Consider the following 115343-nt stretch of genomic DNA (forward strand, 5'->3'; position numbering starts at 1 on the left):
AAACTGGTCGCTTCTACTATTGTAAGCAGGTGGGAATCTCAAGATGCTACCATTGAAAACTGTTTGAACTGGTTAAATCAATACCAAAGGCAGATCGAAAGAAATTTGGTTACAGGCTATGGATAATGTGACAAAGTAGGGTTATTCACTTAATTTGAAAGATATAGAAAGCGCAGAGTGTATTTTACTTGGTTGTTACTAACAACCTTTACAACAAAAGTCTTTAATCATATAAAATGCGAATAACCTTCCTTCTGATTTTATTGTTTATTCAGCTCAACCTTAGTTTAGCACAGGTGTCAGTTGAACAATTGGAATTAATTCACGGAAGTCATAATGTGGGATTTATTCATTATAAAACTTTTGACAGTTCCAGAACATACAACCGAATATACGACTGGACAAACGTGAATATACCAAGACCAATTCCGGTTAGCATTTGGTATCCCTCAGATGAAAATATTTCGAGCATTGAATCACTAGTTGTATTGGATTATATGAATATTCTAAAGGAAGAAGAGGAATGGGAACATCTTCCGGACGAACAAATTTTGAACTGGTTTTATTATCCCAATACACCATCCAATCAAAATCACCTTAAGGAGCCTACTTCAGCGTATCCCGAAATTATTCCAGCGAAAGAGAAATTTCCTGCTATAGTTTACGCACCTGGTTATCAGGCATCCTCCATTGAAAATTTTGCTCTTTGTGAATTTTTAGCCAGTTATGGATATGTAGTAATTTCCAGTCCAAGTCGTGGAACTGAAAACCGTTTTTTTGAAGGTGGAACAGAAAAAGACATGGAAACTCAAGCGCAGGATATTGAATTTCTAATAAAGGAAATCAAGCAATATCCTTATGCTGATCAGAATAAAATAGCTACCATAGGATTTAGTTACGGAGGTTTATCCAATGTATTGGCTAAAATGAGGGACGATAATATTAGAGCCATTGTGAGCCTTGACGGAAGTATCAAATATCAATACAAAACATTAAAAAAATCACCATTTCACAACATTGAAAAAGTAAATGTCCCTTTTATTCATTTTTCTCAAAAAGAAATTCCACACGAAGTTCTAATTGAAGATAAAATAGATTCTGCACTTAATACAGAATTTGAATTCTATGACAATCTAAAATATAGTGAGGCATACCATTTCCAATTTCACAATTTGACTCATTCATATTTCAGCACGCTGGGTGTTTTATTTCAAACCAGAGACAAACGACAGGACAAGAGTGATGTTGAGATTATGGAATCGTATAGATGGATGTCCATTTACACACTTAATTTTCTAAATGCTTACCTAAAAAATGACTCACATGGATTAGAATTTCTAAGACGAGAGCCAGATAAAAATACCAATCAAACCAGATTAATTTCTAAAACAACAAAACCAGCTGCCAATCGAAAATTCAGCTTCCGGGATTTTAATGATACAGCTTCCAGGAAGAATTACAAGAATCTTGAGAAGTTGTATGATTCGTTAATTAATGTTTATCCAACATTAGAATTACCAGAAGGAAATCTTAATAACCTTGGACTACAACTCATTTTTAATCCACAAAAATCAGAATTTGGTATAAGCATTTTTCTATTAGCCACAATCATTTATCCTGAATCAGCAAACCTATGGGATAGTCTTGCTGAGGGATACTTATTTATTGGTGAAAGTAAGAAGGCTATACAGAGTTTTGAGAAATCACTGGAATTGTATCCTCAAAATCAAAATGCAATAAATAGATTAAATGAGCTAAGAAAAGCCGTTAACAAATGATATGCGTATTCCTCATACCTGTCAGTTTGAAACTGGCATGTAAATCCGCTAATTAGAAGAAATTAAATAAGTCCAAGAGTGGGTACTGTATCTGGACGTTAAAGTAATTTTCATGCTTTTGTTTGAAATATAAAATATAGAATCCGATTCTAATAATTTGCTAATTTGCATTAAAAACTAAAAATCAATGGGTAAACCATTAAAAACTAAACAGAGATGTACGTAAAAAGGAACTATGGATTTTGGATGACATTTAATTGGTCAAAGTGGCCATTTATAGTGGGTACGGCTTATGGCTTTGTCATTTGTTTGCTCTCATTTTTTTCAAAGGTTGATTTTTCTATTCCCTGGAGTCCTATAAGCATCATGGGTATAGCCGTTGCGTTCTACCTTGGATTTAAGAACAACAGTAGTTACGACCGAACCTGGGAAGCTCGAAAAATATGGGGGAGCATTGTGAACAATAGCCGCACATTTGGTGCTGCCGTTGTGTCATTTGTCCAAATTGAAGACAGTATCGCCATTCAAAAGGAATTGATATACAGACACATCGCATGGCTCACTGTACTTAGGCATCAGTTACGGTTGAGTAAGCCTTGGGAACATATTGAAAGCCGGGCTCAAGTTTATGCTCCTAATATAACTGAGGACTACAATTCAAAATTGGATCAGGAACTAAGCTTGTACATTTCGCAAGAGGAAATTCAATCGCTTGAAAACAAGGCCAATAAGGCTACCCAGTTGCTGAAAATTCAATCACAAAGGTTTCAGGAATTGAAAGACAAAAGTGCTTATGAAGATTTCCGGCACATGGAATTTCACAAACTCGTCACTACATTTTATGAAGATCAGGGTAAATCCGAACGAATCAAAAATTTTCCTTTCCCTCGCCAATACGCCTCAACAGCACTTTGGATGACCATCGTTTTTTCCTTTTTTGTGCCATTCGGTTTGTTAAATGGCTTTAAGGACATGAACGGTTTGGCATATTGGCTCTCTCCATTTCTTTCCGGTTTGATTATCTGGATTTTCTTCTTAATGGAAAAAATTGGTGATTATTCTGAAAATCCATTTGAAGGCTCTTATAACGATGTACCTATTACCTCTATAGCAAAAGCCATAGAGATAGATTTGCGGGAGATGATCAACGATGAAAATATTCCCAAGCCAGAGGAAGAGGAAAATGGTTTTTTGATGTAGTGGAATACACTTGAAGGCCTTAAGATCTGTAAAGACTGCAAAGTAAGGAAATGGGTTAGTTTAAAAAGTAATCTGAGGCAAGAAAACAGGGTAAGAAAAAAAGAAAAATAATCTTTAAGATGGTACTTTCGCAAATTTTTCTTTCACTTTGATGAAGTGGACAGAAAAAAAGCGGAAAGTGGTATGAGCCATTTTCCGCTTTTCATTAATCTATGCCTCCTTTAATTTACAAATACCCTCTTACACCTATAGTAGGTCTCAGGCTAGTGTTGGAGTGTCTCGATGAAGCTATCCTAAAAAAAGCATTATTTACCTGACTAAATACTACCACCAGACTAAACTCATAATTTCCTTCAGCAAGCCTCGTCTGCACTTCTTCGGTAATATCCACAGAGATTAGTTTGTGCAATGTATTTGCATCTGTATCTACGCCGAAATTTTGAGAAGGAGTGGCTCCAGCAAACACCCAGGTGTTTACTGCCGGTTGAGTGTTCCAGGTAGTGGAGTAATCTACTACCTGATCTACAATATAAACGTTAATTGCATTCAAATCTTCTTTATGAGAAAACACAACTGGTAAATTGACAGATACTAAATCATCCACTGATATATTATCTTTTACACTAGTGAAATCTACTACCATGTATGTTCGACGGGTATTTAAATCTGTGGTAGTTTTTACTTCCAAAACTTCTGATGCCAGGTTGTCATCACCATTAGCGGTTTTCACAAAAAAGTCCACAGAAGTGTCAAAAGTAAATCGATCAGCCTTAGCCAGTATTTGAATTGGTTGACTTGGGGCTGTAAAGAAAGTATCAATTGCTCCGAGTTCTGGCACGAAAGCCGTTCTGTACGTAACTGGCTGACTAAAATCAACATTATTAAGGGAATACTGAAAAGTATCCGTCTCATAAGTAAACAATTTTGAAACCACATTTTGATTCACGTCAGTATAACTTAACTCAAGCGCAACTTCCTGATCTGAAGTTAAGGCAGACCAGCTTAGGTCTACAGTATTGCTTTCTGATTGGGTTGCCCCAACCAACCGTCTATTACTTAAAGTAGTTTGATAGGCACTTCCATATACGTTTCCTACTTTTTCATACAAGATGGATCTGGCGTTTTTATCACTATTGGTTACTAGCTCGAAGGTTACAGCTCCTTCCGGTAACTTCAACTGGTCGTTACCAATGATCACGCTAATGGCTTCATCCACTTGACGATCAGGAATGTCAATGTCAATAGAATCCTGTCTTTGCGACCAATATACTTTAAGACTTGTGGCTCTTAAGTCAGAGGCCCAATACCAAAGTTGAATACGCTCTTTTCCACCAAAAACTACGGCACTATCAACTGCCCCGATAAAGTTTTGTTCACCCTCAGTCATATACATTTCATGAATATCGTTGATATCACCACAACCATAGATAAGAGTAAGGCAGGTGATCGTTATTGCCAATATTATATTATTTTTCATATTAAATACTTTACACGTGTAACTACTTTACTCTTTAATCTCACCCCAAATATCCAACTCTTCAACATTGAGCTTGTTAGATTTGGACCATGTTTCCAAACAGCGATAGCGTAAATATCTCACTGAAGGGACCCCGTCTACTGGAAATTCAAATTCTTCACCTTCATGAGCTGCTTGTACATCTTGTTCGGTAACAGAGCCATAATCAAGACCTGAAGGTTTAACAGATTCTCCATTCATCAATAATGTCCATCCATCAAAACTACATGGATCGCCAACAGCAACGTCTGCATCATTGGTACCCCAAACTTCGAAAAAACGTGCGTGATGTAAGTCATAAGGAAACCTTGGCCTGGCCCAATACTTAAAACGACTCAATTGAACTTCTACGCCTAAATCGAAAGTAAATGAGATAGGTTCATCCGTTCCATTTCTTTCCAAATAGTAAATTAAATCATCTGTTTTTTTCCCATCTAGTACCGTAGACCATCCTTTATTATATTGAGAATATCGGAAATCGGAACAAAGTGTCATTTCCTTCCAAATACTTGCATCCAGAAAGTCCTCACGCAAGGGAGTTGTTGTGTAAAACAAAGTATCGCTCTGGTTTTCGTAAATATCCTCTACAAAAATGGCGAATTCTGTTTCTACTCCTTTCTGTCCACGAACGGCAGTATTCACCTTCGCATCATTTCCAAAAAAAGCATCAGCAGTCGGTAGGAATTTACCGTCTTCACTTTTAGCTAATGTCCTGACTGCAATTTGTTCTTGCAAGGGGTTTTCCCAAGCTATTTTGAATCCGCCAAAAGAAGTTTCCAGCTGAATAGATTCTTTTATCTCAAAAATTGGAGAATCTTCTGGGCTGATATCTACTGTCACCGATTCTGACCTGTTTTTGCTTTTGTCTACCGAGGTGAGCTTAACCTGAGCTTGGGTAGCTTTGGCAAAACCACGTAGCTCCATATTGTTGACAAAACTGGATACTTTTTTAAGTCTTCTTTTTCCATTATTTACTTCATATTCAGCCTCTATATACAACAAATCCAAATCAGTTGGCACTTTATAAGTTAATATAGTGCCACCTTTGATGTTTTTCACTTCTACATTACTAACCACCTGAGGTGCTATACCATCTACAGGAAATTGTCCTCTAATTGTTTCTTCCTCACAAGAGAATGCACTAAAGGCAAGAAGAAACATTAATATATATTTTATCTTTTTCATATTAATGATTTTTTTGTAAAACAAATTACCAACCTGGGTTTTGCACCAAATTAGTGTTGGTACGCAAATCGGTCAGTGCTATAGGAAACAAATACTCTTTGGTGGTAAACTGAGGCACGAATAGTGTTTTTACTTGCGTAAAATCTTCCGCAGTTTCTCCGTTGGCATTAAGTCCTCTTATTGGTTGGTTTAGCCATTTTGAAGCAGTTTTCCAGCGACGGATATCCCAGTAGCGCTTACCTTCAAAGGCCAATTCTATTGTTCTTTCCTTTCTTATTATTTCACGCATACCTTCTTTGGTTGTAGGTTTTCCCGGTATATTTGAATGATTCGTCCAGCTTTCCACCACACCTTTCAGGCCAGCACGCTTTCTTACCAAATCAATGTACTCATATACATCAGTGTTAGGCACATCCAAAGATTCATTGAGTGCCTCAGCATATAACAAGTATAAATCCGAGAGTCTCATGAGGGGAAACGTGGAAGGTTCTATTAGGCTTGTAGATTCAGAAACGACGCTTTTATAATGACTAGCCTTTCTAGTCCAATACCCCGTAACCGCATGTCTAAGACCACTTCTCTTGCCACTTGGCTCTGTTCTTTTCATCCCGATAACATAAGCCTGCTCACTTGGAGAAGAATTAGGATCGCCTATTTCTCTCAATCTACCATTGCCAAACCATATAGCTCCATCGAAAACCACATTAGCATAAAAGCGAGGCTCCCTATTCAAATTTGCTTTAGCCGTTTGATAATTGGCAGATACATAGTGTGTGTGATCAGCCGGGGCTGAGGTGATGGTATATCTGTCGATATAATCAAAAGAGGGGTCTTCGTCTATTGGTACACCATTACTGCTATAGTAAGCATCCACCATTCTCAACGAAGCTGAGATATAGGGATCTGTTTTGTTATAACCAGCCTGAGCTGCATTAAGCGGTGGGATACTACGATTATAAAATTCGTTTGTACTCATTTTATTGGCTGACCAAATGATCTCTTTATTCCACCTTTCTGTGGCAGCCTGTCTGAGAGACATCAATCTCTGCGTGGTATCCGACAAATAATTCAACTCTTTGAAGTCGAAAAACTCATGACCAGCTAATAGACAAGTGTCTATCGCCGATTTGCAAGCTTGAGCGGCTCTTACCCATTTCTTGTTGTCATGCTGATCATTGAACAATGATATGCCTCTATTATCTACCAATCCTGCAAAATCTAAATTACCATTGAACAAAGGACTAGCTGAAGTTGTAAGTATCAAAGCTTTTAGAGTAAGTGCCATGGGAATGGTAACACGTCCTAATTCTGTAGTTACATTCACGATTTGCAAAGGCAAATTAGGTACAGCCTCGTCGATAAGGCTTACTATATAATCAATGCCTTCGTCAAAAGGCTCTCTGAACACCCTTACGTCATCGGTATCTGCTGCAATAGGGAAGTTTTCTCGAATGATAGGTATTGCACCGTACATTCTCATCAACTGAAAGTGGTAAAATGCTTTAAGCACCTTAGTCTCTGCTGCCCACAAATCAGCCTCTTCCTCACTAAGGTCTCCACCCACATTGTGTACATTTTCTAAGAAAACGTTGCAGTCTCTAATAGCATTATAGAAAGGCCTACCTCCATTTCTTCCACTCCAATAATCAAAGGAAGGAGATCCAGCGTTTTGTATTCCTCTCATCAAATTATGGCTTCTGAAATTTGAAGTGGCACCATTATAATATGGGTCTTCCAAAGTCCAGTATTCATCACTACCCAGTAAGGTAAAATCAGTGGAAGGATGACCGTATGTTGGCATATACGAATAACATGTAGCCAGGTATTTCTCGGTGCTGGATCTATCTGAAAACGCTATATCAATTGTGGGTAAATTGTCTGGAACGACATCTAAATAATCACTGCATGAAAAACTTATGCAAGTAATGAAAAGTACAAGTATATATTTCTTTAAATTCATAATTGAAAATTAAAATGAAGCTTTGATACCTAAGTTGAATACTTTCTGGATAGGGTAACCCAGACCATTTTCTGCTTGCTCTGGATCCCACAATTTGAATTTACTGAAGGTAAGCAAATTGGTTCCTGAAGCATATAGCCTAAAACTACTCATACTGAGTTTTTCAGCCATTCGCAGAGGTAAGTTATAACCCAATTCAACTGATTTAAGACGTATAAAGGAACCATCTCTCATCCACCAGGTACTCGTACTATTGTTATTTGTCACCAATTTATCTGACAATCTTGGCCAAAGCGCATATATATCCTTATTTTCTTCATCCCAATGGTTGTCAGCATAGACCTGCAACAAGGCATTTTTCGATATTACGCTTGCATCATCATCTACATCTATGAAAGGAGCTGTGGCTTGAGGATCAATAAAAAATGCTTCTCTGGAAAGTCCTTGAAAGAAGAAAGAAAAGTCCCATGATTTGTAACCGGCGGACAATCCCATACCATAAACAATCTGAGGACTCGTTGGAAATCCTATTGGCACTCTGTCTAAGGAATTAATAATATCGTCACCGTTGATGTCTTTATATTTGATATCTCCCCCTCCATAATCTACACCGGGGTTACCAAATTGAGTAGGCGAATTTTGAGCTTCAATATCATCAACAAACAATCTTTCAGCTATATAGCCATAGGTTTGACCTATTGGTTGGCCTATTCTGGATAACCAAGGAGTTTCAGAATTATCTACTTCTTCGTACTTCGAATATTCTGACTTGGCATAAGTTATATTAGCTCTTCCAGTAACCCACAATTCACTAGAAAAAGCATGGTTGTAGTCTATTGATAAATCAAATCCTCTGCCTTTACCTACACCAAGGTTTGACTGTGGTGTAGCTTGCAAGCCCATAGTAGTAGGGATGTCGGCACGAGTCTGTAATACATTGGAACGGCGTTCGGTATATATATCTGCTCTAAATTCAACTTTATCCCATAATCCTAATTCTACACCTATATTAAGCTTCTGAGCGATTTCCCATGTAATCTGGTTATTGGCATATCGTGATGTACTGACTCCAGGCACGTAGTAGCCCGCATTTTCTCCGTAACTGTAACCATACCCTGTATCATTCAGATTCACACTGGATAAGTAAAAGAAACGATCAACTTTGTTTCCAATAGCATCGTTACCCACAAGTCCGTAGGTTGCTTTCAATTTTAATTTTGATATTGTAGAAGATAGATTACCGCCCCAAAAGGGTTCGTTGGATACATACCATGCTAAACCTACAGAAGGAAAGAATCCAAATCTTTCATTTTTAGCAAACCTTTCCGAACCATTATAACCAAAATTGAATTCAGTAAAATACCTGCTATCGAAAGAGTAAGTAAATCGACCTGAAACACCAAGGTTTCTTTCTGGCAAAGATTCCTGTAATGAACCAGCATTGGGTGTGAGTTTACTACGACGAATACCAACCAACAAACCGCTTATGGAGTGCTTATTAAATTCTCTGTCGTAATTCAGTGTGAATTGAGAGTAATTGGTTGCGGCTATCTCCTTTTTACCATCACTGTCGTTATAAGACAAAAACTGCTGCCCCTGACCAGGGTTAAGTTGGGTTAAAGAATATGAATCGCTTTGTCTGTCATAATCAGCTACATTGTACCAAAATGGTACTGTAGATCTCTGCAAGTCAAAAAAGGTAGTTCTGGTGAGATTAAATAATGCATGAAGTTTTAAGCCTTTTGCGATAAAACTCAAATTTTGTTTTAGCTCCAACTGAGCCAATACTACAGACCTTGAATAGTCTTTGTAACCTTTTACCAGATCAGCGTAGGGATTGATGTATTGTCCTTGTTCAGAATTCCCATACAATATGTGATCCACATATTGATAAGTTTCGTCAGCTTCGTAGTAGGCTGGAAATAATACGGGATCGGCTCTCAATATTTTTTGATAAGTATCCTTACCACCATCAAGAGGTCCCCTGTAGTCGTCGAAAGTGCCATGCAACCTGACAATGGCTTCTGTGCTGGGTGTGAGATTAATATTGATATTAGATCTTAATAGATATTTTTTTAAATCAATATTATTGTTGAAGTTGTTCTTTTTATCAACTTTCAAAGTGCCATTATCCTGACTGAAGGAGGATGCGATATAGTACCTTGCTACTTTACCCCCACCGCTTACGTTGAAATTTCCACGATAGTTCATCGTGTTGTTTTTGAGAAGCAGATCTTGCCAGTCATTAGCAGGATAAACATAATTATTCAAGCCAAGTTGGGTGTTTTCAATCTTTTGCTGAGAATAAGGCACATCACTTAGCTTATTTCTTGTTCTGACTGCTTCGTTGTTTAACCTCATATAAGTGATGGGATCGGCGATTTTCAATTCTCTCGTGGGCATGGATACCGAAGATTCTATACGTACCGATACTGTGGTTTTACCTTCTTTTCCTTCTTTGGTTTGCACCAACACGACACCATTAGCTCCACGAGCTCCATACAATGCAGTAGCAGCAGCGTCTTTCATGATAGAGAAACTCTCAATGTCATCAGTTTGAAGTCGTGACAAGTCAGTGGAAGTCATTTCTACACCATCAATCAATATCAATGGAGAAGCCACGTTGCTAAAGGTTGTTACCCCTCTTATAAAAAAATTGGCATCATCCTGTCCCGGTTCGCCACTACGCTGGTAAGCTATTAAGCCGGACACTCGACCTGCAAGAGCGGTGGTAAGGTTACTGGAAGGAACTCTCAATTCAGATGGACGAACAGTTTCAATAGAAGAAATAACACTTTCCTTCTTTTGTACACCAAAAGCAACTACCACCACTTCTTCCAGTACTTCTGAATCTGCCTTAAACTGTATATCTACTACACTCCTACCAGCTACTGCTACCTCCTGAGCTTGATAGCCTACAAACGAAACCACTAAGATGGCTTCTTCTGGTATATTGAGTTTGTAACTCCCGTCTAAAGCTGCGGTAGTGCCTATTGTAGTACCTTTTAGGACGATAGTTGCTCCAGGCAATCCCTCTCCAGTTTCATCGGTCACTTTTCCTGATATGGTAACATCTGCTCCTATCTGTAGTTCTTCTACTAGGGGTGTGCCAGAGTGTTTTACTACAAAAATCTGATTGCCTACACGCCTAAAACTCAGCCCGTTTTTTTTTGATATGCCCAACAATATCTTTTTCAATGACGTATTGTTTGCCTCTAGGCTTATCTTTTTGTTTATGGCTAACCTTCCTTCTTCATAAGCAAACTTAAAATCTGTTAGCTGAGTTATCTGCTCAAAAACATGCTTTAATGTTTTGTTTTTTAGTTCAAGAGACAGAAAAACATCTTCCATTCCTTTGTTGGTCTGGGCATTTCCGTCGGATGCCATCAACATGCCGGCCAAAGTGACCTGCAGTATCAATGCACATATTGTATATCTCGACATAATATAAATTTTCTGTAATAATTTATATTTCATAATTTTACAATTATTATAAGGTATAACATATCTTTATTTTATTAGTGAAGCTCTCATTTTCTTAGTATCGAGCTGGGAATCGGGAGCTTCATTTTTTGTTATTTCTGTTGTCTTAGCTAGTGTTTATGTTTTTCATTTTTTCTTTTATTAGTGAATAGTTTTACTTTTTTTCCTCTGATCTTATAGTCGAAATTCAGGGTGTGTTGCATCCCTTTTAGGATGTCTTCCAGTGCCATGTTTTCAAACTCTCCTGTAAAGTCTTTTGCAGCCATGGATTCGTCATAACTGATGTCTACATTATACCATTTTTCCAGTACGTTGACTATTTCGGTGAAATTGGCTCTTTTAAATCTGATGATGTCTTCCTTCCAGGCCAGTGTTAATCTTGGATCAAACTGAGAGACGGTGATTTCATTGCTAAACCTATCGTAAACAGCTTCCATGTTTGGAGTAAGTGAGGCTTCCACTACACCATCTCGGCTAACCTCTACTTTTCCGGTAGCCAAAGACACTTTCAGTTTGTTTTCATCGGGGTAAGATCTAATGTTAAACGAAGTACCCAATACCTTTAATGAGAGGTCGCCCAAGTGGACTATAAATGGCCTTTCTTCGTCTTTGGTTACTTCAAAAAATGCTTCTCCGGTTACATGTACCTCCCTTAGGTTTTTCTTAAAGTTTTTGGGATAGCTCAAAAAACTCTGAGCATTGAGCTTAATTTTAGTTCCATCCCTCAACACAAGGTTAGACCTTTGCCCTCTTTCGGTGCTGCGTTCTACAATAGACACTACCTCAGTTTTCTGGCTTGGCTGGGTGAGTTGATGAGAGAAAATCCATACAAGTGAAATAAGTAAAATAGCACTAACAGAGGCTGCAATAGCATAATAGCTGAATGATCGTTTTTTTTCAGGTTGAATGAAAGTGGTTTTGTCTGCTTCCACAATTGAGATGAATTTCTCCAATTCCTGTTTGAATTCCTCGGGCGGAAGGAATTCATAGATTTGATTTAATACTTTTTTAGATTCGATGATTAAACTTTCTTTTTTAGGGTTTTGTATTAAATACTCTTCCCAAAATGCTTTGTCAACATCGGATCCATCCCTGATATACCTCTGAAAGGACTCGTCTAACACTAAATCTTGCAGAGTATATTCTTGTATCTTTTTCATAACCTGGCTTTTTCTATATACATGATACCAATCGTGTCATTTGGTACTCAGTTTTTTTGTTTTTTTTAGGGAAATTGTCAGAAGTGGGGTACAACGGGAAATTAATATGGCACATGACAGTTCATCTAAGAGCCTGTCTAAAACCATTGGTATGAATCAATACTCAATAGAAGGGGAAATACATTATGGCTGTAATACCTATAATAGTTGATCTTAATTTCTGGATGGCTCTATGAACAATATTTTTGGCAGACTGTGAGTTTATGGATTTTCTTAATGCTATTTCCTTGTAGGACAATCCTTCATAAAACATCATATAGATCACTTCTTTCTGGTTTTTATTCAAAGTGCTCAAGGACTTTTCAACCTTTAGATTACGTATTTTTTCCTCTTCCTCGTCGATCAATGTCTGTTCGAATGAAAATACAGCATCAAATTGAAACTCTTTATAATTAAACTCATCTTTTCTGTGAGCAATCTTTTTCTTTTCTTTGATAAGGGCATTCCATAGAGACTGCAAAAGATATGACCTCACTTTCTTAACCTTGTTGAGGTTATTGCGTGAAGCCCATATTTTGGCAAATAGTTCCTGAATGCAGTCTTTTGTCTGTTCACTATCTGCACAAGTCTTCATTCCATAAGAGTACAGAATATGATAGTGCCTTTTGTATAATTTGACTAAGCTTTCTGAACTACCCTCCCTTATTGAGGTCCATAGATCAATATCAGAATGGGTATCTGACAAGCTACTCTTTAGCTTATCAAAATCTACAGCACTTTTTACTGAAATAAGGTTATTCAAATCCATAGAGACAAACTCCGCAAAAGTAATAGTGGGGATAATTCACAAATATAAGGTTTTCTCATAAAAGGGATTGTTCACCCAATTTGTACTAAGGTAAACTGATGCTTGAAGGGTTATTGAGATCGTACTTGTATGCCTATTTCCACCGACATTTGTTGGTAGTAGTTTAGCCAAAAAAAATTGCACAATACTAAATTAACAATATCACTAATAAGACTATTTTCATTTAGCTCAATTAAGTTCTCCCTTTGATTAAGTATCATGCAACAAATTCGTTTGAAAAAAATAAATTCTTTCACACTTGAGGCAGAATATGGTTGAAGGGCACAAGACCTGCAAAGGCTACAAATTTTTACAATGAAAAAGGCAATAAACATTGCGCCTTGACAATCAACGTATGTATAAAAAGTAATGGAGTAAAGAAGAAATTCCATACCTTATAAAAAAAAAGGAATCCCGTCCTTACGGTTAGTAAGCTGGTCTTCTTAAATTCGCTTTTAGAAAAATTCCAGATGGCCGCAAAAGAGATAAAGGAAACCCCATTGATGAAGCAATACAATGCCATAAAGGCGAAGCATCCCGGTGCTTTGTTGCTTTTTAGGGTAGGGGATTTTTACGAAACTTTTGGGGAGGATGCCATCAGAGCCAGCAAGATTCTGGACATAGTACTGACAAAAAGGGCCAATGGATCGGCTTCTCATATTGAGTTGGCAGGATTTCCACACCATTCTTTGGATACCTATTTACCCAAACTGGTACGTGCCGGCAATCGTGTGGCGATTTGCGACCAACTGGAAGATCCGAAATCAGTAAAAGGCATAGTAAAAAGGGGAGTGACTGAGCTGGTTACGCCGGGTTTGTCGATGAACGACAATGTGCTTGACCAAAGGAGCAACAACTATCTTGCAGCCCTTTCTTTCGGTAAAGAAAAAATTGGAATCTCTTTGTTGGATTTGAGTACCGGGGAATTTATGGTGTCTCAGGGCAGTGAAAATTACATCGACAAGTTGCTGCAAAGTTTCAATCCTTCTGAAGTCATTTATTGTAAAAAATTCAAAGAAAGATTCGAATCCAGACTGCAAGACAAGTACAACACTTACTGTTTGGAAGAATGGATTTTTGGGCTTGACTATGGCTATGAAAAACTGACGTCTCATTTCAAAACGGCCAACCTGAAAGGGTTTGGTATAGAAGAAATGACGGATGCAATTTGTGCTGCAGGAGCTGTCCTTTTTTACCTGGAAGAAACAGAACACAAAGAAGTCAATCATATTTCGTCCATTTCCAGAATTGAGGCCGATAAATATGTGTGGCTTGATAAATTCACTATCCGGAATTTAGAATTGCTCTTTACGCAACAGTCGGATGGAACACCACTCATTGATATTCTGGATAAGACATTGACCCCAATGGGTGCCAGAATGCTTAAAAAGTGGCTGGTTCTTCCATTGAAGGACAAGGCAGTAATAGAAGAACGATTGTCTGTTGTAGAGGCATTTGTAGAGCGACCTGCACTACAGGAAAGCCTATTAGAATTGCTTAAGCAAATAGGAGATTTGGAGAGGTTGATCTCCAAAGTGTCTGTGTTACGGATCAACCCACGGGAGCTTGTGCAACTTAAAAGGGCATTGACCAATATTGAGCCTATTATTTTGGCACTGAAAACTTCGGAAAATAAAACACTTGAAAAATATTCAGATTTACTCAATCCATGCCGTCACTTACTGGAGAAAATCGAGCTGGAGCTAAAAGAAGATGCTCCTATCCTTAGCAATCTTGGAAATGTGATCAAAGATGGAGTGCACGAAGAGCTGGATGAATTGAGGAAAATTGCTTATTCCGGAAAGGATTATCTGCTTCAACTTCAAAAAAGAGAAGTTGAACGTACAGGGATATCTTCTTTGAAAATCGCTTATAATAAAGTGTTTGGGTATTACCTGGAAGTAAGTAATGCCCACAAAGACAAGGTGCCGGAAGAATGGATCAGGAAACAAACACTGGTAAATGCTGAGCGCTACATCACCGAAGAACTAAAGACCTACGAGGATAAAATCCTGAATGCTGAGGATAAAATTCATGTGATAGAACAATCTCTGTTCAGGGATTTGGTTTTATTTTCTACTGACTATGTGTCTGAAATTCAGCAAAATGCCAAGACAATAGGTATGATCGACTGCCTGTCGTCTTTTGCGGAAATTGCGGTTAAAAACAACTATTGCAGACCGGGTATCACGGAGGAAAACCTGATCGACATCAAAGAAGGCAGGCATCCTGTGATAGAACAGCAGTTGCCTGTTGGGGAGCAGTACATTCCCAACAATGTATTTTTGGATGACATATCTCAGCAGATAATGGTGATTACAGGGCCAAACATGGCGGGTAAGTCTGCCCTGTTGAGACAAACTGCATTGATAGTGCTGATGGCTCAGATGGGATCGTTTGTTCCGGCAACTTACGCCAAAATAGGCATTGTAGATAAAGTCTTTACAAGAGTAGGTGCTTCAGACAATTTGTCGAAAGGGGAGTCCACTTTTATGGTCGAAATGACTGAGACAGCAAGCATTCTCAACAACCTGAGTGAGAAAAGTCTAATCCTGATGGATGAAATTGGAAGAGGAACCAGTACTTACGACGGAGTGTCCATTGCCTGGTCGATTGTGGAGCATTTGCACAACCATCCAAAATACAAGGCAAAAACAATGTTTGCCACACACTACCATGAGTTGAACCAGATTACAGAAGATTTTCCAAGGGTGAAAAACTTCAATGTGTCTGTAAAGGAACTGGACAATCGTGTCATTTTTATGCGTAAGCTGAAAGAAGGTGGGAGTGAGCACAGCTTTGGTATTCATGTGGCTCAAATGGCAGGTATGCCCAACGAAGTGGTGATCAGGGCTAATGAAATCCTTCATCATTTGGAAAAGGACAAGATCAAAGAACAGCACGATCAAAAGATACAAAGTCTTCCTAAAAACAATTTTCAGTTGAGCATGTTCGAATCTGATCCTCACTATGAAGAAGTATTGAGTTTATTGAACAAGCTGGATATCAATACCATCTCTCCTGTTGAGGCACTTTTGAAACTTAATGAGATTAAAAGTATCTTGAAAGGAAAATAGTGATTTCTCTGAATAAATTCAGTATTTACTTTCCTATGATTTTATCATATTCCTTCCCCCGGCTTGGGTCAACTTCCTGAAGTATGGCATAAGCTTCTCTTCGTTCACTTAGGTTTCCGTCGGAAAAGATGTTGGCGATCTCTTTGGATTTGGCATCCATAAATGAGATGGTCAGGATAGAACGTGGTTTTATTTTATTTACTTTTTGAATTTCCTTCAGGGTGTTTAACATCGTCTTTCTGGCATCATCAGGGTTGTCTATCATTACATCCATCCCCTGACGGTGATATTCGTAAATAGATTCTCTCAATGGCTTTAATTGTGCATTGATGATGTTTTCGGCAAGCCAATACCTGTTTCTAATACTATTGAACTGATCCCATCCGGTGTATCCGGATTGTTGGGCACTGTTGACTACCTGCCATGCTTTATTGAAGTATGTATCGCCTCCCATTTTTTCGAAGGAATCATAGTCAAAGCCAATGATCAAATAGGCATAGTATGCTAACAAAGAAGTGATATTGGAGATAAATGTATTGTCATTGTACTGTAAAGGTTGAGACTGGGTGTATTCGAAAGCCCAATCCCTGTCAGCAAAGTTTAAAAGAACGGATTCATAAGCAGACCCATAGATGGGTCGTGCAGACAATACCTGAACCGTCGCTGTGAAATTTCCAATGGAAGGTTGAGACTCCAGGGTTAAAATAATATTGCAGTTGATACGCTCTTCCAATTCAAATTCATCATCAGTCCACTTTCTGTTATTCATAAACTGACTAAAAGCCGTTTCCATCTCTTCAAATATCTTTCTTTCTGTGGATTGAATCTGACGAGCATTTACGCTTACCCTACAGTTTAATTCTTGTGCATACCCCGGTAGGCAAAATAATATAAGGAAACAGATGGGAATTATAATTTTATGCATTAAGATGCTCATTTATGTTATCAACAATATCTTCAGCTACTTGCTTTTTCGTTTTCAATGAAAAATGTCTTGGTTCATTTTTAACGCTGAAAATACTTATTTTATTGGTATCAAGTGAAAATCCTGCCCCATTGTCGTTGAGAGAATTTAATACAATCATATCAAAATTCTTCTTCTTCAATTTTTCCATTGCATTCATCTCTTCGTTTTCTGTCTCCAGAGCAAAACCAACCGTAAACTGACCCTTTTTTTTCAGTTTTCCCATCTCAGCCGCAATATCTTTGTTCTTAATCAGCTCAATATTCATGGTGCTATCCGATTTCTTGATTTTCTGTAGAGCAACAGTTGAAGGTTTGTAATCGGCAACAGCAGCGGCAAACACTGCAATATCCACTTTGTCAAAAAGACCATTGACACATTCGTACATGTCGTCAGCTGATTTTACCTTGTGTGATGAGATGTGTTCGTGAGAGATGTCCTTAACACCGGGACCGGATATCAGATGAACCGTTGCTCCCTGATTTGCCAGTACTTCTGCGATGGCAACTCCCATTTTTCCTGATGAATTGTTGCCAATAAACCTAACTGGGTCTATTTGTTCGTGCGTAGGCCCGGCAGTAACCAGAGCGGTTTTACCAACCAGTTTTTGTTTGTTTTGAAAGAAGGTTTTGATGTGTTCCAAAATATTCTCCGGCTCAGCCATACGCCCCTGACCAACCAGTCCACTGGCCAGTTCGCCATGTTCAGCATCCAGTATTTGATTGCCGTATTTTTGCAGTTTGCTGAGGTTTTCAACCGTGGATAAATGCTGATACATATCCAAATCCATCGCAGGAGCCAGCATTACAGGGCATCTTGCCGACAGGTACACAGCACATAGAAGATTGTCACAAATTCCGTTGGCCAGTTTGGCAATGGTGTTGGCACTGGCTGGAGCTATTAGTATGAGATCAGCCCATAGTCCAAGTTCTACATGATTCTCCCATTCACCTTCTTTGTTTTTGACAAAATCTAAAGAAACGGGTGTTTTAGAAAGCGTGGCTAGTGTGAGAGGTGTGATAAAATCAGTGGCTGAAGTGGTCATTATTACTTTCACTTCAGCACCCAGGCCAACAAGAAGTCTTACTAAAAATGCGGATTTGTATGCGGCTATACTGCCGCATACTCCCAGTAAAATCTTTTTTCCCTCTATCATGAGGGTAAAATTATTTAATTATAATCTAATTCCGCCTTCTTCCTTCTCAGGATCTCTGAATAATATCTTGTCTTCAAGAAATTCTTCAACAGCTATTGCTGTAGGTTTTGGCATTCTTTCATAGAATTTAGAAATCTCGATTTGCTCTCTGTTTTCGAAGATTTCTTCAAGGTTGTCAACCGTAGAAGCAAATTCAGCCAATTTACCGCTCAATTCTTCTTTGACATTACTTGAAATTTGTCTTGCTCTTTTTGATACTATAGCAAGAGATTTGTAAACATTACCAGTTGATTTTGAAAATGACTCGATATCTCTGGTTACAATTGATGGATTAGCCATATTAGTATTATTTTTTTGCAGTTAATTTTCTTATTTCATTCAGTGAATCAGAATACATGCTTTCTGCACGTTTTAAAAACTCACTATTAGGGTATTTGTCTATTAGTTCTTCGTAGATTTCTACGGCTTTTGAATATCTCTCTTTTTGTTTGAAGTCAATACTTGCTTTAGCATAACTGTATTGTGTATCGACAGATAAAAACAACGCTTCTTCCTTTAATTTAGAATCAGGAAATTCTTTAGCGAAATTCTTAAACGCAATCAATGCGGCTTCATACCTTCTTAACTTGTGGTATTGTTTAGCATTATCAAACGCCTTTATCTCCAGTTTTTGCTGCATTTCATCCATAATGTCATTTACCTTGTCGGTGTATTCGCCATGAGGATGATTGTTGATGAAGTTTTGAAATTCGGTAATTGCATCGTAAGTGCTAGTCTGATCCAGATTGGAGTCTGGTGATTGAAGATACAACGAATAGGCGTTCATATAGGCAGCCTCTTCAGCAAACTCACTTCGAGAATAAACTACCGAGAAATTCTTAAAATAGTTGGCACTTAACAAATATTGCTTTTGATAATAGTAGGTATATGCGTGTAGAAAGTTTGCTTTTTCGGCTTCTTTGGTTCCACGAATTATTGGCAATATCTCTTCCAGCAATACTCCGGCACGGTAGTAATCCTCATCTTCGTAATACACCAAAGCAGCATCATACTTCTCTTTCCAGTCAGCACTTTTTTGAATTTTCCTGAATTTACTACAGGAAGTCATCAAAATCATGACCAAAAGAGCCAGATAAACGCTAAATAACCTCATTTTTCGCATAGGGCTGCAAATATAAGGGGCTTTATTATAAATACCTATTGGGAAAGATTGTTCTTCTGGCATGTTTTGTTTAAAAAATGTTACTTATGGCTGAACTGTAACTTGGTAATGAAGTTGTAAAAAGAAAAGTTGCTTGTCACTCTCAAAATTCTGTATTCTTCAATCTCGGTATATTTCTGTTTTTGAATTTTTCTTTGTCAGGCATTTTTATTTCAGCCGGAATCACTTTTTCATCTACCTTATACTGTTTTTGAACTTCTTTTATTTTCTCCATAACGTCTTTTTCCACATATCCTTCTTTTCTATAATAGGAAACTACATCTTCCAATGTAGGCTTTTCAGCTTTTCGCCAGACAAACCCTTCCAGATTCATTTTGTCCTTGCTAAGTTCATGTGGAGGAATCAACTCAGCTTCTGGTTGGTTGTAGAAGGAAATAGTCAGAGGGTCTCCATTCTTAAATATGATTCGCATATCACCACATAATATTTTATTCATACCGAGCATAATGGAGTCACCTTCCAGTAAATAATACAAGCTTTCACCATTTCCATTGATGTCCATGGCACTAATAGCTCCCTGATCAAAATAGGCTGTCATATTTCGCCCCTTTACCTGATTGAACTGCCCAAGAGTATCTTCAGATGCTAAAAATGAACTCTTCCTCATCTTCATTTTGTCAATAATATCATTTACTAAATAGAGATCGATGGAATCAGCCTCTATCTGACTCTTATGATTCCAAAGTATAGGATCGTCATACATTACAATCATAGAATCTGACATGAAATAGGACATTGAATCACATTTGCCCTGTAAGTTGCTTTTGAACAATTTCACATCGTAGTATGCCAGGATTCTTTTGTCGGCTTCTATCTCACTTTCGATTGCCACCAAAGTATCGGCAGCTAAAAAGAAGGTATCTAACTCCATCAGTTTTTTCATTACGGGATTACCAAAAATCTTACTTCTTCCGGCTGACTGGTCGTAGATTCCCTTTTTTCCGATAATGACCACATCTTCATTTTTTGATGTCAATTTTACATTACCAATGGCAGTATAAAATTTGGTGGCATCATCTAAAAAGAGCTCATCCCCTTCTAAAATATATTCTTTTGTTTCTATGACTCCTTCATCAAAAATGGTGACATCCACTGCGGTTTTAAACTCACCTCCAAGGGCATGAACGGTAGTATTGTCATCCGTAATAATTTTAGTAGGACCTTTCGTAATGGCTATTTTGGTAGTGGTGGAGTATTCGAGTGTATCTGCTTCCAAATCATAAGTTGGAGACACAAGTTTCACTTCTTTATAAAATACTGCGTAGTTTATTTGAGAGAAAAACCTTCCATTGTCACTGGTAAGCGTGTTTTCTGCATCTATTAGTTTTCCGTGATCTCGGAAATCGGCAATTTTTTCAATCAGATCATAGTCAAGTATATCCGTGTAGAGGGTTCTTCCTCCGTTTTTATATACCACATTTTCCCTGAGTTTTGCCTGTCTTGTTGCTCCTTCATAGACTAGTTTTTTAGATGTAATGGTGACAGAGTCTCCGTCTTTGATATGAACATGACCAAAAGCTTCTAACCTGTTGTCTTTGGTGTATTGATAGGAACTGTCGCAATGAATTACGGTTGATTCATGCGTAAAGACAACATTTCCTATAAGCTTTCTGAATTTAACTTTTCCTCTGCCGTGATACTCCACGACATCTGCCTTGTATCTGGGTCTTTTTTGGCCATAGGCTTCCCATTGAAGGGCAAAAACGATAAGAAGTAATGGGAGAAATTTTAAAAACCTCATCTAACAAGTTATATCTGTGCAAAACTATATCGGATCAATAACGAAAAAAACCTAAGTTTGATTTATAATTCTGAATCAATACCTGAATGCTTTATAAATTTCAAAATTTCTGTACTCAAAACAATCTCTTTTCTAAAGCCAATAAAATACTGTTGGCTGTGAGTGGAGGAGTGGATTCGATGGTGTTGATGCATTTGATGGCAAATTCGGATTTAAAGTTTGGTGTAGCTCATTGTAACTTTCAGTTAAGGGGTACAGCGTCTGATGGTGATGAAGAGTTAGTGGTTCGAACTGCTAATGCTCTGAAACTGCAATGTCATATTGAACGGTTTGATACTTATCAATACATTAAGGATGAAAAAACATCTCTTCAACAAGCTGCGCGGGATTTAAGGTATAATTGGTTTGATAGTATTTGCGATAAATATGGATATGACAAGATCGCAACTGCCCACCATGCTTCCGATCAAACAGAAACAATTCTATATAACATCACTAAAGGCTGTGGTATTTCGGGATTGAGAGGAATTCCAATGATAAATGGAAAGATAACCCGGCCATTACTTTTTGCAACCAGGCAAGAAATAGTGGCTTATGCCAAGGAGAATAATATAGGTTGGAGGGAGGATTCCTCCAATAGTGATGAAAAGTACAATCGCAACTTGATTCGTCATTCGGTAGTTCCTCGTCTTAAACAAATTAATCCTGGCATTGATAAAACCATGTTGAGAAATACCACCAGATACCGGGCAATGGAAGAATTGATTGGTTCTGAAATAGAAAAGATCAAAATGCGGTACTTGTCATCGATATCGGGAGGTCATATTTTATTGACAGACTGGATGGTGGATCAAAAAGGGAGTATAGTTATTTTAGAAGGTATATTAAAGGAGTTTGGGTTCAACTACGATCAGGTTTCTTCTATTTATCATTCATTGACTGGACTTTCAGGAAAAGTGTTCTATTCTGATGGGTTTAAGTTAAATGTTGACAGAAGCAATATTTATGTTTATCCTATTTCAGAAAATGAAGATATTCTAATCGAAATTGAGGAACAGGATTGTACTTTTGAAGTGGCTGCATCAGTTTATAAAATGACGAGAATGCCAGTTGAGAAATTCAATATGATCAAAAACCCGAAATTTGCCTGTCTTGATTTTGACAAACTCGTTTTCCCTCTGAAAATAAGAAACTGGCAACAAGGAGACTGGTTTATGCCGCTGGGAATGAATTCAAAAAAAAAGCTGAGTGATTTTATGATTGACGAAAAAATTCCCGTAAACTTGAAAAACAGAGTGGTTTTGCTGGAGAGTCAGGGAGACATAGTATGGATAGCAGGTTATAGAATTGACAATCGATACAAAATCACACCCCAAACCAAGCTGGTGCTTATTATAGAAAAATCAGATGTTCAATCCATTTAAGAAAAGATACAGTACCGAGGAAATGAGCCTGTTCAGGTTCATGTCTCAGATCAGGCAATTCGAAAACCTTAACTATGACGAACTGTCTCAAATCGCACCGTGTATGTACCTGCGTACTTTCAATCATGATGAAGTGGTATTTTTCAGAGGAGATCCCAGCTACGCATTATATATTGTAAAAAACGGAAAAGTATCACTTCGTGTGGATGTTAATGACAAATTTGAGGAGTTAACTAATGTGAGACCGGGAGAAGCTTTTGGAGACAATTCCTTGTTGAATAATACCAAAAGGATCTATACTTCGGTAGTAGTTTCTGAAAAAGCAGATTTGTATGTGATCCCTCAAGCCAATCTATTGGACATACTCGATGACCATCCGCAAATTAGGGCTAAGATCATGACTTCTTTTTCAGAGTTGTACAATGAATACACCTCCACTTTATTTAAAAAATACAGATCTGCTTTCGGATTTTTTGATTTAGGTATGGTTTATGACAAGAGTCATTGAAAATCTGACTCCAAAAAATCGCTTCTAGTTCATCATTGAACAATATTTTCATACTTTTGCTATCCTAATTCGTAGGATTCTATTCACATTAAAATTTTAATATAAAATGAAAGTAACAATAGTAGGAGCTGGTAATGTAGGTGCCAGTGTAGCCGAATATGTCGCCATGAAAGAATTGGCTGACGAAGTAGTATTACTTGATATCCGAGAAGGTTTTGCCGAAGGTAAGGCCATGGATCTCAACCAATGTGCTACATTGAATGGCTTTAACAGCAAGGTAATTGGTACCACCGGAGATTACAGCAAAACGGCAGGTTCGACTGTAGTAGTGATCACTTCTGGAATTCCAAGAAAGCCGGGGATGACCAGAGAAGAACTGATCGGTACTAATGCCGGTATTGTGAAATCAGTAACGGAAAATTTGGTAAAACATTCTCCTGATGCGGTTTTGGTAGTAATTTCCAACCCAATGGATACCATGACTTACTTGTCTGCTAAAACAAGTGGTTTGCCAAAAAACAAGATAATTGGAATGGGAGGTACTTTAGACAGTTCAAGGTTCCGTTACAGATTGTCTGAAGCACTGGACTGCAACCCTAACGACGTACAAGGAGTAGTAATCGGAGGCCATGGTGATACTACTATGATACCATTGACGAGATTGGCTACTTACAATTCTACGCCTGTATCTAACTACCTGTCTGCTGAAAAGCTGGAAGAAGTTGCTGCTGCTACTATGGTAGGTGGTGCTACATTGACAGGCCTTTTGGGAACATCTGCATGGTATGCTCCGGGTGCAGCAGGTGCAGCGGTAGTTGAGGCTATTGTTAGAGATCAAAAGAAGTTGATGAGTGCTTCTGTGTATCTTGAAGGCGAATATGGACAAAAAGATATTTGTGTTGGTGTGCCTGTAATTATCGGTAAAGACGGATGGGAAGAAGTAGTTGACTTTAAGTTGACTGATGACGAAAAAGCCAAATTCGAAGCAAGTGCCGCAGCAGTCAGGAAAATGAATGACGCATTAGAATTGTAATTCATTTCTGTTTTCAGAATAAAATATTGGAGCTGGTCATTTATGGCTGGCTCTTTTTTTGTGCTATGAAACGAAATAAATGAAAAGTTTTATTACAAAAAAACCACCGATTGTTAGTTCAATCGGTGGTTTTTTAAAATATGATTAAGATTACTTCTATTCTGCTTTTTCAGGCTTAGGAAGTAATACTTTTCTTGACAATCTGAATTTACCTGTTTTAGGGTCAATTTCAGTCAGTTTAACTTTTACTTCTTCACCTACTTCCATTATTCCATCCATCTTTTCTACTCTTTCCCATTTGATCTCAGAAATGTGAAGTAGCCCGTCTTTACCCGGCATAAACTCAATGAATGCACCAAACGGCATGATGGATTTTACTTTACCAGTATAGGTTTCTCCAACTTCAGGTTGAGCCACTATATTTTTGATTCTTCGGATAGCATCAGCCATAGAGTCACCATCGACAGCAAATACACTGATTATGCCTTTACCGTCAACTTCTTCAATTACTACAGTAGCACCGGATTCATTCTGGATTTCCTGAATGATTTTACCACCTGGCCCTATCACCGCACCAATTAGTTCTTTCTCTATTTTCATAGTGAATGAGCGTGGAGCGTGAGGTTTCAAGTCTTCTCTGGATTCAGAAAGGGTTTTTCTTATTTCATTTAAAATATGCTCTCTTCCTTCTTTAGCCTGCATTAATGCTTCCGTCAATACTTCATAAGAAAGCCCATCTACTTTGATGTCCATTTGGCAGGCAGTGATTCCTTTGTCTGTACCAGTTACTTTAAAGTCCATATCTCCTAGGTGATCTTCATCTCCCAGAATGTCAGACAAAATAGCATATTTTCCAGTTTCAGGATCAGAAATCATACCCATCGCTATACCGGAAACTGGTGATTTCAATTTAATACCAGCATCCATTAGCGCAAGAGAACCAGCACATACAGTAGCCATTGATGAAGAACCATTAGATTCCAGTATATCAGATACTACACGAATTGTATATGGGTTTTCATCTCCCTGAGGGATCATTCTTTTCAAAGCCCTCAATGCAAGATTACCATGTCCTATTTCTCTTCTGCCAGGTCCTCTGTTTGGCCTGGCCTCACCTGTAGAAAATGCAGGGAAATTATAATGCAACATAAACTTGTTGTATCCGGAATTCATAGCACTGTCGATCATTTGCTGATCCATCTTGGTACCAAGAGTTACGGTAGTCAATGATTGTGTTTCACCTCTGGTGAATACCGCAGAACCGTGAGCACCTGGCAGGTAGTCAACTTCAGACCAGATATGTCTTACTTCATTGAGTTTACGGCCATCTAATCTTATCCTGTTGTCTAATACAGAATTTCTAATTGCTTCTTTTTCAACATCATGAAAATATTTGTCAATTAGAAATTCACTGGGAGTTTCTTCTCCTTCAGCAACTTCAGGAAGAGAATCTATGTATTCTTGCTTGATTGCACCGAACTTTTCTTTCCTTAGTGCTTTATCAGCAATACCTTCAGAAGCTACAGCATATACCTTATCGTAAGTTTTTGCTTTGACGTCAGCTTTAAGGCCTTCATCATGAGTTTCGTGCGAATACTCTCTTTTTACCGTCTTTCCTACTGCTTCTGTTAATTCTAATTGCACTTTACAGTGATCTTTAATTGCTTCGTGCCCGGCTTTGATTGCCCCGATCATTACTTCCTCAGACACTTCATTTAATTCACCTTCAACCATCAATATGTTATCAATGGTTCCGGCAATGATCATTTCAAGATCAGCTTCTTCTATTTGAGTTGGTGTAGGGTTGATCAAATACTCTCCTGCTTTGAATATTACCCTTACTTCCGATATTGGTCCACCGAATGGAATATCAGAAACGGATAATGCGGCTGATGCAGCAAGTGCAGCAAGTGCATCCGGCAGCACGTTTTTGTCCGCAGAAATCAATGAAATCATGATTTGTGTTTCAGCATGATAATCATCCGGGAATAATGGCCTTAGTGCTCTGTCAACCAGGCGTGAAATCAGGATTTCCATATCAGAAAGCCTGGCTTCTCTTTTTAAGAAACCGCCGGGAATCTTACCTGCAGAAGCAAATTTTTCCTGATAATCAACGGACATAGGAAGGAAATCAACTCCTTCTCTGGCTTCTTTGTTGGAAACAACTGTTGCTAAAAGCATGGCGTTTCCCATTCTAACTACAACTGATCCATCAGCCTGTTTGGCCAATTTACCGGTCTCAATCGTAATTTCTCTTCCATCAGCTAGTGCGATGGATTTGGTTACTACATTTAATGACATAATAATTTTTTAAATTTTGACAAAAATTGAGAATTGAGTGTGAGTGGATGTCAAAATCTGTTAAATATTCGAGTGAGAAGTACAAAAAAGGGAATTCAAATTAACGAATTCCCCTTTGCGCATATTTTTTATTTTCTTAAATTCAATTCAGCTATAATAGCTCTGTACCGATTAATGTCTCTTTTGTAGAGATAGTCAAGAAGGCTCCTTCTTTTTCCTACCAATTTCAAAAGGCCTAATCTCGTAGAATGATCTTTTTTGTGCGTTTTCAAATGCTCTGTTAAATAATTGATTCGGTAAGTGAAAAGAGCAATTTGAGATTCCGAAGAACCTGTATCTGTTTTCGACTTTAACCGACCATGATTTTCAAAGACTTCTTGTTTTTTCTCTGTTGATAAATACATGCTTAGTAAAAAGTTTAAATGTTATTTGTTTCAAGCGTGCAAAATTAGATATATAGATGTTTAAAAGCAAACAACATTTTTAATTGTTAGCTGGCTGTAGTTTGAAACCCTTCCTTTTATCCCACCATTCTTTAAGTTTTTGAAACCATACTTCGTAAAAGTCAGCATCAAACAATTTGGCATCTCTACGGGCCTGATATAAAAACAGAATGCCAAATGGCAGTAAAACTACATCTGCTACCCAGGCAGCATAAGCCCCTTCCATGACGCTGGCTTTAGCCCACTTGTCCGCTATAACAGTCATCACATAAAAGATGATGAAGAAGAACACTGAGACAACTACAGGCATTCCCAGCCCACCTTTTTTTATAATTGCCCCTAATGGTGCTCCAATTAGAAACATGATAAAGCAAGCCACTGCCTGAGAAAACTTCTTGTACTTTTCAAGCTTGTGCTGGTTTGTGTCTCTTTTTAGGTCAGCAAGTCGCAAGCTTTTACTACTAATCCCGGACTTGACTGATCTCGCAGAACCTACTGCCTTACTGAATATGTTTTTCTTTTTTAAAGGGAGATTACTTAAACTGTCCATTTTGAAACGAACGACAGCCAACAGGGAATCGTTTTCAATATAACTGGAATCCGTTACATTTCTATATTTTCTAATACCTGTATTGAGAGGTTTTTTCTTCACTTTAGCTACTTCTTCTGTTTTTGCGGGTTTTGGTTTTGCAGCAGGTGGAGGAGTTTTGGTTGATACGATACTATCTGTTGTTCCTTTTGCAATTATTTTATTTTTCAATGTTTTATTCGTGAAAATCTTATCAGGCTTAAGGGTTTTAATATCTTTCAACTTGTTTTTAGTAGAATCTGCTATAGGCTTCAATACACCTGTATAAACAGGATATGTTTTTTCTAAACCCGGTTTTTCTTCATGTTCATCTTCGAGGCTGTTTGCACTGTCTGTTACTTCCGGTTCTGCTGGTTCTGAATCTTCTGTATTTTTTTCTTCTTGCTTTTCTTTATGGTATTCTGCACTGTCAATTTTATGTTCGATCATTTCTTCGGCCATCCTGAGGCTGTCTTTTAGGTTTTGCTTGTTTCTGAATTGTTCAAATGCTATTTCCAATGGTTCCGGTATGGTCAATTTGGAATTGAAATGATATCTGAATGCTGCATCTGCTCCTTTGAAAATCTGATATTTGGTAGTTGATATTGTATTGCTCATGGAATCAATGTCCTTGGTAAGCCTTTCGATATTTTTCATCAGTTTATTTCCTGCAAACAAGTCCATGTTAGTGCGATCCAGATCGAATGAAGCAAGGCTAAAAACCATTTTCATGACAGAAAATTCCGTTCTTGCGAAGGTCTCTATTTTAGACTTAGACCTGTTTTTTTTGTTTTCCCCCTCTATATAATGATTGCCATTGAATAGCTCCATCATCAGGTAACGGTCGTTTACTATGGTGTACATTCGGCAGGAGTCAGCTATAATCACTTTTTTATTACCTCCCATAGAAGAGCCTTTGTGATCGTAAATGATAATGTCTCTCATAGAAACTCCGTCTGAGTATTTCTTTCTGACTTTTATACTATAATTGGGAATCCCCTCATAAAACTGTCCTTCTTTCAGGTCTAACGAGGGCTTTTTGTGTTTGATGTCATAGAGCAGGCTATAGGCACGAAGGTTGGCGTTAGGTACTATATAGTTGTTGGAAAAGTAAGCACCTATTGATATAAATACAACCAGAATGCCAGTGGGTAGTAGTGTTCGTGTCAAAGAAATACCGGAACCCTTGATGGCTGTAAGCTCAAAATGCTCACCCAGATTTCCATAGGTCATGATCGACGCTATCAATATGGCAAGAGGCAGGGCAATAGGTGTCATATTGATGCTGAAATAGACCAATAGTTCTCCAAAAACACTGTATCCAAGGTCTTTTCCTACCAGGTCATCAAAGTACTTCAACATATATTGGATCAGCAATATGAACACCGACACACAAAATGTTAAGATAAGAGGCCCGATAAAAGACTTGAGTATCAGCTTATCGAGTTTTTTCATAATTTATTCATTGGAGAAATAGAGATGCTGCTCAAAACCTGTATTCATTATATTAAACTTCAAAAGTATAATTGAAATTGCAGATTATGTTTTTTTACGGATAAAAACTATTAACGTTTGTTCTAACGTTCTACGTTTGTCTGAAATCCCAGTCGGTGAATTTTTTCTTTTTCGCCTGAGTCTGAAAAGGCAGAAATTGCCTGATCGATCTGTTCAAAACAATGGTCTTCACCTATAGCATCGGCAAAACCTTCTTTCACGAAAATATCTCTGACTGGGCCTATAATGCTGACAAAGATTAATTCTATATTTTTTGCACGACAAAAATCAAGTAATTCATGGAGTACCAACATACCGCTGGAATCTATACTCGAAATGCTTTGAGCATCAATAATCAATACTTTTAAGTCACTGCCTCTGAGCAACACCAGCTCTTCTGTCTTTTCTTTAAAATAATTGACATTGGCGAAGTAAATTCTGGAATCGAATCGTATAATTAGAAATCCTTTTATTTCCATTGCCTCTTTGAATCGTTTGATGTTTTTAAAGAAGTGGGTGTTAGGAATCTGACCCAGCACAGCCATGTGTGGTTGTGTAGTCTTGTAGATCATCATGACCAGTGAAAGCCCTACGCCGATCATTATTCCTTCTTTAATCCCTATGATGAGTGTACCTGTAAAAGTACTCAGCATCATGTAAAAGTCTGCTCTGTCTGTTTTCCAAAGGTATTTACATTGTTTCAAATCAATCAAACCTAAAACGGCTACCAGTATAATGGCTGCAAGTATGGCATTTGGTAAATAATAAAACAGTGGCGTGAAAAACAGAGCAGTAATTAATACCAGCCCTGCACTTACATATGAGGCGATGGCTGTTTTAGCACCATTGGCTTCACTCACCGCAGACCTGCTAAAGCCACCTGATGCAGGAAAACTGCTGAAAAATGAACCAAACATGTTTCCTGCACCCAGTGCTATCAGTTCTTTGTTGGCATCAATACGGTATTCGTTTTTGTGTGCAGGTTCTAATGCCTTGGAGATGGAAAATGCTTCCATAAAACCAATTAGTGCTAAAGTGGCAGCTACAGGTAGTAAGTTTATAATATTTGAGTAGCTAATATCAGGTATAGCGAAACCCGGCAGACCTGTTGGTATTTCTCCGATGATTTTTAGTCCAGTATTTTCCAGATGTAAATAACGAACTCCAATTATAGATAAGATTACGACAATGAGTGCTCCCGGAATCAGTTTGTTTATTTTTTTTGTGACCAGTAAAAAAATAATGCCAATCAAACCAACGGTAACGGAGACCCAGTTTATTTCTTCCATTTTCGAAATGAATTCTAAAAGAATATTATGAACGTATTTGTTTTGCGAAATCTTTACTCCGGTAAAGTGTGACAATTGATTGATACTGATAACCAATGCAGCAGCATAGGTAAATCCATTGATCACTGGTTTGGAAAGGAAATTTACGATAAATCCCAACCTCAAAATGCCCATTGAAAACTGAATAACACCTATCATAAAGGCCAGCAGTATTGCCAGTAATATATATCGTTCGCTATTGGCGACTGCCAGGGTAGAAACCCCGGTAGCGACGATTATTGAATCCATCGCTACCGGACCGACAGCCAGTTGGCGTGAAGTTCCCAGCAAAGCATAAATGAGCTGAGGAAAAATGGCTGCATAAAGTCCGTATATCGGAGGCAATCCTGCAATCATGGCATAAGCCATACCCTGTGGGATGAGCATTACGCCAACAGTGATCCCGGCAGAAAAATCCATACGGAACTTTCCGGAATTGTAGGTTTTTAAATCTTCGGTCAGGGGAAAAAGCTTTTTCAAGTAGGATATGCCATTTTATAAATGTTGTAAAATTAGAAAGTTATGCCCTTCCAAAGTGTAACAATGGTTACAAATCATCACTTTATAAATCTTGTTTTCATTCACAAAATCTCAATTTTATTCCTATGCAGTACTATTTTGTCTTCATTTTCCAGTTTTTTCAATAGACGTGAAACTACAACCCTTGAAGTGTTCATTTCTGTAGCAATTTCCTGATGGGTTTTTGAAATGGTAAAACTGCCGGTGTTTTGCTTTATGTCAAGCAGGTAATTCATAAGCCTTTCATCCATTCTCAAAAAAGCCACTGAATCCAATGCATTAATCAGTTCCTCGAATCTTAAATTGTATGAATTGAAAATGAACTGTCTCCAGGTTGAGTATTTCATCCAAAGATCCATATACTGAAGTGGTATCATCCAAACTTCAGTATCAGTTTCTGCTATGGCTTTTATCTCACTTTTTTTATGTTGGGTACAACAAGTCAATGACATGGCACAAGTATCACGTTCTCCCAGATAATATAAGAATAATTCATTTCCTTTGTCGTCTTCCCTGATAATTCTGACAGAACCACTCAATACCATGGGTATTTCCTTGATGTATTTGCCATAGTCTATCATTATTTTGCCTTCAGTCACACTCATTAGCCGACCTTTATCCGCCATTTCATCAATTAGCTCCGGTTGCAATATATTTCTAAATTTTTCCTTAAGTATCTCTTTCATAGTGTCGTATTCTGAGGTAATTTATAAAAATGTATGCTTAAATTTTATAAAAAAATAAAGGGTGGCCTTTAAACGATAAGTTACTGTATAATTGGTTAGACAGACATGTTTTTGATTTATCATAATGTCAAATTTAAACTTTGAATGAGCAATCCAATCTTTGATACTTATTTCCTATTTTTGCCTTCTTTTTTGAGAGGACATAATATTTGAATATAGAAAATATATATGTTTTTTCAATTGAAAGAATACCTTAAGCTCATATTGATAGATGAAAAATATTAGGAATTTTTGCATAATTGCCCACATTGATCATGGAAAAAGTACTTTGGCTGACAGACTTTTGCAGCAGACAGGTACGGTTGCCGATCGTGATATGCAAAATCAGTTGTTGGATAACATGGATTTGGAGCGGGAGCGTGGCATCACTATTAAAAGTCATGCGATTCAAATGCACTACATGTATGAAGGCGAAGATTATACATTAAACCTGATAGATACTCCTGGCCATGTGGATTTTTCATACGAAGTTTCCCGATCGATTGCAGCATGTGAAGGTGCTTTACTTATTGTGGATGCATCTCAGGGGATAGAAGCGCAGACTATTTCAAATTTATATTTGGCACTTGAGCATGATCTGGAAATTATTCCGGTTTTGAATAAAATTGATTTGCCCGGCGCTATGCCTGAGGAGGTGTCTGATCAGATTATTGAGTTGATAGGCTGTGATGTAGAAGATATTATTCACGCTAGTGGAAAAGAAGGCTTGGGTATTGACGATATACTCAAGGCAATAGTAAAGAAAGTACCAGCTCCGAAAGGTGATCCTAATGCACCATTGCAGGCTATGATTTTTGATTCTGTTTTCAATTCGTTTAGAGGTATAGAAGTTATTTTCAGAATATTTAATGGTAAAATAGCTAAAGGAGATAAAATTAAGTTTGTCAACACAGGCAAAACCTATGATGCTGACGAAATTGGAGTTTTAAAATTGCTTCAGGAGCCACAAAAGGAAATGAGTGCGGGTAATGTCGGTTATCTGATTTCGGGGATTAAAGTGGCGAAAGAAGTAAAAGTCGGAGATACCATCACCCATGCTGCCAATCCGACAAAAGAAACAATAAAAGGCTTTGAAGATGTTAAACCCATGGTTTTTGCAGGAATCTATCCCGTAGAGACTTCAGAATACGAAGAGTTAAGGGCTTCAATGGAAAAGCTACAGCTAAATGATGCCTCTTTGGTGTGGGAACCGGAAACCTCTGCAGCATTGGGTTTTGGGTTTAGATGTGGATTCCTTGGAATGCTACACATGGAAATTGTGCAGGAGAGATTGGAAAGGGAATTTGATATGACGGTGATTACCACCGTTCCTTCTGTGCAGTTTCGTGCCATCAAGTCTGACGGTTCTGTTCAATTGATCAACGCACCATCCGAAATGCCGGATCCTACAAAAATCAGCTACATCGAGGAGCCTTACATCAGGGCGCAAATCATCACCAAAGCAGATTTTATCGGTCCGGTGATTTCTTTGTGTATCGACAAAAGAGGTGAAATTAAAAATCAGGTTTATCTAACTTCAAATAGAGTAGAACTAACATTTGAGCTACCACTAGCGGAGATTGTTTTTGATTTTTTTGATAAATTGAAGACTATTTCCAAAGGATATGCATCATTGGATTATGAATTGATTGAGCCTAAGACTTCAAAAATGGTGAAGTTGGATATTATGCTCAATGGAGAGCCTGTAGATGCATTGTCTGCTGTAGTACATAGGGATAAAGCTTACGAGTGGGGAAAGAGGTTGTGTGAAAAGTTGAGAGAATTACTTCCCCGTCAGATGTTTGAAATAGCGATACAAGCTTCTATTGGTTCAAAAATTATTGCAAGAGAAAGTGTGAGGGCCATGCGAAAAAACGTATTGGCAAAATGTTATGGAGGAGATATTTCTAGAAAAAGAAAATTGCTGGAAAAACAGAAAAAAGGAAAAAAGAGAATGCGTCAGGTGGGTAATGTAGAAATACCACAGGATGCTTTTATGGCGGTACTTAAACTGGATTAATTGTTATGCCAACATTATTAGACGGACGAAAAATATCATCTGATATTAAAGCTGAAATCAAGCTAAAAGTTGAAAAAATGAAGGATGCTGGTCAAAGGGCTCCCCATTTGGCCATCATCATTGTGGGTGATGATGGTGCCAGCCACACTTATGTAGATGGAAAGATCAAAGCTTGTAAGGCTGTAGGGTTTGACTATACCCTCATGCAATTTGCTGCAACCATATCAGAGGAAAAACTACTGAAGCATGTTGATCAACTGAATTCTGATAGTGATATTGATGGTTTCATCGTTCAGTTGCCACTTCCAGAGCATATTTCAGTTGAAAGGGTGACAGAAAGTATTTCACCGGATAAAGATGTAGATGGTTTTGTGAATCAAAATTTCGGGAGTATTATTTCGGATTCACCTTTGTTAATGCCAGCTACGCCATTTGGTGTGATGGAGTTATTGAAAAGGTATGAAATAGATACCAAAGGCAAAGACTGTGTTATTGTAGGCGCAAGTCGTTTGGTCGGAGCACCTTTGGCTTTGATGATGTCTCACACAGGCCATGCAACAGTTACGCTTTGTCATAAATACACAAAAGACTTGTCTAGCCATACCCAAAAAGCTGACATATTAGTGGTTGCTGTTGGCAAACCAAATTTGATCACAAGAGAAATGGTAAAGGAAGGTGCTGTAGTTATAGACGTTGGTACTACCAGAGTTGCCGACGCTACTAAAAAAACCGGGTTTAAATTGTCGGGAGATGTAGATTTTGAGAATGTATCAAAAATTGCCAGCTATATCACTCCTGTGCCTGGTGGCGTAGGTCCGATGACCATCGCTTCTCTTATGATAAATACATTGAGAGCTGCCCGGCACAATCAATAGTTGATGGATCAAACTTTAGCGATAACACAAAAACTGCCTGTGATGGAAATTTTTTATTCCATACAGGGTGAGGGATTTCATTCCGGGAAACCTGCTGTTTTTGTGCGTTTGGGAGGATGTGATGTTGGCTGTCATTGGTGTGATGTCAAAGAATCCTGGAATGAAAAGGATCATCCACATTTAGGTATTGAAGAAATAATTAATGAAGTTACCCGATATCCTTCCAAAACAATTATTGTTACTGGTGGTGAACCGTTAATGTACAATCTGGACGGGTTGACATCTGAATTGAAAAAACATAGCTATCAACTCCATTTGGAAACCTCCGGTGTTTATACCATGACCGGGCAATGGGATTGGATTACCTTTTCCCCTAAAAAATTCAAAAAACCAGATCAGTCTATATATGCTGTAGCCAGTGAGTTGAAGGCAATTGTGTTTAATCAATCAGATTTTGCTTTTGCAGAGTCTTTTGTAAGTAGCTTAAATAACGATTGTATTCAATATCTTCAACCGGAATGGTCTAAATCGGAACAAATGACTGCTACTATTGTGGAATATATCAAAGCACACCCGGAGTGGAATATTTCATTGCAAACCCATAAATATTTGAATATCCCATAATATTTATTAATTCTTGCAGTAATAGTTATATGATGATGAGAAATGTACTTACTGTATTAACAATATTTTTTTTTACTTCTCAGGCGGTAGGGCAAAATCCCAATCTATCTACACAAGACAAAAAGGCTTTAAAATATTATCAGGAAGCCAGTGCGTTACTTAGGCGGGTTCAATATCCTGAAGCAATCGATCCTTTACGGAAGGCTTTGGATAGGGATCAAAACTTTATTGAAGCATGGCAAGCCCTGGGTCTGTCCTATTTTAAGACTGGCAAGCTTGATCAGGCTATTGAATGTTATGAAAAGCCAATAGAAATAGACAAAGAATCTGTTCGTGTACCAAGATCGTATTTTACACTTGCAGATTTATATTTTCAAAAAGAAGAGTACCAAAAAGCGGTCGATTTTGCTAATTTGTATATAGAAAACAGGCAAAACGAAACCGCAAATATTAAAACCCTGCAAACAATTATACAGAATTCAGAATATATTTTGGAAGCCATCAAAGAACCACTTCCTTATAATATTAAACCTTTGCCTGGTCAGGCAAATTATTTTAAACAGCAGTATTTTCCGGTACTTACGGTAGATCAGCAGTCACTGATTTATACCGGAAGAAACAGGGACGAGAATATATACATATCGCGACTTGGAGAGAATGGGGACTGGGGAATGCCATCTCCGATTTCCAATAATATCAATACCGATTTGAACGAAGGGGCTTGTACTATTTCAGCTGACGGACGTATTTTGATTTTTACTTCTTGCCAGGGAAGGAGAGGCTTTGGGAGTTGCGATTTATACATTACCTATAAAGAAGGAAACGACTGGGCCGTTCCAGAAAACCTGGGTATTGATGTTAATTCTTCATCTTGGGATGTGCAGCCCACCTTATCTGCGGATGGCAGAACATTATATTTTGTATCAGACAGACCTGGAGGCTTAGGAAAAAAGGATATATGGAAATCATCCAAAGGTGAAGATGACAAATGGAGTTCGCCTGTGAATATAGGAGCTCCGGTCAATACTTCTTTGGATGAAATTTCTCCTTTTATACATGTAAATGGTGAGTCACTCTATTTTGCATCGAAAGGTCATGCAGGTATGGGTGGGTTCGACATATTTATGAGTGAAGTAAATGACGGAATTTGGTCTGAACCTACAAACCTCGGATATCCATTAAATGACAGATATGATCAGGTATCTTTATATATATCGTCAGGGGGGGAGAAGGGTTATTATACCATAGAGAGAGTGGTGAACGGTGAATGGAGAAGTGTGTTGCACTCGTTTGATGTACCCCCACAATTTAGGGTTAAAAGGAGGAGTGTTTTTACCATTGGACATGTTATTGATAAAGGTACACGTAAATTCCTTGGTGCTGATATTAAGATTTTTGATCAATCCAACTCTGAACTGATTTCGAAGGTAAAGTCAGATGCTGTTACGGGAGAATATACGATCGTCTTAACAGAAGGAAATGAATATGGGCTCTATGTTGAAAAGAGAGGATACCTGTTTGCAGATTATTCATTCAATGTCAATAAAATTGAAAATTTCAATAGCGATAACCTGGAAATAGAGCTTCAGTCAATAAAGGAAGGAGTTAGTATGGTGCTAAACAATATCTACTTCGAATTTGATAGCTTTGAACTCAAGAAAGAATCCTATTCAGAGCTTCAGACTGTTTATGAGTTTTTAAAAGCCAATCGCAATGTTTCTATTGAGATACAGGGCTATACCGACGATAAAGGTACAAAGCAGTATAATGAAGCATTGTCAGAGAATCGAGCGAAATCGGTTTACCAGTATTTGTTAGATAAAAAAGTTCCGCCAAGAATGTTATCTTACAAAGGACTAGGGGCTCAAAACTTTATTTCTCCAAATGATACTGACGAAAACAGAGCAAAAAACCGGAGAATAGAATTTGTGATCAAGAAATTGGATAATTAATTCAAGAAATATAAATTTTTTTATTCGGAAGATTATTTCTCTTTTTTTGAATATGTGAAATTAATTATTGTGGTAGGTAATAAAATAGTAATGATATTACTAATATTAAGCAGTTTTATTTTAAAATTGTATCTTCATAATGTTATGCATGCATAATAAATCTCCAAATTCTTTTTATTTTGGTACGTATTGTTATAATTTTAAGGTTCAATTAAATTAATGTTAAAATTTAAACTTTAAATTAATACAATATGAAGAAGATTCTACTTATTAGTTTCATGTTGTTGTCTGCGCTTATTAACGAATCGTGGGCACAAGAACGCACCGTTTCAGGAAATGTCTCCTCAAAAGAGGATGGTTCAACCCTTCCTGGTGTGAATATAGTAATTAAGGGTACTACTGATGGTACTACTTCCGATCTGGATGGAAATTACAAATTGAGTGTTCCCGCTGAGGGAGGAATTTTAGTATTCTCCTTTATAGGTATGACAAATCAGGAAATTGAGATTGGTTCTAGATCTGTAATTGATGTGATTTTGTCTGAGGATGCTCAACAGTTGAACGAGGTAGTGGTGACGGCAATCGGTATTGAGCAAAACAAAAGAACCCTTGGGTATGCTCTACAGAATGTAGATGCTCAAGAAATTGTTAACGCACGGGAAACGAACATAGTCAATGGTTTGGCAGGTAAAATTGCAGGTGTTCAAATCAATTCTTCTGGTGGGCAGGCGGGTTCTTCTTCCAGGATTATCATAAGAGGTAATTCGTCTCTTTTAGGAAATAACCAACCTTTATTTGTGATTGACGGTATTCCGATTGATAACAGTCAAAATCAGGCAGCACCTAATACTGTTGAGGGTAGTGTTTTTAATGGTTCGGGTTCGAACAGAGCGATTGACATTGATCCTAATGTAATTGAAAATGTTTCGGTTTTGAAAGGAGCTGCGGCAACTGCGCTATATGGTTCCAGAGGTGCCAATGGGGTTATTGTAATAACAACCAAGAGAGGTTCTAAAAAGGGAAGTGGGCCTACTGTTACTATTAGTTCATCTTTTGGTATTGACAATCCCATTGTTAAAGGGTTTCAACATGAGTATCTCCAAGGATCTGGAGGTAATTATAGAAATGGATTGCCAGCCGGAGCTGGAGGATTTAGAAGTCAGGATCCAGCGACAAATCCTACTGGACTTACAGCGACTCAAACGAGTGTTTCCTGGGGGCCAAGCATCAATAGAATGGATCAATACACTCTTGATTCGATAGGATTACCAAAAATTTACGATCCAAGAGATGATTTCTATAGGGATGCAAAAACTTTGGAAAACAACATTACCATAAGTGGAGGAAAGGACATTATCAGTTATTTGGTGTCCTATTCTCAGTTGGATCAAGAAGGAATAGCTCCGGGAAACGAATTTGACCGAAAAAGTTTGATGGCTAGCATGGATGTTCAATTTTCCGATAAAATTAAGTATAGTGGATCCATTAATTATATCAATAGCTACAACAGAAGGTTGACCGAAGGAAATGGACAAAGAAGTTATCTCTATGGTCTCAATTTTTGGCCTATTAGTCATGATGTAACAAAATACCTTACAGATGATGGAACCTATTATACGTATAATGGAGGGACTTTCAATAATCCGTTTTGGCTAGCAGAAAACAACGGTCGTTTCAGTACTACAAATAGATTTATATTGAATCAAAGCATTACTTATCAGATTTTACCTTGGCTTTCAGTGAGTAATAGGTTTGGAGTTGATTTTTACCATGACCTTCAGGAAGATCATGTGAATATTGGTACAAGAGGGACTGCTGATGGTAGAATGTTTAATGCCGATATCACCAATACTCAAATGAATAATGACTTTATTGTAAGTGTTAATAAAGATATTAATGATGATTTCAGAATTAGCGGGCTTGTTGGGAATAATATAAACACTCAAACCTACAAAAATGATTTGATAAGAGGGATTGAGTTGAATATCCCGGGATTTTTTGACATAAGCAATGCCAGTACCCAAGAGGCTTATGAGTATGATTCTGAATTGAGAAATTATAGTGCCTATTTCTCTGCTGGATTAGATTATAAAAATATGCTTTTCCTGAACGTGACAGGTCGAAATGACTGGTCTTCGTCCTTGCCTAAGAATGCTAATTCATTCTTTTACCCTTCAGTATCTGTTGGGTTTGTGTTTACCGATTTACTACCTGTGAGTGAAGAAATATTTCCTTATGGTAAATTCAGAGCATCTTGGGCTCAGGCGGGTAATACTGCAAGTCCTTACAATACGATTCAAACATTTACTCAATCTGCTCCAGGCGATGGTACTAGAGGTGCAATTACCATTCCTACACAGGGTCAAAATGCATTCGAACAAACCAACATAAAAGCAAACAATGAATTGGTTCATGAACTAGTTACGGAAATAGAAATTGGAGGAGATTTTAGGTTTTTGAACAATCGGTTGGGTGTTGATTTTGCCTACTACAATAGAAAGAGCACAAATCAAATAGTTGATGCTCCCGTAGCTCCATCAACCGGATTTGTTGAAGCAACAAAAAATGTTGGAAAAGTTGAAAATAAAGGTGTTGAATTGACCTTGACAGGTACGCCTTTGAAAATGGATAACGGGTTAGTGTGGGATGTGCAAGTAAATTTTGCAAAGAACAAAACTGTAGTAAATGAACTTACTCCGGGGGTGGAATCTATTTTTCTTTATGGTTTTACAAGTCCACAGATTAGAGCGGATGTTGATAATGGTTATGGTACAATTTGGGGACAGAGATTTAGTAGGACAGAGGATGGTCAGTTATTAATTGGAGAGGATGGCCTTCCTATTCCTGATGATGCTTTAGGTAGTATTGGTAATGTTCAACCCGATTGGACTGGAGGAATTAGAAACTCTTTTAGTTGGAAAGGAATCACTTTGTCTTCTTTGTTTGATATAAGAAAAGGTGGCGACATTCTGAACTTTGATTTGTATTATTCTACTTATTATGGTACCTCTTCTATTACCGCAGATAGGGGTTCTGTAATTGTATGGGATGGAGTTGTTGATAACGGCGATGGTACTTTTAGAAAGAATGATATTCCGGTGGTTAAAGATCAAACTTACTATACAGGGTTTTATAGTAGCTATGATGAACTATTTGTAGAAGATGCCAGTTTCATCAAATTGAGAGAATTGAGTGTGAGTTATGCTTTGCCCAGTTCTTTGCTAGAAAGTACCCCTTTTAAAAATGTAAGTTTCTCTGTAATTGGAAGAAATCTTTGGATTAAGAGTAATTTCACTTATTGGGATCCAGAAGGAAGCCTAGGGGGTAATGGAAATGGACAAGGGTTCTATCATGGTGTAACACCAGGAACGCAATCATTGTCTTTTAGATTGAAAGCCTCTTTTTAATGTTAGCCGTAGTTAATTTAAATTAAAAGTTATGAATTCAATTAATAAATATATAACAGGATTTGTATTGAGTGCTTTAATGCTCTTTTCAACTTCCTGTTCAGAATTTTTGGATGTAAACGAAGATCCAAATAACCCAGTTGTAGTATCCGAACCATTATTATTGACTGGAATAATAGCCAATTTCACTTATCAGATTTTGGCTGGCTATCCGGTAAGGGTTACAAGTACATGGGTGCAACAGCAATCATATAATGGAGCTTTACCTCACTATGGCATCTATAGAGTGGATGAAAATGATGTAAACAACACATGGACTTACTATTCCTACTCAAATGCAATGCAGAACTGTAAGATTTTATCAGAAATTGCGACTACTAATGAGTTGTATGATTATGCTGGTATTGCTAAAATCATATGGGCTTGGAATATGAGTATAGTAACGGATTTATATGGAAATGCTCCGTTTTCTGAAGCTTGGAATCCTGATATGTATCCACGACCAGCTTATGATACTCAGGAGTCTATTTATGCATCTCTTCAAACTATGCTTGATGATGCTATTGCAGATATTGATAGAACAGATGGTTTAAGTACTTATGTGGTTGGCGAAGATGACTTTGTGTATGGTGGAAATATGACAAAATGGAAAAAACTGGCTTATTTGTTAAAAGCTCGATTCTACATGAGACTGTCTTATGCCCCGGGATTTAATGCTGTAACTCAAGCGGATTTAGCGTTGGCTGCCACCGCTAATTCATTTGCAAGTAATACGGATAATGCGACTTACGAATATTTGGATGAAGCTGGTCAGGAAAATCCATGGTATCAATATGCTATTGATGGCAAGTGGAGTACAGATCAGCAAATGAGTGATAAATTCATATCAGATTTGTTGATAAGAAATGATCCTAGAATATATGCATTGGCAGGATTTGATGGTGATGGAGAATTTTCTGGACATGAGAACGGAGTTGATGGGGATACGGATAAGTCTCCTATTGGGGAATATTATAGTGCAGCTGATGCAGCGGTAATTATGGCGTCATATCCTGAGGTGAAGTTTATTGAGGCTGAGGCTCATTTAATTAAAGGGGATTTACCAGCTGCTCAAACAGCATATAGTGCAGCAGTTCGTGCATCATTTGATGAATTGTCTGATGAGATAGATAAGAAATCGGCTGATGATGACAATCTTTCTGGTGCATCAACTGATGTTGATGCTTATTTGACTGCAAATGAAACTTTGAGGTCTCCTTTAAATATTGCGTATAACCAAGTAATGAACCAGAAGTATATTGCGATGTTTACTCAATTCGAAGTGTATAACGACTGGAGGCGTACTAAAATACCGAGCTTGTCAGCGGCACAAAACGCAAATATTTCTAGTATGACTGAGCCTGCTACAAGATTTCCATATCCCTCTGCTGAATTGAATTACAATTCTGAAAATGTAAACGCTCAGGGAGTTCCTGTTGGATTCAATGCAGTAACCAGTAAAGTTTGGTGGAATACTGCTCCTGAAAACTGTACACTTTGTAATAATTAAGAGATAAGACATGAAGAATTATTTATATTATGTATCAATCCTTGCATTTTCCGTATTGCTCGGTGGATGTCTGGAGGATAATGAATTTGCTACAGCCAATATAAGTTCTGCAGCAACGATAGAAGTTCCATCTAGTAAACCATACATATTTGGTGCTACAGAGGCAATTGATTTGACAGTGGAGCTAACAGAATTTTCAAGTGCTTCATTAGTAAAAAGTGTTTCAGTGATAAAGAGTTTCAATGGAACAGCAACTACTGTAGCAGATATAGATGTAGGATCAATAACAACCTTTCCTACAACTTTAAGTTTTGATTTAACAGGGTTATTGGAAGGTTTAAGTATCACTGAATCTGATTTAGGGCCAGGAGATGTATGGGTTTTTAGTTATACAGTGAATTTGACCGATGGGAGGGTTCTTAAACCTGCACAGAAAACTTCTATTGCTTTTTCTTGTGTATCAGATTTAGCCGGAACGTATAGCTCTCTGACTTCAGGAAGTGCAGGAACTGATGACCCGTATGAAGTTACACTCACAGAGACCGCAACAAGTGGTGTTTATGAAGTTTCGGATATTACATTTGGGTTGTATAAAAATAGCTATGGTGCATCCGATAATCCGGCTGATATTACTGACGTATGCGATGTAATTAGTCTTATTGATCAGCCTGATGTGGTTTATGGTGGAGATGTATTTAATGGTTCTGGAACTGTTAATGCTGATGGAACCATTACCCTTTCCTGGTCGAATGGGTATGGTGATTATGGTGTCACTACCCTAACAAAGCAGTAAATTAAGGGTCTATTGATTTGATGGATAAAAAGGGGTAGCCTAAATTTTAGGCTACCTTTTTTTACAGCTTATGAGGGATAAATTTGTTGGTTTTAAGATTTGCTAGAAATAGCATACAAAACGGCTTTATGACAAAAGAATACAAACTAAAATCTAACATTGTACCGTTATTTTTTTCTTTTACATTGGGAATAAGTTTCACTTCCAATGCACAGCCTACAGGTTCGTATCAATCCAATGTAAAGGAAGCCTTTGTGCCATCAGAGCTCTTAAATAAACTCACTCAGAGGGTTGAGCATAATACCGAAAGTACAGAAGGTTCACCGTATTTATTTGAAGAGTATTCAAAAGGAGAAATTTATTCGAATAAATATGGCAAGGTAAACGGCTATACCTTGAATTATGATTTGGCCAGGGATGAGCTTTTGATATCATTAAATCAAATGATCAGGGTCATTGAGCTACATGAAGTAGATAGTTTCATAGTCAGTGATCCCCAATCTCAATATTGTAATTTGGCTAAAATTTCTAACAGAGGTTTGGAAGGAATTGGAATTCTACATGCGAAAACTACTGATGGCAAGTATTTGGTTACTAAGAAAAGTGCGAAATTAGTACCTCCAAATTACAGTCCTCAGTTTAATACAGGAAGTAAAAATTCCAAATGGCTTAGGAGAGAAGTGTCTTATATAGTTTCTAATTCGGAAATAATTAAACTACCTACTTCAAAGAAAGTAGCTTTAAAAGTATTTGATGAAAAGTCAAAGGATATCTCGGAGTTTGCTGATGATCAAAAAATAAAATTTAAAAGTATTGATGAGTGGGTATTGGCTTTTAATTATTTTAATACATTGGCCTTGTGAGTCAAATCATTTGAAATTTTCTTTGTATATAAAACTACATACATACTCTTTCACTCCTTCTTCCAATTTATAAAATTCTTTGCCACAGCCAGTACTCCTTAGTTTGGTCATATAGGCTTCAATGGAGATTTATCCTTGCTGAAGATACTTGGTTGAGATTTGTCGATATTTTCAAACTTACCGATTTTTGCTGGTGGCAGTTTAATTTTTTTGGCCGATTAAAATAGAAGCAAGATCCCATTCGTCAGAGTAAATAGATTCAGCCCTATCTCTCAAATTATAGTTTGAGCTCAAAACTTGTCCATAAGCTCCTGCTGATCGAATCTGAAGTATATCGCCTCTTGAAGTCATTGGTAATACCGCTTCTCCAAAGGTATCTGTGCTTTCACAAATAGGACCTACTACTTTATACGATTCCATTTCTTTATCTGAACTAATATTTTCGATTTTATGGTAAGAATTATAGAGTGCCGGACGGATCAAATCGGTCATTCCAGCATCTATGATAGCAAATTTAGTTTCTTTTCCAACTTTCACATAGAGTACTTTTGATATAAGAGAGCCCATTTGACCAACCAGAGACCTACCCAGTTCAAAATGGACACTTTGATTTGGTTTGGGTTTAAGAAATTTGTCAAAAACTTTGAAATATTCTTCAAAATTAGGAATTGGATTCGTGTCTGGTTCATGGTAGTTTATACCAAGCCCGCCACCTAAATTTAAATGTTCTATCTCAATGTTTTTAGAATCAAGAAAGGTAAGAACATCATTAACCGCATAACATAGTTTCGCATAAGGATTTAAACTCAGGATTTGAGAGCCTATATGAAAATGCACCCCCGTCAACATAATGTTTTTGTATTTCGACACTTCTTCAAGTGCCATTCCTAAATCTGCTACTGGAATACCGAATTTATTTTCACTTAAACCAGTCGTAATATGACGATGTGTTTGTGCATCCACATTTGGATTCAATCGAAATGCTATCTTGGCTATTGAGTTATTTTGTTTTGCTACCTGATCAATAACTTCCAGTTCTTCTATGGATTCACAGTTGATGCTATGGATGTTATTTTTTATTGCCAGAGTCAACTCTTCGTCTGTTTTTCCTACTCCGGCAAGTACAATATCTTTAGGGTTAAATCCTGAATCAATGGCCTTAATTATTTCATTTCCACTGACACAATCAGCACCTAATCCATAGTCAATTATTTTTTTCAAAATGCGAGTTTCTGCATTGGCTTTTATAGCATAATGTACATGATAAGAACTATCAGTAATAGCACTTTTTAGTGCCTTGAGGGTACGATCCAGAAGGTTAAGATCATAGTAATAAAATGGGGTTTTGGGCATAATGCTTGTTTTAGGACATCAAAATTAACTTGAGTGTATTTATTTCGAAAAACATTATGGAATTTCAACAAACAATTAATAAATTGTTAAATAATTAACACTAAAAGGATATTTATGAGAACAATTGCAGAGGTAGTAGAGTTTGAAGTGAAGAAATTACCCTTTGTTGAAGAGGCAATGCAGGATGGTTTGATTAATTTATCTTCACTGGCAAGGTTAATAAAACCTTCTATAGAAGAGGCTCTGATGAAGGAAGTAAATGAAGGTGCTATTGTTATGGCGTTAAAGAGATATACAAAAAACATGTCGGGCGCAGTGATGTTGAAAGCAGAGGATATTGGTCGTTATTTTGGTGAAATATTTGTTCGGTCTGGATTAATGACTTGTTCGTATGCCAATTCCCATACATTAATAGAAAATCAAACTAAATTATTACACGAAGTAGATAAAAACGTAGATGCCTATTGTTCGTTTAAGCAAGGCATGTTTGAGTACACTTTTATTCTAAGTCAGAACTTAAAAGAGCAGGTTGACGAACTTTTCAAAAACGAAAAATACATTTCAGGTATTACCAATTTGTGCTCGGTCACTGTAAAACTGAAATCATCAAATGTAGAGGTGATGGGGCTGTATTATTATCTCTTCAAAATGATAGCCTGGAGAGGAATTAACGTTATTGAGGTGGTTTCAACGGCAAATGAATTTACCATAGTGGTAGATCAGGAGAATATAAATGAATCTTTTTCTGTTTTGATGAATATCAAAGAAGGCGTTTCTGCCTAGAGTCTGTCTATAAAGTACGATCCACGCTTTACTAAGATTTTAAGATTGGTAAAGCTGTTAAAATAGTAAGCTTTAAGAATCCTGAAAGGCTTCTCAAAGCACATTTAGACAGACTCTAATTAAGTGTTGATTTTCTCAGTTGTATATTATCAAGGCTATCACAGTAGCTAAAAAACAATGGGACTACTTGAGATGAATGTCTTGAAGGAGCATTGAAGAGTACACAAATGGCAAGTTTGTTTTTTCTATCTACCGCAATTTCACTTCGGTATTGATTCACATAACCTCCATGATGCATAATAGTGCGAGAACCAAATTCAATCACTCTCCATCCTTTGGCGTAGTAAGATTTTTTCACTCCTGACCATCTGTTGAAATATTTTCTATTTCTGCTGGTACTCACTTCAGGAGCAAAAACGCTATCCAATACATGCAATGGTACAATATCGGGTCGGTTGCCCAGTAGAATTTGTAACCATTGGCTTGCATCAGAGATTGAAGTATTGATACCTCCTGCTGATGGTGCGTTATAATATTTGTTATTTTGTTTGGTAGGGTAATATTTTTTAGAAACCGAATTCCACCTATGTGGCATTGCCATATTTGATGTTGAATCTATTGTCAGGATTGAACATGAAGAATGTCTCATATTTGCAGGGGTAAAAATATTATCTTCAAGTAGTTGTTCAAAACTTTTATTGGTTGAGGATTTAAGCACTTCTTCAATAATAGCAAAGGCAACATTTTGGTATGACATAAGCTGGCCTTCTTTTGAAATGAGATCCACCGATTTCAGTTTTGGCATTATTTCTTTGATCCCCATGTCTTCTTCGAGCAAGTTGGTATAACTGTGAAGTGGTAGTCCTGTAGTATGTGAGAGTAAATGCCGAATTTCTATATTGGAAGCCTGTTTCTCGTCGTTTAATACGAAATCTGGTACATGTTCTTTTACCTTGGTATCCCAATCAAGATACTTTTTATTCACAAGCATTCCTGTCAGAATGCCAGTAAATCCTTTTGATACACTGCCAAGTCTGAAAATGGTATTGGTGTCAACAGAGTCTGTAGAATTGACAGTTTTTACTCCTAAACCGTCCATAATTATCACAGAAGTATCTTTTACCACAACGATCGCTGCTCCAGGGCAATCGCTTTGTTCGAAAAAATATTTGAATACTGCCCCAAATTGTTGGTAGGGGGCATTTTCCAGGTGTTTTTCAATAGAAGAGAATGAGATTTGTAAGTTTGGCTCGGTTTTAACCGTTCGGTCTGTCGTAAAAGAAATAACGAACATGAGAAAACCAAATAGGAGTGTAGGTAAAATGTACTTCAAGATTTAACAATAGTATTTTATGGTGTTGATTAATTATTGACCGACAATCTTCTTAATAGGTCAGCAGTTTACTAAAGGTTCTGTTGTCATTATGGTTTCATTTTTTACTAAGTTGTGGGTTCAGCAAAAGTAACATAGTCCGAACAAATTCAACAAATTCATTGGCTAAACTGATAGCTCGATCCGCACCAATGGATGTAACCGAATAGTATTTCCGAACACGTTTTCCAATATTTTGTGTTTGAGATACAATAAGACCGGCAGCTTCTAATTTGTGCAATGTAGGATAGAGTGCCCCTTCGGTCAGAAGTATTTTGCTATCTGTTAATTCTTTTACTTTTTGGGTGATTTCATAGCCGTACATTTTTCCGTTTTCCGAGAGTAGCTTTAATACGATAGTTTTTAGTGTCCCTTTGAGAAGTTCTTTAGAATACATAAAGCAATATACATAATGCTCTTTTGTATTCAAAAAAATACCAAATACTATTAGGTATGATTGGTTGGCTAAAATTCTTTTCTACCCGAAGAGAAAAAGAACCTAAAATGATCAGATTTTCATTTCAATAGCCAAATTTGAAGCATATTTCCAAATATGTGTAAATCTACAAAATCCATTGGGTCAGACGGGAAAAATATGATGAAAATCACATTTCAAACGGGTATATAAGATAAGAATCACTTTTATTATTTATAATTATTCTAAATAACAGTCAAATATATTGCCAATGAATAACGTAAGATGCTTATAATCAGTATTATAAATATACAAAACTACCAAAAGAACCAAAATGCTACGTTTCTGTCCTAAATATGTTTTTGAATTAATTCATGCCGACACTACATTTGCATCCACTACAAAAAGGAAAGCTAAATACTGATGCTAAAACGAAATTGTTTCTATTCCAAAGTGGGATTTTTTTCTAAAAGAATTATCCTTTCATTTTCCTTAATTTTCACTCTATTTATTGCGATCAACAGTGCTCAGGCACAAGATGACGGTATTCCAACGGATGAGGCTGTAATATCAAGTGGTGAGAAACTTTTTAAGGCCAATTGTAAAGTGTGTCATGCTGTTGATCAACGGGTAGTAGGGCCAGCTCTTAAAGATGTTCATAAAAGAAGGCCTGTAGAGTGGATTCAGGCTTTTGTTAAAAACTCTCAAAAAGTAATCAATAGTGGAGATGATTATGCGGTGAAATTATACGAAGAGTATAATAAGACTCAAATGACATCTTTCGATTTTTCGGATGATGAAATATTGTCAATCATTGCTTATCTGAAAGCTGAATCTGCAAAGGAAGTTGTAGCGGCTCCACAGGCTACTGGTGGAGATGGAGAAGTTCAGCAAGAGGAAAACACTTCGGAATACATGACCATCATAATGATTGGGCTTATTGTAGTATTGGTATTGATATTGGCAGTACTGGGACTTATCATCGGAGTACTTAAAAAACACCTTAATGCAAAAGAAGATATATCCGAAGAGGATAAAGAAATAGTAGATCAAAAAATTGACCTACAGAAATTTGTAAAAAGCAATGCATTTTTGGGAATAGTAGCATTTGTGTTTACAGCGATCGTATTGAAGTCCGCTTTGGATGGTTTGTTCACCGTTGGGGTTCAGCAAGGATATCAGCCCACACAGCCTATCGCTTTTTCGCACAAAATACATGCAGGGCAGTACGAGATAGACTGTAATTATTGCCATACGGGAGTAAGGAAAAGTAAGAATGCTAATATTCCATCTCCAAATATTTGTATGAATTGTCACTCGTCCATTAAGACAGATTCTAAAGAAATTCAAAAAATACAAGCAGCAGTGGATACCAATACGCCTATAGAATGGGTGAGGGTTCACAACTTGCCTGATTTGGCATATTTTAACCATTCTCAACATGTGAAAGTCGGAGAAATAGAATGTCAGACCTGTCATGGCCCGATAGAGGAGATGGATGTGGTGTACCAGTACTCACCCCTTACAATGGGATGGTGTATCAATTGCCACAGAGAGACCGATGTGAATACTAAAGGAAATGAATACTACGATAAATTAGTGAAGCTACACAACGAAACAAGCAAAGAACCTATGAAAGTAGAAGACATAGGTGGTTTGGAATGCTCAAAGTGTCATTACTGATTTTATAAAAAATACTTGTACCATTTACGAGATATGAAAAACAACAAAAAGCAATATTGGAAGGGGTTGGAGGAATTGACCAAAAATCCTGAGTTCGAAAAATATGCTGATAAAGAATTTGCTGAACACCTTCCAATAAATGAGGAGAGTGAAGGTGACGGTACAAATCGAAGGGATTTCCTTAAAATGATGGGCTTTGGCATAGCTGCTGCTTCATTGGCTGCCTGCGAAGCTCCTATCAGGAAAGCTATTCCTTATTTGAACAAACCAATTGATGTTGATCCTGGTGTTCCAAACTATTATGCATCTACCTACTTAAATGGTAATGATTTTGCCAGTATAGTGGTAAAAACAAGAGAGGGGAGGCCAATAAAAATTGAACCTAACACACTATCATCTTTAAGTGGTGGTGGTACTTCTGCTCAGGCTCAGGCTTCTGTTTTGTCTTTGTATGACAAAGAAAGACTATCTGCTCCGCAGATGGATGGCAAGGAAACCACTTGGGGTGATTTGGATAAAGCTGTAAGTGCTAATTTAGCTTCAGCCGGAAGGATTGCTTTCGTGAGCAATTCTATCTTTAGTCCTTCTACCCAGGCAGCTATTGATACTTTGAAAGCTAAGTATGCAGGGATAGAAGAAATAACTTACGATCAGGTTTCATTCTCAGGTACCTTGAGTGCCAATGAAAAGAGCTTCGGGAAAAGAGTATTGCCTTCTTATGACTTTAGCAAGGCCAAAACAATAGTAACTTTCGGAGCAGACTTTTTGGGCGAGTGGTTGAACCATTCGTTGCACAACAAGCAATTTGCTACTACCAGAAAGCTTGGCCCGAATAAAAAAGAAATGTCCAGACTGTATGCGTTTGAGTCAAACCTGTCACTAACAGGATCGAATGCTGATTACAGAACAAGGATAAAAGCTTCTCAGCAAGGTATGTATGTGGCTAATCTGTACAATGCAATAGCTAAGAAAGCCGGAGCAGCTACAGTAAATGCCGGTACCATTGAAGATTCTGCTAATCTGACAAAAGCTGCCAACGAACTTTGGGCAAACAAAGGTAAGTCACTTGTAGTATCAGGATCGAATGAAGAGCAGGTACAAGTACTTGTAAATGCTATCAACAATCTGCTTGGCAACTACGGAACTACCCTTGACATCAACTCTTCTGATTATACCCGAAAGGGAGATGATAAGAAAATGGTGAATTTTGTGAAAGATTTGAAATCAGGATCCTTCGGTGCTGTAATCTTTTTCAACTGTAATCCTGTATATGACCATGCGATGGGCAAGGACATGGAAGAAGGATTGAAGAAAGTTAAATTCTCTATTTCTACTTCTGATAGAAAAGATGAAACAGCAAGTTTGGTTAAAGCTATTGCACCGGACAATCACTATTTGGAGTCGTGGAATGATGCTGAACCAGTTAGTGGTAAATTTTTATTGACACAGCCTACCATTTCCAATCTCTTCAATACAAGACAAGCACAACAATCGTTCTTAGCTTGGGCCGGGAATGATGCTACATATTTTGATTTCATAAAAGAAAACTGGAAAAATACCAATTTTACAGCACAATCTGATGAAAGCAATTTTGAAACTTTCTGGGACAAATGCTTATACGATGGGGTGTTTGAAGTAAAGGCTACTGAAAATACTGAAGCTGCTCAGGAGGCAGTAGAAATAGCTGTTGACTATAAAGCGAGTGCAACGGGTTCTGGTGATGAGTTGGTGATTTATGCTACTGGTGCGTTGGGTAATGGATCTCAGGCCAACAATCCATGGTTGCAGGAAATGCCTGACCCTATCACTAAAGCAGTGTGGGACAACTACCTGACTGTTTCAAGAGATAAAGCTGACAAACTAGGACTGGTAGTTGGCGATATGAGCACTAAACTGGCTAACCTGACTGTAAATGGAAAAACTATTACCATTCCGGTGATGATCCAACCAGGACAGGCTGAAGGTACAGTCGGATTGGCTATTGGGTACGGTAGAACCAGTGCCGGTAAAGTTGCCAATGGTGTTGGACAAAATGCATATCCATTCATCAGTTATGCTGGTGGATTTCAAAATATGGCAATCACCTCCGGTGTGAAAATTGAATTGACGTCAGAGGAATATAGAATAGCTCAAACACAAACTCATCATACTTATATGAACAGAAGTAGTGTGGTACAAGAGTCTATTCTATCAGAATATCAAAAAAATCCTTCTGCAGGAAGAGCATTCCCTATGATATCTACTTATCATGGTAAAGAAAAGCCGGGTAATGTGTCGTTGTGGGAAGGACACAAATATCCCAATCACCATTGGGGAATGATTGTAGATATGAACTCATGTACCGGTTGTGGTGCATGTACAGTGTCATGTCAGGCTGAAAATAACGTTCCCGTTGTAGGAAAAGCTGAAGTACTCAACAGACGAGAGATGGCTTGGTTGAGGATTGACAGGTACTATAGCAGTGATGCACCAGAGGGTGATTTGAATGCCATGGAGATCGCTGCTGACCAACCAGAAGTTACATTTCAGCCTATGATGTGTCAGCAGTGTAACAATGCGCCGTGTGAGACGGTTTGTCCTGTTGCTGCTACCAATCATAGTACTGAAGGCCTTAATCAAATGGCGTATAACAGATGTATTGGTACAAGATATTGTGCTAACAACTGCCCATATAAAGTAAGAAGATTTAATTGGTTCAAATACCATGACAACAGCCAGTTCCCTGAAAACACTTCAATGAACAACGACTTGGGTAAAATGGTATTGAATCCGGATGTTACTGTGAGAGCAAGAGGTGTGATGGAGAAATGCTCTTTCTGTGTACAAAGAGTTCAGTATGGTAAACTTGAAGCCAAAAAAGAAGGAAGAAGACCAATAGATGGAGAAATTACTTCAGCTTGTGCTACTGCATGTCCTTCTGAAGCATTGGTATTTGGGGATATGAAAGATCCTAATAGTAAGATTTCAAAAATGTTGAGGCTTAAGGATGGAGAAAATGGCCTTGAAGTGAAAGAAGAAAGAGCCTACAACATGCTTGAGGAGATAAATGTGAAACCAAATGTCTGGTACCTCACTAAGATTAGAAATAAAGAAGAATCAAACGCTTAAAAAAATACAAATTATGCACGCAGAATCAGTAGTTCGCCGGCCTCTTGTAACAGGTGGTAAAACTGTTCACGACATAACAAATGACATTTGTAGTAGAGTAGAAGAGAAACCAAGTAAATCTTGGTTACTGGCTATTACTCTTTCTCTCAGTGTGCTCATAATAGCAGGTTATTACGTGTACAGGTTGTTGTGGCATGGTATAGGTGAATGGGGTTTGAATAAAACAGTAGGTTGGGCTTGGGATATAACCAACTTCGTATGGTGGGTAGGTATCGGTCACGCAGGAACATTGATTTCTGCAATTCTTCTTTTGTTTAGACAAAGATGGAGAATGGCGATCAACCGTGCTGCTGAAGCAATGACCATTTTTGCTGTAATTTGCGCAGCAATGTTTCCGGTACTTCACATGGGAAGACCATGGTTGGGAGCTTACTGGGCTCTACCATTACCTAATACATTTGGATCCCTTTGGGTAAACTTTAACTCACCATTACTTTGGGATGTATTTGCCATTAGTACTTATTTTTCGGTATCCCTTGTGTTCTGGTACATAGGTTTGATTCCTGACTTTGCTACAATCAGAGACAGAGCAACAACCAAAATCAGAAAAGCGATTTATGGTGCTTTGAGTTTTGGTTGGGATGGTGCTTCTAAAACCTGGTCAAGATATGAAACAGTATCTCTTGTACTGGCTGGCTTAGCTACACCTCTCGTACTTTCGGTACACACTATTGTATCAATGGACTTTGCAACTTCTGTTATACCGGGATGGCATACAACAATATTTCCTCCATACTTTGTAGCAGGAGCTATTTTCTCTGGATTTGCGATGGTATTGACATTATTGTTAGTGACCAGAAGAGTATATAAATTAGAAGATTACATCACCATCCAGCACATCGAATTGATGAACATTGTGATCACTATTACTGGTTCTATTGTGGGTGTGGCATACATTACAGAATTCTTTATAGCATCTTATTCTGGGGTTGAGGCGGAACAATATGCATTTTTGAACAGGGCTTTTGGTCCTTATTGGTGGGCTTATGCCGCTATGATGACATGTAATGTTATTTCACCTCAGCTATTTTGGTTTAAAAGTATCAGAACAAATATTGCTTCAACATTTGTAATCTCAATAATCGTAAATATAGGAATGTGGTTTGAAAGATTTGTGATTATCGTCACTTCTCTTCATAGGGACTTTGTTCCATCCAGTTGGGCTATGTTTTATCCTAAGCCGGCAGATATAGGAGTTTACATGTTTACGTTTGGTTTGTTCTTCACGGCATTTTTCTTATTTGCTAAGTTCTTTCCTGTGATCAACATGGCTGAGGTAAAGAGTATTGTTAAAGCAACATCAGAAAAAACAGATAAATAATATGGAAAGCGATAAAAATTTCGTGTTGGGTGTTTATGATGATGAAGATCTTTTGTTGAAAGGAATAAAAGATGTTCGTGAAGGAGGGGTGAAAATTCATGAAGTGTATTCACCATTTCCGGTACATGGTATTGAAGCTGCATTGGGTTATAAGACATCAAGGTTATCTGTCGCCGCATTTTTATTCGGAATAACCGGGACATGCCTGGCTTTGACACTACAAATCGGTACTATGACTGTGGATTGGCCAATGATTGTTGGAGGTAAAGATTTCTTTCCTTTTCCTACTTTTATTCCTGTGACGTTTGAGTTAACAGTACTATTAGCCGCTTTTGGGATGGTTGGTACTTTTTTTACAGTTAGTAACCTTAAGCCTTGGGGAAAACCAAGAATATTTGATTTGAGAATTACTGATGATAAACATGTGATGGCCGTTGATTTGGCTAAAAACGGAATGTCTGAGGAAGAAATAAAGAAGGTGCTTCAAGCGTCTGGAGCGTCGGAAGTGAACAACAAGAACTTTGTATAATTGATTTGATTAGAAAAATCGTTAAGATGAATTTTTATAAATATACAAATTGGGTAATCGTAGCATCCTTGGGGTATGGACTCATGTCTTGTGCTTCTCGTGGCGATAACCCTGGTGTGGAATATGCACCTCAGATGTACCATTCCGTTCCTTATGAAGGGCTATCCCAAATTCAGGATGAAGAAGCAGGCAGATGGCTGACTTCTATGGAGGATGTACCCGGAGAGTTTTATACTTCCAATCCTAATAACCCTCATGCCATGAATATGAGGGAGCCTGTTGCAAATACGGTAAAGAGAAATAAAAACGGATACCTCCCTTACAGGATTCCAAAGGATAGTCTGACACTGGCTGCATCTGTGTTGAAAAATCCTCTTGACTCTACTTCAGCTATAGTTGCTGAAGGTAAAATACTTTTTGACAGATATTGCGAACACTGCCATGGATCTACCGGACTTGGGGATGGCTTGGTTGGTGAAGTTTTCAAAGGAGTTACACCTTATAATTCCAGGGCTGTAAAAGACAAACCTGCGGGACATATTTTTCATGTGATCACCAACGGTAAAGGACGAATGGGTTCACATGCCTCTCAGGTAAGTGTAGAGGACAGATGGAAAATAGTAAGATTTGTTCAAACCCTTCAAAAACAATAATTCATACTTTACGATTATGACTGACGAAAAATATATATTCTCTGGGAAGGCAAAGAAAAACCTGGTCATCACTTTGGTAGTTGGTGTGGTGTTGGCAATTGTGGGAATAATTCTGATAAATACAGGAGGACACCATGGAGGAGGGCACGAAGCACATGAGGCTGCCGGACATCATGACACTGCTGTATGGTTGAAACGACTTTATGCAGATATTTGGATTAACAATATCTTCTTTACAGGACTGGCTATTATAGGAGTTTTCTTCGTTGCGATTCAGTATGCAACTCAATCAGGATGGTCTGTTGGATTTAAAAGAATAGCATTGGCATTTGGTAATTGGTTACCAATTGCTGGTGGAATAATGCTTTTAATGTTTTTTGTGGCAGGTCATGACTTGTTTCACTGGACACATCATAGCCTTTACGAAGAGTTTTTGGAAAGTGGAAAACCAAACCCTGAGTATGACTCAATTATAGCTGGGAAATCATGGTATTTGAACACACCTTTCTACATAAGTAGATTGATTGTTTTCTTTGTGGTATGGATTCTTATGTTCAGAGTTATGAAGAAAAGAATGTTTGCAGAAGACCTTGAAGGAGGTACAAACCAATGGTTTAAACTTAGAAGTTTATCCGCCATATTCTTGGTGTTCTTTGCCTATTCTTCTTCAATGGCAGCCTGGGATTGGGTGATGTCTATAGACCCACACTGGTACAGTACTATGTTTGGTTGGTATGTATTTGCCAGCTGGTGGGTTACTGCACTTGCATCTATAGCTTTAATTGCGGTGCTCTTAAAAGACAAAGGGTATTTGAAAATAGTAAACGAAAACCATCTACATGACTTAGGTAAGTTTGTATGGGGGTTCAGTATCTTCTGGACATATATATGGTTTTCTCAATTCTTGCTTATTTATTATGCAAACATTCCTGAGGAAACAATTTATTTCATTGAGAGACTCCATAGTGAAACTTATGTAGGTTTCTTTTGGATCAACCTGATATTGAATTTCTTCCTGCCATTTTTCTTATTGATGACCAGGCAGGCGAAAAGACATACAAGAATGTTGAAAGTTGTTTGTCCGATTATCATTTTTGGACACTGGATAGATTTTTTCTTAATGATTACTCCGGGTACAATGAAAGATAATGGAGGATTTGGGCTGTTGGAAGTAGGGACTATTTTAATATTTGCATCTGGATTTTTATTTGTAGTATTAAGTAGTCTTGCGAAGCAACCATTGGTTGCTAAAAATCACCCAATGTTGGAAGAAAGCCTTCATCACCATATTTAAGAGATCGAAAATATTTTATAGATAGAGTTATGCTGAATTTAATTATCTGGTTAGCGGTTATTTTAATAATAGCCATCCTCGTTACCATTTTCAGGGCACATACACTTGTGCAGGTAATGAAAGATAAGAAAGCTGAAGACATAGGAGCAAGCAATAATGTCAATGGCATCTTATTTATGGTGTTTTTGGTATTAGGAGTTATTTTATTTGCAGGTTATTCTTTTTCGGAATTTGACCGATATACCGTACCGGTAGCTTCAGAACATGGGGCTATTACCTTCAAACTGTTTTGGATTACCATGGCAGTGACCATATTCGTTTTCATTGGTACACATATCTTTCTTTTTTACTTTGCTTTCAGGTATAAACATAAAGAAGACCAAAAGGCTTATTTCTACCCGCACAATGATAAATTGGAGATGATATGGACTATAATTCCTGCTATTGTTCTTACTTTATTGATCTGGTCTGGGTTTAGTGCATGGAGCAAAATCACTAGTCAGGCTCCTGAAAATGCTGAAGTAGTGGAGGTTGTAGGCTATCAATATGCTTGGGCTTCACGTTATCCGGGAAAAGACAAGGCATTAGGAGATCATAATTATCAGTTAATAGATTCTGAAAATCAATTAGGTGTTGATTTTACCGATAAAAACGCATTAGACGATTTTATGCCAAGAGAAATTCATATTCCGAAAGGTAAGCCTGTATTGTTTAAAATCAGGGCAAGAGATGTGATACATAGTGTGTATGTACCTTGGTTTAGAATGCAAATGAATGCTGTGCCGGGTATGCCTACTCAATTCTGGTTTGTTCCTACCAAATCTACTGAAGATATGAGGAAGGAGACTGGCAATCCAGATTTTCAATATGAGTTGGTATGCAATAAAATTTGTGGAAAAGGTCATTTTGCAATGAGACACATTATTGTAGTTGATGAACCTGAAGAATATGAGAAGTGGTATGCTTCTCAGGAGTCTTGGTTGTCTAAAAACCCAGATTACACTGCTAAGTTGAAAAAATCAAAAGCAGCAGAAAGTGTTGCCTTAAAAGCGGGCAATTAATACGATCAAATTAAAAGTATATACTTCGCACTAAGAATAAAGAAATTATGGCTGTTACTGAAGTACAATTAGATGAAAGTCAAGCCCACCACGATGATCACCACGAACATCACGGAAATTTTGTAACCAATTATATTTTTTCTCAGGATCATAAAGTAATAGGTAAGCAATTTTTGATTACGGGTATAATGTGGGCAATTTTAGGAGGAGGACTTTCCATATTGTTCAGACTCCAATTAGGATTTCCAGATATGGATATGGAATGGCTTAGGCCGATTCTCGGAGAATGGATTACGCCTACAGGTAAAATTGATTCTGAGTTTTATCTTGCCTTGGTGACCATGCATGGTACCATCATGGTATTCTTTGTATTGACCGCCGGACTTAGTGGAACCTTCAGCAATTTCCTTATCCCGCTGCAAATAGGAGCCAGAGATATGGCTTCTGGTTTTATGAACATGTTGTCTTACTGGTTCTTTTTCTTATCCAGTGTGATCATGTTTATTTCATTGTTCATATCAACAGGGCCTGCCAGTGGGGGTTGGACTATTTACCCACCTTTGAGTGCGCTACCACAAGCAATGTCCGGTTCAGGATTGGGTATGACTCTTTGGTTGGTTTCGATGGTGTTTTTCATTGCTTCTACATTATTGGGAGGGATTAACTATGTGACTACCGTTATCAACCTGAGAACAGAAGGAATGACTTTTACAAGATTGCCACTTACTATTTGGGCATTCTTTATTACTGCTATTCTAGGAATATTGTCTTTTCCTGTATTGGTAGCTGCTGTATTATTATTGGTATTTGACAGATCATTTGGAACAAGTTTTTACCTATCTGATATTTATATCGGAGGAGAAGCCCTGGCCAATCAGGGTGGAAGTCCAATTTTGTTTCAGCACCTGTTTTGGTTTTTGGGGCACCCTGAGGTGTATATCGTGATACTTCCTGCTTTAGGAATTACATCGGAGATTATTTCAACAAATTCGAGAAAACCAATCTTTGGATACAGAGCTATGATCGGTTCGATTATGGGGATTGGTATTTTGTCTTTCGTTGTATGGGCTCACCACATGTTCGTTACTGGTATGAGTCCGTTTTTAGGATCTATTTTCATGATTTTGACCTTGATAATAGCAGTCCCATCAGCCATAAAAGCATTTAACTACATCACTACTTTATGGAGAGGAAACATTGTATTTACTCCGGCAATGTTGTTTTCTATTGGTTTGGTATCTTTCTTTATATCAGGAGGTATCACCGGAATATTCTTAGGAAACTCTGCATTGGATATATTTTTACATGATACCTATTTTGTAGTAGCTCACTTTCACCTGGTGATGGGTAGTGCTGCTTTCTTTGGGATGATTGCCGGAGTTTATCACTGGTTTCCTAAAATGTATGGTAGGATGATGGATGCCAAATTAGGATATATACATTTCTGGATAACATTTGTAGGTGTTTATATGGTATTTTTTCCATTGCATTATATTGGTATAGCCGGATTTCCCAGAAGGTATTATTCTTTTACAAACTTTGATGCTTTTAGCTCATTTGGTGATTTGAATATGTTTGTTAGTGCTGCGGCTATTTTGACCTTTGGAGCACAGTTTATCTTTTTGCTAAACTTCTTCTATAGCATATTTAGAGGTAAAAAAGCTTCCGAGAATCCTTGGAAGTCAAATACTTTGGAATGGACAACTCCAAGAGTACCGGGGCACGGAAACTGGCCTGGAGATATTCCTCAGGTGTACAGATGGCCTTATGATTATAGTAAGCCTGGTTCCGAAAGTGACTATATTCCTCAGACAGTTCCTTATTCTGAAACGAAGGAGTCAAACATGGAACATGAGGAAGAGCTGGCCAGGGCTGGTAAGTAAAAAAGTATGACTGCAAAGCCGATTGATCGGTTATATACAAGACTTAATTTGATAACGATCATTGCCGTTTACCTTTTAATCATGGTAGGCGGCATTGTTCGTAGTACAGGATCAGGAATGGGGTGTCCTGATTGGCCAAAATGTTTTGGTAACTATTTACCTCCAACCGATGTTTCTGAACTTCCTGAAAATTACAAGGAAATATATTCACAGAAACGTCATGAAAAGAATTTGAGGGTAGCATCAATGATGAGAACACTAGGAATGGAAAATCTTGCCGGTAGGATAACGAATGATAATTCTATTCTCATTGAACAGACTTTCAATCCTACTAAAACCTGGGTGGAATATGTGAATAGGATTGTGGGAGTTTTGGTTGGCCTATTTATCTTATCAGGTTTTATTAAATCCTTTTCTTATTGGTCACACAACAGAAAAATTACTATCCTGTCTTTCTGTGCTTTGTTGTTAGTGTCTTTTCAGGGTTGGATTGGATCTATAGTAGTCTCTACCAATTTACTGCCTGGTATGATTACCTTTCACATGCTATTGGCCATTGGATTAATAGCTTTGTTGCTTTACATAAGATTTGATTTGCAGGAAAACAGAAGAGTAATTGATAAGAAAAGACCTAAATCAGTGAAGGGGCTATTGATTGTTTGTATCATCTTGTTGCTGACTCAAATTGTATTAGGAACCCAGGTTCGTGAAGCAATAGATACTATAGCAGCCCATCTTGGAGAAACATCCAGAGTACGGTGGATAGATAACTTGGGATTAACATTTTATCTCCACAGGACTTATTCGTTGGTGATATTGACTTTGCATATTATTTTATTAATCAGATTATTTAGAACGTTAAATCTGGTTGGAACTTCTGTAGTTTTAAGTTGGAGTCTTATTTTACTTATTCTGTTAGAAATAGTAACTGGTGCTATCTTAGTTTACTTCGCCTTACCGTATTTGATTCAGCCTATTCACCTATTTCTGGCGCTTTTGATTTTTGGCATCCAGTATTATTTGCTATTGATAGTAAATGAATCTTCTAATATTAATAAACGATTGGCTAATGCGAACTAACAGGGTAGCAAGTGTTTCCGTTGCTGGGTTTGGTGAAAAAGCTAAACTGTATGTAGAACTAATGAAACTACGCCTTTCATTTTTAGTAGCGTTTTCATCAGGGTTTGGATATATTTTAGCTTCTGTCAATGGAGTTGACCTCATGGTCTTATTAATGCTGAGCTTGGGAGGTATATTGGTCTCAGGAGCTTCTATTGCAATCAATCAGGTAATAGAAGTAGAGTATGATGCCGTCATGAAAAGGACTAAAGACAGGCCTCTGCCAACAGGTAAGCTTACTACCAATGAAGCTATAACCTTTGCGGTGTTATGCTTCCTTTCAGGAATTTGCCTGCTCTATTTCACTACCAATATTCAAACGGTAGTATTGTCATTCATTTCAATGATCCTATACAGTTTTGTATATACTCCCTTAAAAAGAGTAGGGCCAATTGCAGTATTTGTCGGGGCAATTCCTGGTGCATTGCCACCGCTTTTGGGATGGGTAGCTGCTACTGGTAGTATTTCTTACGAGGCACTTATCATTTTTGGAATACAATTTATTTGGCAGTTCCCACACTTTTGGGCGATTGCCTGGGTAGCTGATGAGGACTATAAAAAGGCAGGATTTAAGTTGCTTCCAGGCAATGGGAAAAAGGATATTCAAACGGCTATTAACATAATGATTTATACACTATTCTTGATCCCACTTGGGTTGTTGCCTATGTATTTTGGGATAACAGGTGTAAATTCGGCTGTTGTTGCTACCATTTGTGGTGTGTTGTTTTTGGCACAAACATTTGGGCTGATGAGAGATTACTCTAAAAAATCAGCCATTAAGATTATGTATGGTTCGTTTTTATATTTGCCAATAGTTCAAATTGCTTTTCTTTTAGATAAAATTTAAGAATATGAATGTAGCAATGACTTTAAAGAAAAAACCATCGAATATGCTAAGAATGCATCCTAAAAAGTTTGCAATGTGGCTGTTTATGGTATCAGTGGTAATGCTATTTGTGGCTTTTACCAGTGCTTATGTGGTGAAGCAATCGGATGGAGTTTGGCTGGATTTTGAATTACCAATACTCTTTGATTATACCACATTGGTAATACTCTTATCCAGTGTGTCAATGCATTGGGCTTTTATTGCTGCCAAGAAAAATTTAATTAAACAGATACGTTTGGCACTTGGAGTCACCTTTGTATTAGGTTCTATGTTTTTAGCTGGTCAGTATATGGCTTGGGGTGAATTGGTAGATTCAGGGGTGTATTTTGTAGGAAATCCAGCCGGATCATTTTTATATGTATTAACAGGAGTGCACGGTCTTCATTTGATTAGTGCAGTAATATTTTTAATAGTAGTATTAATTTCAGCCTTTCAGTATAAGATACATTCAAAAAGTTTAGTCCAATTAGAAATTTGCACCACATATTGGCATTTTTTGGGTGGACTTTGGTTGTATTTATACTTATTTTTGGCTCTTAATCATTAAACTAAATTGAATTAAAAACATGGCAAGTTCAGCTATTGTAGTAGAAGAAAACAAAGACCTTTGGAATGGCGGAGGAGTAGAGCCGTTTAAGGCCAGTTATGGAAAACTAATGATGTGGTTTTTCCTGCTTTCAGATGCCTTTACATTTTCATCTTTGTTGGTATCCTATGGTTTAATCCGTTACAGGCACGTTGCTTTTGATTATAGCAGTGGACCTTTCGAGTTTTCTCAGTCATACTGGCCGGTACCTGAATTTGTGTTTGATGGTATGCCACTATTACATGGAATGCACCTTCCATTGGTTTTTGTAGGGATTATGACTTTTATATTGATTATGAGTAGTGTGACTATGGTACTTGCTGTAGAAGCAGGGCATAGAAACGATAGGGTGGCAGTTGAGAAATGGATGCTTTGGACTATTCTTGGAGGGTTGACATTTTTAGGGTGTCAGGCATGGGAATGGACTCATTTTATAACAGGTACAGATGAAGGAGGTAGATTGCTTGATGGTTCTGTTTTTCATGGAGCCAATCTAAGTATAAACCAGTATGGCCCTCCAAACTTTGCTGCATTGTTTTTCTTTATTACAGGATTTCACGGATTTCACGTGTTTAGTGGAGTAGTAATCAACTTCATCATATTTTATCAAGCCACTACAGGGGTATTGGCTAGAAGGGGAACTTATGAAATGGTGGAAAAAGTTGGCTTATATTGGCACTTTGTGGATCTTGTTTGGGTATTTGTATTTACCTTCTTTTATCTGGTCTGACTTTATTAATAATTATACAATGGAACAAGAAACAACTGATATAAACGTACAACCTGCTGATAAATCTAAAATTTTAAAAATTTGGAAGGTGGCGGGGATTTTGGCAGTGATCACAGCAATTGAGTTCGTGATAGCGTTCACTGTTGATGCCGGAACATTTAAGACAATCACTTTTATCATTATGACATTGGTAAAGGCTGGATATATAGTGGGTGAATTTATGCACTTGGGGCACGAAACTAAAGGGTTGATTTATACCATCCTGTTACCGTGTGTTTTTGTCCTTTGGCTGATCCTTGCATTGTTGATTCAGGGAGCTGCTATCTTTCATGCACTTGGATTTTAATTAATAAGATATTTTTATAAAGAAAAAATCATGCTGTATTCTACAGCATGATTTTTTTTTGATAGGTATAACTTTGTAGTATGAAATTGAAGTGGTTGTTTCTGTTTTTTATTTTGGGTTTCCCGGTATCTATATATATTTTTCTTCAGGGATTTGGAGAAAATAAGTTTGAAGTACAGGTGTACTATGAAACTGGAATTGATGAACCTATCGGAGAATGCTCTCAGGTATCCGGGCAATTTGAAGTCCCCGGCTATCAGGATTTTGATACAACATTTGACACAAACACCGAAGGGATAGTAGTGTACGATCCGGGCACACCCAATTGTGATTCCTGTCAATATAAAATCAATAACTTGTTGTCACTTAGCGATAAGTTTAAAGAATGGAATGACTTTAAGATAGTATCGCTTGTGCAGGGTGATCAAACCGGATTATATCCTGATTCTGATGGAAATTGGAATGTTGTCACCAGTAAAGGTAAATTGATCGAGTTCGTAAATTGCGGTTTGAACCTTGAAATTCCATCCATTAGTGACAACAGGATAACCAAAAATGGAGTTGTAGTATTAGTAGATAGAATGAAGAGAATCAGAGGGTATTATAATGTGTTTGATAGAAAAGAATCAGACAGACTTGCTGTAGAACTGGAAATATTAAGAATTGGAAATTGAATTTATGAAGCCTAATAAAAAAGCGTTAACAACTATTATAGTAGTATCAATTGTCATACCCATTGCTGTGGCAGTTTTGCTGTTTTCACCATTTAAAATTTCTTCGGATGCATCCTGGATCAGAGATCTTCCCACTTTTAACGCATTTATAAACGGACTTACTGCCGTATTTTTACTTATGGCAAGGTATTTCATCATGAATGATGAGCGCCAATGGCATAAATGGTTTATGGAGCTTTCTTTTGTGCTTGGAGCGATGTTTTTGGTCTCTTATATTATTTATCATGCCAGTGTTCCTTCAGTATCGTATGGAGACATCAATGGGAATGGAACGTTGGAGGCAAATGAGTTGCTAAGAGTAGGCAATATAAGGTATGTGTATTATACCTTGCTATTGTCTCACATTAGTTTATCCATTGTAGTGGTGCCCTTTGTTCTTTTTGCCTTTTATTATGCGCTCTCTGAAAACTTCATAAAACACTTAAAAATTGTAAAATACACATGGCCAATTTGGTTTTATGTATCTGTATCAGGCGTGTTGGTTTATTTTATGATCAGTCCGTATTATCGGTAATCAAAGGCTATAAAATCTCAAAACCTGACTATTATCAGTAATAAATGTCAAGGTATAAAGGCAATAGCGAAGCAAACATTTATTAATTTTGTATCATGATTAAAAAGTCGCTATTGGCTGTGTCAGCCGTGTTGTTTTTTAGCATGAAGTCATTTGCACAATGTGCCATGTGCAAAACGACTGTTGTCAATAATGTAAACAATGGTGAACTGAACCTTGCCGAAGGACTAAACTTTGGTATTATGTATTTGTTCTTTACACCTTACTTGGTCATTGCAGTAGTAGCATTTTTTTGGTATAGAAACAGCAAATCCAATGCAAGAAATAAGCAGTACAAGAGCCTTAGTTGATTGTAAGTGTCCTCGTTGCAGACAAGGAGATTTATTTCAACTACCCCTGATCAAATTTTTTAAAAACAGATCAATGTACAAAAAGTGTTCGGTTTGTAATCTGGCATTCGAACCCGAACCGGGCTTTTACTATGGTGCCATGTTTATTAGCTATGCCGTGTCTGTTGCAGTTTCGATCATTTGCGGAGTGGTACTGTATAATTTTTTCGACGATCCTGATATCTGGATATACCTGATCACAGTGTTGTTTTTTATGGTACTGCTTTCACCGTTGACGTATAGGTATTCCAGGTCATTAATGCTTCATCTCTTTGGAGGGATACAATTCGATTCCCGGTACAGCAAAGCCTAAAATTTGAGTGTTACATTTAAGGTAAGTGTAACAAATTCCTACTCTTCCAATCAAATTGATTAATTCAGTTTAATTTTATCCAATATATTGATTTGGCATAGATGCCATGGATCAATACTTTTTTATTCTAAATAGGATATATTGAAAGCGTATCAATTTTTGTGGTCTTACAAATTTACGGCTTTACTGGCGTTGGTCATGGGGCTGGTCTTATATTTGATCAGCTTGTTTGGCAAATCAGATTCAGTAATAATAAAGTCAAATATTGAGACTGGTTTGCAAAAAGAGCTGAGTCTTCAGCAAAAATACATCGATGCTGTAAGCTTAGATTTTTCAGTATTGTCGTTTCCGGATTTTCCTCACAACGAGTACCCTACCTTTGTATTTACAAAAAATAAACTGGCATATTGGAATACCTCTAAAGTTGATTTGAAATTCGAAAAGCTGGCTAATCTGGATACTTTTGGCCTGACATCAATAGATCATAGTAAGTACCTCTACAAAAAGAAAGTAGTAACCTTAAAAGACTCAAGGTATATTTTGGTATCAATGATTCCATTGATCACAAAATACAATATCACCAACCAATATTTGAGCACCACTGTCAACCACGATATTCTTACCGATCAGGTGAGGTTGTTAGAAAACAATAAAGAGGGAGCCATTGAAATAAAGTTGGCAGGTCAGCCGCTTTTTTTTGTTAAAATTTTGGAAAAGACAATTTTTCATTCAGAGATGATATTCATAGTGAATCTATTGAGTTTTGGTTTGATAGCTTTCCTTATTATTTCATTATATCAGTTTGCGCTGAGCTGGGTTGGTAAAGAAAAACGATTTGTTGGTTTTATAGTATTGTTGGTGGGAAATGCGGTGATGCGTACCAGCTTGATATTGCTAAATATTCCTTTTAGGTTGACAGGTCTGGATTTATTCAATTCCAGCATTTATGTTTCCTCCGGTATTAATCCATCATTGGGAGATTTGCTTCTGAACGTATTGAGTTTACTCGCTGTAACACTGTTTCTTTTTGTTTGTCGAAACCATATTGCAGAAACAGTCAATGTGTTTTTTTTTAAAAAAACTAAAAGATTAATTGGTTTGATTTTGTATTTTCTAAGCTATTGGGTGCTGTATTACTATGGAGCGATTTTGCTTGGAATTCTTGTCAATTCTCAAATTAGCCTCGATTTGAGCGACTCTATTGAATTCGATTTGATTAGGATGGTAGCTTTTATAGTGATCCTGCTTGCCGGAGTAATGGCCTTTTTGATCATACACATTGTGTATAAAATTGCCTTTTACGGAGAAAGAAATTTTATCAATTCTTTTCTTTTTACCGCATTGCCATCTGTGTTGGTTATGGGAGCTGTGGGACTGCTTACAAATGAGTATTATTTGATCATATTATTATTTCATACAGGCTATTTCACTATCATCTATTTGAATGATTTTCCTTCGCGAATGAGGACATTTAAGTTTGGTTCACTACTCTACGTGCTCTCTGCGATTATTTTACTTTCTGGTGTAAGTGCAGTGTCTGTATATAAGGGATACGAAAGAAATGAACTGAATCAAAAGCAGAAATTTGCTACCAAACTTTTGATAGACAGAGACATAGAAGGGGAGTATTTGTTAGAACAAATATCTAACCTGATAAGATCAGATATGAGTCTGAACAGTAAACTTAGTGGTCGTAGGGTATCGGTTTCGCAGATCAAAGATAGAATCAACCAATTGTTGGTAGATGAGTACTTTAGTGAATATGACATCAGAATAAACTTGTTTGATCGTGATGGCTTAGGTATTGGAAAAAATGTGGGGTTGATATATTACGAAGATTTTAAAAAGAGATTTAACTCAAAGGAGTTTAAGACTGACTTTGATAATATTTTTTTTGAAGGAAATTTTTTATCTACAGGAAGAAAACGATATATCTGCTTCATAGAATTGGAAAGGTATCGAAATAAAACCGGTTATATCATTCTGGAGTTGCATCAAAAAAAGCAGGTATCTAAATCCGTGTATCCTGAATTGTTGCTTGACAACAGTTCATTTGCAAAGAATGATTTTGATTTTGCGGTTTATGACAACAATGAGTTGGTACATAGTGTCGGAAATTTCAACTATAAAGCAGACTTTGCTCCGGTTTGGATTACCACTCCCCGGATATTTGAAAGAGGAATAGAGAAATACGGTTATCACCATCTGGCAGTTAAAGCAGACACCAAGTCAATTATTATCACTTCCAAACTTTATTCATTTTGGTCAGTACTTTCAAATTTTTCATTTCTGTTTTTGTTGTTCCTGGCCATATCTGTCGCAGTAATTATTGTCAATTCATTGCTGAATCACGAAACCATTAAATCTTTTAATTTCTCTACTAAAATTCTGATTTACCTCGGGTGTGCTTTTGCTATTCCGTTGTTGCTTGTAGGAGCTGCTATATTAAATACGCTTAGCAAATCGTATAAGGCGGAGATTGATAAATCCTATCAAAAACAAACGATAGCCATGAGTGAAAACTTCGTGGATTTAATTACTGATTTTTATGCAAATGACCTCAACAGAGACGGACTTTCAAACGAGTTGTTGAAAATAAGCAGAAGCTCCCGGGCTGACATTAGTTTGTACGATCAGGAAGGCAGGCTCATTTCAACCAGCCAACCCAAAATAATGGAAGCAGGATTACTTTCACCTTACATCAATCCTGTTGCATTTCGTAAGCTAAAACATGAAGATAAAGATCAGGTAATATTGGAAGAATCTTTGGGTAAATTGTATTACAAGTCTTCTTACATTGCCATTAGATCTTACCAGGATGGTAAGTTGCTGGGAATAATGAGTTCTCCATTTTTCAGCTCAAAAAACCATCTGGAACGTCAGGAAACCGAAGTTTTTGGCAATATCATCAATATTTCAACACTGATTTTTTTAATCTCAATTGGGCTGTCTTATGTAGCGGTCAGGAGATTGACCAACCCAATTATGCTCATTGCTTTGAAACTAAAAAAGACAGAGCTGTCAGAAGAAAATCTACCACTTGAATGGAATTCTAATGACGAGATAGGAGTGCTTGTGCAAGAATACAACAGTATGCTTGAGAAACTTGAGGTAAGTAAAAAGGAATTGGCCAGAAGTGAAAAGGAGGCCGCATGGAAAGAGATGGCAAAGCAGGTAGCCCACGAAATAAAGAATCCGTTGACGCCAATGAAGCTGACATTGCAGCACCTTGACAGGGTAATGGATCAAAAGGATGAAAGAAGGAAGTCGCTAAGCACACTATTGAGTCAGGTCGATACCCTCGATCAAATTGTAACTTCATTCAGTCACTTTGCCAAAATGCCTGATCCGGAAAATGAAACTATTAATATAGTGCAGGAACTGGAAAAAACGATTAACCTTCATCCTGACAAAAATATTTCTTTCTGCTACGACGATGGTGAGACGCTGATCAGCGGAGACAGGAAACTCTTTGGGAGAATTTTTAATAATATCATTCTGAATGCTTTTCAGTCGATGAGTGCGGTTGCTTTCCCTGTTTTGGAGATATCTGTAGAAAAAAAAGAGCAAAAAGCATTGATGACTTTTCGGGACATAGGCACAGGAATATCCGACAAAATCAAGGATAAAGTATTTATTCCAAATTTTAGCACAAAAGCATCCGGATCGGGTATAGGTCTGGCAGTAGCCAAAAGAGGTATCGAACATGCAGGAGGTCGGATATGGTTTGAACCCAACTTGCCAGATGGGACTGTTTTTTTTATAGAGCTTCCGTTAGTGTGAGAATACAGGACTGTTGGTATAGCTTCATCTACTTTGAATACTGTATTAATTTCCCTCTTCCTATTTTGATAAAATAACCATTACCTTGTATAATTTTACTCCCTGCTAGGAGAAGGTTTTTATTGACTTGGTATTTTGTATAAATCTCACTAATATTATTATATAATAGTGGTGATCCATTTTATAGTTTTGGTGCTCTTTTGGTAAGTAGTATTCTTAATTTTTGAATACTTAATATCGAACCAATTCAAGTTTATCTTCTCATTTTTCAAATATTTGATCTGCTTTTGGGTTATTTCCCTTTTTAGACTAAAATGTAGTATCTGTATAAGTTTACATTATGGGAGCTTTTTATTTGTTTCTTTTGTCTTGCTTTATCATCCTTTTGTTTTCGCTTACTGGTAAGGTGGATATGGGTTTTCAGGTGCCCGGAGTGGCAAGGCCATTGAAAAGAAATTACAAAATCATACTCAAACAGCACTTCCCTTATTACAACAATCTGGGTGTACAGGAGCAAAAGCTCTTTGAACGAAAACTTCAGTATTTTATCCATATAAAAGAATTTATTCCCAGAAATATTGAAACAGTGACAGCCGAAATGAAAGTATTGATTTCGGCATGTGCTGTACAACTTACTTTTGGATACCCTAAAATATTTCTGTCTCATTTTAAAAGAATTTTGATTTACCCCGACAATTATTATTCTACCATAAACAGAGTGTATCATAAAGGTGAGGTGAATCCGAGGTTTCAGGCGATAGTTCTGTCATGGAAGAGTTTTGTTCAGGGTTACATAGAGTCCGACAGTGGAGTTAATTTGGGACTGCACGAAATGGCTCACGCCTTGAGATTGGAAAATATAATATTCAATGACGAATTTGACTTTTTTGAACCACATATTCTGGAAGAGTGGCATGGACTTGCCGCACTGGAAATCGAAAGGATCAAATCGGGAAACAGCCGAATGTTTCGTGATTATGCCTCAACTGATCAGGATGAATTTTTTGCCATAGCTATTGAAAATTTCTTCGAGCGTTCAAAAGAATTTAAGACAATGATGCCTAATCTATACTATGTGCTATCGAAACTATTGAGGCAAGACCCATGTATGCTGATAGGGGAAGAAATTTCCTGAAATGTAGGAGAATCAAAGTGAAGTATCCATTCTAGTGGGTAACTTTGAACCCAATTCAAATTACTTGGGAATTGATTGTGTATGAAGAAAAAATCACATCCGGCAGGAATAAGAAACAAATCGACAGTTACATTGAAAGATGCTATGAGTGCCATGCTCAAGTCTTACAACATTGATGTAAAATTTGATGAAGCAAGTCTGGTTTCTACCTGGGAGAAGATTATGGGCAAAGCCATAGCCAATAGAACTTCCAATATATACATCAGAGACCATGTAATGATTGTGACACTAAGTTCAGCTCCCCTCAAACATGAATTGAACAACTCCAAGTCAAAAGTAATGGCACTGATAGAGCAGCATTATGGCAAGCCGGTGGTGAAGGATATACTTTTTATTTGAAATTGTATTCTTCATGTTTTGTCATTCCTTCTGAAATATTTTTTTCTGACTCAAAATAGCCCGTGGAGTCAATTAAGACTATATAAGGGCGAACCTGATAAATAATAAATTAGGGGGGCTACCTTGCTTTAATGTTATCTTAATGTTAATTTTATGTTAACTATATAAAAATAAGGTAACACAGGGGTAATGAGATGCTTTAAAATTCTATTTCTTTTCTTTGTTCTCGCATTCTTTGTCACCAAAGGATATGCGGGTGCGGGTGCTCCAAAGAGTAACAAATATTCCTTAGATCATGCATTCAACTTGCTGCTGAATATTGATGAAGCTCCTCGATTTCAGGATCGAAAAAGCTTAAAATCCAATTATGATGCATTTGTTGATGAGTTGAAGTTGAAACAACACAGGTGGAATGACAATCACCGATTATTGAAAAGAGTATTTTTTCAGGTTCATAAGGAATATCTGAAAAAGTATGTTCCGTATCAGTCCTTTCAGGATTTGTTCGAGACAGGGACTTATGGTTGTTTGACGGGAACCGCATTATATGCATTTCTTATGGATGAATTGGGGTATGAATATGAAATTATAGAAACCAATTACCACATGTTTTTATTGGTAAATACAGATGGACATCAATACCTTATTGAATCAACTGACCCAATAAACGGGTTTGTTTATAAAGCTGATGAAATTGAAAGCAGGATAGATGCTGCGATGAAGCAAAATAAGCCAAGAGGAGGAAAGGGTTTTTCTTATGATATTTACAAATCTATTTCTTATGTTGAGTTGATAGGTTTACAGTACTACAATACCGCCGTAAATTCTTACAACTCAGGGAATCTTTCTCTGGCTTTGTATAGTTTGAATGAAGCTTCCAGATTTGACCGATCTCAGCGAATCAAAGAGCTTTTGGAATTAATTATGGCATCTGAACAAGAAATACCAGATCTAAAAAAAGTTATTTCAGGTTATGACGAGTTGTCTTTAATACTAACAACTGGCTGATTTAACCTTCAATAAAGATAAACTCCTTTTCCTTTTTTTAACAAAACTTCTACATGTTCGGTAAACGTAGTTGCCAGTTCGTATCCTGTGTATTTAGGATAAATAGGGAAAAGTTTGTGGTTTCTGTTTACTAAAACCCCAACCTCTATTTTTTTTACATCAGAATTTAAGAAAGCTTTGAGAGTAAAAGCCACAGTTTTTCCCGTGTTCAATACGTCATCCAGTAATATCACCGCCTTGTTGGAAAAATTGACGTGTGTGTTGCTCAATTTTATTTCACTGGTAGAGGGCGAGTTTTTGTCTATTGATATCTTAACCGTTTCTACTTGTAGTGGTGAGATACTATTTAGTTCTTTTTCAATCAGAGAAGCAAGAATGTAGCCATTCTCTGAGATTCCTGCCAGTACTACTTGTTTCTCTTCTATATTATTTTCATAAATCTCGTAAGCTATTCGTTTGATTTTCTGATCTATTTGCTTTTTATTAAGTATGAGATTTTTTTCTGCTACCATTTTGTTCAACGCTTATCATTGGGAATCGGAATAGACTTTGAATCCTTAAAAGTAGATAAAATTACCATTGTTTGCAGACTATCTACTACTTCTATGTCACTTACTTTTTCTAACATGAGCAGTTGATAGCTGGCTATATCCCTGGCGATTACCCTAAGCAGAAAATCACCTGATCCGGTAACATGATGGCATTCTATGACTTCATCAATTTCCTTTATTTTGGAGGTAAAAATGTCAATATTGGTTTTGTTATGGCCTTTGAGGGAAACCTGTACGAAGGTGTTTACTCCCAGGCCGAGTTTTTCTGAGTTCAATTCAGCATGGTAGCTTTTTATGATTCCGGATTGTTCTAGTTTTTTTACTCTCTCCAGAGTAGGAGCAGGAGAAAGGCCTATCTCTTCGGATAATTTAGCATTGGTAATTTTTCCTCTTTTTTGAAGAATCTTTAGAATGCTTCTATCCAACGAATCGAGTTTAAGATGGCTGTTCATGATGGTTTGACGTAAATGGGGTTATTTTTTTGTTGGTATGTGTTTACAACAATTGTATTTTTCAAATGCTCTAATATTAATTCATTTTATTCAGTTTTTAATTTTATATAAATATACTACAACAATATTATATTTTGATTTTTCTTAATAGAGGATTTTAAAACTTTATTATTCTTTTTATCTCTTCTGTTTCAAGAGTATTGATTTTTAGGAAATACATTCCGGTATTGAAATTAGCAATGTCAATAGAGAAAGTATTGAGTCCTGTGGATATGTTGGGAAAAGATTCATTGTAAACGGTTTTGCCATGAATATTCAGGAGGGAAAGTGTAATGGTGGATTTGGTCGGAAGGATTATTCTAAAATTGATGGCATCCTCTGCAGGGTTCGGATATGGATTTTCTATTACAATTTCCTGATCGAAATTGGTGCATTTTTCATTATTTAATGTGTTAGCATCTTCAATATTTGAGATTAGATCTTCCAAACGAATGCAAATGAAACCGATGTTGCTACTGGTGGAAGGGATTTCAAAATTTAAAGGATAAATGATTTCTTCTGAGGCATTTAGTGAACCGGAATAACTCTCTGAAATGGAAAAACTATTTTCTATTTCCACTGTAACATCAAAACCATCAATTTTTACTGTGCCACTGTTTGAAACGGTAAGTGAAAGATTGATCTTTCCATTATTTAAGGAAGGTTCAATTTCAACCAATTCCAAATCCAATTTTGGCATGGTAGAAACAATTTTAGCATATGTCGTATCGCTACAGTTAAAGTTGTTTTCTGCTATAAGCCGAACATTGTAATCTCTTACTTCATTGAAAATGAATGACGGATTTGTTTGGGATGATGAAGAGTTGGCAACATCACTAAAATCCCATGTGTAACGATCAGCACCTGTAGAATTGTTTGTAAAATTTACTTCCAATGGAGGTGCCCCAAAATTGACGTCAGTAGAAAATATTGCAGTCGGTGCAGCAAATATTTCAATTGATTTTGTGATTTGGTTTGTACATCCGTTTTCATTTATCACCATAAGTGAAACGTCATAAATACCAGATTGAGGAAAATTAAATACCGCTTGCGATCCATTTGCTGTTGCCAGCCCGTCGAAATCCCATATTCTTGATATTATTGGGGAGGTTTCTACCAGTGACAGATCAGTAAATACAGTAAATTCATTGTCGCATGTTCTGGAGGCAGAAAAATCAACAGAAGGCAGATTTTCAATATATACTTCTTTGTTGAATTTTATTGCACAGTTATTTTGCGGTGTGACAGTGAGTGCTATATCATAAGTGCCACTGTTTTTAAAGGCATATTGTGGGTTTTGTTCCGTAAATATTTTTCCATCTATCTCCCAATACCAGGATGTTATCGGATTGGATACATCAGTTGTGGTGATATCGGTAAAAAAAGTAAGTTCATTTAAACAACCGATAGAAGAAGTGAAATTTACAACGGGCGAGGGAGCTATGGTCACCATTTGTTGTACACTTCCCAGGCATCCGAAATTAGTTTCAGCAGATAAAGTAACTTCATATTCTCCGGCAGTTTCAAATTTAAACTCAGGGTTTTGATTGGTAGCTGAACCCAGCCCGTCAAAGTCCCAATTCCATGCAGTGATGTTGGCATTGTCTGCTAATGACTCATCAGTAAATTGTAATAGCAGGTTCTCACAACCAGCTTCTGCTGTGAACGAAACAGTGGGTAATGAATAGACAGTCAATGGTTTTGAGATAACGTTGGTACAGCCCATATCATTAGTGCTGGAAAGAGTTATCACATAGTCATCTGCAGACTGAAAAGCGTGCGATGGGTTTTCTGTAGTGTTAGTGAAACCATCACCAAAATCCCATAAAAATTCAGAAACACTTTCACCGGTTGTTTGGTTGTTCATGTAGATTTCCACTCCCTCACAATCGTTTATGACATCAAAATCAACACTTGGCCCGGCAATAACTTCTACATTTTGCGAGAAAAATGACTCGCAACCTGGAATAGACATGGTCAGAGAAATTTGTTTTGTACCCCCAGTACTGAAGGTATAAGCTGGATTTGCTTCTGCGCTGGTACTTTCTCCATCAAAATCCCAGAGGTAAGAGATAATTTCAGGAGTATGATCTGATTCGTTCGAGAGGTTGTTAAATGACAATTCAGTATTAGAACAGACCAGTTCCGTTTCTATTTCAAAATCCGGTGTTGGAGGTTCAGGATACAATACCACTTGTTGAGTCGTATTGTTAAAGCAACCATTGGTAGCTTGTACTACGAGTTTCACATCTTGTGTTCCAATTGATCCAAACTGAAAGTTTGGATTTGGCTCGTTACTATCTTCGATACCATCGTTGTTGAAGTCCCAAGAGTAGGAGGAGATGCCGACATTGTCAGTGGTGGTGAAGGTGTTGGTGTTTGCGATGCACTGAGAATCGTCGATAGAAAAGGATATTTCGGGGGCTTGGGAGTCAATTACCGTTATTGTTTGGGATGAAACATCGAAGTTTCCGTTACTGCTGAAAGCAGTAAGTTCAATGGCAAAGGTTCCAGAGTCATCATATGTTATATCTTGAGGTTCGGTTTCAATATTTGAGGCAAGGTTTCCTGAGCACTGGTCATTAAAATCTATTCTACTTACAATACCATTATTTCGACTTGTTGTATATGCATGCCATCCTGGAGAGTCCCTGACCAATTTTAAAGTTCGAAACTGGCCAGTAATATCTAATTCGCCCAACGACTCAATAGTGGGAATTGCTTCAAGATCAGTCCCAAAATTAATTCTGTAGAATCCAGTATTTTGACCAGCGACCAAACCATAATACGACAATCCCTCTTGTATCAACTCAATTCCAAAAGGTTTATCTACTGTGCCGAGATCAGTATATGTATAATTCAAATCAAATAAAGTTGAACCAAATTCAATCCTGAATATTTTGTCTTGACCATAAGAACAAATGAGGCCGTACCATAATCCATTCGTTTCAATAATAGATATTTTATCAGCTGCATTTAGTCCAATGTCATTTCCTATGGTAATTGCATCTGCCACCGAAGGATTATTTGACAAGGTTGCGCCAAAATTTATTAAGGTAATGTTGTTACTAGAATTATTTGAGATTACAGCTATGTACTGGTCTTTCGCTTTAATTATTTGGATTGCATAAGGTCTACTTAAGCTCCCAAAATTTCCTAGTGACTCGGTGATAGAAGGAGGAGCATCAAGCCCATCTCCAAATGTCCACCTAATAAGGAGATTGTTTCCAGAGTTAACTATAAAGCCATACCAGATACCCTGATCCTTGTATAATCTCATTTGATTTGGATTATTCAATAAGTCATTTGGGTTTCCTAAGTCAGTTAATATTGGAGATTTATCTAAATTATTACCATAGTCTAATCGAAATACTTTTTTTGATAGGAAATCTGTAACATAACCATGCCATTGACCTTCTTCAAAAACAATATCAATATCTGCTGTAAATGAGGCTTCACTTATTGCAAACGCACTGTGATTCTCTGGCAAGCTATCCAAATCGTTCATACAAAAATCCCATTGATAGTTTACCCCATTAATGGTAGTATTTGTTATTTCTATTTGTTCATTTAAACAGGCTGTATTGGGAAGGTCGAAATTTGTAAGTGGTTTTTCTGCTGATTGAATTATTACGTTATTACTAAATACATCTGAACATCCTTGGGCAGTAGTAACTGACAATGAAACTTCAACGGTATCTGGACTAGAAAAGGTAATCTGTGTAGTTTTATCGCTAGAAGAAAAACTATTTCCAAATTTCCAATTCCATTGTATTATATTATCCTCTTCTAAAGTTAAATCTTGACCGTAAAATTGAGAAGTTAGGTTTTCGACAATTGGAGAATCATATAAAAATTCAACTAGTGGTTGATCATTGATATTTATATTTTTTTCTAACTTAGAAATGCAACCATTATTATTGTCAGTTACGCTTAATGAAATTATATAATCGTCTGCCAGTGTGTATAAATGCTGAGGAGAATATGTTGATGTGGTTGGACTTCCGTCCCCGAAATCCCAAAGTACACTTGTGTTGGTAGTTTCACTATTATTAATAAACTGCACTTCTTCTCCAAAGCAATTATTTGTATAACTAAAGTTTATTCCAGGTCCTGTAATGACTTCAACATTTTGAGAAAAAAAAGACTCACATCCCGGAATAGACATAGAAAGGGAAATTTGCTTTGTACCTCCTGAATCGAAGGTATATGCTGGATTTACTTCTGTGCTTGTACTTTCACCATCAAAATCCCAGAGGTAGGAAATACTTTCAGAAGTATGAGCCGATTCATCAGATAGGTTATTGAAAGACAATTCAGTATTTGAACAGGCCAATTCTGAATCAACCTCAAAACTTGGTGTTGGTGGTTCTGGATATAAAATTACTTCTTGTGTTGTATTATTAAAGCATCCATTGGTGGCTTGAACCACCAACTTTACATCATGAGTCCCAATTGATCCAAATTGAAAGTTGGGGTTTTGCTCGTTGGAGTCTTCAATACCATCAGCGTTAAAGTCCCAGGAGTAAGAGGAGATGTCGCCATTGTCAGTGGTGGTGAAAGTGTTTGTATTGGCGATACATTGATTGCTAGTTGAAAAGGAGATATTCGGAGCTGTGCCATTTAGAACAGCTATCGTTTGAGAAGCTACATCTAAGTTTCCGTTGCTGCTAAAAGCAGTAAGTTCTATGGCAAAAGTTCCCGAGACATCATAAGTTAAAAGTTGAGGTTCGGTTTCAGTATTTGACGCAAGATTTCCTGTGCACTGGTCATTAAAATCTATTCTACTTACAATACCATTATTTCGACTTGTTGTATAAGCATGCCATCTGGGAGATTCCCTGATCACTTTTAAAGTTCGAAGTTGATCAGGAATATCCAATTTTCCAATCGATTCGATAGTGGGAACTGATTCGATATCTATTCCAAAATTTATTCTGTATAATCCAGTAGTTTGTCCAACAACTAAACCGTAAAACGACAACCCTTCTTGAATTAATTCGATTCCAAACGGTTTACTAACTGTGCCGATATCAGTAAATGTATAATTCGTGTCAAATAGCGTTGAACCAAATTCAATTCTGAAGATTTTATTATTACCAGAAGAACAAATTAGTCCATACCATGATCCATTGGTTTCAATAATAGATATTTTGTCAGCTGCACTTAGGCCAATTTCATTTCCAATAGTGATAGCATCTCCAATGGTAGGGGTATTCGACAAGGTTGTGCCGAAATTTATAAGAGTAATGCTGTTATTAGAATTATTAGGGATTACAGCGATGTACTGATCATTTTCTTTAATTAGCTGAATTCCATAGGGTCTACTTAAGCTCCCGAAATTTCCCAGTGACTCTGTGATAGAAGGAGGAGCATCAAGTCCATCACCAAATGTCCACCTAATTAGGAGGTTGTTTCCAGAGTTGACTATAAAGCCATACCATATTCCCTGATCTTTATACAATCGCATTTGGTAGGGGGAATTGAGAAGGTTATTTGGATTTCCTAAGTCAATTAATACTGGTGAATTATCTAAATTATCACCATAGTCTAATCGAAATACCTTTTTTAATAGAAAATCTGTAACATAACCATACCATTGTCCTTCTTCAAAAACGATTTCAATATCTGCGGTAAATGATGCTTCATCTATTGGATAAGCGCCATGGTATTGTGGCAAGCTATCTAAATCGTTCATACAAAAATCCCATTGATAGTTTACTCCGTTTATTGTGGTATTTGATATTTCTATTTGTTGATTCAAACAGACTGTACTAGGAAGATCAAAAGACGCAGTAAGTTGGCCGGAAGCATTAAAGCTTGCGATGGAAAAAAAGAGGATGGTAATATTTCTAAATGATAAAATCATACTTCTTAAAAATGGGTCTCCATACGGAGATGTTATACTTTTCCCACGCGTGACATCCAAATGGTAATTTATTTTCTAAAATAGCCAGCCCTTCTTTTGGATTTTTTTCAATTGAAAATTTTAGGGCTTCTTTAAAATCAGGAACTTTAAAATTATAAAAATATTTAGTTACTAAAATAGACCAGACCATATCCTCATTGTTATTGTATTTTTGTAAGTTTGGTTCTATCAATGGAAGCCATTTGCTAATTTTATAAAATGTTTTCACCTTTCTTAATGACAGTCCTCCGTTTCCAACATTTAGTTTATTTCCTTTGTTAAAATCTACAATTCTTTTTAAAAATCTTATAATTAAATTTGAGGATGATAATAATTGGTGATAAAAATGAGTTGGACTCTTTTTGTCGAACCAAGGAGCTCCTATATAGTCGTATTCCTTGTCACACCATTGATCAATATTGAAATCAAAAACAAACGCATCTAACTGATATAGAAGTAAGTATTGGTATTTTAGAAAACACTTATAGAATAATGGACTAATAAGAAGGCTGTTGTAACCCTTGATGGATTCAAAGAATTTAGGATCAAAATATATAGTTTCAAAAGAGACTTTATGAAGAATTTCATAATTTGCTAATTCAAGTCCTTTTGGCGCTATAAATGTGATTGGATTGTGTTTACATACTTGTGTAATTCTTTCGAGTGAAATTAATTCATAGCGACTTAATACAGATTTATAAATTGGAATGACTATGACACATTTATTTATCATCACTTTTTCACACCCACCAAATTAATTGAAGTATATGGAAATCTTTTTTCTTTTTTTAGCACCTGTCGAAGAAGATACTCTTTTCTAAAATTCTTGTTTCCAAAAAAGTGTAAAACTCTTTTCAATTTTCTGAGTATCGGGTTCTTAATGTCTTGTTGAAATTGGTAAAGCTCATTCTTATATAAAAAATCATTTGGATCCCGTGATAATTTTTGCATGTCATTATCTGTATTAGATGAAATTGTGTTTTCACCTAACAAATCAAAATCAAAATCTTTGAACAGGTATCTCACAGCTTCAGGAGTGAACCTCCAATAGTCAGATGGATATCCATGAAATTGCCAAATGAACGGAGTTGAAATGAACAATACACCCCCTTTCTTAACCAAATGGGAAATATTATTAGCAGCCTTATATATATCTTTTACATGTTCCATGACACTACAGCAAATTACTGTTTGATATTTCGTGCTTTGCAACACTTCTGGAAAGTCATCGAAATCTTGAGTCAAATCACATACAACATCCACGTTTTGCCCGGATTCTAAGTCCATACCTAAATATTCAAACGAAGGAAATATTGATCGATAATCTATGCTAGTAGAAGGGTCGTAAAACTTAGAACCCACTTCTAAGATTGGGCCTTTCACTAAGTTTCTATTTTCTCTTATCCATAATAACTGATTATAATCTCCCATGATTTAAATTTCGAATGTGATTATTATTACTAATTAATGAGGTAAACATCTCTAATGACGATTACGGATTAAGTTGAGATTCTTAGAATATTTTTTCAACTTTTCATAAAATCTACTTGGGAATATGCAACGAACCAAATTTTTCAACTTTTCAATTAAACTTGGTTTAGGCAAATAAATTGTCCGGAACAATCGATAATCTTTTTTAAACGCAATAAGCATCTTTTTTGGGTGTCCTAGAGGGAACTTTATTTCATTCTTTATCAGCGTATAATTTGCTCCTGTAGTATGTGTTGCATCTGCTCCAAAACCAATATTTTCAACTAAATCTTTATAAGGTTTTATACAAATCCCAGAGTTTAAAAATATAGTGGCATGCCATCGATACCCCCATGAATCCACTTTTCCTTTTTTAACGTTTTCAAAAATTTTGTTCCAGTAATTACCTTGTATGCTTGATTTAAGGTTTTGGCTTAATCTCTTAGTATTGAGATATTCTGATTTAACTATTTCATGATCATAAAATTGCCATGACCTTCTCCATGTAGCCCATCCCCAGATATGAGAGTAGTTAGAATAGTAATACGAATCCGACCCATTTGAATTTTTTAAAAAATTCAATCCCCCAATATGCATAACATTTTCATCATTGAGGTAGTAGTGTAATAGTTCTTCACAAAACATGAAAAATGATTTGCTAGGCAGTATATCATCTTCCAATATAATTCCCATTTCAACATGTTCAAAGAACCAAGTAATGGCGCCACCCACTGCTAACCCACAACCAATGTTTTTATCTCTAAAAAGTGTTTGAACCTCACAGTCCCAGTCAATCTGGGCTAAAACCCATTCCTTGCATTCCTTACATTTTGGAATGTCTTCCTGATTTTCTTTTCTTGGACCATCCGCTGCTAAGAAAAGATACTTTGGTTTCACTTCCTTTATTTTAGGAAATGTTTGTTTCACCAAGTCAGGGCGATTAAACATTAAGTACAATATGGGGGTTTCAAAAGACATAGGCAAAGGTACTTTAATACATTCTTTCTAAATTAGATTTGCTGAATTTTGTCTTTAAAGTAATTTACGAATTTCAAAGCACTGTCATGATCCAGGTGAATCCCATCTGAAGTGGAGTATTCTGTACAGTCTGGATGTTCGATGAAAAAATATTGCGGGAAAGCATTTTTAATGGCTTGTCTGATTGCAATAGTCAGTGGGGTATTACACAACGCTTGATCTATAGGCATTTCAAATAATATGACTTTAGTCCCATGATTTTCTATGGGTGTCAACAGTTTTTTTAGTAGTGCTATTTGATTTTGAATTTTATCTATTGGTACAATGTCATAGTCCTTAGACATCTTTTGAACTAGTTCTTTTTTGATATCGACTATTTTGGGGTTGTTGTTAGATTTATTAGATGGCATTAATTTTCTTATGAGGTGATATAATAATGGTTCACCTATTAGAGAAACAGGTTGTTGACTTTCTTTTAAAATGGAGAGTTTTTTCTTTATAGGGTATTTTATTGGATTGAAAAGATGTTCCAGAAAAAAGGTGTCTTTATCTCGTAGGAGTACATTTATTTCGATAAATAAGTATTTGGGTTTTTGCTCTAAATGATGAATTATTTCCAGACCTTCATAAATACTTAGGCCGCTAAATGATAGATTACTCCATGTATGGTCAAATTGTCCATAATTAAGGTTTACAGAAAGTGATGAACCAACTATTATTTTTTCAAAATACGTATCGGAAAGTATTAAATTTTCCGCCCTAATCATATTAGCCTGCCATTGATTTTGAGGAGCGCCTAACCAATTAGGTGGCGAAAAAAACACTATTAGGTAGTGTATGACCAAAAATACCAATGCGCTGAATATTATATTTTTCAACATATCAAAATTGGAAATAAATGAATTCCTGTGAAGTTCCACTATTGGTTAAAATCAAGAAAAGCATAAATCCATAAGCCAAATAGGAATACTTCTTGACCTTGTTATATGAGTTTGTTGACCTAAGTAAGTATGATATATGATAAACTATAATAGGTGTGGAATAGATTATGATGTAAGTAATGTTGCTATAATCTGGGTTTAGTTCTGTGTTATGAATAATTGAGTATATGTACTTAACAGCATCACTAAATTCTGGGAGTTTAAACAATAACCATCCAATTGAAACCATAATAAATACCACGGAAAATTTAACTGTTTTTAAAATGTGGTTATTTCTTATGTGAACTAGGTCTTGTAGCAACCTTTCTGTTGCCAAGAGAATTCCGTGAAATAGTCCCCAAACTGCATAACTCCAGGCAGCACCGTGCCATAACCCACCGAGTATCATGGTAAGAAGTAAATTAATGTAGGTTCTGACTTTACCCTTTCTATTACCCCCTAGTGGAAAATAGAGATATTCCTTTAGGAAACTAGATAATGAAATGTGCCATCTTTTCCAAAAGTCAGAAAAAGATTGAGCGATATAAGGAAAATTGAAATTTTGTTTTAATTGATACCCAAACAACCCCGCAATGCCAATGGCAATCAAAGAATAGCCTGCAAAATCAGAGAAAATCTGCATCGAATAGCCAAATAGCATGAAGATAAGAGTAATGCTCGATTTTGTTTCAAAAAATGGATAGGCAATCCAGTATGTATAGTCTTTAAGATTATCTGCTACAAATGATTTTAGGAAATATCCTAATATGAGGTATTTTATAACATCTTCCCAATGAATATCTTTTCTTGTTTTGGTTTTTATTTGAGGAATAAAATCATGAGCCTTTACAATTGGACCTGCAATCAATTGAGGGAAAAATGAAATAAATAGTGCTACGTTTAAACCATATTTTGGAAATTTATTTTTCTCTTCTGTTGTGAGTTCATCCCTGTAAGTATCTACCACTAAACTGATGCCCTGAAAAGTGAAAAATGAGATACCAATTGGTAAAGGGATGGTATTTAAAAAATCAAATAGTGTATCAGCGGAATTGAAAAAGGTGATAGCAATGAGGCCACTATATTTAAAAAATGCTAAAGTGATTAAATTGATTGTGACCCCTAAAATTGCGCACCATTTTTTTCTCGTCTGATTTGTGCTGATTCCCACCAAGTAACTCGAAATTATGTTGATGGCCACTGAAAAAATTAGTAGTAACAAAAGTATTGGGTTGTTAAATGCATAGAACACAAAACTCGAGATAATGAGTATATGAATTTGCAGTCTTCTTAAAGCATTAGTATAATACAGAAAGAAAGTAAAAGTTACTAAAACTAAAAATGGAAAACTATTGAAGAGCATGTCCTTAACTTACTAGGGGATGTATAAGACGCAATTTATTTCAAAATCCATACTAGCTATTCAAACATGTTATAAATGTTTGAATAGCTAGTTATGGCAGAAAGGTTACTGTAATTTTTTTTATTTCTGGATAATATACTATCAAAATTCAATATTCTATTGGTTGAAAATAGAATATCTTTTTCTATTCCTTTATCTAGATCAATGATTTGAGCAAAATGAATTTCTTTGAGTTCCAGTTCGACATCACCTACTCCAGTATTAGTTACGAAAGGCAGTCTCATGGCCAGCATTTCCCCCATTTTTACTGCGGAAGAAGCTTTTTTGGAGTAGGCTGGTTTGATAAAGAAAATGCCTAAGTCTGCCAGCTTTAAGTAGGTGGGTACTTCATGGCGGTTTGCTATAGCATGTAGTATATTGGTGGTTTTGATATCCAGTTCGACGCAGTATTGGTGTACTTCTTGCATGTCATCCTTAGTCACGAACAAAAACTTATATTCAGGATGTAGGGCTTTCCATGCTTTATAAAACTCCAACATCTCTTTAACCAAGTACCAGGTACCAAGCGACCCTAGGTAAATCAAGGTTTTGTCACTGGCAGTAATGCCTAGTTTTAGTTTGCATTCATTTACTTGGCGTTCACTCACTTTCTCAGGATCAAACAAATCCAAATCGGTTGCACAAGGGATTACACTGATTTTATTTGCATCAATTTTCACGGACTTGTCAGCAAATAAATTTCCAGATACCATTTCTTCTTTGCCTGCGTAAGTCAGAGAAATAATATGATCGGATTCCTGTACAAACTCTATTTCTTTTTTCTTAAAATAATTGTAGATCCAATTAAACAAAGGGTTTTTCAGGTTCCAAATCTTTCCGTCAACCCGTTCATCTGCCCAAAAACCACGCATGTCGAATAGAAGTTTGATATTGAATTTTCTTTTGAGATACAGACCTACCAACATGGTGATATAGCTCCTACAATGTACTATTTTGATATTTTCCTCTGAAACTATTTTTGCGGCCGTTTTTTTCATCTCCCAGAGGTCATATAATGTGGATAAAACGGGCGGAGATTTGTGGTATTTTTTCGGAATCCATTGAATCCCGAAACCCTTTATTTCTTTTTCAATTACTTCCTTTTGTTTTTTGTAGGCATCCTTTTTTTCAAATCCTACCAAGTAAAAGAAATAGCCTTTTTGGGATAATCCTTTCAAATACGGTAAAATCTGCGACTGACCCAGTGGATCGGTGATGCCATCGTATGAAAGGTAAAGGATTTTTTTATTCATTAAAGTATCGTTTTAACTACTGCTAAAAATTTCCTACTAAATATCATTAGAGGCTCCCGACAGATACTCTTGAGCAGGTAAGGGAAGGATTGGAATGTTTTTTTTTCCATAGCCAAATGAAGCGATAAATAGATAAACCTATGGGCTATTAGTTTATCCTTTTTGCTTCCAAATTTTTCACAAAAGGTATCGTCACTCAGAATAATCTCTATGCTCCTCAGAACCCTTTGCTCAAGTTTATCCGCATCAAAGGACAACACACTCCTTTCATCATGTTGATTCATAAAAGCACAAATTCTATTGGTGTAGTACAAGTGAAATCTAGCAGCCAATCTCATCCAAAGGATATAATCTTCTGAGCCAATTATTATAGGATGTTCATTGAACTGGTGAATTGACATAATATCTTTTCGGACAAACACACCTATACAGCTCAAATGATTTCCAGTGATTAACGTTTTATTCAGGTCTCCCTTACGTCGATTTACTCTATTGATTACCTTACCTTTTTCATTTTTCATCTCGTACGCAAGGTGAAACCATTCTGGGTTATTTGATTGATTTTTCAAATCAAGTGCTTCAGAGAAACAATGCGAATACAACTCATCATCACTGTCCAGAAAAGTAATGTATTGACCCTTTGCACGTTCGATACCAAAGTTTCGTGCGATTGCACGTTCTTCATTCTTTTTATAAAAATACCGAATTCGATGATCTGTAAACTCGGCTATTTGGTCTTTAGTATGGTCAGTACTTCCATCATCCACTATGATCAATTCCCATTTTTTGAATTCTTGAGCCAAAACTGACTTAACTGCCAAAACCAATCGATCTGCACGATTGTAAGTAGGTATTACAACTGAGAATATGACATCAGAATTATTCATAGAGCGTTTCCAGTTGGCTCATCATGCTTGAAAACTTAAATGATTGTACCGATACTTTGCCGGAATGAACCAGTTTTTTTCTTAAGTCGTCTGAAGCCAATAGCTTTGTAATGGATTCAAAAATCTCACCGGAATTCTCAAAGTCCACAACTAAGGCATTTTTTTCATTTTTGATAAATTCGGGGGCGACACCAGACATTGTGAAAATCGAAGGAATTCCAGCAGCCAAAGCCTCCACATAAGTTTGTCCAAAGGCTTCTACATTTGGGTCAACTGGCACATGAATGTGAATATCAAACAAATGATACAATGAGAAAATGTCGGTCTCAAAGGGAATCAATAAATAGTTCTTCGATGGAATAGTACTCAAATGGGACTGTATTTCATTTGCATATGGCCCTCTGGCATTTGCCATGATCAAAAGTGAATCAGGATATTGATCCAATACTCTCTCAAAAGCTTGAATCGTATATTGAATGCCCTTTAGTTCAAAAAAGCGAGAGATAACACCTATAACAGGATATTGAGGTTTCATGCCGTATTTCCTTTTCAATGCTTCTACATCACCTTTATTGGGACTACTGAACTTTTGAAGTTTAAAACCATGATGCACAAGGTGTATTTTATTTTCTCTAACATGTTCTTTATCCATCAATATATTCTTGACATTCCAACTAATTGAAACAATCTGAGTAGATAGTTTATTGATCAAACGATCAATCCAAACTCCTTTTGGATGGTATTTGTGATGAAAACTGCCATGGTGTCTTGTATGTATTCTTGAATGAATTCCTGCCAACTTAGCTGCGAGTAAGCCTTGAAAACTTGCTTTTAATAAATGACTATGTACAATATCTGGTTGTTCGACTTTCAATACGCTATAAATCTTCCAGATGGATTTGACATCAACAATCTCATTTGATATGAGTGAGTAACATGTAATAGAACGGTCTGAAATAAACTTTCGGAGTATGCTATGCTCCCCATTGACTAGGATGAAAAAAAGATCATAAGACTGATAATTCCAATCTTCTATCAGCCACTCAAACTCAAGTGACTTGTCAATATCTGAAATTATTATTGCTATTTTCTTTTTCTTCATTTTCGAATAAAAAGTATCACTTCTTATAGGAAGCTGAATAACCACGGTATATCGAACCAGCTAAGAGTACCCCTATTATCCGAAAAGAAATTGGATCCAGAGTCTTGTTTCTATTTGTTAAGTGATTCACAGCCATGAGTTTGAGAATTGGAGCAAATACAAGAATTAAAATTAGAATCATTTTTTTGTGCCAAGAGTAATGAATCTCTAACTCTGAGAAGCCCATTTCAACACCCACTTTGCGGGTAATGCCACTTCGGTATTTTCTCTCCAACCAATTTCCAATTTCCTGTCGATCACATTCATTGTGATAAGTCATCACTGAGCTATCAATAAAAATTTTGATATTATTTGATCTGAGCCTTGAAGAAAACTCATGGTCTTCAAATCCAGCAAAAGGAAATTGTTGGTTGTACCCTCCAACTTTATTAAAAGTGGTTTTGCGTATAGAAAGGTTTTGACTCGTGATACCATGTGTTTCGAAAAGTGATTGTTCATACCACACTGAGCTCTGGTTCCAACCTTTTAAAGATGTGAAGCCATGGTATTGAAGGTACCTCCCAAAGGAGGTTGATCTAAGCGCAGCAGCCAAAGATTCTGGATAAATCCAATTAATGTTAAGTACTGAATTAGGATGCTCTTTATGAAATATCAGAATGTGATCTATTGCTTCTTTCGTTAACCAAATGTCATCATCCATAAATAAGATAAGGCTTGATTGAGCATTGCGTACTCCTGTATTTCTCGCCGATGCTACTCCACGACCTTCGTTAGGGATTATTTGTAGGTCATTAATTCCCAGGTCTGATAGTTCACCCCCATCATTGATCACCAATATTTCTACAGACACATGATAAGTGGCATTCACAAGTTGAACTAAGGATTCCCGCAATATATTCGTTCGATCTTTAGTTGGAATAACTATTGTTAATTCAAAATCCATTTTTCAAAATAGAAATAACGGGATAAATGAATTTTGAAGTGCGCCATTTCAATTTTTGATATAGCTCTAAGGCAGCAGTATCAAGTTTTAAAGTATCTACTTGATGTAAATATGTTCTACTCTTGTAAGGATCTTGAAAAAAATAAGAACGATCTGCCTTGCGAAGAAAATAATAATCAAAAACACCTTCTGAGATAAGTTGATTAGATTTTTTTGGGAATTTATAGTATTCGCTAATCGTAGAATTCTTTTCTATGAAATTCGCAATTTCAGTTTCCTGAAATGCTTTAGCCATGCCATGAAATATAGTATCATGGTCAATTTCAAAAGCTTCTTCCATACTGATTGTTTTAGATTTATCGTGCAATCTAAAGTTTACCAGTATATCTGGAATCTGTAAGATTCCAGATATACCGAAATGCAACAGGTATCTGATCCACCATTCTCGATCCATGAGATAATGAAGATGTTGATCAACAGACCCCACAACTTCAACAGCTGAACGCCTAAACCATGTTTCAGGCTGGTCAATACGAGCCCAGCCTATTGTTTTACCAATACTCTGCGGATATACCTCTGTTCCATTAGAAATGAATACTGCTTGCTCACTAAATTTCCTGCTCCTACCACAAAGGACTCTTACATTCGGATCCTCAAATGTCTTACCTATAAGCTTCAATGCACCTGGCTCCAAAAAGTCATCACTATTCAGCCAGTTGATTACATCGCCTTGAGCATGTTTGAGTCCTTTATTTATAGCATGACTTTGTCCTTGGTCTGGTTCACTCACCCAATAACTTAGGTGTTTTTCATATTTCTTAATGATCTCGACTGATTTATCAGTGCTTCCACCATCAATTATCATATATTCTAAATTTGTATAATTTTGAGATAAAACCGAATCAATTGTCTGCTCGATATATTCTGCTTGATTATATGATGGGGTAATTATGGTGATGAGTATTTTCATTATCTTTGATTTTTAAAAAAAAGATGGATTTGAGAAAATATATACCTCGCAATTTTAAAAATAAATTACATAGAATCATTTTAGGCTATACAGGTTTCAATCCATGTTTTTCACAGGGGGGTGAAGATATGATTCTTAGAACTATCTTCAAAGGTGTTGATAAAGGTTTTTTTATTGATGTCGGGGCTTACCATCCTACAATTGGATCAAACACGTACTTCCTCTACAGAACTCAAGGATGGAGAGGTATTAACATAGATCCTAATACTGAAAATATCGATTTATTTAATAAAAAACGTCCAGAAGACACTAACATCAACATAGCAATAGGGAAGAATGAGGGATCCATTTTTTACTATCAACAAGAAAGTCCATCGATGAATTTTTGCTCTAAAGAGGAACAACCGCTAGACTCTTATAAATCAAGGAAATCTGTCATTATATCACCACTTTCTGCTATTCTTAAGCCTTTTTGTAAAAAAACAATTGACTTAATGACAATTGATGTTGAAGGGTATGAATTTGACGTATTAACCTCTAACGATTGGAACTTATATAGACCTAAGGTTATAGTAATTGAACAAAGTATTCAAGATATTTGTCATGGAACTTGCATTAACTATTTGAAAAATATGGGTTATCATATATTTAGTTTTAGCACATTAGGCATACATCATGGTGCTATTATGTGTAATTTGTTCTTTGCGGATTTAAAAGAATTCCCTTTTGTATCGCAACTCCCTGAGTTAGAAACGAATTTGTATAATTCTAAATATATAACTAAAACACCTCTGCATTAAGAATCTATTTTTACTTTTAATAATAAAGTTGAATTTTTTGCTCTGGGGCATATAAATTAGATTTTAAGAATTTTGAGCTAGATTACTTGATGTAAACATTGAAATTAGTCATTGTAGCTGAGCGGATCAAGTTTAGATATTCTGAAAATACCCTAAGAATATTCCTATTAAATGCATTTTGAGTATTCGGTTTTTTTAAAAGCAAAACTCCTTTTAAAGGAGTTAGTATATCATTGCCAATATTTCTTCTAATTGTGTAGTATCAACTTGAACATCATAAGATTGTGGATTCCTCCCTTTAAGATGAGAATTTGGATCACTACAATCGAGTAAATAAAAATTGTGAGAAAAACAATTAGCCAAATTAATAAATGCTGGGTCAGGATGTTCTTCATTTTTGAATACCACGTATGTAGTTTTATCAGGGGAAAAAATCATATTAGAGAGTCCAGCACCATGAACACCGCAAACAACCTCGGCATTGTTAAAAAGGCTTACTTGATCCGTAAAAGGGAGACTCTCAAGCTCAACTGAAATAAAATTGTGCCTTAAAAGCACATTAAGGACTTCTTGTTCATTTATTATCTTTCTTTTGAGCGCCTTGCCACGTGATATGTAAATATTTTTCGCCTTAAGGAGATCTTTGTTGCACTTACTTGCTAAAACCAATGGTAATATCCTATCTCTCAATCCTCTCATTATTTGTGGATAATGCGATAATCCAGTACTTGTATGCATTGGAAGAATAAACGTTTCTGCTTTTACAAGAAGGTGGTCATCTAAATACAGTATATTTTTGAATTTAAATAAATCAAGCATTTGTTTATGGAAGAGTGAGACCTTTTTAGGAATAACAAGAGTACATTGATTAGTGAGAAATTCCGAAACATAAAGGCGAGGCATTGCTTCAATGAGCCAATGATAAAAGTTTGAATAATATGCGTTATGAATAATTAGTGCAGGACCTTTTATTTTAAGGTATCTGCCTAAGAGAATTTTTTTAAAAAAAGTTAGATGATTTTTGTTTCTATCAAACATAGAATAGACTGATTGCTTCACAACCTGACCATTCTTGAAAAGAATGCCGTATGGTGAACAGAAGGTATTATTGAGCATAAGAATCATGAAACTTGGAATTTTCTCATTTAAGTGAAAATAATTGAGTTCTGAATTTGATGAATTTAGAGGGGCTGTTCTTTTCACCTCAGCTTCTTCAAATCTTTTTACAATTTTAAATTTCATTTACCAAAATTATACCTAATTATACAGTAGATCGCTCGAAAACCATCTTTCCAATTAATTTTCTTCCCTTCAGCGTAAGTTCGACCATAGTATGATATTCCCACTTCATAAATTCTTATCCCCCTTAGCTTGGCAATTTTTGCAGTAACCTCTGGTTCAAATCCAAACCGATTCTCTATTAGATTTATGCTCTTTATTACATCTACTTTGAATAGTTTGTAGCAGGTTTCCATATCAGTAAGGTTCAGGTCAGTTAGTATGTTTGAAAGGAGTGTCAAAAATGCATTACCTACTGAATGCCAAAAAAACAAGACACGATGTGGATGGCCACCCATGAAGCGAGACCCAAACACAACATCGGCCTTATCTTCAATTAAAGGCTGGAGTAGATTGATATACTCTCTTGGATCATATTCCAAATCAGCATCTTGTACTATAACATAATCTCCCGTTACATGCTCAATTCCCCATCGTATAGCCGCCCCTTTTCCTTGATTCTTTTTAAAAGAATGTAAAATAATCTCTAGGTTTTTATTAGAATTGATAAATTGAGTCACTATATCTTTAGTAGCATCAGTAGAACAATCGTCTATCAATATAATCTCACGATCTAAATCTCCAATATGGACTTTATGTACTTGTTCAAGGACTATTCCTATTGTTTTTTGTTCGTTAAATGTCGGTATTAGAATTGAAAGCTTTTTTCTCATTTTATTTATTTCACTCAATTATTCAAGAGCCTTTTTCAAATGTTAGTGATCCTATTAGTATGGTTTTATATATTCTTTAGTTGCATAGGCACAACTAAAATATGCATTATTTTTTTTGGCCTTAAAGAGTCAAACCTTTTTGTAGAATTCTTAATCGGGCTTGCAGTTCTGGGAGCAATATTTTCATACTCCTCGATTTTAACTCCAACAAGATTTAATGGGCTCTTTTGTCTACCCTTATTTATTTATGGACTAATAGTCGTAGGGAAGAATATTGAATCGTCATTCAAGGCTATTGGAATTCTTGAGTTCTTACTTTTTGGTGTTGTATTCTTAGTTGTTTTATTACAAGCATCAAAAACTCCTTTCGTTACAGATGTAGGTCTTTATCATGCACAAACTATAAGATGGTCGGAATCATTTCCGGTAGTATCTGGATTGGGAAACTTGCACGGACGGCTTGCTTTCAATTCTGTTTTTCATATTTTGGTATCCTCTTTTGGATTTTCTTTTTTCAATAATGTCATGCTTCATGGTACACTGTCAAGCTTTTGCTTACTACTTGGTTTGATATATATGATCAAGGAAGCTTTTCATAGTAATAACCTCTATATCAATATTTGTAGTGGAACCTCAATTATACTACTTTTATCTTTTTATCGAGATTGGATATCTTCACCTACACCGGATATTCTTGTCACTATTCTAATATTAACCATAACCTTTGTATTTATTGACAGTTTTTCAACTTTTCATTCCTCAAAATTCCCAATCTTAATTTTAAGTGTATTTGCGGTAACTGTAAAGCTATCATCTCTTCCAATAGTATTGTTACCAGTCATCTTAATCGTTAGATCAAAATTTGATTTTAAATCTTTGTTGAAATATTCAGCTTTGCTACTGTTCTTTCTATTGCCTTTTTTTGTGCGTAATTATTATTTGAGTGGATATCTAGTTTATCCTTTTGCACATATGGATCTTTTTGATGTGCCTTGGAAAATTCCATATGAATTAGTTATTAGGGAGAGTGAGTGGGTTAAAAGTTTTGCACGAACGGGATCGTATGATTTACAATGGTTTTCAACCTTAACTTTTAAAACTTGGCTGCCTATCTGGTGGTCGAATCAAATGATACTCAATAAACTCCTAATTTTCTCAATTCTATTTTTATTATGCATTCTACCTGTAAGTATTGTTTTAAGAAAAAATGACGCCTCCAAGAAAGCTGAAAAATACCTTTTAACTGCAATGTTATTAGGTGTTGTATTTTGGTTTTTAATGGCACCTTACCTCCGATTTGGTCATGGGTTTATAATTGCCTTTATTTCAGTAGGGTTCTATTTATTTATTTCAGGTAGACGGTTTTTGGACTGGGTTGTTCATAAACTCTTGATCCTTGGACTACTTGCTTGGGGTTATTCATTTTATCGAGAAGTAAAAGAAGGTGATTATCAATTCATATCTCCATCTCATTATAACAATGTAGAGCTAATCAACAAAACCGTTGGTGATAACACTTATTATTTGCCCTATAGGTCAAATTTATGCTGGGACAGTCCATTGCCATGTACCCCTGACCTTAATGATCAACTTAAACAATTAGGGGCTACTATGGATTGTGGGTTCGCAATTTCAATTTCTGATTAAAGCCAATTCCAATTTAAATTAGAGCTTATCCCTATAGGATTTTCAATTTTCTCTTGAAAACCAAACCAATATTTTGGTGCAATAATTTTTCGGTTCTTATTCCCTCCTAAAAAAGCAGCCCACCATGCAAACGAGCTGTTGGAAATAATTGCCATTTCAGCTTGCATAATCATTTGGAAATCATTCATTATTGTATCTGAGAACAATTCTAATTTTGGAATAAAATCAAAATCTTTGAAATATTCTTCAGCACGAAAACCAACTAACAATATTCTGTAATCTTGGATATCTCCTAAGCATTCAATTGCTTTTTTATAATACTCATTTAAAAGAACCATGTGTTCTGGATAATCATCCCGTCTTACGTGAATACAAACTATTTTTTCTTTAGCAAGTCCGTTTAACTGAAGTTTTTCATTGAATAATTGCCTGTAATGTGACTTGACTTGAAAAGCCGACTTTATAAAATCAATATTGCTTTGGAAATATTCTAAAGATTGATAAAAGCCGTAGTATATTTTTTTATCTGTCAATAGATCAATGTTACCCTTTGGTAGGAGTTCACGTTGCTCAGATACCTTTTCTAGTTTGACTAGTCTCTTTTTGTACATTAAATTGATGATTTTATTCCTCAATGGATTGAAATGAGGCATATCAAAGTATTTATGTAAATCTAAAGGGTGATGGTAAAAGCTTAAAAAGTAACGTGTTTGAAGTTTTAAGCCTGCGGAAATTATGAAGGCATATTGAAACATTTGATTTCCTAATCTTCCTTGAATATGAATTCCTATCATGATGATTTAATCTCTACAAGTTCCAAGAAGGTAATAATTATTAGGAATACTTGGGATTTCAAAAATTTTTCCATTTTTTACAATTCCACGATCTACTAAACCGTTAAAATATAACCAATTATCTATCCCATGAAATTCTTTCTGAAATGCTATCAAAACAATTTTTGATGATCTAATGACTGGTTCGAACGTTTTTCTTAATGACATTGGCGATTCACTTAGTGACCATAGGGCAATAAAAGAATCTGGATTTCGATTGGATAATAATTTGGAATCTGTTAAATATTCAATTTTAGCGGAATCAATAACACTGGATAGATACCATTTTTGAATCTTATTAAAAACTGGCAAATCATAGATTGTATATTGATTTCTATATCCAATGTTTGAAACCAATCGACAAAAGCTTCCATAACCACCTCCAAATTCCAAGATTGAACGAAGCTTTAAGAATTCTTCAATATCAATCACCTGAAGTATTTTATTCAAAGAATATGCATGATGCACGAGGTTTCCACTTGATCTCGGATAGTATTTATAAATAGGAGGATTGCCCAAACTGTTTTCTACAATAGCATTTCGGAAATGATTCCAACTTCTAGATTCTTTTAATTCGATGAATTGAACCTGCCTTGCAGAAAAGAACATTGTTCCTTGTACGGTTGGAAATCTTAAAAATTCATTTGGATCACCATTTTCAAATTCCTTAACCATTTTTCTTTGGAAATTTTCCCAAGATTGTGTTAGTTCAATATTGGAGTTATCATTTGACCGCAGAGTAATCAAGAATTCTTTATTGCGTTTTTTGTGATCAGACTTCATTCGCATAGAATAGATACCTAATAATATTTTATATTTATAAAAGACTCGTATTATTCTATTGACCATTCTGCTCGACGTAAAAATTTGCTTGATGATTTTGGGGGTAATTCTTGATAGTTAAATGGAAACTGGCTAGTGACCTCAAAAGTCAATACTTGATCTGAGTGATCTATGTATTCTGTGTCTTGCATAACAGAATAGTGTATGGAATAATCTCCCACATTCAATCCTAAATTATCTAAAGTAAAAATTATCTTATGAGATCCGAGTACTTGTGAATTATTAAATAACTGTCCTGTTAATCTATTATGATGAAGTAGTAGATTATCCCCATTAAAATCTTTAATTCCTATTCCGACAATTAAACGTGAAAAATCAAAAGCATGATTTTGAATGGAGTAGTCCATTTCAATTCTGATGTTCATATCGGACTTAATTTGATGTATTTCAATCCCAAATTCATTTGTTATCCGCAATGACTCTACTATCAATGCCCCATTTCCTCTTCTTTCTTTAATTGAATGCCTTTGTACCGAGGAAGTATTAAACTGCATATAGCTAGTGATTATTTCCTGTATGTTGCCAATGGTTTGAATCATCCCATTATTTAGTTGAATACCAGATGTACACAATTTCTCAATCGCTCCCATATTATGACTCACAAACAGCACAGTCCTACCTTCCCCGGTTACTTCTTCCATTTTGCCGAGGCATTTTTTTTGAAAGTCGGCATCACCTACTGCCAGTACTTCATCGATTATAAGTATTTCGGGTTCTAAAAATGCGGCAACTGCAAAAGCCAACCTCACCTTCATGCCGCTACTGTAGTGTTTTATGGGAGTGTCTATGAAGTTGCCCACGCCACTAAAATCTACGATTTCATCAAACTTAGATTTGATTTCATTTCGACGCATGCCCAGTATGGTGCCATTGAGGAATACATTTTCCCTTCCACTTAACTCAGGGTGAAACCCTGTGCCCACCTCAAGTAGAGAAGAAACTCGGCCATTTATTTCAACTTTCCCACTGGTTGGATAGGTGATTTTACTGAGGATCTTAAGTAAAGTGCTTTTTCCTGCGCCATTCTTCCCAATAATACCAACAGCTTCTCCTGGCTGGATGGTCAAGTTGATGTCTTTGAGTGCCCAGAAGTAATTCTCTTCTTTGGTTTTAGAAAAATTAAATAGTGATTCTCTTAAAGAAGTCGATTTCAATTGACCTATCTGGTATTTTTTGGAAAGATCTGATATTTTGATAGCGTAATCTTCCATATTAGATTAAGTCAGCCATAGTTCGCTCCATTTTTTTAAAATACCACAGACCAGAAAAAAAGATAATGAATACAAGCCCAAATGAAATCAAACTGTAAACTCCTGGAGGAGGAGTATTCAAAATTGCCCATCTAAATCCTTCGACAATTCCAGACATTGGATTTAGGTAATACAATACCTTATATTTTTCTGGAATCAATGCAGCGGGGTAAGCAATAGGAGAAGCGTAGAGCCCAAGTTGCACCAAGAATGGAACGATGTGCTGAAAATCACGGTACCTAATTGTCAATGAACTAAGCCAAATGCCCACACCAAGGGCAAAAAGGATATTGAGCAATACAAAAACTGGAAAAATGAATATAGAAGGCGTTATGGGTATGTTGTAATAAAAGAGTAAAACGATTGTCATTGCCAAGGCAATTCCAAAGTCAACAAAGGCGACCAGGCTTTTACTCAAAGGGATGACCAGTCTTGGGAAATAGATCTTTTTGATCATTTCCTGAGCTCCAATGATAGACGTACCACTTTGGTTCATCACAAAAGCAAAATAGGACCAGGCACTCATGCCACACAGTGCAAAAAGTGGATACGGAATATTGCCTGTATCTACTTTTATTGCTCGCCCAAATATTAATGTAAAAATGAGTAAAGTAGAAAGGGGCTGTAGGATTGCCCAAAGAAGCCCTAAAAACGTTTGAGCATAACGCACCCTCAAGTCTCTGTATGCCAAAACCCAAAACAAATCCCTGTAATCAAACAATTCTTTCAGGTTAAGTTTTCTGGAAGACGCTGAAGTGATGGTGGTTTTAGACATGACTTGATTGCAATTGAAATTTTTTATTAGTGATCAATAATAATGCAGTCATTAGAAACGGAATCATGGGGATTTTATACCGAACCAGCGAACCAAAATTATAAGTAGTCACGCCGATGGCAAAAGCGAATAATACAGCAAAGATAAGGCAAAATACAAATAGTGGATTAGAAGCAGCTAGTACAAAGGACTTCCTTTGGAATAAAAAAACTACAAATAAATACAAAACAAACGTGTTTTCAAGGGCAGACAATAGCATGACTGGGTTTCTGACTTCCCATAAAAACGGCCTGAAAAATGACGTAATCACCGCAGGGACAAATTTACGTGCCAATCCAGTTGGTGTAAAGTCATAATCGCCTAGGGTATAACCAGATCCTTGATCCCTTTCACTTACAAAATAATTCCATTTTGCTGTTTGCTCAGCTGTATATAAAACAGTATCTATCGAATACCTGTAATGATTGGCACTAACGAGGACCGTTGTGAAATAGGCAGAAGCAATACCCAAAGATATCAGGAATGGCGCCAGCATTGTTTTAATTAATTGATTTTTGATTTTGCTTTGATTTTGCAGGTAAAAGTAAAAAGCAAGAGCCGGCATAAAGCAAATCACTATATATATTTTGATAGTATATAATACATAAAAGCCAACTATCAATAGAATGGTACTCTTTAATAGCTTTTTCTTAAAAATAAAGACCTGTGAAAACCCGTAAAACAGCCAACCCAAAGCACCTAGGGTTAAGGTGTCTTTCATGAGACCAGATCCCCAAAAAAAAACAGAAGGAACGAATAATACTCCGAGGGCTATATGTTTGATGAAACTTGGATAAAACTTGTAAAAGACAAGAAAAATCATCCATATCCCTGAGTAACTGGTTACTGCAAATAGTAAAGCAGTAGCAGAATAAGCGTGAAATGTAAGCAGATCAAAAAAGCCTGCTACTCTTACCACAAAGTAAGAAGCGCTATCTCCAAAAGTATATATCTGGCTTGTGTACTCGAAATTCTCAGGGGTATAAACCATCTCTGAAAAAATCATCTGTAGCCCTACAAAAGGACTGTCTAAAAAGGCATTCCAAATGTAGTTACTTCCTCGTTGGAAGTAGGTGAATGTATCCCCCCCTCCATAGTAAAACTGGTAGATCATACCCAAGGCGATAGCTCCAATGAACTTTACTGTCAGTCCAGGTATAAAATATCTTCTGGTATTTTGATCGGTTACGAGAGGCCTTATTGAATAGGCTATTAGATAGAGTATGAGTAAGTAAATAGGAGTAATAAAGAAATCTTTAATACCCACTAAGCGAAAGTATTTTTATCATTAAACTCCCCAATAGTCCTTTCCAATCCTTCTTGGAGACCAATTGTTGCCTTCCAGCCTAGACTAGTCAGTTTGCTTACATCCATCAATTTCCTTGGGGTGCCGTCCGGTTTTGTCGTATCGAATTGTAATTCTCCTTCATATCCTATGATCTGTTTGATATGCAATGCCAAATCTTTGATGCTGATGTCTTCTCCAACGCCAACATTTATCAAACCAGCTTCATTGTATTTTTGCATCAAAAAAAGGCACGCTTGCGCCAGGTCGTCCACATGAAGAAATTCTCTTTTTGGGCTACCTGTTCCCCAAATTTGTACATATTTTTTGTTTTGGACTTTAGCTTCTTCAAATTTTCTTATCAATGCAGGCAATACATGTGACTTTTCTAAGTCATAATTATCGTTTGGCCCATAGAGATTAGTGGGCATGGCTGATATAAAGTTACATCCGTATTGGGCTCGGTATGCATCACACATTTTGATACCCGCTATTTTGGCAATAGCATAGGGTTCGTTGGTGTATTCAAGCAATCCGGTAAGTAAATACTCTTCCTCAAGAGGCTGAGGAGCAAGCTTTGGATAAATACATGAGGAACCTAAGAACAAGAGTTTTTTTATCTTATGTACATAAGATTGATGAATGACATTGGATTGTATCATCAAATTGTCGTATAAGAAATCCGCTCTATACGTATTGTTGGCTACAATACCACCTACTTTGGCTGCTGCAAGGAATACATATTCAGGTTTTTCTGCTGCAAAAAAATCTTCAACTTCTTGTTGATTTTTCAAATCGAGTTGTTTTGACGTTCTGCCAATTAAATTGGTGAACCCTTCGCTTTCCAGTTTTCTCCAGATGGCAGATCCGACCATTCCGTTGTGACCGGCAATGTATATTTTACTCTCCTTCTCCATTGCCCTGTATTTTGTGCCCTCCTTCTTTCAGGTATAAATTCCTTTTGGCAAGTTGCAAATCAGCATCTACCATTTCTTTTACCAGAGTATCCAGATCATATTTTGGAGTCCACCCTAGTTTTTCTTTTGCTTTGGTAGCATCGCCTATCAGTAGTTCCACTTCCGTTGGCCGGTAGTAGTTGGGATCAATTTTAACTACTTTTTGCCCGGGCGTTAACTTCCATTCCGGATTGTTACAAGATTTAATTACTCCAATCTCGGCTTCATTTTTTCCTGAGAAAGTAATTTCTACATCGAGTACTTTAAAAGCTTTGCTAATAAAGTCTCTGACAGAAGTAGTGACACCAGTGGCCAATACATAATCATCAGGTGTGTCTTGCTGAAGCATCAGCCACATTGCTTCTACATAATCCCTGGCATGTCCCCAGTCTCTTTTTGCATTGAGATTGCCCATGTACATGGCCTTTTGAAGGCCAAGAGCAATTTTGGTGACGGCCTGAGTGATTTTCCTTGTAACAAAAGTTTCGCCTCTGAGCGGACTTTCATGGTTGAAGAGAATACCATTGACTCCATAAATATTGTAGGCTTCCCTGTAATTGACGGTGATCCAATAGGCATATAGCTTGGCTACACCATAAGGAGATCGGGGATAGAAAGGTGTTTTTTCTGATTGGGGCACTTGCTGTACCAGTCCGTAGAGTTCGGATGTTGATGCCTGATAAATTCTTGTTTTTTCTGTCAGGCCAAGAAGTCGTACGGCTTCAAGTATCCTCAATGTGCCTAATCCATCCGTATTTGCTGTATATTCCGGCTCTTCAAAACTCACCTTTACATGCGACATGGCTCCAAGGTTATAAATCTCATCAGGCTGTATTTCCTGAATAATCCTTGTAAGGTTTAATGAGTCGGTCAGGTCGCCATAATGCAATATAAACCTCTGATTGTCAACGTGCGGATCTTCATAAAGGTGGTCGATACGATCCGTATTGAAAGAGGAGCTTCTTCTTTTGATACCATGTACTTCATATCCTTTTTTAAGTAAAAATTCCGCAAGGTATGCTCCGTCTTGCCCCGTTACTCCAGTGATAAGTGCTTTTTTCATTAATTGCTTGATGCTGTACTTACTGATTATTGCTTCTTATTAGGTTGTAAATTTATAAGAACCATTCTGTATTTACCCATTTTTTCATAACATTGATTTTAAATACTACAGACTGGTATATGTTTGCCATTCGGTATTTATGACATGAAAATCTTATTTCTGGCACCATATCCTCCAGGGCAAGCCCCTTCTCAAAGGTTTAGATTTGAGCAATATTTCTTATTGCTGAAAAAACATACAATTGAATATTCTTTCCAATCTTTTCTGGATGAGAAAACCTGGCAGATTTTGTATTTGAATGGCAATACATTGAAGAAAGTACTGGGAATAGCAAAGGGTTTTATGAGGAGAACAATTCTGTTGTTCTCTTTATCAAAATATGATGAGGTTTTCATCCATAGGGAGGTAACACCAATCGGCCCGCCAATTTTTGAATGGATTATTGCCAAATTGTTTAAAAAGGAAATCATATTCGATTTTGATGATGCCATATGGCTGCCCAATACCAGTAAAGAAAATGTTATTGTCTCCGTATTAAAATGGCATTCAAAAACTGAAAGTATTTGTAAATGGAGTAAAACCATTTCGGTTGGGAATCCTTATTTGGCGCAATATGCCGGTCAATTTTCTTCCAATGTTGTGGTGAATCCTACAACTATTGATACGGAACACCTGCATGTTCCCGTAGGTATAAACAACAAAATCCCCGTTATCGGCTGGACGGGAACGCATTCTACAGGTAAGTATCTGGCATCAATAATCAGTGCGCTGAATGAAGTATCTAAAACCCAAAGCTTTAAGTTTTTGTATGTCTCCAATAAAACTCCTGATTTTGAAATTCCAAATCTGGAATTTGTAAAATGGATGAAGGAATCAGAGATAGACCAACTTAACCACATTGATATTGGAATAATGCCGCTTGAAGACGATCAATGGTCTGAAGGTAAATGTGGATTTAAGGCATTGCAGTATATGGCGTTGGAGATCCCTGCTTTGGTGTCTCCTGTAGGTGTCAATTCAACGATTGTGGACGATGGAGTGAATGGATACCACTGTAAATCAGAAGCGGACTGGGTAGTGCGTTTAACGGAGCTAATTGAAAATCCTGAATGGAGAAGAAAAATGGGAGCAGAAGGGAGAAAAAAAGTGATAGCGCAATATTCCGTGAAATCCAATTCAGAAAATTTTCTAAAAATAGTAAAAGGATAATCTACATTTTTTTCATTTCCTTCAAATACCGGACAGCCAGTTTATGTGATGGATGTTTGCCTTTAGCCAGTTTTTTCACATTTTTAAAATACTCTTCGGCTAATTTTTCGTCTCCCTCCTGAAAAGCGATTTTTCCCAAATTGAGCAATGAATATAGATGGTATCCCATTTTTTCGGCATTCGCATCCAGGCCGAACTCAACCGCTTTGGTGTAGTATTTTTTTGATTCACCTCTTAAACCTCTTTTTCTATAAATCTCACCCAGGAAAAAAGAGGCATATCTTCCATTGTTACTTTCATAGCCTACATATCCACTATCCAGCTTATTCAATATAGACAAAGCTTCTCTTTCGGCTTCCTGATTTCTACCAGTTGCGTACAGTACTCTGGTGTAAAAACGATGAAAATAAGGGTTGTTGGGGAAAGTTTGAGCTAAATATTGTGAAACAGGCAATGCCTCCATTGGATTATTTTCTTCATTGGCTAAAATCCTCATTAGAAAATACTGCGCCTCAGTACGAGTAAAAAATGCATTGTTAGCCACTTCTTTCAATTGCTTGATTCCAAGTTCTTTGTCCCCATTTTTAAAGAAAAGCATTATGGGTTTTAGGAGCGGATAGTTTTCAGGTATCCATACCGAGTAATAATTGTAAAGGGCGTCACCAAATAATATTTCAGCACCGTATTCTCCTTTGCCTCGACAGTAATCCAAATACTTGAGTGCGTTTTTTCCGGCTGTAGCTGCCTTAGTCCAGTTACTTCTTTCTGCGTGCACCCGACCTATAAACGCATAAGTAGCTGAGAGGAAAAATCCCCCTTCCACAGTACTCCCTTTGTCAAAAATATTTTGAGAAGCCACCAGTGAGCTATCCATATAAGCGAAAAAAGTCTCATCAAATCCTGTGTTGGTGACATCCGGAACCATTCGCCACCACTGACTGAGGCCGAGCATGAAATAAGGAAGAGGATGCCAGCCATATTTTTTCTTTAACCATCTAAACTGGCTATCAGCTCTGGTGAAATCAAAATTATACATGTTGTTGATGCCTTCAGTTGATTCGATCTGGATATTCATGTCCATCAAAAGCATTGGGATACTGTCGTTTTTAGCAGCAGTTAGCTCCAGGCTACAAAGGCAAATGAGATATGTAATAAAATGTTTTTTCAATAAATTGATGGGTAAACCCGGTCAAGTTTGTAATTATACGTTCTAATTTATTTAATGATTTCGAATTCTATATAACTTTAAGATAAATGAAAAAGACAACTATGAAGAATCTAATAAAAGCAATTGCATTAATGGCATTTCTTATGCTGTCTGTGGTAGTTCCAGAGGTTCAGGCACAACAAGACAAAATACCTGCCAATGATGGTGAAGTTACAATCATTCCAATTAATCATGCTACGTTGGCACTAAAATGGAAAAATGAAGTGATTTATTTTGACCCTTCCGGTGATATGGGATTGTTCGATAAAGTAGAAAAACCAACTGCTATTTTAATAACAGACATTCATGGTGATCATTTTAACTTATCAACACTTAATAATCTAAGTGCGGGTAGTGTAAAAATCATAGCACCAAAGGCTGTAGCAGATCAGCTTCCAAGAAGTTTTACTAACGTAAAGATTCTGGGTAACTCTGAAAAGATAGACATCAATGGAATTAATATTGAAGCCATACCGATGTACAATTTACCGGAAACGGAGGACTCCCGACATCCAAAAGGACGTGGAAATGGCTATGTCCTGACCATAGGAGGAAAAACGATTTATGTTTCAGGAGATACTGAAGATATTCAGGAAATGAGGGCACTGCAAAATATCGATGTTGCTTTTGTTTGCATGAATTTGCCTTATACTATGGATGTAGATGCTGCTGCAAGTGCAGTCGTCGAATTTAAGCCTTCAATTGTTTATCCTTATCATTTTAGAGGACAGGGAGGTTTTAGTGATGTAGATAAATTTAAAGAATTAGTGACTTCACAAAACAATTCCATTGATGTGAGGTTAAGAAAATGGTATGGCAAATAAAATATTATTATAACTGAATGAATTTTTTTTGTTTTCTCTTTTCTCTTATTCTACTTTTTACTGTTGAAGGTTTTTCTCAAAATACTAATCCCGAAAAAAAGCTTCATTTATCAGAAGTCAGGATGATGGCACGAGATGTTTTTCAATCTGCTAAATGGTATGCCAGACATTTGAATTTTAAAGTAACAAAATCTAAACATAGGGAATTTGTTATCCTAGAAAATGGAGATTTTACACTTCATATAGTTACAGCGAAACAGACGGTTACGCCAAGTCAGATAGAAATGCCTCCAAATAAAGAGCGAATCAATGGGTATTATGAGCTCGGCTTTCTTTGCAACGATCTCGATAGTTTGATGTATCAGTATGAAGGACGTGAAATAAGAAGGGTTAAAGAATTGGGTTTTGACCTGGACTATAAAACCAAAACAGTGGTACTTGCAGATCCTGATGGTAACAGGGTGAAACTGTTTCAGGCGAGCAAGGACCAGATTCCAAATATTAATTACTTCAAAGCGAACCTTGTTTCTATTACTACTTCCGACCTGGAAACAGGAGTGAGGTGGTACCAAACCAATTTAGGGTTTCAGGAAATACTCAAAAATTATTCAAAAGATTCAAATACCACCATTAGTATTTTGAGAAAGGATGACATGACTATTGAGCTTCAGGAGTTGTCAGGGCGTACGATGGAAATAACAGAATTACTCAGTAACCAAATAGAATTAACCGGATTTAGTGAAATTATTCTTAGCAATAATAAAGAGCTGGTCGATATTACAGATAATGATGGTAATAAATTAAAGTATTGAAACAGTCAATCTACTTTTTTTGACCAAAGAATACGAGTGCCTTACGTTGTGTAATTTTGAGATATTATACGAATCAAACAAGAAACATTACCCCAAATGAAACATAAGATAGCAACACAAGAAGCCATTAACCTGGAAAATAAATATGGTGCGCACAATTACCATCCACTTCCAGTAGTGCTTTCGAAAGGCGAAGGAGTATATGTCTGGGACGTGGAAGGAAAAAAGTATTTTGATTTTCTTTCTGCATACTCAGCAGTTAACCAGGGGCATTGCCATCCTAAAATCGTAGGAGCTCTCAAACAGCAGGCTGAAATTTTGACTCTTACGTCGCGTGCGTTTTATAATGATGTACTGGGAGAGTACGAAAAGTACATAACAGAATACTTTGGTTTTGATAAGGTGCTTCCTATGAATACTGGAGCTGAAGCAGTAGAAACGGCTATTAAACTTACCAGAAAGTGGGCTTATGAAGTAAAAAGTATTCCTGAGAATGAAGCTAAAATTATTGTTTGTGAAAACAATTTTCATGGTAGAACCACTACGATCATTTCATTTTCTAATGATCAGGATGCCCGCAAAAATTTTGGTCCATATACTGAAGGTTTTATCAAAATCCCATACAATGATATAGCAGCTTTGAAAGCAACTTTGATGCAGGAAAATATAGCAGGAATGTTGATGGAACCAATACAGGGAGAAGCCGGTGTTTATGTTCCTTATGATGGCTATTTGCGAGAGGCGTATCAAGCTTGTAAAGAAGCTAATGTACTCTTTGTGGCAGACGAAGTTCAAACAGGTATCGCCAGAACGGGAAAATTACTGGCTTGTGATCATGAGAATGTAAAACCTGATGTCCTTATTTTAGGCAAAGCCATATCCGGAGGAGTTTATCCAGTATCGGCAGTTTTGGCAAATGATCCTGTGATGAACGTTATTCGTCCCGGACAGCATGGTTCTACTTTTGGAGGGAATCCATTGGCAGCCAAAGTTGCTATGGCTGCCCTAGAAGTAGTGAAAGATGAAAATCTGGCTGCTAATGCCGAGAAGCTTGGAATCATTTTTAGAGAAAGGATGAATGCACTTGTAAAAAGTTCCAACCTTATAGCCAGTGTGAGGGGAAAAGGTTTGCTCAATGCAGTTGTAATTAATGATTCTCCTGAGAGTACTACAGCGTGGGATATTTGTATGCTTTTGAAAGAAAACGGACTACTAGCCAAACCAACTCATGGTAATATCATCAGGTTTGCACCACCACTCGTGATGACTGTCGATCAGCTTCATGAATGTTGCGATATTATTGAAAAGTCAGTTAAACAATTTGAACAAAAGGTGTAAGCGGGACAAGCTATTTTAGAAGAGAATTTTTCCCAAAAGCAAAAGGCAGGAGATCATTTACTTCCGTTTTTATTACTTCATTATCTGGCTGAACTAGCAACAGGTTTATTGGTTGTTTCTGGTTGTTTCTGTATTCAAAGATAACCTGCCGACAACTGCCACATGGCCCTGCTTGTACATACTCTATGGCATTTTTAGGTTTTGCAGCTACTGCTATCTTCAATATTACTTTGCCTGGATAATTGGCACCAATATGAAAAAGTGCTACCCGTTCAGCGCAGAGTCCCGATGGGTAAGCGGCATTTTCCTGATTGCTTCCAAGAACAATACTGCCGTCTTCCAACAGTACGGCAGCACCTACAAAAAAATCAGAATACGGAGCGTAAGCATTGTTTAAAGCTTCTTTTGCCTTACATACCAATATCGTTTCTATTTCATTCAGTTCATCAATATTGAAAATTTCAGCCTCAAACTCGTACTTAATTTTTCTTCCCATATCTCAAAAAGTAAACCCGAAGTTTAATTCTTCACTTTAACCAAAACCAAGGGTACGATATTACTCAATATTTAGTGAAAATGTTTTGAATGGACAGTAATAATCTCATAAATTGCTTTATATTCTTAGGATTTGAATCAACTATTTACAGATCAAAAAAGTCAACTATACGCTATGCAAAAAGTCCTGATTCTTGGAGCCGGAAGGTCGGCATCTACATTGATCCAATTTATGTTGGAGCATGCTGAGGTTTATGGCTGGTATGTCACCATTGGGGATATTGATGAAGCTTTAGCTGTCGAAAAGGCTGGTTCATGCAAGAATGCCAATGGCATCAAATTCAATATCAAATCCATCGAATCCACAGAAATTATCAAAGAAAACAATCTGGTGATTTCAATGCTTCCTGCGATGCTGCATTTAGATGTTGCTAAGGTTTGTGCAGCAAATGGTATCAATATGCTCACGGCATCTTACGTAACTCCGGAAATAAAAGCACTTTCTGAATCATTTGAGAAAAACAATGCTTGTTTGATTATGGAAATGGGGCTTGATCCGGGAATAGACCACATGTCGGCCATGCAAATATTGGATAGGATCAGAGGTGAGGGAAGTACGCTCAATTCTTTCGAGACATTTACCGGGGGACTTTTAGCCCCATCAAACAATGACAACCCATGGGAGTATAAATTTACCTGGAATCCCCGGAATGTAGTGATGGCTGGTCAAGGCAATGTGAAATTTATTCAGGAAGGAGCATACAAATACATCCCATATCAAAAACTCTTTAAAAGAACGGAAATAATTTATATACCTGAATACGGATATTTTGAGGGATATGCCAATCGTGACTCTTTGAAATATTTGGAAGCTTATAAACTACAGGGAATAAAGACGCTATACAGAGGTACCTTGAGACGTCCCGGCTTTTGCAAAGCATGGGATGTGTTTGTTCAACTTGGTGCCACTGATGACAGTTATGAAATGGAAGATGTGGCTGCCATGACCCATCGTCAGTTTATCAATTCATTTTTGTCGTATAATCCTTATGATTCCGTTGAGCTTAAGTTGGCTCACTACATGAACCTCGAATTGGATTCGGAGATTATGTACAAACTCAAATGGTTAGGAATGTTTAGTGACGAGCCAGTGGGTTTGGAAAAAGGGACTCCTGCCCAAGTTTTGGAACAAATTTTAAAAAAGAAATGGACAATACAATCAAATGAACAAGACATGATTGTGATGTGGCATAAATTTAAATTTGTTCAGGAAAATGAGGAGAAGGAAATTCAGTCGCACATGGTAATTAAAGGTACTGATGCCACCAATACCGCTATGTCGAAAACAGTAGGTTTGCCACTGGCAGTAACTGCTAAGTTGATATTGAATGGAAAATTAAAAATCAATGGTGTAAAAATTCCTACCGAAAAGGAGATATATGAACCTGTATTATCCGAATTGGAAGCCTACGGAATTACTTTTGTGGAACATGAAATGGAAGTCTCTGCCTGATAAAATTTGAGCTTCAAGATTTATTGTTAAAGCGATGCTATATTTGAACCATCATTTCTAATGTTGTGATAAAAATCAAAAAATATTGAGACAGATAATCTTTAGCTTGTTGGTTATGATACCATTATTCCTCCAGGCACAAACCAAGTCAGATTCAACAAATGTATCCAGCGGCATCACTCTGAGTGAGGTGGTCATTACCACGGATATTTTTGAAAACAAGAAAAAGGATTTTGCAGGATCGGTATCTGAGATAAAGCCTAAAATATTGAATCAGGCCAATGGACTTTATTTGCAGCCTGTGTTAAATTCCGTGCCAGGCGTTTACATGCAATCCGGAGCTTTAAATACCAACCGGATCACCATTCGGGGAATAGGTTCCCGGTCACCTTTTGCTACCAACAAAATCAAAGCATACCTGGATGATATTCCGCTTTCAACAGGTGAGGGAGAAACCACTTTGGAGGATATCGATTTCTCAACCCTTGGTGGAATAGAGGTGTATAGAGGGCCTGCTTCAACCATGTATGGTGCAGGCCTGGGAGGTGCTATACACATGGTTACAAAAAAAATGGCAAGGACTAATTCCGGCTATTTTGATTTTTCTGTAGGCTCTTTTGGATTGAAAAAAGTTAATATCTCAGCACAAACAGGGAATGAAAATAGAGGAATAAACCTTTTTTTTCAGGATGTGAGTAGTGATGGGTATAGGCAAAACAATGAGTATGGCAGGCAATCTCTTTCGGCCATTGCCCGAACCAAAATAGGAGCTAAATCGTATCTTTCCGGCTATTTCAATTATACACACCTCAAATCATTTATTCCAAGTGCTTTGGATGAAGACACTTATTTGAATAGCCCGAAAAGTGCTGCTACGCAGTGGGCAAATGCCAAAGGATTTGAAGACAACAATAGAGTAAGGTTGGGGTTGTCGTTGAAAACGATGTACAATGAATTTACGGAAAGCACTCTGGCTGTTTTCACTAATATTGGAAAATCAAGAGAAGTTACGCCTTTTGGAAATGAAGACATCACTACTTCTAATTTGGGTTTACGGGGAAAAATTAGAAGGAACTTTTTACCTCAGGATAAATTGGCTGTGGTGATGGGGACAGAAATATTTGTGGAGGGGTTCAGAATCAAAAGTTATGAGAATAACAACAGCCAAAATGGGGATATGACTTCTGATCTTAATCAGGATCGGAGCTATGGTAATGTTTTTCTGGCAACTGAGTATTTACCTTCCAAAAACTGGGTTTTGTCTGTCGGCGGAAATTTGAATTTCTCTTACTACAAAAATACGGACGAATATGTTGTTGGAAATAACGACTTGTCCGGGGATCACACTTTTTCTCCTATTTTTTCTCCTAAAATCAGTGTAACCCGTCACCTGAGTGAAAAAGTATCTGCTTACGGGCTGGTATCTCATGGTTTTTCATTGCCAACATTTGACGAAACACTCAATCCTGGAGGGAATATCAATGAAGACATCCGGCCTGAAAAAGGGCTCAATTATGAATTGGGGATAAAAGGTTCAGCACCAGGTGGCAAAGTGTATGCGGAATTGGTTTATTACACCATGCGGATCAATGATTTGTTGGTTGCCAGGCGAAACTCGGAGTTGGATTATTCAGGTTATAACGCCGGAAAAAGTACACACAATGGTGTCGAGATGTTGATCAACCACCAACTGCTCAAAACGAATACTATTACTATTGATCAGAGTTTTAGCTATACCTTAATGCGCTACAGGTTTGATGAGTTTACAGATGATGACAAGGGAGATTTTTCAGGCAATAAGTTGACAGGTGTACCAAGTTATACGACTAACTATTATATAAACATCGAATCGAATATTGGTGTTTATGCAAGAGTCAACTGGCAGAGTGTTGGAGAGATGCCTATTCTAGATGACAACTCGGTGTTTTCGGACGGTTACAATTTGGTAAACTTAAAAATTGGGTTTCAACAAGAGTTTGATAAGCTCAGTGTGAATGTCTATGGGGGGATCAACAACCTTTTAGATGAAAAATATGCTTCGATGCTCCAGATCAATCCTAATTTCAACAAACGATATTATTACCCCGGATTGCCCGTCAATTTCTTTTCCGGGATTAAAGTGGCGTATCGGTTTTAGCCAGCACTTCTAAACCTCATTTACCCAACTCTGGCAAAGTCAATTGCTTTCCTGATCAGAGTTGAATATGAGTTTTGGTGTTTATTTTAAGAGCTGGACTTTAGTAGCAGTCGGTCCTTTTTGTCCCATTTCTACTTCAAAGGTTACAAGGTTGTTTTCCTTGATATCCTCAAGCAGATTATTTGCATGTACAAATACACTCTCCTGAGTTTCTTTGTCCTTAATAAATCCGTAACCTTTAGAATCGTTGAAGAATGTAACAGTTCCTTTTCGAACCGGATCGTTAGCTTCTGTGTCATCTCGCCTGGGGATGTTGATTTCGATACTTTCCAGCTTAACAGCCTTTTTCTTGGTTGGATCAGGAGGAGTTGAACTGATCATTCCATTTTCATCGACATAGGCGATCATATCATCCAGATCTCCTGTTTTTTCAGTGTCTTTTTTTGCTAGCCTTTTTGCCTCTTTGTCCTTTCTCTTTTTTTCTTTTTTGTTTCTTACCTCTTTTTTATTGAATGTTTCTTGCGATCTCCCCATAAAATGTTTTTTGCTTTACTGATAAATATTTTTAGTGTTAATAATGCGCTCTGTTTGGATAAACAGTTATAAATTAAAAAGACTTAGCCTTATAAAAAGCCCTGAGTAGTAAATAAATCGAACCTGCTGATATTGGTCTTTGTAGTTTTGAATTCCGAACGGACTACATCGATTCAAGTGTCTAAACAAACTGAGATGCTACCAACTCTCAAATGCATATTGCATTATGCGGTATTCTTAGAAAGCTCAATCAAATTTTAAGATATGACGCAATTTAAAAATTAATATCCAGTCATTTAAGTTTTAAAAGAGATATTTTATAATTTGAGCGGTTTTATCCTCCAAAGCACCTTCCATCTCTTAAAATAGAGAATTTAAGAAAAGTATTTTCTCTATAAGAAATGATTCAATCAACCACAAATCACATCATTTAGAGGCAGAGCATATAAGCTACAAGAGCATTTTTTTCTTCTTTTGCCAGTTTTAGTTCCAAAACTATGTTGAAGAATTCTACAGCATCTGCAAGCGTTGGGCATCTGCCATCATGCAGATATGGAGGAGAATCTTTTATTCCTCTTAAAGGGAACGTTTTGATTGGGCCTTCTGGTCTTCCTTTGTAAAACCTCTCCACTTGTAAGTCATGCATATAGTCATCTACAAAAGCAGGCCCGTAGTGGCAAGATGAACATTGACCCTTGCCAAAGAAGATTTTTTCTCCAAGCAATTCTTGTTCTGTTGCTTTATCGGCATATAGTTTTCCCAGTGGGCTTAATTTGGGTGCAGGTGGAAAATCGAGAATCGAATTCATGTCGCCCATACGGTTGGTAACCTCACGTTTTTGTGATCTCGGACCGATAGACTGTTGCATACCAGGGTCTCCATCAAAGTATTCTTCCACCTCGGCAAAGTGATCCATACTCCTGATCGATCTTTTGCTGGAAAGTTGCATCAGGTTAAAGTTGCCTCGCATGGTAGGAGTTTCCATCCTAAGTCTGGCCAGGTTTGGACGTGAATCGGGAGCCAATTCTATTGCGCCATTAGTGTGCCCATTTACATGGCATGAAAAGCATGAAACCCCGGTACTAGGCTGTATAGTCACTCTGTGAGGAGTGTGGTTAAACCATGTAGTAGGAGTGGGTTTCAACAATTCTTTAAGGCCTTCCATTTGCTCTGCTGTCAGTAGCCCATTAAATATTTCATAGTAATTACTTAGTGTAACTTCCTTTCCTTTGGTTACATCTCCCAATTCTTTGTGTGTAGTTAAAAACATTGGTGGTGGAAATTCCGGAAGATACTCATCAGGGAAATCATGATCTACATCCATACGGATGTGTTCCGGATGTGCTTTATTCCAACTATCGGGAAAAACCATGTGTGCAATTGTTTGTAATGGATGCGCCAGTGGCTTGTAAGGAAATAAATCTTTTTCCCTGATCTCTTCTGGCTTTAGAGTAGATAGTGTTTCAAATGTTTTTACTTTCTTAGGGAGCTTAGCTACTGGCCCTGCCATGATAGGCTTTCGCCCTCCTGACATGAATTGACCTTCGATGGTTTTTTCATTGAAATCATACCTTGTAGCCATATACTCTCTCACGTCTGCCATCAGTTCAGGCTTTTGTTTCTTATGAAACTCTACCCACTCATCCCATGACATGGGAAGCTGAGGGCTTCCAAATGAGCTTTTACCTTTTCCGGCATATTCCCATAAATTAAAGGGAGTTCTTTCACCTTTTTTTAAATCCGGATATGCTTTTAAGCTATCAATATGGTTGCCACCTAGTCCATAATCAGGCTCTATATAGTTGGGTACTTCTGCCCCCGGGCTTTGGAGCATGTGCAAATTGTTGTCAACAACTTGAAATCCTACTGCTCCGACAAAGATTAAGAGGCTTAAACTCAGTAATAGTCTGTTTTTATTCATAAATTCTTGGTTTTATGTGATCGGGTTATGTTTGGTAATCAAAGATAAGTTAATTCAGGTTGATCTCTGTAGGCATTTTATGACTTCCTCCAAATCGGTAAGCAAAGGTGAAATTCAAAAGGTAATCTGCAAAAGCAGCATCGCCATGTGTATAGACTCCTGTTTCAATAGTTCTTTGTTTGTCTTCGTAGCTTTGTGTTCGATTCCTTTTTATTGCTATTGGTACGCTTAAATTGAAAGAGTAATTGTTCATATTGTAGCCTATTCCTGGCTCAATTGAGGTGGCATAGCCGGGTCTTCGATATCCTTCACTACTTCCTATCAAATCATCCGAAGAAACTCCTTCTATTCTACCTCCTAAATATACACTTACGCCATGAATTTTAGTATTGTAATAAGCACCTATTCGTGCAGCATATTGGTCAGGGCAGGAAAATTCACTACGGCCATTACGGGTGGCAATCCCATTCGTTTTTTGAAAGTTGGATAAATAGTATAGGTTGGTACTTATAATAAAATTATGTGACAAAGAATGATACCCCTGAATATCTACAGTAATGCCCACGCCCCCATCTCCGGGCTGGATAGATTGATCAACCACGGCTGTTCTGGATTCGTCTCTATTTTCTCCCTGATTGTAAAAAGTATCTTTATAGTCGTAGTTACCAGTAGGCAGTTTTAATCCCAAAGCAACTGCATAATTGAATTTCTTTTCTTTCTGAGGATCAACCAACCAATACCCTAAACCAAATCGAATATCTGACAATCCTTTTGAGGAAGTTTGATGTCTTTCTCCCAGGCCATTGGGTGGATTGCCTCCATGTTCATACATGGAAGAACGATCGTGATGAACGAATGGAATGATAATATTACCATATAGCCTATCTGTTATTCCATAGTTCAGGGATAAATCCAGAAAATAAGAACGATTGATTACTTCTGTTCCATCTTCAAGCCTGTTGGCTTCTTCCTCACTTCCTCTAAAGTGGCGAAATGACTTAAAGTATCTGATTCCGGCACCTGATAAAAATTCTCCTTTCGATAAGGTAAAACCACCTGCCATGTTACCGGAGCAGGAAGACATGCCTCTTATGGCTACACATCCTTGTGCAAGCACACTTTCGTATCCCAGAATGACAAGTAATGAAATAATTAGAGTTGTAAAGTATCTCATAGTTTATTTGGTTGATGATCAGCTTTCAATAGTAGCTTTTTATCTTACACAAAAAGAAAATAAAGGATGAATCCATTAACTTGGCTGATGAAACTAATGATAAACTTGATGAAATAATGGAGTGTTTAATCGTAGATGACGACCCTTTAATCTGTGACTTGTTGAATCACTTTTGTAGTAAGGTAGAGATGATTACCAGCGTAACCACTACCAACAGTGGGTTTGAATCTATCAATCTTATCAACCAAAAAAACTTTGGTCTTGTTTTACTGGATTATAATTTACCGGACATCACTGGCAAGGAGATACTCCAACTTGTAGGCCAGCATACAGCGGTCATAATGATTACAGCAAACAAGGATTTTGCCTCAGAGTCGTATGAATATGATCAAATTGTTGATTTTTTGGTGAAGCCAATAACCTTTGCAAGGTTTTTTAAGGGAATCCAAAAGGCACAAAAGTTTCTGAGTGGCAATGAGCAAAGTGAAAGCCAATTGTTTATTAAAGACGGAAACAAACTCGTCAAAGTAGATCTCAATGAAGTATTGTATATTAGATCAGCAGCTAATTATGTACAGTTGGTATTGGCAAAGAAAAAAATATTGACTTTAATGACACTTAAAGAGATAGAACAAAAACTTCCGGGCTATTTTCAGAAAGTGCACCGTTCTTATATAGTAAATGTGAATAAGATAGACACAATTGCTACAGGCGAACTCAAAATCAATGACGAAGAGATATCTATAAGTGATAGTTATGAAAAAGAACTGTTGAAGAAAATCAATTTGCTGAATTAGAAAGTTTTTCTACTCTAAAATAGCACAAACAATAGCTTAGTATATTTATGACATTTGTGAAAGATGTTATATCCAGGTCTTGAATTTTTTCAGGTAAAACCTCTGACAGTTTTGTCAGATTCATGCTTTTGATATGAGTAATAATTTTATGCATAATGGACTCCCACTCTTTCTGATTTTTTGATTGGTACACGGTTTCAATTTTGGAGATGTAATGGTTAAACTCATTATGAAGCATAGATAAGAAATTCTCTATTTTTTCCTTATTAAAATCGTATTGTTCATAGCTGGAAGTAAGGTTGGGTATATCGTATTCATTTTTTCCCAATAGCACAAATACATTATCCAGCAGATTATTTACATCGAAGGGTTTTTGTAAGAAAAACGGACTAATAGCGAACATTTGCTCCCTGTCAAAGGCGGATACTACTACGATAGGAATGAGTGGGTGTTTTTGTTTAATGCCATTTAAAGCTTTTTCTATCAATACATTGTCTATCATTAAATCGCTAATGATTAAGTCAGGAGCATGCTGCTGCAAAAGGTCAGCCACGTTCTCAATATTGTCTGTTTGGATCAGGTCTATATTTTTTATATTGAGAATATGATTTACCAGTTGACGGCCAGAGATGTCATCTTCTATATGCAGAATGGTATAAGTTGCCTGAAGTTGTGGTAAAGGCATTTCTTTATCAGGGGTACTTTTAGTGTTATCATTTGTTTCTGCTGCTACCAAGGGTAAGCTTACCTTAAATACCGATCCTTTTTCTTTTTGCGATTTTACATCGAGGGTTCCTCCAAAGAGGTCAGTCAACTGTTTTACTATTGACAAACCAAGTCCATAACCTGTATATCGATCAGATATTTCTTCTTTCTCTCTGTAAAAACGTTCTTTTATTTTTTCAATATTTTCTGGTGAAATACCGATTCCGGTATCAGATACGATTACTTCAAACTGGGAACCTGTATTTTTATTTACTTTTGCTATGAGGTTTATTTCACCTTTGTTTGTGTATTTTATGGCATTTACCACCAGATTAGTCACGATTTGGGTCAACCTTAAAGGGTCAGACAGATAGCTGTTGAGTTTAAAGTCATCTTCGGTTAATAATTCGAATTTCAGACTTTTGCGGATTGCCTCAAATTGATAACTGGTATGGATATCATGCAACAACTCATGGATGTTGCATGGCTGATACTTGACAATTACTTTTCCTTCTATCAACTTTTGATGATCCAGAATGTCATACATCAGTCCTTCCAGGTTTTTGGCACTTCTACTCAAAGAATCAATAATAGGAACCTGTTTAGGAGCAGGTTGGTTTTTATGGAGTAGCTGAGTGAGTCCCAGAATCGAATTGAGTGGTGTACGCAACTCATGGCTCATGTTTTGAAGGAATTTGTCACGTTCCTTGATCGCTTTGTGCTCCTTATCCAACGAAATTTTCAAATCTTCTACTTGTTGATCAATTTTAGATTTCATTTTGATGAAAGCCCTGGCAAGTACACCGATTTCATCTTTTCTTTTTTCGCTGAGAACAAGCTTTTTATCTATCGGTTTGCCTTCTTCATAGCTACTGATAGCTCTGGTGATCCGTGAAATTCTTTTTGAAAATATTTGAGTGAAAAGAAAAGACAGAATGAGTGCCAGTAAACATATTACCAATACAATTTTGAAACTTTTTTCTCTTACATTATGCGCACTTTGAAGTACGAGTCTTTCTTCAACTATAGACAGCAGATATATTTTTCTTTGCCCATAGAAATAGGACAATTCTTCCAGATGGTATAAATAATTTAATCCCTTGCCATCTTGCAACAGGTCAAACTCTTTCGATGCACTGTGCGTGACCTCCTGCATGTTTTTATTAAAATCCTTCTTGAAAGATTCC

General features: G+C 36.8%; 92 protein-coding genes (1 of these 92 running past the window's edge). 45 read left to right on the plus strand and 47 right to left on the minus strand.

What is annotated here, in order from left to right; translation table 11 throughout:
* Positions 1-236: 236 nt before the first annotated feature.
* Both AAOP42_RS20090 and AAOP42_RS20095 read left to right on the plus strand, forming a co-directional pair.
* On the plus strand, positions 237-1778 hold the full coding sequence (locus AAOP42_RS20090; protein ID WP_349530377.1) for a tetratricopeptide repeat protein: 1542 nt from the start codon (positions 237-239) through the stop codon (positions 1776-1778).
* Positions 1779-1994: 216 nt separating this feature from the next.
* Positions 1995-2978 carry a bestrophin family protein gene (locus AAOP42_RS20095; RefSeq protein WP_349530378.1) on the plus strand — a complete coding sequence of 328 codons (984 nt, stop codon included), beginning with the start codon at positions 1995-1997 and terminating at the stop codon, positions 2976-2978.
* Positions 2979-3204: 226 nt separating this feature from the next.
* On the opposite strand, the gene AAOP42_RS20100 is transcribed toward AAOP42_RS20095, so the two are convergent.
* The 6 genes from AAOP42_RS20100 to AAOP42_RS20125 form a co-directional block, all read right to left on the minus strand.
* Positions 3205-4455: a DUF4998 domain-containing protein gene (locus AAOP42_RS20100; RefSeq protein WP_349530379.1), complete on the minus strand. Its 1251-nt coding sequence runs from the start codon at positions 4453-4455 to the stop codon at positions 3205-3207.
* A gap of 27 nt (positions 4456-4482) precedes the next feature.
* The gene (locus AAOP42_RS20105) at positions 4483-5679 is read right to left on the minus strand and encodes a DUF5000 domain-containing lipoprotein (RefSeq protein ID WP_349530380.1); all 1197 of its coding nucleotides are present in this window, start codon (positions 5677-5679) and stop codon (positions 4483-4485) included.
* Positions 5680-5704: 25 nt separating this feature from the next.
* Complete coding sequence (locus tag AAOP42_RS20110; RefSeq protein WP_349530381.1) at positions 5705-7639, minus strand: RagB/SusD family nutrient uptake outer membrane protein; 1935 nt, start codon at positions 7637-7639, stop codon at positions 5705-5707.
* 9 nt (positions 7640-7648) lie between these two features.
* Complete coding sequence (locus tag AAOP42_RS20115; RefSeq protein ID WP_349530382.1) at positions 7649-11083, minus strand: TonB-dependent receptor; 3435 nt, start codon at positions 11081-11083, stop codon at positions 7649-7651.
* Between the two features lie 149 nt (positions 11084-11232).
* On the minus strand, positions 11233-12282 hold the full coding sequence (locus tag AAOP42_RS20120; protein WP_349530383.1) for a FecR family protein: 1050 nt from the start codon (positions 12280-12282) through the stop codon (positions 11233-11235).
* A gap of 163 nt (positions 12283-12445) precedes the next feature.
* On the minus strand, positions 12446-13090 hold the full coding sequence (locus AAOP42_RS20125; RefSeq protein ID WP_349530384.1) for an RNA polymerase sigma factor: 645 nt from the start codon (positions 13088-13090) through the stop codon (positions 12446-12448).
* Between the two features lie 509 nt (positions 13091-13599).
* On the opposite strand from AAOP42_RS20125, the gene mutS reads away from it, so the two are divergent.
* Positions 13600-16206: a DNA mismatch repair protein MutS gene (gene mutS / locus AAOP42_RS20130; protein WP_349530385.1), complete on the plus strand. Its 2607-nt coding sequence runs from the start codon at positions 13600-13602 to the stop codon at positions 16204-16206.
* Positions 16207-16231: 25 nt separating this feature from the next.
* Here mutS and porD read toward each other — a convergent pair whose 3' ends face one another.
* From porD to AAOP42_RS20155, 5 genes are all read right to left on the minus strand, one after another.
* The gene (gene porD / locus AAOP42_RS20135) at positions 16232-17131 is read right to left on the minus strand and encodes a type IX secretion system protein PorD (protein WP_349530386.1); all 900 of its coding nucleotides are present in this window, start codon (positions 17129-17131) and stop codon (positions 16232-16234) included.
* The gene (gene coaBC, locus AAOP42_RS20140) at positions 17124-18326 is read right to left on the minus strand and encodes a bifunctional phosphopantothenoylcysteine decarboxylase/phosphopantothenate--cysteine ligase CoaBC (RefSeq protein WP_349530387.1); all 1203 of its coding nucleotides are present in this window, start codon (positions 18324-18326) and stop codon (positions 17124-17126) included. The genes porD and coaBC overlap by 8 nt, the downstream gene beginning before the upstream one ends.
* A gap of 18 nt (positions 18327-18344) precedes the next feature.
* A complete protein-coding gene (locus AAOP42_RS20145) occupies positions 18345-18665 on the minus strand; it encodes a DNA-directed RNA polymerase subunit omega (protein WP_349530388.1) in 321 nt (106 codons plus the stop codon).
* 7 nt (positions 18666-18672) lie between these two features.
* A complete protein-coding gene (locus tag AAOP42_RS20150; protein WP_349530389.1) occupies positions 18673-19551 on the minus strand; it encodes an outer membrane protein assembly factor BamD in 879 nt (292 codons plus the stop codon).
* 79 nt (positions 19552-19630) lie between these two features.
* Positions 19631-21289 (minus strand): OstA-like protein, encoded by a 1659-nt coding sequence (locus tag AAOP42_RS20155; protein ID WP_349530390.1) that lies wholly within the window; start codon positions 21287-21289, stop codon positions 19631-19633.
* 86 nt (positions 21290-21375) lie between these two features.
* Here AAOP42_RS20155 and tilS point away from each other — a divergent pair, with 86 nt between their 5' ends.
* The 3 genes from tilS (at position 21376) to AAOP42_RS20170 (ending at position 24254) form a co-directional block, all read left to right on the plus strand.
* Positions 21376-22713: a tRNA lysidine(34) synthetase TilS gene (gene tilS / locus AAOP42_RS20160; RefSeq protein WP_349530391.1), complete on the plus strand. Its 1338-nt coding sequence runs from the start codon at positions 21376-21378 to the stop codon at positions 22711-22713.
* Entirely contained in the window at positions 22697-23221 is a 525-nt protein-coding gene (locus AAOP42_RS20165) for a cyclic nucleotide-binding domain-containing protein (protein ID WP_349530392.1), read from the plus strand. Before tilS ends, AAOP42_RS20165 begins: the two co-directional genes overlap by 17 nt.
* A 106-nt stretch (positions 23222-23327) precedes the next feature.
* A complete protein-coding gene (locus AAOP42_RS20170) occupies positions 23328-24254 on the plus strand; it encodes a malate dehydrogenase (protein ID WP_349530393.1) in 927 nt (308 codons plus the stop codon).
* 156 nt (positions 24255-24410) lie between these two features.
* On the opposite strand, the gene pnp is transcribed toward AAOP42_RS20170, so the two are convergent.
* From pnp to AAOP42_RS20195, 5 genes are all read right to left on the minus strand, one after another.
* Positions 24411-26555: a polyribonucleotide nucleotidyltransferase gene (pnp, locus tag AAOP42_RS20175; RefSeq protein WP_349530394.1), complete on the minus strand. Its 2145-nt coding sequence runs from the start codon at positions 26553-26555 to the stop codon at positions 24411-24413.
* A 128-nt stretch (positions 26556-26683) separates the two neighbouring features.
* On the minus strand, positions 26684-26959 hold the full coding sequence (rpsO, locus tag AAOP42_RS20180; RefSeq protein ID WP_349530395.1) for a 30S ribosomal protein S15: 276 nt from the start codon (positions 26957-26959) through the stop codon (positions 26684-26686).
* A gap of 79 nt (positions 26960-27038) precedes the next feature.
* Positions 27039-29021: an LptF/LptG family permease gene (locus tag AAOP42_RS20185; protein ID WP_349530396.1), complete on the minus strand. Its 1983-nt coding sequence runs from the start codon at positions 29019-29021 to the stop codon at positions 27039-27041.
* A gap of 122 nt (positions 29022-29143) precedes the next feature.
* Positions 29144-30868, minus strand: a complete 1725-nt coding sequence (locus AAOP42_RS20190) for a SulP family inorganic anion transporter (RefSeq protein ID WP_349530397.1) — start codon at positions 30866-30868, stop codon at positions 29144-29146.
* 101 nt (positions 30869-30969) lie between these two features.
* Entirely contained in the window at positions 30970-31593 is a 624-nt protein-coding gene (locus AAOP42_RS20195; RefSeq protein WP_349530398.1) for a Crp/Fnr family transcriptional regulator, read from the minus strand.
* 271 nt (positions 31594-31864) lie between these two features.
* Between AAOP42_RS20195 and lepA the strand changes: the two genes are divergently transcribed.
* The 8 genes from lepA (at position 31865) to AAOP42_RS20235 (ending at position 43715) form a co-directional block, all read left to right on the plus strand.
* On the plus strand, positions 31865-33652 hold the full coding sequence (lepA, locus tag AAOP42_RS20200; RefSeq protein WP_349530399.1) for a translation elongation factor 4: 1788 nt from the start codon (positions 31865-31867) through the stop codon (positions 33650-33652).
* 5 nt (positions 33653-33657) lie between these two features.
* Complete coding sequence (locus AAOP42_RS20205; protein ID WP_349530400.1) at positions 33658-34527, plus strand: bifunctional 5,10-methylenetetrahydrofolate dehydrogenase/5,10-methenyltetrahydrofolate cyclohydrolase; 870 nt, start codon at positions 33658-33660, stop codon at positions 34525-34527.
* Positions 34528-34530: 3 nt separating this feature from the next.
* The gene (locus tag AAOP42_RS20210; protein WP_349530401.1) at positions 34531-35151 is read left to right on the plus strand and encodes a 7-carboxy-7-deazaguanine synthase QueE; all 621 of its coding nucleotides are present in this window, start codon (positions 34531-34533) and stop codon (positions 35149-35151) included.
* A gap of 29 nt (positions 35152-35180) precedes the next feature.
* The gene (locus AAOP42_RS20215; protein WP_349530402.1) at positions 35181-37103 is read left to right on the plus strand and encodes an OmpA family protein; all 1923 of its coding nucleotides are present in this window, start codon (positions 35181-35183) and stop codon (positions 37101-37103) included.
* A 251-nt stretch (positions 37104-37354) separates the two neighbouring features.
* Entirely contained in the window at positions 37355-40510 is a 3156-nt protein-coding gene (locus AAOP42_RS20220; RefSeq protein WP_349530403.1) for a SusC/RagA family TonB-linked outer membrane protein, read from the plus strand.
* Positions 40511-40541: 31 nt separating this feature from the next.
* Positions 40542-42059 carry a SusD/RagB family nutrient-binding outer membrane lipoprotein gene (locus AAOP42_RS20225; protein ID WP_349530404.1) on the plus strand — a complete coding sequence of 506 codons (1518 nt, stop codon included), beginning with the start codon at positions 40542-40544 and terminating at the stop codon, positions 42057-42059.
* A gap of 10 nt (positions 42060-42069) precedes the next feature.
* Positions 42070-42852 (plus strand): hypothetical protein, encoded by a 783-nt coding sequence (locus AAOP42_RS20230; protein ID WP_349530405.1) that lies wholly within the window; start codon positions 42070-42072, stop codon positions 42850-42852.
* Positions 42853-42980: 128 nt separating this feature from the next.
* Positions 42981-43715 carry a hypothetical protein gene (locus AAOP42_RS20235; RefSeq protein WP_349530406.1) on the plus strand — a complete coding sequence of 245 codons (735 nt, stop codon included), beginning with the start codon at positions 42981-42983 and terminating at the stop codon, positions 43713-43715.
* A 201-nt stretch (positions 43716-43916) separates the two neighbouring features.
* Here AAOP42_RS20235 and lysA read toward each other — a convergent pair whose 3' ends face one another.
* Entirely contained in the window at positions 43917-45068 is a 1152-nt protein-coding gene (gene lysA / locus AAOP42_RS20240) for a diaminopimelate decarboxylase (RefSeq protein WP_349530407.1), read from the minus strand.
* Positions 45069-45182: 114 nt separating this feature from the next.
* Between lysA and AAOP42_RS20245 the strand changes: the two genes are divergently transcribed.
* The gene (locus tag AAOP42_RS20245; protein WP_349530408.1) at positions 45183-45851 is read left to right on the plus strand and encodes a hypothetical protein; all 669 of its coding nucleotides are present in this window, start codon (positions 45183-45185) and stop codon (positions 45849-45851) included.
* Positions 45852-45966: 115 nt separating this feature from the next.
* Here the strand turns inward: AAOP42_RS20245 and AAOP42_RS20250 are convergent, their stop codons facing one another.
* Positions 45967-47184 carry a serine hydrolase domain-containing protein gene (locus AAOP42_RS20250; RefSeq protein WP_349530409.1) on the minus strand — a complete coding sequence of 406 codons (1218 nt, stop codon included), beginning with the start codon at positions 47182-47184 and terminating at the stop codon, positions 45967-45969.
* 97 nt (positions 47185-47281) lie between these two features.
* The gene (locus AAOP42_RS20255; protein WP_349530410.1) at positions 47282-47620 is read right to left on the minus strand and encodes a PadR family transcriptional regulator; all 339 of its coding nucleotides are present in this window, start codon (positions 47618-47620) and stop codon (positions 47282-47284) included.
* Between the two features lie 441 nt (positions 47621-48061).
* Between AAOP42_RS20255 and AAOP42_RS20260 the strand changes: the two genes are divergently transcribed.
* From AAOP42_RS20260 to AAOP42_RS20360, 21 genes are all read left to right on the plus strand, one after another.
* Positions 48062-49321, plus strand: a complete 1260-nt coding sequence (locus AAOP42_RS20260) for a c-type cytochrome (RefSeq protein ID WP_349530411.1) — start codon at positions 48062-48064, stop codon at positions 49319-49321.
* Between the two features lie 33 nt (positions 49322-49354).
* Positions 49355-52429 carry a TAT-variant-translocated molybdopterin oxidoreductase gene (locus tag AAOP42_RS20265; RefSeq protein ID WP_349530412.1) on the plus strand — a complete coding sequence of 1025 codons (3075 nt, stop codon included), beginning with the start codon at positions 49355-49357 and terminating at the stop codon, positions 52427-52429.
* A gap of 13 nt (positions 52430-52442) precedes the next feature.
* Positions 52443-53810: an NrfD/PsrC family molybdoenzyme membrane anchor subunit gene (nrfD, locus tag AAOP42_RS20270; protein ID WP_349530413.1), complete on the plus strand. Its 1368-nt coding sequence runs from the start codon at positions 52443-52445 to the stop codon at positions 53808-53810.
* A gap of 1 nt (position 53811) precedes the next feature.
* Positions 53812-54339: a DUF3341 domain-containing protein gene (locus AAOP42_RS20275; RefSeq protein ID WP_349530414.1), complete on the plus strand. Its 528-nt coding sequence runs from the start codon at positions 53812-53814 to the stop codon at positions 54337-54339.
* Between the two features lie 26 nt (positions 54340-54365).
* Positions 54366-54992: a c-type cytochrome gene (locus AAOP42_RS20280; RefSeq protein ID WP_349530415.1), complete on the plus strand. Its 627-nt coding sequence runs from the start codon at positions 54366-54368 to the stop codon at positions 54990-54992.
* Positions 54993-55008: 16 nt separating this feature from the next.
* Positions 55009-56286 carry a quinol:cytochrome C oxidoreductase gene (locus tag AAOP42_RS20285; protein ID WP_349530416.1) on the plus strand — a complete coding sequence of 426 codons (1278 nt, stop codon included), beginning with the start codon at positions 55009-55011 and terminating at the stop codon, positions 56284-56286.
* 29 nt (positions 56287-56315) lie between these two features.
* Positions 56316-57347, plus strand: coding sequence for a cytochrome c oxidase subunit II (locus tag AAOP42_RS20290; protein WP_349530417.1), 1032 nt, complete (start codon positions 56316-56318; stop codon positions 57345-57347).
* 47 nt (positions 57348-57394) lie between these two features.
* Positions 57395-59230: a cytochrome c oxidase subunit I gene (locus AAOP42_RS20295; protein ID WP_349530418.1), complete on the plus strand. Its 1836-nt coding sequence runs from the start codon at positions 57395-57397 to the stop codon at positions 59228-59230.
* A gap of 6 nt (positions 59231-59236) precedes the next feature.
* A complete protein-coding gene (locus AAOP42_RS20300) occupies positions 59237-60310 on the plus strand; it encodes a COX15/CtaA family protein (protein WP_349530419.1) in 1074 nt (357 codons plus the stop codon).
* Complete coding sequence (cyoE, locus tag AAOP42_RS20305) at positions 60300-61196, plus strand: heme o synthase (RefSeq protein ID WP_349530420.1); 897 nt, start codon at positions 60300-60302, stop codon at positions 61194-61196. Before AAOP42_RS20300 ends, cyoE begins: the two co-directional genes overlap by 11 nt.
* A gap of 4 nt (positions 61197-61200) precedes the next feature.
* Entirely contained in the window at positions 61201-61782 is a 582-nt protein-coding gene (locus AAOP42_RS20310) for a cytochrome c oxidase subunit 3 (RefSeq protein WP_349530421.1), read from the plus strand.
* A gap of 19 nt (positions 61783-61801) precedes the next feature.
* Positions 61802-62551 (plus strand): cytochrome c oxidase subunit 3, encoded by a 750-nt coding sequence (locus AAOP42_RS20315; RefSeq protein WP_349530422.1) that lies wholly within the window; start codon positions 61802-61804, stop codon positions 62549-62551.
* A gap of 19 nt (positions 62552-62570) precedes the next feature.
* The gene (locus AAOP42_RS20320) at positions 62571-62897 is read left to right on the plus strand and encodes a cytochrome C oxidase subunit IV family protein (protein ID WP_349530423.1); all 327 of its coding nucleotides are present in this window, start codon (positions 62571-62573) and stop codon (positions 62895-62897) included.
* Positions 62898-62977: 80 nt separating this feature from the next.
* Positions 62978-63571, plus strand: coding sequence for a hypothetical protein (locus tag AAOP42_RS20325; protein ID WP_349530424.1), 594 nt, complete (start codon positions 62978-62980; stop codon positions 63569-63571).
* A 4-nt stretch (positions 63572-63575) separates the two neighbouring features.
* Positions 63576-64145 carry a DUF420 domain-containing protein gene (locus tag AAOP42_RS20330; RefSeq protein WP_349530425.1) on the plus strand — a complete coding sequence of 190 codons (570 nt, stop codon included), beginning with the start codon at positions 63576-63578 and terminating at the stop codon, positions 64143-64145.
* A 95-nt stretch (positions 64146-64240) separates the two neighbouring features.
* Positions 64241-64495 (plus strand): CAMCR motif-containing small membrane protein, encoded by a 255-nt coding sequence (locus tag AAOP42_RS20335; RefSeq protein WP_349530426.1) that lies wholly within the window; start codon positions 64241-64243, stop codon positions 64493-64495.
* A gap of 73 nt (positions 64496-64568) precedes the next feature.
* Entirely contained in the window at positions 64569-64847 is a 279-nt protein-coding gene (locus AAOP42_RS20340) for a DUF983 domain-containing protein (RefSeq protein WP_349530427.1), read from the plus strand.
* 141 nt (positions 64848-64988) lie between these two features.
* Positions 64989-68630 (plus strand): ATP-binding protein, encoded by a 3642-nt coding sequence (locus AAOP42_RS20345; RefSeq protein ID WP_349530428.1) that lies wholly within the window; start codon positions 64989-64991, stop codon positions 68628-68630.
* 340 nt (positions 68631-68970) lie between these two features.
* Positions 68971-69765 (plus strand): zinc-dependent peptidase, encoded by a 795-nt coding sequence (locus AAOP42_RS20350; RefSeq protein ID WP_349530429.1) that lies wholly within the window; start codon positions 68971-68973, stop codon positions 69763-69765.
* An 81-nt stretch (positions 69766-69846) separates the two neighbouring features.
* A complete protein-coding gene (locus AAOP42_RS20355; protein WP_349530430.1) occupies positions 69847-70164 on the plus strand; it encodes a DciA family protein in 318 nt (105 codons plus the stop codon).
* 189 nt (positions 70165-70353) lie between these two features.
* Positions 70354-71172: a hypothetical protein gene (locus AAOP42_RS20360; RefSeq protein WP_349530431.1), complete on the plus strand. Its 819-nt coding sequence runs from the start codon at positions 70354-70356 to the stop codon at positions 71170-71172.
* 8 nt (positions 71173-71180) lie between these two features.
* Here AAOP42_RS20360 and AAOP42_RS20365 read toward each other — a convergent pair whose 3' ends face one another.
* The 13 genes from AAOP42_RS20365 to AAOP42_RS20425 form a co-directional block, all read right to left on the minus strand.
* The gene (locus AAOP42_RS20365; protein WP_349530432.1) at positions 71181-71684 is read right to left on the minus strand and encodes a phosphoribosyltransferase family protein; all 504 of its coding nucleotides are present in this window, start codon (positions 71682-71684) and stop codon (positions 71181-71183) included.
* 5 nt (positions 71685-71689) lie between these two features.
* Positions 71690-72175 carry an Lrp/AsnC family transcriptional regulator gene (locus tag AAOP42_RS20370; RefSeq protein WP_502947680.1) on the minus strand — a complete coding sequence of 162 codons (486 nt, stop codon included), beginning with the start codon at positions 72173-72175 and terminating at the stop codon, positions 71690-71692.
* 157 nt (positions 72176-72332) lie between these two features.
* A complete protein-coding gene (locus AAOP42_RS20375) occupies positions 72333-78083 on the minus strand; it encodes a PKD domain-containing protein (RefSeq protein WP_349530433.1) in 5751 nt (1916 codons plus the stop codon).
* Positions 78067-78855, minus strand: a complete 789-nt coding sequence (locus AAOP42_RS20380; RefSeq protein ID WP_349530500.1) for a DUF5672 family protein — start codon at positions 78853-78855, stop codon at positions 78067-78069. Before AAOP42_RS20380 ends, AAOP42_RS20375 begins: the two co-directional genes overlap by 17 nt.
* Positions 78855-79553 (minus strand): class I SAM-dependent methyltransferase, encoded by a 699-nt coding sequence (locus AAOP42_RS20385; protein WP_349530434.1) that lies wholly within the window; start codon positions 79551-79553, stop codon positions 78855-78857. Before AAOP42_RS20385 ends, AAOP42_RS20380 begins: the two co-directional genes overlap by 1 nt.
* 51 nt (positions 79554-79604) lie before the next feature.
* Positions 79605-80570: a nucleotide-diphospho-sugar transferase gene (locus tag AAOP42_RS20390; protein WP_349530435.1), complete on the minus strand. Its 966-nt coding sequence runs from the start codon at positions 80568-80570 to the stop codon at positions 79605-79607.
* A 32-nt stretch (positions 80571-80602) separates the two neighbouring features.
* Positions 80603-81451, minus strand: a complete 849-nt coding sequence (locus AAOP42_RS20395) for a hypothetical protein (RefSeq protein WP_349530436.1) — start codon at positions 81449-81451, stop codon at positions 80603-80605.
* Between the two features lies 1 nt (position 81452).
* Complete coding sequence (locus AAOP42_RS20400; protein ID WP_349530437.1) at positions 81453-82712, minus strand: MBOAT family O-acyltransferase; 1260 nt, start codon at positions 82710-82712, stop codon at positions 81453-81455.
* A 197-nt stretch (positions 82713-82909) separates the two neighbouring features.
* Positions 82910-84145, minus strand: a complete 1236-nt coding sequence (locus AAOP42_RS20405; protein WP_349530438.1) for a glycosyltransferase — start codon at positions 84143-84145, stop codon at positions 82910-82912.
* A complete protein-coding gene (locus AAOP42_RS20410) occupies positions 84145-85032 on the minus strand; it encodes a glycosyltransferase (RefSeq protein WP_349530439.1) in 888 nt (295 codons plus the stop codon). Before AAOP42_RS20410 ends, AAOP42_RS20405 begins: the two co-directional genes overlap by 1 nt.
* Positions 85025-86134 carry a glycosyltransferase family 4 protein gene (locus AAOP42_RS20415; RefSeq protein ID WP_349530440.1) on the minus strand — a complete coding sequence of 370 codons (1110 nt, stop codon included), beginning with the start codon at positions 86132-86134 and terminating at the stop codon, positions 85025-85027. Before AAOP42_RS20415 ends, AAOP42_RS20410 begins: the two co-directional genes overlap by 8 nt.
* Before the next feature lie 16 nt (positions 86135-86150).
* Positions 86151-87077: a glycosyltransferase family 2 protein gene (locus tag AAOP42_RS20420; protein WP_349530441.1), complete on the minus strand. Its 927-nt coding sequence runs from the start codon at positions 87075-87077 to the stop codon at positions 86151-86153.
* Complete coding sequence (locus AAOP42_RS20425; protein ID WP_349530442.1) at positions 87067-88047, minus strand: glycosyltransferase family 2 protein; 981 nt, start codon at positions 88045-88047, stop codon at positions 87067-87069. Before AAOP42_RS20425 ends, AAOP42_RS20420 begins: the two co-directional genes overlap by 11 nt.
* A 23-nt stretch (positions 88048-88070) precedes the next feature.
* Between AAOP42_RS20425 and AAOP42_RS20430 the strand changes: the two genes are divergently transcribed.
* Positions 88071-88847 (plus strand): FkbM family methyltransferase, encoded by a 777-nt coding sequence (locus AAOP42_RS20430; RefSeq protein ID WP_349530443.1) that lies wholly within the window; start codon positions 88071-88073, stop codon positions 88845-88847.
* A 222-nt stretch (positions 88848-89069) separates the two neighbouring features.
* Here AAOP42_RS20430 and AAOP42_RS20435 read toward each other — a convergent pair whose 3' ends face one another.
* On the minus strand, positions 89070-90089 hold the full coding sequence (locus tag AAOP42_RS20435; RefSeq protein ID WP_349530444.1) for a glycosyltransferase family 61 protein: 1020 nt from the start codon (positions 90087-90089) through the stop codon (positions 89070-89072).
* Positions 90086-90799, minus strand: coding sequence for a glycosyltransferase family 2 protein (locus AAOP42_RS20440; RefSeq protein WP_349530445.1), 714 nt, complete (start codon positions 90797-90799; stop codon positions 90086-90088). Before AAOP42_RS20440 ends, AAOP42_RS20435 begins: the two co-directional genes overlap by 4 nt.
* A 39-nt stretch (positions 90800-90838) precedes the next feature.
* Between AAOP42_RS20440 and AAOP42_RS20445 the strand changes: the two genes are divergently transcribed.
* Positions 90839-92446, plus strand: a complete 1608-nt coding sequence (locus tag AAOP42_RS20445; protein WP_349530446.1) for an LIC_10190 family membrane protein — start codon at positions 90839-90841, stop codon at positions 92444-92446.
* Here AAOP42_RS20445 and AAOP42_RS20450 read toward each other — a convergent pair.
* The 7 genes from AAOP42_RS20450 to gmd are packed head-to-tail and all read right to left on the minus strand — an operon-like array spanning position 92443 to position 99490.
* Positions 92443-93240 (minus strand): alpha-1,2-fucosyltransferase, encoded by a 798-nt coding sequence (locus AAOP42_RS20450; RefSeq protein ID WP_349530447.1) that lies wholly within the window; start codon positions 93238-93240, stop codon positions 92443-92445. The two genes, AAOP42_RS20445 and AAOP42_RS20450, sit on opposite strands and share 4 nt — an antisense overlap.
* 6 nt (positions 93241-93246) lie before the next feature.
* Entirely contained in the window at positions 93247-94062 is an 816-nt protein-coding gene (locus tag AAOP42_RS20455; protein WP_349530448.1) for a class I SAM-dependent methyltransferase, read from the minus strand.
* A gap of 50 nt (positions 94063-94112) precedes the next feature.
* A complete protein-coding gene (locus AAOP42_RS20460; RefSeq protein WP_349530449.1) occupies positions 94113-95333 on the minus strand; it encodes an ABC transporter ATP-binding protein in 1221 nt (406 codons plus the stop codon).
* Position 95334: 1 nt separating this feature from the next.
* Positions 95335-96147: an ABC transporter permease gene (locus AAOP42_RS20465; RefSeq protein ID WP_349530450.1), complete on the minus strand. Its 813-nt coding sequence runs from the start codon at positions 96145-96147 to the stop codon at positions 95335-95337.
* On the minus strand, positions 96140-97453 hold the full coding sequence (locus AAOP42_RS20470; RefSeq protein WP_349530451.1) for a hypothetical protein: 1314 nt from the start codon (positions 97451-97453) through the stop codon (positions 96140-96142). Before AAOP42_RS20470 ends, AAOP42_RS20465 begins: the two co-directional genes overlap by 8 nt.
* Entirely contained in the window at positions 97453-98388 is a 936-nt protein-coding gene (locus AAOP42_RS20475; RefSeq protein WP_349530452.1) for a GDP-L-fucose synthase family protein, read from the minus strand. The genes AAOP42_RS20470 and AAOP42_RS20475 overlap by 1 nt, the downstream gene beginning before the upstream one ends.
* Complete coding sequence (gmd, locus tag AAOP42_RS20480; protein ID WP_349530453.1) at positions 98372-99490, minus strand: GDP-mannose 4,6-dehydratase; 1119 nt, start codon at positions 99488-99490, stop codon at positions 98372-98374. The genes AAOP42_RS20475 and gmd overlap by 17 nt, the downstream gene beginning before the upstream one ends.
* A 144-nt stretch (positions 99491-99634) precedes the next feature.
* Between gmd and AAOP42_RS20485 the strand changes: the two genes are divergently transcribed.
* Positions 99635-100699, plus strand: a complete 1065-nt coding sequence (locus AAOP42_RS20485; protein ID WP_349530454.1) for a glycosyltransferase — start codon at positions 99635-99637, stop codon at positions 100697-100699.
* A 1-nt stretch (position 100700) separates the two neighbouring features.
* Here AAOP42_RS20485 and AAOP42_RS20490 read toward each other — a convergent pair whose 3' ends face one another.
* Entirely contained in the window at positions 100701-101867 is a 1167-nt protein-coding gene (locus tag AAOP42_RS20490) for a tetratricopeptide repeat protein (protein ID WP_349530455.1), read from the minus strand.
* Positions 101868-101968: 101 nt separating this feature from the next.
* Here AAOP42_RS20490 and AAOP42_RS20495 point away from each other — a divergent pair, with 101 nt between their 5' ends.
* From AAOP42_RS20495 to rocD, 3 genes are all read left to right on the plus strand, one after another.
* On the plus strand, positions 101969-102730 hold the full coding sequence (locus tag AAOP42_RS20495; protein WP_349530456.1) for an MBL fold metallo-hydrolase: 762 nt from the start codon (positions 101969-101971) through the stop codon (positions 102728-102730).
* 17 nt (positions 102731-102747) lie between these two features.
* Positions 102748-103542: a VOC family protein gene (locus AAOP42_RS20500; RefSeq protein ID WP_349530457.1), complete on the plus strand. Its 795-nt coding sequence runs from the start codon at positions 102748-102750 to the stop codon at positions 103540-103542.
* Between the two features lie 96 nt (positions 103543-103638).
* Positions 103639-104880 carry an ornithine--oxo-acid transaminase gene (rocD, locus tag AAOP42_RS20505; protein WP_349530458.1) on the plus strand — a complete coding sequence of 414 codons (1242 nt, stop codon included), beginning with the start codon at positions 103639-103641 and terminating at the stop codon, positions 104878-104880.
* A 10-nt stretch (positions 104881-104890) separates the two neighbouring features.
* On the opposite strand, the gene cdd is transcribed toward rocD, so the two are convergent.
* Entirely contained in the window at positions 104891-105376 is a 486-nt protein-coding gene (cdd, locus tag AAOP42_RS20510; protein ID WP_349530459.1) for a cytidine deaminase, read from the minus strand.
* A 174-nt stretch (positions 105377-105550) separates the two neighbouring features.
* Here cdd and AAOP42_RS20515 point away from each other — a divergent pair, with 174 nt between their 5' ends.
* On the plus strand, positions 105551-106888 hold the full coding sequence (locus AAOP42_RS20515) for a saccharopine dehydrogenase family protein (protein WP_349530460.1): 1338 nt from the start codon (positions 105551-105553) through the stop codon (positions 106886-106888).
* A 115-nt stretch (positions 106889-107003) separates the two neighbouring features.
* Positions 107004-109025 carry a TonB-dependent receptor gene (locus tag AAOP42_RS20520; RefSeq protein ID WP_349530461.1) on the plus strand — a complete coding sequence of 674 codons (2022 nt, stop codon included), beginning with the start codon at positions 107004-107006 and terminating at the stop codon, positions 109023-109025.
* Positions 109026-109106: 81 nt separating this feature from the next.
* Here AAOP42_RS20520 and AAOP42_RS20525 read toward each other — a convergent pair whose 3' ends face one another.
* The 3 genes from AAOP42_RS20525 to AAOP42_RS20535 all read right to left on the minus strand — a co-directional run bounded on the left by AAOP42_RS20525 (position 109107) and on the right by AAOP42_RS20535 (position 112654).
* Positions 109107-109559, minus strand: coding sequence for a cold-shock protein (locus tag AAOP42_RS20525; RefSeq protein WP_349530462.1), 453 nt, complete (start codon positions 109557-109559; stop codon positions 109107-109109).
* Positions 109560-109989: 430 nt separating this feature from the next.
* On the minus strand, positions 109990-111480 hold the full coding sequence (locus AAOP42_RS20530; RefSeq protein ID WP_349530463.1) for a cytochrome C: 1491 nt from the start codon (positions 111478-111480) through the stop codon (positions 109990-109992).
* Positions 111481-111529: 49 nt separating this feature from the next.
* The gene (locus AAOP42_RS20535) at positions 111530-112654 is read right to left on the minus strand and encodes a transporter (RefSeq protein WP_349530464.1); all 1125 of its coding nucleotides are present in this window, start codon (positions 112652-112654) and stop codon (positions 111530-111532) included.
* A gap of 116 nt (positions 112655-112770) precedes the next feature.
* Between AAOP42_RS20535 and AAOP42_RS20540 the strand changes: the two genes are divergently transcribed.
* The gene (locus AAOP42_RS20540; protein ID WP_349530465.1) at positions 112771-113451 is read left to right on the plus strand and encodes a LytR/AlgR family response regulator transcription factor; all 681 of its coding nucleotides are present in this window, start codon (positions 112771-112773) and stop codon (positions 113449-113451) included.
* On the opposite strand, the gene AAOP42_RS20545 is transcribed toward AAOP42_RS20540, so the two are convergent.
* Positions 113435-115343, minus strand: partial view of a hybrid sensor histidine kinase/response regulator gene (locus AAOP42_RS20545; protein ID WP_349530466.1) — the 3' portion only. Its footprint extends 755 nt past the window's final position; only the last 1909 of its 2664 coding nucleotides appear in the window; the start codon falls outside the window, past its right edge; it ends in the stop codon at positions 113435-113437. The genes AAOP42_RS20540 and AAOP42_RS20545 overlap by 17 nt on opposite strands.

The sequence above is a fragment of the Reichenbachiella sp. MALMAid0571 genome (genome assembly GCF_040151475.1).
Classification (GTDB): Bacteria; Bacteroidota; Bacteroidia; order Cytophagales; family Cyclobacteriaceae; genus CAXBNB01.

Bases quoted from the DNA above. Each gene is read 5' to 3' on its own strand.
- AAOP42_RS20090 (WP_349530377.1), top strand. From the start codon at position 237: ATGCGAATAACCTTCCTTCTGATTTTATTGTTTATTCAGCTCAACCTT.
- AAOP42_RS20095 (WP_349530378.1), top strand. From the start codon at position 1,995: ATGTACGTAAAAAGGAACTATGGATTTTGGATGACATTTAATTGGTCA.
- AAOP42_RS20100 (WP_349530379.1), bottom strand. From the start codon at position 4,455: ATGAAAAATAATATAATATTGGCAATAACGATCACCTGCCTTACTCTT.
- AAOP42_RS20105 (WP_349530380.1), bottom strand. From the start codon at position 5,679: ATGAAAAAGATAAAATATATATTAATGTTTCTTCTTGCCTTTAGTGCA.
- AAOP42_RS20110 (WP_349530381.1), bottom strand. From the start codon at position 7,639: ATGAATTTAAAGAAATATATACTTGTACTTTTCATTACTTGCATAAGT.
- AAOP42_RS20115 (WP_349530382.1), bottom strand. From the start codon at position 11,083: ATGTCGAGATATACAATATGTGCATTGATACTGCAGGTCACTTTGGCC.
- AAOP42_RS20120 (WP_349530383.1), bottom strand. From the start codon at position 12,282: ATGAAAAAGATACAAGAATATACTCTGCAAGATTTAGTGTTAGACGAG.
- AAOP42_RS20125 (WP_349530384.1), bottom strand. From the start codon at position 13,090: ATGGATTTGAATAACCTTATTTCAGTAAAAAGTGCTGTAGATTTTGAT.
- mutS (WP_349530385.1), top strand. From the start codon at position 13,600: ATGGCCGCAAAAGAGATAAAGGAAACCCCATTGATGAAGCAATACAAT.
- porD (WP_349530386.1), bottom strand. From the start codon at position 17,131: ATGCATAAAATTATAATTCCCATCTGTTTCCTTATATTATTTTGCCTA.
- coaBC (WP_349530387.1), bottom strand. From the start codon at position 18,326: ATGATAGAGGGAAAAAAGATTTTACTGGGAGTATGCGGCAGTATAGCC.
- AAOP42_RS20145 (WP_349530388.1), bottom strand. From the start codon at position 18,665: ATGGCTAATCCATCAATTGTAACCAGAGATATCGAGTCATTTTCAAAA.
- AAOP42_RS20150 (WP_349530389.1), bottom strand. From the start codon at position 19,551: ATGCCAGAAGAACAATCTTTCCCAATAGGTATTTATAATAAAGCCCCT.
- AAOP42_RS20155 (WP_349530390.1), bottom strand. From the start codon at position 21,289: ATGAGGTTTTTAAAATTTCTCCCATTACTTCTTATCGTTTTTGCCCTT.
- tilS (WP_349530391.1), top strand. From the start codon at position 21,376: ATGCTTTATAAATTTCAAAATTTCTGTACTCAAAACAATCTCTTTTCT.
- AAOP42_RS20165 (WP_349530392.1), top strand. From the start codon at position 22,697: ATGTTCAATCCATTTAAGAAAAGATACAGTACCGAGGAAATGAGCCTG.
- AAOP42_RS20170 (WP_349530393.1), top strand. From the start codon at position 23,328: ATGAAAGTAACAATAGTAGGAGCTGGTAATGTAGGTGCCAGTGTAGCC.
- pnp (WP_349530394.1), bottom strand. From the start codon at position 26,555: ATGTCATTAAATGTAGTAACCAAATCCATCGCACTAGCTGATGGAAGA.
- rpsO (WP_349530395.1), bottom strand. From the start codon at position 26,959: ATGTATTTATCAACAGAGAAAAAACAAGAAGTCTTTGAAAATCATGGT.
- AAOP42_RS20185 (WP_349530396.1), bottom strand. From the start codon at position 29,021: ATGAAAAAACTCGATAAGCTGATACTCAAGTCTTTTATCGGGCCTCTT.
- AAOP42_RS20195 (WP_349530398.1), bottom strand. From the start codon at position 31,593: ATGAAAGAGATACTTAAGGAAAAATTTAGAAATATATTGCAACCGGAG.
- lepA (WP_349530399.1), top strand. From the start codon at position 31,865: ATGAAAAATATTAGGAATTTTTGCATAATTGCCCACATTGATCATGGA.
- AAOP42_RS20205 (WP_349530400.1), top strand. From the start codon at position 33,658: ATGCCAACATTATTAGACGGACGAAAAATATCATCTGATATTAAAGCT.
- AAOP42_RS20210 (WP_349530401.1), top strand. From the start codon at position 34,531: ATGGATCAAACTTTAGCGATAACACAAAAACTGCCTGTGATGGAAATT.
- AAOP42_RS20215 (WP_349530402.1), top strand. From the start codon at position 35,181: ATGATGATGAGAAATGTACTTACTGTATTAACAATATTTTTTTTTACT.
- AAOP42_RS20220 (WP_349530403.1), top strand. From the start codon at position 37,355: ATGAAGAAGATTCTACTTATTAGTTTCATGTTGTTGTCTGCGCTTATT.
- AAOP42_RS20225 (WP_349530404.1), top strand. From the start codon at position 40,542: ATGAATTCAATTAATAAATATATAACAGGATTTGTATTGAGTGCTTTA.
- AAOP42_RS20230 (WP_349530405.1), top strand. From the start codon at position 42,070: ATGAAGAATTATTTATATTATGTATCAATCCTTGCATTTTCCGTATTG.
- AAOP42_RS20235 (WP_349530406.1), top strand. From the start codon at position 42,981: ATGACAAAAGAATACAAACTAAAATCTAACATTGTACCGTTATTTTTT.
- lysA (WP_349530407.1), bottom strand. From the start codon at position 45,068: ATGCCCAAAACCCCATTTTATTACTATGATCTTAACCTTCTGGATCGT.
- AAOP42_RS20245 (WP_349530408.1), top strand. From the start codon at position 45,183: ATGAGAACAATTGCAGAGGTAGTAGAGTTTGAAGTGAAGAAATTACCC.
- AAOP42_RS20255 (WP_349530410.1), bottom strand. From the start codon at position 47,620: ATGTATTCTAAAGAACTTCTCAAAGGGACACTAAAAACTATCGTATTA.
- AAOP42_RS20260 (WP_349530411.1), top strand. From the start codon at position 48,062: ATGCTAAAACGAAATTGTTTCTATTCCAAAGTGGGATTTTTTTCTAAA.
- AAOP42_RS20265 (WP_349530412.1), top strand. From the start codon at position 49,355: ATGAAAAACAACAAAAAGCAATATTGGAAGGGGTTGGAGGAATTGACC.
- nrfD (WP_349530413.1), top strand. From the start codon at position 52,443: ATGCACGCAGAATCAGTAGTTCGCCGGCCTCTTGTAACAGGTGGTAAA.
- AAOP42_RS20275 (WP_349530414.1), top strand. From the start codon at position 53,812: ATGGAAAGCGATAAAAATTTCGTGTTGGGTGTTTATGATGATGAAGAT.
- AAOP42_RS20280 (WP_349530415.1), top strand. From the start codon at position 54,366: ATGAATTTTTATAAATATACAAATTGGGTAATCGTAGCATCCTTGGGG.
- AAOP42_RS20285 (WP_349530416.1), top strand. From the start codon at position 55,009: ATGACTGACGAAAAATATATATTCTCTGGGAAGGCAAAGAAAAACCTG.
- AAOP42_RS20290 (WP_349530417.1), top strand. From the start codon at position 56,316: ATGCTGAATTTAATTATCTGGTTAGCGGTTATTTTAATAATAGCCATC.
- AAOP42_RS20295 (WP_349530418.1), top strand. From the start codon at position 57,395: ATGGCTGTTACTGAAGTACAATTAGATGAAAGTCAAGCCCACCACGAT.
- AAOP42_RS20300 (WP_349530419.1), top strand. From the start codon at position 59,237: ATGACTGCAAAGCCGATTGATCGGTTATATACAAGACTTAATTTGATA.
- cyoE (WP_349530420.1), top strand. From the start codon at position 60,300: ATGCGAACTAACAGGGTAGCAAGTGTTTCCGTTGCTGGGTTTGGTGAA.
- AAOP42_RS20310 (WP_349530421.1), top strand. From the start codon at position 61,201: ATGAATGTAGCAATGACTTTAAAGAAAAAACCATCGAATATGCTAAGA.
- AAOP42_RS20315 (WP_349530422.1), top strand. From the start codon at position 61,802: ATGGCAAGTTCAGCTATTGTAGTAGAAGAAAACAAAGACCTTTGGAAT.
- AAOP42_RS20320 (WP_349530423.1), top strand. From the start codon at position 62,571: ATGGAACAAGAAACAACTGATATAAACGTACAACCTGCTGATAAATCT.
- AAOP42_RS20325 (WP_349530424.1), top strand. From the start codon at position 62,978: ATGAAATTGAAGTGGTTGTTTCTGTTTTTTATTTTGGGTTTCCCGGTA.
- AAOP42_RS20330 (WP_349530425.1), top strand. From the start codon at position 63,576: ATGAAGCCTAATAAAAAAGCGTTAACAACTATTATAGTAGTATCAATT.
- AAOP42_RS20335 (WP_349530426.1), top strand. From the start codon at position 64,241: ATGATTAAAAAGTCGCTATTGGCTGTGTCAGCCGTGTTGTTTTTTAGC.
- AAOP42_RS20340 (WP_349530427.1), top strand. From the start codon at position 64,569: ATGTACAAAAAGTGTTCGGTTTGTAATCTGGCATTCGAACCCGAACCG.
- AAOP42_RS20350 (WP_349530429.1), top strand. From the start codon at position 68,971: ATGGGAGCTTTTTATTTGTTTCTTTTGTCTTGCTTTATCATCCTTTTG.
- AAOP42_RS20355 (WP_349530430.1), top strand. From the start codon at position 69,847: ATGAAGAAAAAATCACATCCGGCAGGAATAAGAAACAAATCGACAGTT.
- AAOP42_RS20360 (WP_349530431.1), top strand. From the start codon at position 70,354: ATGAGATGCTTTAAAATTCTATTTCTTTTCTTTGTTCTCGCATTCTTT.
- AAOP42_RS20365 (WP_349530432.1), bottom strand. From the start codon at position 71,684: ATGGTAGCAGAAAAAAATCTCATACTTAATAAAAAGCAAATAGATCAG.
- AAOP42_RS20370 (WP_502947680.1), bottom strand. From the start codon at position 72,175: ATGAACAGCCATCTTAAACTCGATTCGTTGGATAGAAGCATTCTAAAG.
- AAOP42_RS20375 (WP_349530433.1), bottom strand. From the start codon at position 78,083: ATGATTTTATCATTTAGAAATATTACCATCCTCTTTTTTTCCATCGCA.
- AAOP42_RS20380 (WP_349530500.1), bottom strand. From the start codon at position 78,855: ATGATAAATAAATGTGTCATAGTCATTCCAATTTATAAATCTGTATTA.
- AAOP42_RS20385 (WP_349530434.1), bottom strand. From the start codon at position 79,553: ATGGGAGATTATAATCAGTTATTATGGATAAGAGAAAATAGAAACTTA.
- AAOP42_RS20390 (WP_349530435.1), bottom strand. From the start codon at position 80,570: ATGTCTTTTGAAACCCCCATATTGTACTTAATGTTTAATCGCCCTGAC.
- AAOP42_RS20395 (WP_349530436.1), bottom strand. From the start codon at position 81,451: ATGTTGAAAAATATAATATTCAGCGCATTGGTATTTTTGGTCATACAC.
- AAOP42_RS20405 (WP_349530438.1), bottom strand. From the start codon at position 84,145: ATGAATAAAAAAATCCTTTACCTTTCATACGATGGCATCACCGATCCA.
- AAOP42_RS20410 (WP_349530439.1), bottom strand. From the start codon at position 85,032: ATGAATAATTCTGATGTCATATTCTCAGTTGTAATACCTACTTACAAT.
- AAOP42_RS20415 (WP_349530440.1), bottom strand. From the start codon at position 86,134: ATGAAGAAAAAGAAAATAGCAATAATAATTTCAGATATTGACAAGTCA.
- AAOP42_RS20420 (WP_349530441.1), bottom strand. From the start codon at position 87,077: ATGGATTTTGAATTAACAATAGTTATTCCAACTAAAGATCGAACGAAT.
- AAOP42_RS20425 (WP_349530442.1), bottom strand. From the start codon at position 88,047: ATGAAAATACTCATCACCATAATTACCCCATCATATAATCAAGCAGAA.
- AAOP42_RS20430 (WP_349530443.1), top strand. From the start codon at position 88,071: ATGGATTTGAGAAAATATATACCTCGCAATTTTAAAAATAAATTACAT.
- AAOP42_RS20435 (WP_349530444.1), bottom strand. From the start codon at position 90,089: ATGAAATTTAAAATTGTAAAAAGATTTGAAGAAGCTGAGGTGAAAAGA.
- AAOP42_RS20440 (WP_349530445.1), bottom strand. From the start codon at position 90,799: ATGAGAAAAAAGCTTTCAATTCTAATACCGACATTTAACGAACAAAAA.
- AAOP42_RS20445 (WP_349530446.1), top strand. From the start codon at position 90,839: ATGTTAGTGATCCTATTAGTATGGTTTTATATATTCTTTAGTTGCATA.
- AAOP42_RS20450 (WP_349530447.1), bottom strand. From the start codon at position 93,240: ATGATAGGAATTCATATTCAAGGAAGATTAGGAAATCAAATGTTTCAA.
- AAOP42_RS20455 (WP_349530448.1), bottom strand. From the start codon at position 94,062: ATGAAGTCTGATCACAAAAAACGCAATAAAGAATTCTTGATTACTCTG.
- AAOP42_RS20460 (WP_349530449.1), bottom strand. From the start codon at position 95,333: ATGGAAGATTACGCTATCAAAATATCAGATCTTTCCAAAAAATACCAG.
- AAOP42_RS20465 (WP_349530450.1), bottom strand. From the start codon at position 96,147: ATGTCTAAAACCACCATCACTTCAGCGTCTTCCAGAAAACTTAACCTG.
- AAOP42_RS20475 (WP_349530452.1), bottom strand. From the start codon at position 98,388: ATGGAGAAGGAGAGTAAAATATACATTGCCGGTCACAACGGAATGGTC.
- gmd (WP_349530453.1), bottom strand. From the start codon at position 99,490: ATGAAAAAAGCACTTATCACTGGAGTAACGGGGCAAGACGGAGCATAC.
- AAOP42_RS20485 (WP_349530454.1), top strand. From the start codon at position 99,635: ATGAAAATCTTATTTCTGGCACCATATCCTCCAGGGCAAGCCCCTTCT.
- AAOP42_RS20495 (WP_349530456.1), top strand. From the start codon at position 101,969: ATGAAGAATCTAATAAAAGCAATTGCATTAATGGCATTTCTTATGCTG.
- AAOP42_RS20500 (WP_349530457.1), top strand. From the start codon at position 102,748: ATGAATTTTTTTTGTTTTCTCTTTTCTCTTATTCTACTTTTTACTGTT.
- rocD (WP_349530458.1), top strand. From the start codon at position 103,639: ATGAAACATAAGATAGCAACACAAGAAGCCATTAACCTGGAAAATAAA.
- cdd (WP_349530459.1), bottom strand. From the start codon at position 105,376: ATGGGAAGAAAAATTAAGTACGAGTTTGAGGCTGAAATTTTCAATATT.
- AAOP42_RS20515 (WP_349530460.1), top strand. From the start codon at position 105,551: ATGCAAAAAGTCCTGATTCTTGGAGCCGGAAGGTCGGCATCTACATTG.
- AAOP42_RS20520 (WP_349530461.1), top strand. From the start codon at position 107,004: ATGATACCATTATTCCTCCAGGCACAAACCAAGTCAGATTCAACAAAT.
- AAOP42_RS20525 (WP_349530462.1), bottom strand. From the start codon at position 109,559: ATGGGGAGATCGCAAGAAACATTCAATAAAAAAGAGGTAAGAAACAAA.
- AAOP42_RS20530 (WP_349530463.1), bottom strand. From the start codon at position 111,480: ATGAATAAAAACAGACTATTACTGAGTTTAAGCCTCTTAATCTTTGTC.
- AAOP42_RS20535 (WP_349530464.1), bottom strand. From the start codon at position 112,654: ATGAGATACTTTACAACTCTAATTATTTCATTACTTGTCATTCTGGGA.
- AAOP42_RS20540 (WP_349530465.1), top strand. From the start codon at position 112,771: ATGGAGTGTTTAATCGTAGATGACGACCCTTTAATCTGTGACTTGTTG.